This window comes from Rathayibacter sp. CAU 1779, assembly GCF_054551755.1.
In genome coordinates, this window is record NZ_JBTOLK010000001.1 from 341955 (window position 1) to 457297 (window position 115343).

Here is a 115343-nt window from a genome sequence, read left to right on the forward strand (position 1 = left end):
GAAAGACGAGGTCGGCGACCCGTACGACCTTCTGGTGTGGACGCGGCAGGACGGGTTGCGTCGCGATCGCTCGCACACCGCAGGCACGTTGATGGGGATCGAGCGGGTCATTTCGTGGTACTCCTCGTTCGCCGCGCTGCATCCCGGCGACATCATCCATTTCGGCACCATGGGCGTGGACGGGCTGCCCGTCGGGCCCGGAGCCGTTCGGCGGGGCGACTGCACGCTGGGGGCCGAGATCGAGCGGGTCGGCACGCTCGTCAACCCCGTCGAGCTCGCGGACCCGGATGCCGACGACGACCCGAGCGAGCATCCGTCGTTCGCCGTTCGGCAACTCGCGCGCGACGGGGGCGGTGCTCTCGTGGATCCCACCGCGTGGATGCCGAAGGATGCGCGGCATCTCTACACGGCCTTCGGCAACCATGCGACCACGGAGTTCCGTCCCATCGCCCAGCCGCGCTTCCTCAGCGCCCCGGCATCCGCGCTCTCGCGCAGCGGAGACGTGGTGGAACTGCCGTCGCGTGCCACGGAGCTCACCGCCGCCGTCGAGCTGTGCCTGGTCGTTGGCCGGCTGACACATCGGGTGTCGGTCGAAGACGCCTTCGACCACCTCCTCGGCCTGGCCCCGATGCTCTCACTCACCGACCGCTCCCTGGGAACGGGCATCGCCAAGGAGGGCAGGGCCGCCGAGCGCGCGATACCGGCGGTCTACGGCAGATGGGCTGACGGCTTCAACGTGGTCGGCCCGATCACGAGAGTCGCGGCCGACGACTGGAGCGACAGCACCATGACGGTGGATGCCGTCGGCGCGACGGGCTCGGCGACGACCGGTGGCTACGTGGCAAGCCCGTCAGAGCTGGTGAGCGCCATCTCGAGCATGATCACCCTGTTTCCCGGCGACGTCATCTCGCTCGGTTCGACGGCGGCGGTGGTGGAGCTGTCGGCGCTCGAGAACGATGGCGCTCGGATCGTCGCACACGTGGACGGCCTGGGATCCGTCGAGTGCTCGATCACACGGAGCATCCTGTCCCTTGAATGACTCGCTCGTGTACCACTGGAATTCGGATGCCGGTCAGCGGCATCCGAAGCTCGCACACCCGGATTGGCCCTTGACGGAGGTCCGGATCTGCGCCACAGTGTTACGCATAACCAGTGTTACGCATAACTAAGGATGATCGTGGGCAAAGAAGCACACACTGCCGTCTCACGGCGGCCCACTCAAGCCGACATAGCTCGCGCGGTGGGTGTTTCACAGGCGACGGTATCGCTCGTCCTGCAGGGCGCGCCCGTCGGGTCCCGCGTTCTCCCTGAGACACGCCAAAGGGTGCTCGAGGTCGCAGAAGAACTCGGGTACGTGCCCAACGTCGCCGCCAGAAGCCTCGTCGGCGGACGCAACTACCTGCTCGGCTTCCACACCTTCGAGCAGGTCTTCCCCTCCGACCAGCGCGACTTCTACTTTCCCTTCCTCCTGGGCGTCGAGCGGGCGGCGACCGCGAGGGGCTACGACCTCCTGCTCTTCAGCTCGCTGCCGGAGTCGGGCTCCGAGAGCACGGCGAAGACCAACCGGATCATGCTCTCCGACGGCTGCGTCCTTCTCGGTCGCCACCTGGATCGCGACGCCGTGAGCGAGCTCGTCCGCCGCGACTTCCCGGTCGTCTTCATCGGACGTCGCGAGGTCGAGGGTGCGGACCTCCCCTTCGTCTCCGTCGACTACGCGGAGGCGACGACACAGCTGGTCGGCCACCTCGCGGGACTCGGCCACACGCACATCGGCTACATCGGTGAGCCGGGCGGCGGCGAGCAGAGCGACGATCGCCTCCGCGGATGGGCTGACGGGCTGGCCGCCAACGGCCTCACGATTCCGCCGTGCAAGAAGCACAGCCGTCCGCTGACCGTCACGCAGCTGCGCACGTGGCTGGACGACGGGATCACCGCCGTGCTCGTGGAGCCCGGAGAAGACGACTCGAACGTGAAGACGCTCGAGGACCTCGCCGACGAGCTCGGCATCTCCATCCCCGGCGACCTCTCCGTGGCGGTCGTGGGAGATCCGGATTTCACGCTGTCCCGCCGCAACGACTGGACCCGCTTCCGCATGAATCGTCCGCTGATGGCCGAGCGTGCCGTGGAACTCCTCGTGGACATCCTGGACGGACAGGAGACGGATCGCCACGTGCTGCTCAGCGCCGATCTCGTCGTCGGCGGGACGTCCGCCGCGGTCGGTGTCGCACGATGAACACGCGACGGCACGCGTCGCGGATGCGGACCACCTCGTGACTGAACACGATCCCGCTCCTCATGGGTATCCCGATCCGCTCGGATGGAACACCTGGGATGTCGCCCGCCACAACGCGTGGCATCACCTTCCGGACGGCCCTCGGATCACGTTCGGGGTCGCCGTCGACGACCGTGTGGATCTCGCCGCGACCTGGCGGGACGAGACCACGTCACTGGGGCCGCACGCAGTCGACGGACGCTACGCAGCGACCTCCTGGAGCGTCGACGGTACCGAGGTGTCGCTCGAGGTGGCGACGACGACGGATGAGCTCACCGCCGTCGTCCGGCAGCGGACAGGACCAGACACTCGCGCGGTCGTCGTCGTCGTCGACGGAACGGTGACGGAGACACCGGACGGATGCTTCAGCGTCACTGCCGGCGTGACGCGGTGGACCTTCACGATCCACGGCGCGTTCGAACGCCATGGATCCGATGCGTTCGTCCTGCTCGACGCCGAGACGGTCGTCGAGTGCCGGCCCGAGGCCGCCACTGCCGCAGGAACCGCGGACTCGGCCGAATCCACGGTGGCACGCGTGGCCGCGGCCCGCACGCACGCGGAAACGCGCGAGGCCGCAACGGGCGGCTGGCTCGAGGATGCCGGCCAGGCCATGTCCCGCGCCGTGACCTGGAATGTCGTGTACGCGCCGGACCTCCGTCGCGTGCTCGTCCCGACCTCGCGCGACTTCGTCAGCGCGGAACGGCAAGGTTTCTACGGCACGTGGGCGATTCACGCCTGGGACTCGTTCTTCACGGCGCTGGCGGCATCCGCATTCGATCGACGGCTCGGGACGACCATCGTGCGCCAGGTGCTCGAGACGGCCGAGCCGAGCGGGATGATCCCGAACCGCGTGTCCGACGACAAGGGCGTCACGCGCGACCGCTCGCAGCCACCGGTTGGCGCGATCACCGTGCTCGAGCAGTATCACTGGAGCGCGTGGAATCCGACGCATCGTCCGTTGGATCCGCTGCGTGAGGCGTTCGACCCGCTGCTGAGGTGGCACCGCTGGTGGACCGCCAACCGGATCGGGCCGTTCGGAGTGCTGACCTGGGGATCCGATCGCATCGCGGACGATCCCGAGTCCGGCACGACGGATCGCGCCAAGCGCGAGTCGGGCCTCGACGACTCGCCCATGTACGACGAGGCCGTCATCAGCTCGCCTGCGAACACGCTCGACATCGCGGATGTCGGATTGAACGCCCTGCACATCGCCGATGCGCGCGCGCTGGCGGAGATGGCACGGCTGCTGGGACGAGACGGCGAGGCACGGGAGCTGGCAGCGGAGGCGGAACGGAACTCCGAACGATTCGAGAGCGTCTTCTGGAGCGAGACCGACGGGCTGTACCTCAATCGCCGGAGCGACGGAGAGTTCTCCCACAGCATCTCGCCGACGCACCTGTACCCGCTGCTGGCGGGCATCCCCGGCCGGGAGCGCGCACGCGCGATCGCCGAACGACTCCTCCAGCCGGGCATTCTCGGCGGGGAGCCACCGCTGCCCAGTGTGTCGCGCGACGACAGCGGATTCGACAGCACCTATTGGCGCGGCCGCATCTGGGCGCCGCTGGCGTATCTCGGCATCTCCGGACTGCGGAGGTACGGGCTCGACGACCTCGCATCCCCGATGGTGCGGTCCCTGACCCGTCTCTTCCTGCACGAATGGCACGAGCGGAGCAGCGTGCGGGAGAACTATCCAGCCCGGATCGGCGAAGACGTCACCGAGCTCTCGGCGCGATCCGACGCGCTCATGGCATGGGGCGGCCTGATCGCCCGACTGGGCATCAGCGAGGTGGTGCGGGCCGACACGCATGGCTGGTCGTTCCCGGATGCCGGGGCCCGGGCATCCGTCTCCGGCATCGATCTCGCTGACGGCGTCTTGACGGTGGACCGCACCGAGGCGACGACGGGCGGCGCGGACACGGTGCGCACGCGACTTCTGCCGCATCCGCTTCCCGGTTCCGGCGGCCCGAGCCCCGGAGCCGGGCATCGCCCGCTGGCGAACGAACGCAGTGCCGGAAGCGAGATCTTGGAGTCGATCGTTGAATAGTGTTCCTCGTCACCATCGGGCGGACGTCCTCGTCGTCGGGGGCGGGCTCGGCGGCGTTGCCGCCGCCTTGGCAGCGTTGCGCCGCGGCAGCACCGTGGTGCTCACGGAAGAGACGGACTGGCTCGGCGGCCAGCTGACCGCTCAGGCGACACCGCCCGACGAACATCCGTGGATCGAGCAGTTCGGCTGCACGCGCTCGTACCGGATGCTCCGCGAGGGCATTCGAGACCACTACCGCAGGTGGTACCCGCTGACGGCCGAGTCACGGAACGACCCGTACCTCAACCCTGGCCGCGGCCGGGTCAGCAAGCTCTGCCATGAGCCGCGGGTCGCGGAGCGCGTCATCGAGGACCTGCTCTCGCCGTACATCGCCTCCGGACGGCTCACCGTTCTGCTGCGCACGCACCCCATCGCCGCCGAGCACTCGGGCGGCACGGTGTCGACGGTGCATTTCCAGGACGACGAGGGCCGACAGGTCGCCGTCTCCGGCAGATACGTTCTCGATGCGAGCGAGTTGGGCGACCTGCTCCCCCTCGCCGATGTCGACTACGTCACGGGTTTCGAGTCGCGGAGCGAGACGGGCGAGCCGTCGGCACCGGCGACGGCCCAGCCCGCCAACATGCAGGCCTTCTCGTGGGTGTTCGCCATGTCGTACGACGGTGACGGCGACCACACGATCGAGCGTCCGCTGCACTACGACCACTGGCGCACGAAGACCACCGACTTCTGGCCGGGCCCGATGATCGGGCTGAACGCACCGGATCCGCGCACACTCCAGCCGATGCACCGCACGTTCACTCCTAACGTCGCCACAGAGAATCATTTTGCTGATCAGAGCAAGGATCCTGGCGACCGTGAGCTGTGGGAGTTCCGCCGCATCCTGAGTCGCGACGTGTTCGAACCGGGATTCCTCACCGCCGACGTGGTGCTCGCGAACTGGCCCATGATCGACTACATCGACGGCAACATCATCGACGTCTCGCCCGAAGAGAAGGCGCGGCACCTGGCGGCATCCCGCGAGATGTCTGCGTCGATGCTCTACTGGCTCCAGACCGAGGCGCCACGACCCGACGGCGGAGTCGGATGGCCCGGCCTGTACCCACGCGGCGATGTGCTCGGCACGAACGACGGATTCGCGAAGGCGCCGTACATCCGGGAGTCCCGCCGCATCCGTGGTCTCCGCACCGTGGTCGAGCAGGATATCTCGATGGAGCTCCGCGGCGATGCCGGGGCGGCCGAGTATCCGGACACCGTCGGCATCGGGATGTACCGCATCGACCTCCATCCGTCCTCCGGCGGCGACAACTACATCGACGTGGCGTCGTGCCCGTTCCAGATCCCGCTCGGAGCTCTCGTCCCCGCGAGCGGAGGCAACGTGCTCGCCGCGGGAAAGACGGCAGCCACCACGCACATCACGAACGGGAGCTTCCGGTTGCATCCCGTGGAGTGGAACATCGGGGAGGCTGCCGGGGCCCTCGCCGCGCACTGCGTCGCAGAGGGCATCGAGCCGGCAACGGTGTTCTGCGACGAACGCCGTCTCGCCGACTTCCAGCAGCAGCTGGTCGCTGACGGCTTCGAGCTCCAGTGGCCGCGAGTGGAGGGGTACTGATGACCGAGCACCTTCTGGACGGCGTGACAGTTCCGATCGTCACCGCCATGACCGCCCCCGGGGTTGCGGATGCCGCGGCAGCCGACGCCCACCTCGTCGAGCTCGCACGCGCGGGCGTCGACAACCTGATGGTCCTGGGCAGCAACGGTGAGGGCCCGTTGATCATGCCGGAAGCCGGAGCCGACTTCGTCGCGGGCGTCACGAGACGCTGGCACGAGTCGAGGCAGGGCGGCCGGGTGCTCGTGAACGTCTCGGCGCCCGGCACTGCCGAGGTCCGCCGACGCGCACGGATCGCCGCGGATGCCGGAGCCGACGTGCTGATCGTGTCGCCGCCCGGCTACTTCCGGCACCGCGACGACGAGATCGTCGCCCACATCCGGGCCGTCGAGGAGTTCGGTCTCCCCTACGCGATCTACAACATCCCGAAGTATTCCATCCCACTCACCGCCGGCGCATTCCGCACGCTGCTGGAGACCGCGGACGGGCTCGTCGGGCTCAAGGACAGCTCGGGATCCATGGAGACGCTGCGCGAGTTCCTCGAGCTCAGCGCATCCCGGCCGGACATCGCCCTGATCCAGGGGGATGAGGCTCGGCTGGTGGAGGGGCTTCTGGCGGGCGCCGGCGGAATCGTGCCCGGCATCGGCAACGTTGCTCCCGCTCTGTGCGTCGCCGTGCAGCGGGAGCGCTCGGAAGAGGCGCAGCGGATCATCGCGCAGCTCGTGGGCGTGCACGCGATCCGGCCAGGCGTCCCCACGATCAAGTGGATCCTGTCCGACCGCGGATGGATGCCGTCGGCCTGCGCCGAACCGCTCGCACCGATCTCCGCGGCCGAGGCTGCCGATCTCGCAGCGTTCCTCGAACCGTTCGAGGAGCACCTGATCCCGCGGCGTGCGGGATCGCCGGATCCGCTCTGAGGAAGGCGATCGCGACCATGCCGGTTCCCGGTCCGACAGATGTCGTGGACGGTGTGGCCGACCGTCGACGGGAGTTCCTTGCGTCGGCGCCGCACTTCGACAGCGACGACGACCTGCTGAACACCGTCTTTGCCAGACGCTGGGAGTCGTTCGCCGCCAACCTGGTGCGTACCGACCGCGGATGGCTCGTGACCGAATTCCACCAGCCGGGTCCGGGTCGAGCCCACGGCACCGTGAACGCAGCCGCCGGACACCACATCATGGAGGGTCGTTGGCTCGGGGATCCGCAGCTGATCGACGACTACGTGCGGTTCTGGTACACGGCGCCCGAGGCCGAGCCGCACCGCTACACGGAGTGGATCGCCTGGGCCGCCGTCGAGTCGGCCCGGCTTCAGGATCGCTGGGACGTCGTATCTCCTCTGCTGTCGGGAATGGCCCACAACTTCGAGGCCTGGCACGAGAACCTGCACCCGTCGGGCCTCTACTGGGCGCACGATCTGGCCGACGCCATGGAGTTCTCCATCAGCGGTGACGGACTACGTCCGACGATCAACGCGTACCTGTACGGGAATGCGGCGGCGATCTCCGAGCTCGCGACCCGCACGGGCGATGCCGCGCTGTCGCATCGGTTCTCCGAGATCAGCGACGGGCTCGCCCGCCGCATCGTCGACGACCTCTACGATCCGGAGCTCGGACTCTTCGTGACACTCCCGCTCGGGTCGCTCGACGACGACGCGTATCTCCGCGAAGCGAGCGCAGAGAGACGGATGCCGTCGGCGTTGTCCGCGGTCCGCCCGCCATCCGCAAGGCAGGTTGTTCCCGCACGACGCGTCAGGGAGCTGGCGGGATTCGTCCCGTGGTACTTCGGCATCACGGACGACCGGATCGACGCGGCGGGCGCCGTCCACCAGCTCGCGGATCCGGACGGCTTCTTCGGGTCGTACGGTCTGCGAACGGCGGAGGCCAGGCATCCGCGATACCGGTTCGCGGTGGCGTCCGACTTGCCGCGCTTCCTGTGCCGGTGGAACGGGCCGACGTGGCCGTTCGCCACCAGTCAGGTGCTCACCGCGCTCTCGGGCTTGGCCAGGCAGGGCCGACGGGACGAGCACGGCGAGCTCTTCGTGCGCCTGCTCCGCCAGTATGCGAGCTCGCACCTTGAGCGGGACGGCGAGTACCGGCTCGATGAAGACATCGACCCCGATCGCGGCGGCTGGCTGACTCGCGCGTATCGGCTCGAACACGAGCCGGAGCGTGCCGACATCGGGCGCGACTACCAGCATTCGACGTTCGCCGACCTTGTCCTGTCGGGGCTGATGGGCATCTCGCACAGGGACGGCGTGCTGCGTGTGGATCCGCTGCCGGCGATCCGAGCGCTCGGGCGCGTGCACGTCTCGAACCTCCGGATCGCTAGACACGACGTCGACGTGACCTGCGATCCGGCGACCGGGATGCGACTGACTGTTGACCGGATCGTGACGGCGCGCGCCGACATCGGAGCCCTCGAGGTGCTCGTGCGCGGTCAGGCGGCCGGCGGATGACAGGCTTCGAACGGCGACGGATCGTGGAGGTCCGTGAGGTCTCGCTGCGCTGCGAGATGCGGCGCTGGATCGGACGCAACGCGTTGCGCGGTCCGCACGGCGACGGGCATCCGCTTGCGGTGCTCGCGCTCGTCGCCGACGACGGAACGCTCGGATGGGGTCACGTCGGCCAGAAGCTCACCGAGCTTCCGGCGGATGCGGACTTCGGAAGCCTGATCGGCAGAAGGATCGTCGACCTGTTCGACCCCGAGCGCGGCGTGATCGATCCCGCCGCGGTCCCGGTCGAGATCCCGCTCTACGATCTGGTCGGCAATCTGCTGGGGATGCCGGTCTCCGCGCTGCTCGGTTCTCACGGGACCACCGCGGTGCGGTGTTACTCCGGCGGTGCGTACTTCGACGATCTGGACGCCCCTGGCGAGCATCCGCTCGACGCCGTTCGCCACGACCTCGAGCTGGACTCGGCCGACGGATGCCGCAGCTTCAAGCTCAAGGTCGGCAGGGGTCACACGTGGATGGGCGCGGCCGAGGGCCTCGCCCGCGACATCGATGTCACGCGCATGGCGCGACAGGCGTATCCGGACGCCGAGCTGATGGTGGACGCGAACGACGGCTACTCCGCATCGGACGCGACGCGATATCTGGAGGCCGTGTCGGACTGCGATCTGTACTGGGTCGAAGAGCTGATGCCGGAATCGATCGAGTCGTCACGCATGCTGCGAGCCGACCTCGACCGGCTGTCCCCGAACACGCTGCTCGCCGACGGCGAGTCCGCACCCGATGCGACGCTGCTGGGCGAGCTGTCACGATCCGGACTTCTGGACGTGGCCCTGATGGATGTCGTGCGGTTCGGCATCACCCGCTGGCGGGCCGTGATGTCGGAGCTCCGGCGGGCCGGCACGCTGGCCTCGCCGCACACCTGGGGTTCCCCGCTGAGCATGTACTACGCGTCACACCTGGCTGCCGGGCTGGGAAACATCCCGACGCTGGAATGGATGCCAGCGCTCGTCCCGGGCGTGGACACGTCGGCGTACGGGTGGGATGACGGGATGCTCACGGTGACGGATGCGCCGGGGTTCGGAGTGCGGCTCGTGCAGTGAGGGCGGCTGTGCGGCCCGCGACTGGCCTTGCCCGCCCGATTCCTCACGTAGCCTTGACCGTCGTGGCTGCACGGAACGAGGACACGGCGATCGGGCGGATCGTCCGATGAGCGACCTCGGATTCCGGGCCTACGGCACGCTCCTCTCCGTCCGCGCCCGCACCATGATGGTGCTCGCGGGCCTGCTGGCCCGCACGCCGATCGCGGTCCTCGGATTCGGCTTCCTCTACTTCGCACACGCCAGCACGGGCTCATACACGCTCGGCGGTCTCACCTCCGGTCTCGCCATCGCCTCGATGGGACTCGTCGGGCCCCTGGCCGGGCGCATCGCCGACCGCCGCGGACAACGCCAGCTCCTGCTGGCATCGGCGATCACGCATCCGCTCGCCATCGCGGGCGCGATCGCCTGCGGCTATCTGGGCTCGATGATCGGCCTGGTGATCGCCTCGGTGTTCTGCGGCGTCACCGTCGCACCCGTCGGAGCCTTCATGAGAGCACGTTGGTCGACCATCGTCGAGGACGGGTTCCTGCTGCGCACGGCCTTCGCGATCGAGGCGGTCGCCGATGAGATCGTCTGGGTGTTCGGTCCGGCTGTCGCCGCGTTCCTGGCCGCAGGCGTCATCCCGGCAGGCGGGTTGATCCTGTCCGGGATCATCGGGCCGCTCGGAGCGCTCTTCCTGCGGATGATGCCCGACGCGAAACCGGTTGCGGCGACCGGGCGTGCCCATCGTCCCGGTCGGCTGCTGCGCTCCGCGCCGTTCCTCATCCTGCTCGTCGCCAGCTTCGCCACGGGCATCGGATTCGGCATCAACGACCTGTCGATCGTGTCGCTCGCGACGTCGAACGGCGTTCCGGAGCTCGCGGGCACCGTGCTCACGGCGTATTCGATCGGAAGTGCGTCGGGCGGATTCGTCTTCGGCGCGCTCTCCACGCGGCTCCGCTCCAGGCAGATGCTCGTCGGCACTGCGCTCGCGCTGGCCGTCACGTGGGCGGCGCTCGCATTCGCGCCGGGGATCTGGTGGTTCTATCCGCTCGGCTTCTTCGCGGGTGCGACCATCGCCCCGCTGATGATCGCCGTGAACCACATCGCGCACGACATCGTGCCTCCGGCCATCATCACCGAGGCCCTTGCATGGCTTAACACCCTCGTCATCTGCGGCATGTCGCTCGGCTCGTTCGCAGGCGGGCTCATCAACGATGCGGCCGGTCCGCGCGCGGCGTTCGATGTCGTCGCCTGTACGGCGGTCGTGCCGATCGTGCTGGTGTTGCTGGGCTTCCGGGCGTTCGGAAGACTCGGGGCTTCTGTACCCGATGAAGCGGATCCGGCAGAGCACTCGGAGGTGCGGCCGGAGGCGGCTTGGACGGGGGCGGTACTGCCAGAGGCACCGCGTCAGACGGACAGCCCTGGCGTGCCGTAGCGGCTGCTCGACGCAGAGCCGGCCACTGACATCCGCTCCGAACTGCCGCACGTGGTCGTCGCGATCATCTCCCGAGCAGATCGGGATGCCCGGGCATACAGTTCGCGCCATTGTGCCAATGGCTGTTCGCCCGCTGAAGTGCGATCGGCGGCGCTCGTCGGGCCTCAGTCGGTCGTTCCGAAGAGCAGCTCGCCGTGCCTGTGCAGCGTGTCGTATGCATCGCCGAAGGTGGTGGGAGTGGGAGTTCCCGGCTCGTACTTGGCCAGTAGCAGGCCGAGCAGGCCCTTCGCGGGCGCGGTGAGCGGCCGCTCGCGGTCGCGGCCGGCGGGTTCGGCACGTCGGGCCTCCGGGTTGGCCGGGACATACGCGGCGTGCACGTCCGGCCAGAGCTGGGGCTGGCGAGGCACAGTTCGACGGATCGTGTCCTGCAACGATGGTGCATGCCGGTCGCGCTCGGTGAGCGGCTTCAGCCCGTGCTGCTGCGCGAGCGTGCGAGCCACCGACGCATGATGCGTCGGCTCGCTCTCGACCGTTCCCTCCTCGACATAGGCGGACACCAGGATCGTCGGCACGCGAAGCCCGAGCCGATCGAAGGTGAACCCCATCTCACCCGGCTCGTGACGTCCGCTGGGCGGGGTCGCCGACGGCGGTGGCACATGATCGAACAGGCCGCCGTGCTCGTCGAACGTGACGAGCAGCGCGGTGTTGATCGCGTTCGACCCCTTCGTCGAGCTGCTGTTCCTGATGGACGTGTAGACGTCGGCGAGGAGCGCCTCGGCGGCGCGCACGTCACTGAAGGCGGATTCGAATCCGCCTGTGCTGAACGTCGGGATGTTCTCCGGCGGATGCATGTCGTTGTGGTCGAACACCATGCGCGGCTCGATGAAGGAGTAGACGGGCAGGTCGCCGTTCGCGACATCATCGCGGAACTGATCCATACTCCGGAAGTTGGTCTTCCAGTAGCGCTCGATCGACGGCGCGTGCAGCAGCCCCGTCAATGACACCACCTGCTCGGCGTCGTAGTAGACGCGCCAGGAGAGTCCGGCATCCTCGAGCCTGTTGAAGATCGTCGGAACATCGGGTGCGTTCAGCCACTTGTCGGGGCCGCCGCCGATCGCGTTGGTGACGAATCCGTGCGAGGTGCTCGCGTTGAAGAACGAACGGTTGCAGAAGGTCTGCGACGGCACGGAGCAGTGCCAGTGGTCGAAGACCGCGAACGACCGTGCGAGTGTCGAGAACACCGGGAGCATCTCGGGCGTGAAGCCGCCCATGACCGGCGAATACTCCGCGAGAGACGGCTCGGAGCCGCGCTGGATCCGGTAGTTCGTCACGTAGTCGTGCACGAAGCCGTCCATGGTCGGCTTGCGGCCGGCAGCCGGCGCGTTCCATGGCTCGCGGATGCTCTCCTCCGCGCCCGGATCCGCATTGAAGGCCGGGTCCACGACACCGAAGAGCTGCGTGTTGACGTGCGGATACGTCTCGCCCGGATCCGGATTCGGCTGCGAGAAGAGCACGTCGGTCGGATCGTCGTACACGAACGACGTCACCACCGTGCCGTCGGGAGCGCGATTCGGATGCTGACCGTTGCGCACACCCTCGAAGGACTGCCCGCGCGGCGGATGCTGGCCGTCGTACAGCCTCCCGAGCACGTGATCGAAACTGCGATTCTCGAACATGAGCACGACGAGGTGGTCGAATCCCGGCTCCGGACGCGGCGGCAACGGGCTGAATCCGTACCGCTCGTCCTTGCCGTTCTCCGCACCGACGATCGCACCGCCGATCAGTCCGCCGCCGACGGCACCCGTCACCAACCCGGCCGCTCCCCAGCCGGACGCGCTCAGGAACCGGCGCCGGCTCGGGGGCTGTTCGTCATCGGCGCCGGCATCGGCAGCGGGCTGTTCTGGATTCTCCGGCGATTGGGGCATGTGTCGGTTATCCGCAGACGGCGCACGGCGCGGGGTCGGCTCGCTCGGCGAGCCGGTGCGGGGCGGAACCGTGGCATCCAGGAACATGACCCCGTCACAGTGCTCGCCCGCAACCTCTCACGGCAGTCAGTATGCGGCGTTCCACACCTGGCGGTAGTCCTCAACGAACCGACGGAACGTGGTCGCCGGCACTCCGGTCAGACGACGTACGGATTTGTTGGGCATCGCGGAGACGTTCATGCGCACAACTCGGTAGATCATCTTCTGCACGTCCACGTAGTCCGCCGGTGCGCCCTGCTCACGCAACCGCGCCAGGTATTCACGCTCGCTCGGCATGGTGTAAACGATCTCCCGGCCGAGCACCTCGCTCATGATCCGCGCGACCCGACGGTATCCGAGGGACTGCTCGCCGGAGAGCGTGTACGCCTTGCCGATGTGGCCCGGCTCGGTGAACACGGTGGCTGCGACACGTCCGATGTCCCGCGCGTCGATGAACGCGGTGAGCGCGCGCCCGGCCGGTACGACGATGCGACCGTGCTCACGGATCTCGTCCGCATAGGTCGTGGAGAGGTTCTGCATGACGAAATTGGGCCTGAGGAACGTGCTGGGGGCATCCACATGCCTCAGATACTGCTCGACCGCGTGGTGCGGGGTCGACCGATTCGCCTGCACACCCTGCAACGACAGGAACACGATGTGCCGGATGCCGCGCCGCCGGGCCGCATCGATCAGCGGGAACAGACGCGTGCGCACATCCGCGATCGCCGGAGGCCGCATGAGAAAGAGCCGATCCGCACCGTCGAGCACGGCATCCAGCGCGGCGGGATCGCTGCCGAAGTCGAACTGCCGTGGGTGGGTCGCAGCCAGCCCCTGCGGCACATCAGCTGGCGTCCGCACCGCGGCGATCACCGATTCGCCTCGTTCCAGCAGGTGCTCTACGACGGCGGAACCGACCGTTCCGGTCGCTCCCGTCACGACGACAGCGCTCATCGCTGTCCTCCTTCAGCGGTGCGCTCGGCTTCCGCCGCGCTGTCGCCTTGTTCGCGCTCGCCGCCGACCCGCTGGAGCAGGTCCGCCAGCGTCTCCAGCTCGCCATCGTCCAGCCAGGCGAAGCGCGGTGCCAAGCGCTCGATCATGGACGCCTCGAACGCGTCGATCTCGCGACGGGCGTGGTCGGTCAACCGCAGCATCCACGAGCGGGCGTCGTCCGGGCGACGCGTACGGGACACGAGGCCCTCGGCGAGCAGCTCCTCGACCAGTTGCGTCACCGCACCACGCGTGAGGCCGAGTCGGTCTGCCAACGATCCCGGAGTGCTCGGCTTCGCACCGTGAGCAATGAGGAAGAGCGCGTCGAGTTGTGACCTGGTCAGACGCGTGCCGGCGAACGGCGCCCGCCGAGTTCCACCCAGCAGATGGTTCCACGAGACGATCTCTTCCAACACCGTCCCGATCGACCTGGCACGCGTGTCCACAGCCACCATCAGTCGCTCACGAACGGGAGCCTGCCGACGAAGGTGCGGTCGTCGACCTGCGTGAGGATGAAGTCGGCCAGGTCGTCGCGACTGACCTGCGTGCTCGCGTTCACGCCTGCCCACCCCACCCGATACCGGCCCTTGCCCGGTCGCTCCGTCAGCCTCGGCCCACGCACCACCGTCCAGTCCAGGTCGGAATCCTGCAACACGGCAAGGTGGCCCTCCGCGTCCGCCAGCACAGCAGGCGACAACAGCATGAGCGCTCCCTTGATCATCCGGTCCGGCAGCTTCGGTCGATCCTCCGGCGCCGCAACGCCCCCGCCGGAAAGCGACACCACACGCGTGACACCCCGTTCGCGCATCGCCTCGGCGATCACCTTCGTGCCCTCCGTCTGCAGCGTGGCAGGAGAACCCTTCACGTGACCGAACACGCTCACCACGGCATCCGCTCCCTCCACCGTGCGACCGACGGCGACCGGATCGAGCACATCGCCCGCGATCACCGTGAGCCGATCGGATGTCGTCTTCAGTCGGTGCGGGTCACGCACCAACGCCCGCACGTCGTATCCCTGCGCGAGGGCTCTCGCCAGCACGCGCGACCCCGTCTTGCCGGTCGCACCGAACAGAGCTATCGTCGTCATGGTCGATTAGTTTAGCGGCTAAAGCACATCGGAGGCGGCCTGCGGAGTGGATGACGGTCATTCACGCCGGCTCAGGATCCCGTCATTCGCGCTCGGCGAATGGACCCGCCTCCGGTCACGGCAGGCACATACTCGCCCGGGCCGGCCTATGTTCCTCGAGCAGCTCGCGGTCGCCTCGTGCCCCGTTCCGGTAGGCGCTCGGCGACACGTTGCACGAACGCGTGAAGTGCGCGTAGAAGCTGCTCTGCGACCCGAATCCTGCCGCGTGGGCGACCTCGCTCGTGGTCATCGTCGTGGTGAGCAGCAGGCGCTGTGCCTCCGCCATCCGGCACCTGGTGAGGTATCCGCCGAGCGTTGTTCCGACCACTTCCCGGAACAAGGTCATGGCGTAGTTCGGATTCAGGTGCGTTGCCTGGGCGATGTCGGTCGGCGAGATGTCGGAACGGAAGTTCGCGACAGTGAACTGCGCCATCTCGATGATGTGCTGCATTCCGTCGTTGTGCGAGTGCGCCGACCGCGCCCGCGCATGCGCGTCGTCGCGCTGCTCCAGATGGCGGAACAGGAGACGTTGCACGAGCGCCTGAACTTCGAGCAGGGCACACTGTTCCATCGGCCCACCCGTCAAGTCGTCCAACCACGACTCGAACATCGACTCGACCTCCCGGCCGATCGCTTCGACGGGCAAGACGATGGCCTGGCTGGTGAGCAGCTGCCGGAGATGTTCGGCCGGCAGCGCCCAGCTGAACACCCTGGCCAGCGGGATGTGCACCCAGTAGTTGCTGCTGTCGACCGGATCCTCGTGTTCGATCAGTCGATGCGGCGTCGACGCCCAGAACATCGCGATGCTGCCGGATGGGACGAGCATCCGTTCGCCGCCGAACAGGTACTTCAGCCGCCCGTCGACGACGTAGTTCAGCTCGAGGTCATCGTGGCGGTGCGACCTCTCCATCTGGGGAGCCGGTCCGCGATGCGCCCAGATGGCAGGCTCCTCCACCACCACCTGAGCCGGGAGAAAGTCGGCTTCGAGCCTTCGTTGGCGCATGTTCTCACGATAGACACGACGACGTCTCCGACAGGCCGCACCTGAGATTCCTGGAATGGTTGCGTTGCGATCCGGAGGCCGCCCCGATCGGCTCGTTCGTAGCGTACCGATATGCCAGACAACGCAGCCGCACCCAAGATCACCATCATCGGAGCCGGTGGCTTCGTCTTCCCCTTCCGCCTCATCGGCGACCTGATGAGTTTTCCAGCCCTGCAATCCGGTCGGCTGTGCCTGATGGACATCAACCCGGATCGCCTCCGTCCTGTGGCCGACGCCGCCCGCGATCTCGCGGCCCACCACGAATTCCCGCTCCGGATCGAGGAGACGACCGACCGCAGAGAGGCTCTGCGCGATGCCGACGTGGTGATCATCACGTTCCAGGTGGGCGGCATCGACTCCTATCGACACGATGTCGAGATCCCCCGACGCTACGGGGTCGATCAGACAGTCGGCGACACCATCGGGCCCGGTGGAGTGTTCCGCTTCCTGCGTTCCGTCGGCGCCTATGAGGCGATCGCCGCTGACGCCCGCGAACTGTGCCCGAACGCACAGTTCATCAACTACGCCAATCCGATGGCGATGGCGACAGGCTTCCTCAACGCGAAGGGACTCAAGACGGTCGGCCTGTGCCACAGCGTGCAGGGCACGACACGGATGCTCGCCCGCACCCTCGACATCCCCTACGACGAGGTGAATTTCGTCTCGGCCGGCATCAACCACCAGGCCTGGATCCTCACGTTCGAGCACAACGGGGTCGACCTGTACCCGCGTCTGCACCAGACCATGCGGGAACGGCACCTGCGGGGGCGCGGTGCCGGCGACCTCCTCTCCGACAGCGGCGACCACAGCGAGGCGGCGGTCGAATCCAGCAATTACGAGGGCGGGAACGAGCAGGTCCGTACCGCGATCATGGAGACCTTCGGATACTTCCAGACCGAGTCGAGCCACCACGCATCCGAGTACCTGCCCTACTTCCGCAAGAACCCCGACCTCGTCACGGACTTCATCCCCGAGCGCTGGGACTACTTCGAGATCTGTTCATCGCACGACGAACAGGGCGACATCGACGCGCAGCTCGCCAAGCTCAAGGAGCACTTGGCCCCGTCCGTCGAGTACGGAGCCAGCATCGTGAACTCCCTGGTCACCGGGGTGCCGAGTGTCGTCTACGGCAACGTGCCCAACGACGGGTCGTTGATCGCGAACCTGCCGGCGGATGCCTGTGTCGAGATCCCGTGCGTCGTCGACAAGAACGGCGTGCAGCCCACCGCGATCGGTGATCTCCCGCCGCAACTCGCCGCACTGAACCGCACGAACATCGGCGTACAGAACCTCGCGGTGCGCGCAGCGCTCACCGGCGACCGCGAGAACGTGTACCACGCCGTTGCGCTGGATCCGCTCACGGCTGCGCTGCTCACGCTGGACGAGATCCGCGCCATGACCGACGAGCTGCTCGCAGCCCACGACGCCCTGTTGCCAGAGACGCTTCGCCTGTCAGCGGACGAGTCGCGCACCGTCGCTCAGCGGATCCCCGCTCGGGCGGCCTGAGGCGATCACGCCTCTTGGCGGTCGCCACCGACGGCGGCCGCCCGAGGTCGGAACGACCTCACCGGAAACGAACGAAGGAGTTTGTCATGCCATCACCGTTCTCTTCTTCAACCGACGGAATCGCGGAGTCCGGGCTGAAGTGAGTCGATCCGCTCACGCGACCGGGCCCGTCGACATCTACACGTGAGCACCGGCCCCGACTGTCGCAGGCACGTCCCCGTGGCCGAGCTCGCAGCAACCGATCTCCCGAGATCAGGAGTGCGCGTCCGCCGCGGGCAGGTGAGCGCTTGGCGCGCGTCGCTCAGATGCTCGGCGGCGAGATGACGTAGAGGATTCGAGCCTCAGCGTCCGTGGTGTTGCTCACGGAATGCGGCGACGACGAGAAGTACTCCATGCTGTCGCCGGCTTCGAGCCGATGGGCGTTGCCGTCGACAACGCACTCGACGCTGCCGGCGAGCACGAGCAGAAGTTCTTGCGACGATCCATGCACGTGGCTCTCGTCGCCGATCTTCGCGCCCGGCGCCATGACTGCTTCCATGACTTCGAGATGACGAAGCGGATGCAGCGTGTACAGGTATTTCGTGACGCCTTCGGAGACGAGTTCCGGCCGATCAGCGCTCCTCAGCGGCGTGTGCCCTGGCGGTGTGTCGTCGAAGAGGTCGGAAAGCCCCAGATTCAGGGCTGCCGCCACCCGTGTCAGCACATCGATGCTGCCGGTGGCGGTGCCGCGCTCGATCTGGGAGAGATAGCTCTCGGTGATGCCCGACGCCTCTGCCACCCGGCGCAATGAGAGTCTGCGCATCGTGCGGAACGCCCTCACCCGCGGTCCGAGGTCTGCCACCTTCGCACGGAGCTCGCCAAGGCGCCCCGAGGTATTCGATGCCGAGGACTCGTCCCCCACGACCGTCATGCATCGTTCCTTCCTGCTGCCGACAGCGCCGGCTCATCTACGCGCGCCCGAGGCGAGCCCAGTTTAGGTGTGCGGTCTCGAGCGAGGCGGTGTGTTCAGAACTACTGTACTAATACTTCAGTACTACTGTTGACACGGTTCAGTATGGGTTCTAGCGTGTGCTGTTGAACGCGCCGTGGCAGTCGCGTGCTGAAGGAGGCAATGGTGCATTTCCCGTCCGAGGAGTTGGTGCGCTTCGCGCGCATCCTCTATCCGCATCCCGGGTTGGCTGACGGACCGTACGAGCGTGCGGTGGCCGGCGTGATCGACGCGGCCACGGCCGATCCAGTCCTCGCGCAGATCCTGTGGGACGGCATCCGGGACGGCTTGCTGGACGCCATCCAGACGGGCGAGCCCGGAATGCGTGCGATCGAGGACACCACGTTCTTCCAGGAGCTGCGTGCCCGAACCGGCTGGTCCCTTTACGACGATCACGAGGTGTGGGACTTCATCGGCTATCCCGGTTCCTCGTTCGAACTCGGCGGGTACCTGCATCGCGGATTCGACGATCTGGACTGGCTCCCCGACGTCCGCATCACAGAGCCCGATGAGGAACCCGCTCAGCCTGGTTCTCGGGCGAGCACGGACGGGACCGTCGCACGATGAGCGCTCGGAAGCACTCCTTCGGACCGCAGTTCGATGACGACGACGAGGACGTCTTCGTCATCGTCGGCTCCGGTCCCGGCGGCGCGACATTGGGACTCGAACTCGTCCGTGCGGGGGTCAAGGTGGTCATCCTCGAAGCCGGCCCATGGATCGACCCGACCGACTTCGTGAACGACGAACGACGCGCCTTCGATCAAATGAGCTGGACCGACCCGCGCGTCGCGACCGGCGATTGGTCCCTGGCTCGGGACTTCCCTGGATCACCGGCATGGAACGGCAAGCTCGTCGGCGGAACAGCGAATCTCTGGACAGGAGTGGTGCCGAGGCTTCAGGAACACGAGTTCCGGGCCGCCTCGGCTTACGGCGCCGTGGCCGGCACCTCGCTCACCGACTGGCCACTGAAGCTGAGCGATCTCGAACAGGATTACGAGCGCGCCGAGATCGCGGTAGGGGCATCCCACCGTCACGGAAGGCCGCCGCTCCCGGCGAACAACAACTTCAAGGTCGTCGCCAATGGCGCGGATCGCATCGGCTACCGTCGCTACGCGACCGGCCCCTATGCGGTGAATGCCGAGCCGTACGACGACAGGCCCGCAACGGTCGAGGACGGCTTCGCCTCGCAAGGCGACAAGGGTCTATCGAAGTGGACGCCACTGGTCAGCGAGATCCCCAAGGCGCTGGAATCGGGCCGTCTCGAGCTTCGAACGGAGAGCACGGCGACCCAGATCCTTCTCGGCGCCGACGGCAAGGTCGCGGCAGTCCTCTATATCGATGCGGACGGCGTCGTGCGGCGGCAGTCGGCTCGAGCCGTCGCCGTGGCCGGCAACGCCATCGAGACGGCGCGGCTACTGCTGCTCTCCGCGACGCGAGGGCATGAGTCAGGGCTCGCCAACGGATCCGATCAAGTCGGCCGCAACTACATGCGACACACCACGGGCGTCACGTACGCCGAATTCGAGAAGCCGGTGCACATGTACCGCGGTGAGCCCATGGCCGGAATCATCGCCGACGAGGCGGGACACGATCCGTCGCGGGGTTTCGTCGGCGGTTACTACTTCGAAATGATCTCGCAGGGGCTGCCGTCGTTCTCACAGTTCAACCAGCCGGGCGGGTGGGGTCGCGCCTTCACGGAGCGCATGGAGGCATACACGCGCACGTCCGCATTGTGGACATGCGGAGAGGATGTGCCACAGCCAGGCAACAGGGTCGCGCTCAGCGAGACCGTCACCGACGACCACGGCCTTCCGGCACCCGTCGTGCACTACGACGATCATCCGAACGATGTCGCGATGCGTGAGCATTCCTATCGCCAGGCGCGCAAACTCTACGAGGCTGTCGGCGCGGTGAAGATCACCCACGCACCGCCGTTGCCCTCTGGCCACAACATGGGCACGGCCCGAATGTCCGGCGATCCGTCAGCCGGCGTCGTCGACTCACACGGGCGTTCGCATGAGGTGAGCAACCTTTACATCGCCGACGGGTCGGTATTCCCGACGAGCGCCGCCGCCAACCCCACCCTCACGATCATGGCGCTGGCCTATCGACAGGCCAGACACATCGTCCAGCGACTGAAGACACACGCTCTCTAGCCGCTGGCCCCGGGGCCGATCTCCTGGCCCTCCCCGAAACACATCACACAACGAGGTCTGATATGAAACCGAGTCCGAAGTACGCCACGTGCGCACTGCTCTATTACCTCGACGCGGACGGGATGTGGGAGTACGACATCTTCGCCTCCCTCGAGCGCTCCTACCCCTCCGGCCAGTTGACGTCGCTCCGTGAGGAACTGGTCGGGCTGTCCACGCTGGGCTGGCTGGACACCGTGGAGCAGAAGGAGTCGCGTGGCCGCATCCTGCGCCGCTACCGCCTGCACGCCAGCATCCGCCCGGTCATCGAGTACCAGTTGAAGCTCGAGAAGCTGAAGGATGTCGTTCGCGCCGCCGGCATCGAGCCGACCGTCCGAGAGGCGGTGGCGTCGTGAGTCTCAGCGAAACCGTCGTCGCAGAGCAGTCGCGGCTCGAAGAGAAGGCCCGCATCGCCGATGGCAAGAAGACCCGAATGGGCATGATCTACGCGATCCTCGCCGCGCCGGCACTCGGACTGGCCTTCGGCTTGCTGTCCGTCGTCGTCGGAAAGGCGCCCTTCACCGAACAAGCCCCTACCGGTGGATTCGCCATCGTCGCGCTTCTTCAGGTCCCGTTCGGTGTGGCGGCAATCCTTATCTTCAACATCATCAGCGGCACCTGGCGCGACCCTGTGCGTCTTCTCGGCCACCCGGTCAGCTGGTGGAGCTTATTCGTGGCGGTGGGCGGATTCGTCGGCGATCTCTCCTACGCCATCGCAGCAGGACTCATCGGCGGCGCCCTCGGCGGCGCGATCGGCGGACTGGCGGGTGTCGTCGGCGCCGTGATCTCAGGCATCCTCTACCGCGAGAAGATCCTGCGCTGGTCAACGCTGGTCGGCCTCGGCTGCCTGGCAATCGGTGTCTACCTGGCCGTCTCGGGAGGCAGCGTCAGCGCCCCAACCCACGGTATCTACCTTGCCGTCGGGCTCGGCGTCATGTGCATCGCTGTGCTCACCTGGGGATTCGAAACCTTCGCCATCTCCGCCGGCACGGACCTGCTCCCTGCAGAAGGGTTCCTGTGGTGGCGAGTGTTCCTCGAGCTGATCCTCGCGAACGCTCTCATGTTCGTGCTCTTCCCTCAGGCCCGTCACATGGCAGGCGAGGTCTGGACGGACCCCCGGCTGCTCGCGTTCGGCGCCGTCATCGGACTCGGCTGGGCCATCTGGATGATCATGGGCTACTACATCGGCGTCTCGTACGCCGGCGCCGTGCGCGGGGGTGTGCTCACCAACACTCTGGCCTTCTTCTTCATCGCCTTCTTCTCGCTCACCGTGTACGGCGAGAAATTCAGCCTCGTGGTGATCATCGGCACGGTCCTGACGGCGATCGGAGCGTTCTTCATCGTCTCCGAACCCATCAAATACATCGCGCGACGGCGCTCAAGGTAACGGGAGCATCGAACATGTCTGTACTCGAAGACCGCCCATCCGCCGAAAGCGAGGATGCGCTCATCGAGCGATACCTCGCAGCCTCCGCACGCTTCAAGCAGCGACGTCTTGCCGGCCTCATCGTTCTGGCACTCCTCCTGATCGGCACCTTGATCGGCATCTACGCAGCGGGCTGGTATCGCCTCACAGGGAGCGCCACGGCGGGCGCCGCCTGGATCGGAGTCGGCGTCGCGGTCGGCGCCGCCGCCATCGTCGCCGTGATCATCGACATCGTCTACCGAAGGGACTCCTGAGCATGTCGGAAAAACCGCAAGCGCCCGAAGCCGGGGCCACCGAGCACCCGATGCCACTCCTCTCCGCGAAATGGTGGTCGATCACCTTCCTCTGCTTCGGAGTGGCGCTGGCGATCGTCTTCTCGATCACCATGCCCGACTTCATCGCGAACGCACACTGAGCCCGCACCGAACCCAACCACCGCTCCGATCGCCGTTGGCGGCCGGACCGAGAAAGGCATCTCTTGAGTTCCACAACACAGGTCAAGCCGGGCCATCCGCACCTCGACGACGCGGCCGCGTACATCGACGGCACGTTCCGTGAGCTGTCCGACCGAATCGACGTGGTCGAGAAGGCGACAGGCGCACATCTCGGATCGGCAGGTCTCGGCGGCAGGGGCGATCTCGATGAGGCCATCGCTGCCGCCGTGCGGGCACAGGAAGAATGGTCACACCAGCCGTATGACGTCCGTGCCGCTTTGGTGCGATCCGTCGCGGCACGCCTGGAAGATCGCCTCGACCAGGTCACGGACCTCATTGTCCGCGAAACCGGCTCAATACCGGGAAAGGCGGAATACGAGGTCCACGGCGCGATCGACGAGCTTCACGTCGCGGCCGGTCTGGCTTCTCTCCCGCGGGGAGATCTGCTCGTGTCGCATGATCCCGGCCGGTTCGGGTTCTCCGAGCGGCTCCCCGTGGGCGTGGTCGCCGCGATCACCCCGTGGAACTTCCCGCTCATTCTCGCGATGCGCGTCATCGCACCGGCCATCGCACTCGGAAACGCTGTGGTGCTCAAACCCTCGCCCGAGACCCCGCTCAGCGGCGGCTTCGCCATCGCCGAGGCATTCGACGCCGCCGGGGCACCCGCAGGCTTGTTCCAGGTGATCTGCGGCGACACCGAATTCAGTGAAGCGCTTGTCGCTCACCCGGATGTCGACATGGTGCACTTCACGGGTTCCACGGCTGTCGGTTCGCGCATCGCGGCAACGGCCGGGGGCCTCCTGAAGCGAGTGTCTCTCGAACTCGGCGGCAACAACGCATTGCTCGTCCTGGACGATGCGGACCCGGACTACGCATCCATGCTCGGCGCCTGGTCAACGTTCCACTACCAGGGACAGACGTGCATCAGCGCCAGCCGTCACATAGTCGCCGAAGCCGTCGCCGAGGAATACATCCGTCACCTGGCTGACCGGGCCTCGGCGATCACTGTCGGCGACCCGTCGAAGGGTTCGGGGATCGGTCCCATGATCAACGAGCGTCAGGCGGCGCGGGCCGAAGGCATCCTTCGGAAATCGGTGGAGATGGGGGCTCGCATCGTCACTGGCGGGACGCGTGACGGACTCTTCTTCCGGCCAACAGTGGTCACCGACATCACCCCCGACATGCCGGTCTGGACCGAAGAAGTCTTCGCGCCGATCGCACCCGTCATGACCGTGACCGACGACGCTCAGGCGATCCGTGTCGCCAACGACACGCCGTACGGTCTCGTCGATGCCGTGGTCACGAGAGACGAAGGCCGTGGCCGCCGGGTTGCGCGCGAGCTGAAGGCCGGCATGGTGCACGTGAACGACGCCACCCCGGTCGACGAGGCGGTCGCGCCGTTCGGCGGCACCGGGGCGTCCGGCCTCGGCGGCCGGTCGGGAGGCCTGTCCAACATCGAAGAGTTCACCGGCATCAAGTGGACTGCTGTTCAGGAGAACACGCTCTCGTACCCGTACTGAACGAATGGAGGCGGCCGCATCACGATCACGACGGATGCGGGCCGCCTCCATACGGCTCCGACAAGCACGATGCAGCATGGCGATCCGGCGCTGGTCATGACACGCACCGCTACTCGACCCAGTCGAACGCGCGCGTGACGGCCTCGGCGGAAACGAACGTTTCAGGCGTCTCAGGGGTGCAAACGCACGCGACGCGCGGGAGGAATCCGCTCATGTCTACTCTGTGGGGTTGAGAGCGGCCGCCCTCGATCGAGCAGTTGTTGTGGCGCGTCGAGTGCGCTGTGTCTGTGCAAGCGATCGAGGGCGCTCGGGTGGGGAGCCTTGAAGATTTCCCGGTCTGCGAGGTCGCCGAAGCGCATGCGCTCATCCACACCAGTCACGGCCACATCACCCCTTCAGTCCGCCGGCGAATCCGCCGATGATGAATCGCTGAAGGAGGACGTAGATGACCATGATCGGGATGATGGAAATGATGACGCCCGCGAAGACGATTCCCCACTGGGAGACGAATTCGCCCTGGAACGCGTAAATCGCGACCGGAAGGGTCTGCTGTTGGGATCCGCCCACGTAGAGGAGGGGTGTCATGAAGTCCTTCCACACGTCGATCATGTCGAGCAGAACCACCGTGATGGTCACCGGTCGCACGAGCGGAAAGACCACGAGCCGGAATGTGCTCCACCAACCGGCGCCGTCCAGGAGTGCCGCCTCTTCGAAGTCGCGTGGCATGGCACGCAGGAACCCTGCGAAAAGGAAGACAGTAAAGGGAAGCTGCGTGCCGGCGTAGAAGAGGATGAGCGACGTGTAGGTGCCGAGCAGTCCTGCGTTGCTCATCATTCGGTAGAGCGGAACCATGCCCAACTGCAGCGGAATCATCAGCCCGAGAAGCACGACGAAGTAGAGCACGTTGCTCGTGCGACTGAGACGTCTGGCGAAAAAGAACGCCGTGGTGGAGCCGATGAGCACGAGGACCACGACACTCAGTCCGGCGACAACGGCGCTGTTCATGACCGCTGCTCCCAGGTCGCCCTGCGTCCAAGCTTGAGCGAAGTTCGCGAGGTCGATGCTCCTCGGGAACGAAAGCGGGTTGTGCAAAGCCTCCGACGAGGGCTTGAGGGAGACGTTGATGAGGATGATCAGCGGAAAGAGGAACAGCACGGCAGCAATGATCATGACTGCCTCGAGGATGAGGCTGCGGCGACTGCGTCCCCGAGTCACTGCGTCACCTCTTGGCGGCGGAGAACGCTGAACTGGGTCGCTGCCAGCACCAGAATGATCGCGGTCAGCACGAGGGCGATCGCCGTGCTGTATCCGTACTCCGACGACACGAACGCCGACTTGTACATGAGGAGCGAGATCGTCTGTGTGGCGTAGCCCGGCCCACCCCCGGTCATCGCGAAGACCTGGTCGAACACCTTCAGCCCGGAGATCAGCGTCAGCGAGACGACGATCGTGGTCGCCGGGGCCAGAAGCGGAAGCGTGACGCTCCAGAAGCGCCGAAACGCGGACGCTCCGTCGATGGCGGCTGCTTCGTTCAGTTCGTCGGGAACCCCTTGGAGACCCGCGAGGTAGATGACCATGGTGATCCCAACGTTCTGCCAGACCATCACCACGATGACGCTGCCGAGCGCTGTCGCAGAATCCGCCAGCCAATTGTGCGCGAGCCCTGGAAGGCCTACCGCCCTGAGCATCTGGTTGATCGGGCCGTCCGGAGTGAGCAGGAACTGCCACAAGAACGCGACGACGACGGGCGGGAGGAGCACCGGGAGGAAGAAGAGTCCGCGGATCAGCGCACCCGTCTTCATCGGCCGATTGAGGATCACCGCGAGCAGGAGCCCGATCACCGTCTGGGCGATCGTGACGGTGAAGGCGATGATCAGGGTATTCACCAAGGCCCCGGATGCCCCGGGCTCCTGAAAGAGTCGAACGAAGTTGTCGAGTCCGATGAATTCGGCCTTGCCGGACACTCCGGACCAGTTGGTGAACGCTGTGACAGCACCGGCGATGTCGGGGAAGATCACGATGACGCCATAGACGAAAAGCCCTGTGATCGCGAACCAGAACGGCACTCTGGTTCCAGCGCTCGCGCGGGGGTGGGCCACAAACGCCCGCCCCCGCGGAGTGATCAGCTCGTCGGCCACGACTACGGGGTCCCCTTCGCGAACTGCACGTCGAGTTGCTCGAGAAGCTCCTCGACAGAGATCTTGCCGGAGATCAGATCCTGGCCGGACTGCAGAAGCGTCTGCTGAGTGTCGCCGTTCGGCCACGTGTAGTTGGCGAACGGAGCGGTCTTGCCCTTCTGCAGGAAGGTCGCGACGCCCTCGAGCTGGCTTGGGATCGCCGCACCGACGGACAGCCCCGGCAGGGATGCAGCCGCCTTCGCGTATGCCTTGGCGTGTGCGGGCTCGGCGAGGAAGTCGAGCAAAGCCTTTGCGGCGACCTTGTTCTTCGCTTGTGCATTCACGGCGATGAAGTCGGGAGCCACAGGGAGCAGGGTCTGTGAGGCCTTGTCGGTGCCGGGAAGAGCGAACACTCCGATCTCGGATGAGGTTGCCGCACTCGCCAAGGACGCCAAGGAGGCTGAGACGATGCTGATCATGCCGGCTTTGCCCTCGGCCACAGCCTGAGTCGCCACGTCACCGGTGATCCCATTGGCACCGTCGGTGAAGTAGCCCTTCGTCTGCAGCGTCTGGAACTTCTCGAACACTGCCTTCCATGCGCTGGACGAGGAGAACGCCGTCGAACTGCCCTTCTGCTGCGCGTCGATGCCGGGATCGGCGGCATAGACATTACTGGCGGCCAGTTGGTAGACGAGGAACTGCAGGAAGACACCGCCCGAGAAGCCGGCGGAGATCGGGGTGATCCCGGCGTCTTTCAGCTTCTGGCACATATCCAGGAAATCGGACCACGTGGTCGGAGCGCTGAGCCCCAGCTTGTCGAAGACCGACTTGTTGTAGGCCATGACGATCTCGTTCTGGCTGAGGGGAAGGGCATAGACGTCCTTGCCCGACTGAGCGAGGCTCTTGGCCGAGCTGGGGATCTTGCCTGCCCATTCGGCATCGGTGAGCGGGGCGAGCTTTCCAGCCTTGCCAAGCAGGCTCGCTCCGATCGCACTGCTGGAACCGGGTGACACTCTGAAGATGTCGGGTGCGGTTCCTGAACCGAGCTGAACGCTCAGCTGCTGGTTCAGGTCTGCGGTCTGTGCTGAGGTGACCTTCACGGTGACGCCGGATTCCTTTTCGAATTCGGGTATCAGCGTCTTCATGGCCGCGGCCTCCTCTGTGGAGAGCGCCACGGTGACGGTCCCGGACGGCGTGCTGGTCGACCCGCCGGCGGCGGCGCCACCGTTGGAATTGACGAATCCGCATCCGGCGAGCGAACTGATGGTGATGAGGCTCGCTGCCACGGCCAGCGTCTTGCGAAGCAATCGATGGCGGGCGACGTCTTTGTCGGAGTGCATTGCTTACCTTTCTCTTTGTTCGAGCGTCCTGGGCGAACGCCGGATCTCGGGTGGGACGATCGCCCCGTTGTCGCGCAAGGTGGTTCGCAGACGCTCGAGGGGGACGTCTGCGATCGCACAACCGAGGTCGACAGAGAGAGCCGCTGCGGCCCCCGCAGCCTGTCCGGTTGCCATGCTGGATGCTTGGATCCGGTACGCCGAGTTGGCTTCTTGATCACCGGAGACGATCCGCCCAGCGACCACCATGTGGTCGGAATCGACCGGCAGCATCGCGCCCAGCGGGATGGTGGCGACAATGCCCTCGGGAAGCGGCCGGATGTCTATCCCATCGCCGTCGTGCTGATGCACGTCGACGGGATAGAAGCTGTAGGCGACCGCGTCGGCCCAGACACGGCCGGATACGTAGTCTTCAACGCGGATCGTCTCGCGCCCCACGATGGTGTAGCTCTCGCGCACGCCCACCTGCGTGGCGCAGTACTCGATCTCGATGGACTCCAGACCGGGCTGAGCGCGCAGGAAGCGATGGATGCGCATGAGCGTCCGCCGTGCGCGTATCTCCGCCGCCGTGCGCTCGACGCTTGTCGCCCCGCCGATGCCGACGACGTGCATGTTGTTCTGGCCGTGGGCTCGAAGGAACTTGCCGACCGGACGAGTTGCGGATCCGAAATCGCTGGGCTCGAGCACGCCGGACTCGATAGCGACCTCGAAGGCATCCTCGATCGCGTCGATGTCCAGACTCGAGTAGTCGTATCCGGAGAAGTACGACATGAGGGTGCCGGGCTGTGGGTACTTGCCGGCGACCCGAGCCAGCCCGGCCAGCGCCACGGCGTCTGCGTCTCCCGTACAGTCGATCACGCGCGCAGCTCGGACGCGTTGCACACCCTCTTTGCCGCAGACGCCGACAGACCAGCCGTTCTCGTCCGGAGAGAGCTCGGCAAGCATCGAGTGAAGCCGCAACTCGACGCCGGCGGCCTCAACGGCCGTATCCAAAACACTTGCATAGACCGTCGGATTGACCGGAATCTGGAGCTTGTAGTGGGGGCGCCGAAAGTCCTGGAAGTCGGGAAAAGTTCCGCCCGCCAGATGCACAGCCTCGCTGACGAGATCCCAGCCGATTCCCGCTATGACCTGCTGACCCCAGGCGTGAAAGAGTCCGGGCAGAGCGACTCCCGCCAACGTGGTCGTGCCTCCAAGGATGCCGCTCTTCTCGATCAGGAGTGTGCGAGCTCCGAGACGACCGGCCTGGATCGCCGCGATCGCGCCCGACGCACCGCCGCCGACCACGACGACGTCGTAGGTGTCATCCTCCATGAGCCGCTCGCTTCGGTGCTGCGCCGAGCGCTGCGGAGAGCTCCGTGGCGGCATCCACCACGAGACGCCGCAGAAGCTCGTCGTATTCGGCGGACTTCCGCACGGACGGATAACCGATGCACAGTGCGGCACGGATGACGCCCGCATTGTCGAGGATGGGCGCCGCAATTCCGCAGACACCCGGTTCTTCCTCTTCGTCGTTGCGGGCGAGCCCTGATGCCTCCACCTCGGCGAGCTCGGCGCGAACGTGTTCGAGCGAGGATGCTCCACGGGACGTCACGACCGCCCCGATCTGTTCCAGGTGGGCCATACGTTCCTCTGCCGAAAGCGTCAGCAGAAGGATCTTTCCTGCTGCCGTCGTGTAGAGCGAGTTCGCCGAAGCGCTCGACGTGACCTCGCTCGTGTCCGGCTGTGCGGCAAGGGTCGGATTGACGTTCAACAACTGGGGGCTCACCAGGACCGCGAGGTCCACCCTGCGGCCGCCCTGCAGAACGGCGAGATGAACGGTCTCACGGCTGTCCTCCCAGAGCTTGCGCATGACCGGCGCCGCGACCGTCGCAAGGTCGGACTGGGCGGAGTACTTTCGCTCGAGCTCGAACACGGCAGGGCCGATGCGGTATCGCCGCGACTGCTGGTCCTGATCGACGAATCCGTGGAACGCCAGGGAGGTCAACAAGGTACGCGCTGTGGATGCGTGTACACCGGTCGCCGACGCGATCGCGGTCAACACCTCACCGGCTGGCCCCGCGTCTGCGATCACGCCCAACATGGCGACGGCACGATCGATGGATTGGATCGGACTCTTGGTTCCCACGGCATCGGTGCCCTGGTCCGGCAATGGCTTGCTCATTTACCCGCTCACTATAATGTAGAACTGACTTCGACAATATAGATGACACGTTTCAACAAGCACAATACCCTTGCTTCTAAAGCCCGGTTTCCGGGCGACTCTGTCGAAAGGAACTCATGACCTGGCACGCCGGTTTCATCTCCCCCAGCGCCGATGTGCACAGCGCACCTCGGTTCAGGCGCGAGTTCGATCTCGAGGCCGGACACGGTGCCGTTCGCACAGCGGAGCTCGCCTTCACAGCTCTCGGGGTCGTGGAGGTCTACGTCAACGGGGCGCGGGCCAGTGAGGCGGTGCTTACTCCCGGCTGGAGCAGTTACGAATGGCGACTTCGGGTCGCGCGGGTGGACGTGACCGCTCTCCTGCGTCAGAGGAACGCGCTCGGCTTCGTCGTCGGAAACGGCTGGTACCGCGGTCGCCTCGGTTGGATCGGCGCCAGTCATCATTACGGCAACCGCTTGGCCGTGTTCGCCGAGCTGACGGTGACATACGAGGACGGCGCGACCCAACTGCTCCTGACCGACGACACCTGGACGGCCGGACCGAGCGATGTCCTCGCCGACGACCTGTACGACGGCGAGACGATCGACGCGCGTCGCCGAGGTTCCGCATGGGCGCTTCCCGGCTTCGACGGTGCTGAATGGACGACCGTCGACATCCTCGAGCAGGATCTCGGCGTGCTCGAGGACTACATCGGACCCCAGGTGTCCAGGCGCGAGGAGTTGCCGGCGGAGCGGATCTGGCAATCACCCAGCGGCAGCACGCTGGTGGACTTCGGTCAGAACCTGGTCGGATGGGTGCGGGTGCGGGTGCGCGGAGGGGCAGGAAGCGAGATTGTGCTCCGTCACGCCGAGGTCCTGGAGGGCGGTGAACTCGGAGTCCGGCCGTTGCGCTCGGCAAAGGCGACGGATCGGTACGTACTCAGTGGCGGCGACGATGTCTTCGAGCCCACCTTCACCCTCCATGGATTCAGATACGCGGAGGTTGTCGGCTGGCCTGGCGTGTTGGAACCAACAGACGTGACCGCCATCGTCGTCGGATCCGAACTTGATCGCATCGGCACGTTCGAGTGCTCCGATCCGCTCCTCAACCGGCTCCACGACAACGTGGTCTGGGGTATGAGAGGAAACTTCGTCGACCTGCCGACCGACTGCCCGCAGCGCGATGAGCGTCTCGGCTGGACGGGCGACATCGCGGCCTTCGCCCCCACGGCGACCTACCTTTTCGACGTCAACGGTTTTCTTCGGGACTGGCTGCGCGATCTCGCGCACGAGCAAGAGCACCACGGCGGGATGGTGCCCGTCGTGGTCCCGGACATCCTTCAGAAGTCGTCATCACGAGGCGGTACCCACCAACCTGTCGAGTCGACCGCGCTGTGGGCCGATGCTGCCGTGTGGGTGCCGTGGGCCTTGTGGCAGGCCTACGGCGATCGACGAGTCCTCGAGGATCAATTCGACTCGATGCTCGCGCACGTGCGACATGTCGAATCGTTGCTCTCCCCGAACGGACTGTGGGACACCGGATTCCAGTACGGCGACTGGCTCGATCCGACTGCTCCCCCGGACGATCCGGCCGCAGCGAAGGCCGACCCCGGCGTCGTCGCGACGGCATGCATCTTCCGGTCCGCGCGCATGACAGCCGAAGCTGCACGTTTGCTCGGCCGTCACGAGGCCGAGGAGCTCGAGGATCTCGCGGATCGGCTTCGTGCCGCGTTCAACGAGCACTACGTCTCAGGTGGAACCATCACGAGCGACGCGACCACCGTCTACTCGCTCGCGATCGTCTTCGGTCTGCTCAGCGAAGCCGATCGGGTCGTGGCGGGCGCCCGGTTGGCGCAACTGGTCACTCAGGCTGCCTACCGGATTTCGACCGGATTCGCCGGCACCCCGTTCATCACCGACGCGCTGACAATGACGGACCACACCGACACGGCCTACCGGCTGCTTCTGGAGAAGGAAAATCCGTCCTGGCTGTACCCCGTCACCATGGGCGCGACGACGGTCTGGGAGCGATGGGACTCCATGCTGCGCGACGGCAGGATCAATCCCGGAGAGATGACGAGCTTCAACCACTACGCACTCGGCGCAGTGGCCGATTGGATGCACCGCACGATCGGAGGGATCTCGCCGCTCGAGCCCGGGTACTCGCGAATCCTCCTGGCACCCATCCCCGGCGGTGGCCTCAGCTGGGCGAAGGCATCGCTCCGCACGCCGCACGGTCAGGTCTCGATCCACTGGTGGCTTGAGGCCGAGACGCTGCGCGCCGACGTCCGTGTGCCGGATGGGACGACGGCCGTGCTGAGGCTGCCCGGTGAGACTGACATCCAGCTCGGACCGGGGCTGCACCAGGCTTCGACACTCGTTCGCTGACGTCCGCCAGGCAAAGATCGCGCCACACGCGTCCATCGGCCCTCCCCTCGTCGCTGCGGAGCAGCTCGCCGTGAGGCCAAAATTCTCGGCCAAAGTCAACGTTGTTCTTCCCCGAGCCGCACCGCATAGTTGACGCCGGACGACGGAGAGGGACGCGTATGGATGTCGATGCAGGCAGGGCAACACAGGTCACAGAGGAACAGCACTCCCTTGACGCGATGCATGCGCGTCTTGACCGTGAGATGTGCGACGCACGTTCCGCGCATGCGCGAGCGATGGCGGCGCCCGTAGACGGGCCGGAAGACCTCTACGCGAGGGATCTCGAGGTCTCGCGTTTGAGCGAGAGAATGCGCTTGCTCCGTTCGGCGGAACGGTCCCTGTGTTTCGGACGCATCGACGGCGTGGGGCATGGCGAATCGTTCCATATCGGTCGGATCGGGTTGCGGACGGATGCCGGAGAGCCCTTGCTCGTGGACTGGCGGGCGGAGGCCGCCCGGCCGTTCTACTCGGCCACCATGGTTTCGCCGTTGGGGCTGCGCCGCCGTCGCCACCTGCGCGTGGACGATCGCACCGTCGTCGATGTGAGCGACGAGATCCTGGATGGAACCACAGCAACGGTCGAGGACGTCGTCGGTGACGGCCCTCTCGTCCTTGCGCTGAGTGAGGCCCGGACGGGACGGATGCGCGAGGCCGCCGCGACTCTGCAGCGGGAGCAGGACGACATAGTCAGGTCGCCGGATCGCGGAATCGTTGTGGTCGATGGCGGCCCGGGAACGGGCAAGACGATCGTTGCCCTGCATCGGGCGGCATATGTGCTGTACGCGTTCCGCTCGATCGCTGATCGCGGGGTCCTCGTATTCGGTCCGAACAGGAGGTTTCTCACCTACATCTCCGAGGTGTTGCCATCCCTCGGGGAGAACGACGTGGTGCTGGCGACGCTGCCCGACCTGGCCGGCGTGGAAGCGACGAAGGCTGAACCGGACCGGCTTGCGCGAATCAAGGGGCGTGCGGATGCCGCCGACGAGCTTGCCCGTTGGGTGCGGGCCCATGAACCCCACGGCGTGCCGCTCGAAGTGCAGACTGCGCAGGGAACCGTCATCCTCGATTCCGACATCATCGACGCGGCGCGACGGATTGCCCTGCAAGGAGGCATCGGACACAACCGCGCCCGGGAACTGTTCACCGAACACGTCGTCGCTGAGTTGGTGAACGAACTGGAGCAACAGACCGCCAAGGAACTCTCCGACTTCGAAGCCGAGATCAAGGAATCCCTGGGCATCGATCTCGATCGCATGTTCGCCGGAGATCACGGAGGTGCCGGCTCCGGTGAGATGGACGTGGCCGCCGACGGCCTCGAGATCGATTGGGACCGGATTCGAGAAGAGCTGCTCGGTGATCCCGGCATCGATCGGGCCATCTCACGAGTCTGGCCGAGGCTTCGAGCAGAGGATGCCGTCCGCGGGTTTCTTTCAGATCGGGCCGCGCTCACCCGCGCATTTCCCGGCGTCTCCGCGGCAGACATCGAGTCCATTGCCGGCCTCGACCAGACCGAATGGACCAGCTCCGATCTTGCTCTGCTGGATGAAGCGCGTGCTCTCCTGGACGGCCTCCCCGAGACGATCTACGGGCACATCGTCATCGACGAGGCGCAGCAGCTCTCCGAGATGCAATGGCGGATGATCATGCGCCGCTGCCCGCAGCGGTCGATGACCATCGTCGGGGACCTCGCCCAGGCTGGTCCGACCACCACCATCCGTACCTGGAATGATGCGCTGGAACCCTTCGTCGCCGAGCGGTTCGCTCATCACACGCTCACGGTCAATTACCGCAGCACCTCGGAGATCCTGCAGGCGACAGAGCCGCTGCTCGCCCGCATCGCCCCGCAACAGCGACTGTCGCACTCCATCCGACACGGCGAACAGCCGACCGTCATCGTGGTGACCGATGACGAGATCGCCTCCATGCTCGGCCAGCTGATCCCGACGGTCCAGGAGGCATACCCCGGAGAATTGATCGGCGTCGTCACCACCGCGCAACGCTCGGCCATGCTGCACGCCGAGATCGATGAGACCGACGCCGCGGTCATCGCCGCACCCGATGCGCGTGGACTGGAATTCGACACCGTGATCATCATCGATCCGAACGGCATCCACGCCGCGAATGATGCGGGTCTGCGCGACCTTTACGTCGCGCAGACCCGGGCAACCAAACGCCTCTTCACGCTCGAGGTCGCAACCGTCTAGGCAACGGGGAAGCGGGGGTCGCGCGCGTAGTCCTCGTGACGAAGGTCGAGCGCCGCCCGAACCTGCGCCGGGGCGTCGTCCCCGACGAGCACACGCAGGCGATGGTCATCCTTCGCGGCCACGCTCGCCAGAATCGCCGTTGCCGCGTCCTCCGGCGGTGTTCCGCCGGAGGATTCGCCCTGCGGCCACGGCACCACGGCGGTGCCGAACAGCTCGGTTCGCAGAGCGTCGTAGGCGTTCGCTGGTGAGCTGAATCGCATGCTCGCGCCCGCCCAGTCGGTGTCGAGCGCCCCGGGCTCGATGAGGGAGACGCGGATGCCGAACTGCCGCACCTCTGCCGCCATCGCCTCGCTGAACGCTTCCAGACCCCATTTCGTGGAGTTGTAGAGCCCGAGCATCGGCATGGTGCCGACGGCGCCCACGGTCGAGATCTGAACGATGTGCCCCGACCCCTGACCACGCATGATCGGGATGACGGCTTGGCTCAGCCACAGCGGGCCGAGCATGTTCGTGTCGACGATCGCGCGGGCATCCTCTTCGGACGCCTCCTCGACAGCACCGATCAGGCCGTAGCCGGCGTTGTTCACGAGGACGTCGATTCGACCAAGACGAGCGGCGGCCGACTCCACGGCATCGTGCCCAGCCCGGCGGTCGCGAACGTCGAGGGTCAGCACGGTCAGGCGTTCGTGCACGGGGAGGGAGTGCTCGCCCCTCACCGTTGCGACCACCGCATGCCCGGCGTCGAGAGCCCGCACGGTGAGTGCTCGGCCCATGCCTCGATTGGCTCCGGTGATCATCCATGTCTGAGGTGAAGTCATCCCGTCACTATAACGGAAACTGGACGCACCGTCTCGTTTGCTCGGTTAGTGTTCTTCCATGGCACGTCAACAGACCCGTTGGAAAGTGCACCAGGCGGTGCTCTCCCTCGCGCGTGAGACTCGGGTCGGATCGATCACGATGGAGGGGATAGCGGGACGTGCCGGCATCAGCAAACAGACTCTGTACCGAACGTGGCCATCGGCCGGGGCGGTCCTGTTCGACGCCCTTCTCGCTCGGAGTTCAGACGAGAACGATGCTGTCGTGGTGCCGGACTCCGGCGATCTCGCCACCGATCTGGAAGCGATGACGGTGGCAACCGTTGCCGAGCTCACCGATCCAACCCATGAGCCCCTGCTGCGAGCCGTCACAGCCGAGATGCAAGCAGACGAGGGACTCGCGACGCAGTTCCGCGAGCTGCTCCTCAGCCCTCAGCTCAGAGCCATCGCACACCGCTTTCGTCGGGAGAACGTGCCGGATCCGAACGGCGCCGCAGAGCTGCTCGTCGGCCCGATCTTTCACCGATGGCTGCTTCGCACCGGCCCGTTCACTTCGGAATGGATACGAGGGCACGTGGCCAGGACGGTGCGCGGGGCATCCTCGACATGACGCCGGCCGCTAGCGATGACAGTCTCGACCTTCGCTGCGCACGCTGACCCCTCAGCCACGGCGGTGCGTATGTGCAGACAGTCGCTTGGCCGGCGGTGTCAGCGCTCGCCGAGAAAGACCAGGCATTTCGTGGCGGAGGGCGTGGGATTCGAACCCACGAGACATTCCTGCCCACTGGTTTTCAAGACCAGCTCCATCGGCCGCTCGGACAGCCCTCCAGCCGACGAGTCTACCGGTCGCTGATTCACCCTCACGGACCCCGGAGCCGCCGCGTCGCCCCGCACCGCCGCTACCACCCTCGACGCTCCGGTCACCCCGATGTCCCGGCCGCCCCTTCGTCACCCAACCACCCCGTCGCCACCCAACCACCCGTCTGTCACCGAACCACCCCGTTGCTGACGCAAATTCGCTGCGGGCTCGACACGAAGGGGGTGGCTCGGCGGGGTGTGCGCGAAGTCGGCGGGGTGGAGGCAAAAGAGGGACGGGTGGGCAGTCCGACGGGCAAGCGAGTGGCTCGGCAGAGGGACGAAGCAGGCCGGCTCGCCGGCGGGCGGGCGGATGGCCGCCTACTCGAACGCGAGCCGCACCTTCAGCATCATCGCGAGGCTCTCGAGCTCCGCGCGTACGGCATCCGCGAGCTCCGGGGTGAACGGCTCGTCCTCGTGGACGCGGTGGATGCGCAGGACGGATGCCGCGTCATCCGTCGTCGCATCCACCTTGCCGACGAGCCGGTCGCCGTTCAGCACGGGAAGTGCGTAGAAGCCGAACCTGCGCTGCACGGCCGGCTTGTACATGCCGAGCTGGTAGTCGAACTCGAAGAGCTCGAGCATGCGTTTGCGGTCGAAGACCAGCCGGTCGAACGGGGACAGGATCGCCGTGCGCCCGACGAAGTCGCGGCCGAGCTGGGCGGGATCCACGCGCCACGTGCCGCGGATCCCCTCCACGACGGCGGCCTCGCCGACGTCGCCGACGTCCATCGGCTCGAACTGGGTCTGCGTGGTGCGCTGCCTGGCGATGCCGAGGGAACGGAGGCGGCGCATCCGGAGCTCGCGCTCGGCATCCGCTTCCGGTACGACGGGATCGTCCGGATAGATGCGCTCGGCGAGGTCCCAGCGGCGTTCGCGACCGGCCCGTTCCGCGACGGCCACCTCACCGCGCTGCTCGAGGAACTCGAGCATCATCGCGGAGTTGCGCCCCGTGTTCCATCCGCTCGACTGCCAGGGACGCACGCATGCGTCGTCGGGCAGCTCGCGCGAGGTCAACGGGCCGCTGCGTCTCAGCCTGTCGAGCACGTCGCGGCGGAACACCTCGTTGTCGGCGACCCACGCGCCCTGCGCGCGTTCCCAGCCGCCGGCATCCGATCCGGGCCATGCCGCCATCGCGGCACGGAACAGGGCGATGTCGTGCGCGGGCCGCATCATGCTGCGCAGCTCCACGATCACGTGGGATGCCAGTGCCCGCTGCAGATCCTCCGGCCGGTACAGGCGTCCGAGACGGCTCCACAGCACGAGGTCCGCGCTGGGCGCGACGGCGGCGGTCGGCTCGTACTGCACGATCGTGAGTCTGCGGATCGTGTCGAGCAGATCGACCGGACGGGCGGCATCCAGCAACTGGGCGCGCACGGCGATGCGTCGCGCCTCCTGTCTGCTGAGGTGATGCGGCTCTGTCATCGCCGTCATCGTATTCGCGCCCTCCGACAGGCGGCCTGACGCCTCTTCGACTCGCCCCTTGAACGCTGAGTCGCCCCTCTGCGGCACGGCCCACGAGGGCGAGTGAGCGGCAGTGGAGCGAGTCGACGAAGGCGCCATCGCGCAGTCAGTCCGAGTAGAAAGCGGTCGTCGTCACCGCGAGTCTGTCGCTCGAGCGCCGCTCAGCCTCGACCGGAGAAGTACTGCTGCAGAGCCGCGCCCATCCAGACGGCGATCTCGTCCGCCGGCGCGGAGGCGAGCGGCTCCAGACGCACGACGTAGCGCATGAGGGCGAGCCCGGTGAGCTGGGACGCGATGAGGTCTGCACGCAGCTCCGCGGCATCCCCCTGGAGCTGGTCGCGCAGTCGGGCGACGATCTCCCGCTCCATGAACTCGACGAACATCGAGGCCGAGGTCGAGTCGGTCGGCGCGGAGCGCATCAGCGCGAGCAGCGGGCCGACGCTGGCCTCCTGATCCCAGACCGTGAGGAACTGCCGCACGATCCGCTCGCCGAGTCCGTCCGTCCCGGTGTCGAGCTGCGCGGTGAGCCGCTCGGGCACGTTCGACGGCAGCTCCATCGCCACCGAGAACAGGCGCGCCTTCGTGTCGAAGAAGTAATAGACCATCGACGGGTCGACGCCGGCGGCCTCGGCGATCGCGCGCACGGTGGTGCGGTCGTAGCCGTGTTCGCCGAAGCACGTGCGCGCGGCATCCAGGATGCGGCGTCGGCTCTCGTCGCCGGTACGCCAGCGGCCCCGCCGGCCGCTCGTATTCGTCATGGGGGAAGAATACTTCATCGTCTGTTGAACAAATGCGGCACCGCCGATATCGTGAAACTTCAACGACTGGTGAAGATTGTCTCGATCGTCGACAGCAGGAGCCGAATCGGTGCCGACAGCGGCCGGATTCGGTGCCGATCGGATCGTCGAGACGCGGTGAGGAGCATCCGATGGCGGCATACACGACGTGGCTCGGCGAGGACTCCGGGGCGGCATCCGATCCCGCCATCGTCGGCGGCAAGGGCGCGAACCTGCACGCCCTGACGGCCGCAGACTTCCCGGTGCCGGATGGCTTCGTCATCACCACCGACGCCTACTGCGATGTCATCGAGTCAGCCGGACTGACGGATGCCGCTCCCGAGCGACTGCGTGCCGCGATCCCGGCCCTGCGCCTGCCGTCCGACCTCACGGAGCAGATCCTGGATGCGTACGCCCGGCTCGGATCCCCGGCGGTCGCGGTCCGCTCGTCCGGCACGGCCGAGGACCTCGACGATGTCTCGTTCGCCGGTCAGCACGACACGTACCTCGACGTCGAAGGATCCGACGCGGTGCTCCGGGCCGTGCTCGACTGCTGGGCATCGCTGTGGACGCCACGCGCCGTCGCGTACCGGCAGCGGATCGGATGGGACGAGTCGTCGCTCGCCCTCGCCGTCGTCGTGCAGCGGATGGTGCACGCGGAGTGGGCAGGCGTGCTGTTCACCGTCGATCCGATCAGCGGACGCCGCGACCGCATGATTCTCGAGGCCGTGGTGGGCGTCGGCGAGGCTCTGGTGTCCGGCGAGGTGACCGGGGAGCACGTCGAGGTGGACAAGGCGAGCGGACGAGCGGCGGGCGACGAGCGCCGCACGGCGGGCTCCTCCGACGGATCCCGGCTGCCGCGATCCGTGATCCGTGAGCTGGCCGCGCTCGGTCGCGAGGTGGAGCGCCGGTTCGGATCGCCGCAGGACATCGAGTGGACGTACGCCGACGGGCACTGCGCCCTGGTGCAGGCCCGCCCGTTGACGGCGCTGCCCGATGAGTCGGAGGAGGCACAGGCATCCGCTCGGCACGGTCGCGGTGCGGGTCGCCGCGGATCGGGGAGTGGCGGCCCGGGAGGCCGCACACCACGGCGTCGAGAGTCTCGCTCGACCCGCGAGTCCGCGGGCGGCACCAACCGACTCGGCATGTTCGCCGTCACGGCCGACCACATGCCGTACCCGCCGTTCCCGATGGACGTGTCGCTGATCTTCCGTCCGGTGTTCGGCGCGCTGCTGGGCGGCATCCGCTCGGCAGGCTTCTCCGCCCCGCCGGTCGCGGACGTGCTCGTCGAGATCGACGCGGGCGTGGTGCAGATCCGGCCGCCGCGCGTGCGCCCGACGTGGCGGGCCGTGTGGCGTGTGCCGGCAGTCACCCCGGCGCTCGTGCGCTTGATGCGCACCCGGACGCATGTCTGGCGCGCCCGGTCCGAAGACACCCTCCTCCCCCTTGCGCGGCTTCGCGACAGCCAGGACCTCTCCGCGCTGAACGAGGTCCAGCTGCTCGCAGCGGCACAGGAACTGATCCATGCTGTCGGCACGATCATGCCGTCCCGGTTCGGTGCGCTGACCGGGGGGATGGCTGCTGAAGGCATCCTGTCGCTTCTGGTCCGCGGCGCGGTGGGTGGCGACCGGGCGGGGTATCTGCATGCGGCGCTGATGTCCGAGGTGCCGTGCGTGCTGACCGACGAGAACGCGGACCTGGAGCGCATCGCCGCCCTTGTGCGCCGCTCCCCCGACGTGCGAGCGGTGTATCTCGACGTGGATCCGGAGCACGTCGCCGAGCGTCTCGGCGAGTCCGCGGCCGGCCGAACGATCCTCGCCGAGGTCGCGGCGCACCTGCAGACGTTCGGCTACCGCTCGCTGTCGATCTTCACCGTCGGGCTGCCTCCGCTCCGCGACATGCCCCAGGTCGTGCACGGTCTCATCGCCGGTCTCGTGCGTCGGGATGACGCACCGACGGCTGCACCCGGCAGCCGGTACGAACGGGCACGGTCCGAGCTCGAGTCACTCACCGGATTCCGCGCACGGATGCTCCGCCCCCTGATCACCCGCCGGCTCACCACCGCGCGCGCCGGCGCCGGCTTCCGCGACGACAGTCAGTACGTGCTGGAGATCAGCCTTGCGGTGACCAGGCGGATCCTGCTCGAGCTGGGGCACCGGCTCGTCGCCCGTGGGATCCTGTCCGACCCCGACGACATCGCCTACCTGGAGGCGGACGAGGTGGCGCTCGTCGTCTCAGAGCGCGCGGAACTCGCGGCTCGGGATCAGGACCCTCTTGCCGGCGGCGAGCAGACGGCGGCTGCGTCCGGGTCCGCCGCGTCGGTTCGGATGCTGTCCGAGCTGATCGCGCACCGCAAGACCGCGCGCGCTGCGGCCCTCGACCACTACACGGTGGTTCCCGCCGAACTGTTCGAATCCGGACGCAGCGACGGTCGCGTATCCGGGATGCCGGCCAGCCGCGGCCGCGTCGTGGGACGCGTGCGCGTGATCCACGACGAGTCGGAGTTCTCGAACCTGCAGGTCGGCGAGATCCTGGTGTGTCCGTTCACGAATCCGACCTGGACGCCGCTGTTCTCACTGGCAGCCGCCGTGGTTGTCGACTCGGGAGGTGCGGCGTCTCACGCTGCGATCGTGGCGCGGGAGGTCGGCATCCCAGCCGTCATGGGCACAGGCAACGGAACCCACGTGCTCACCGACGGACAGCGCGTGATCGTGGACGCCGACCGCGGCCTCGTCGTGCCCGTGGATGCGCCGACCCGGCACGCCTTCTCGCCCGCCGAAGGTGCGCGTCTTTCCTCCTGAAAGTGCGTCTTTCTCCTCCCGAAGGTGCGTGTTTCCCTTCCCGAAAGTGCGTGTTTCTCCTGCCGAAGGTGCGTCTTTCTCCTGCCGAAAGTGCGTGTCCCTCTTCTCGAAAGTGCGCGTTTCTCCCGCCGAGAGTGCGGGCGGAGAAACGGACACGCTCGGGCGGAGAAACAGGCACTATCGGGAAGAGAAACGGACACGCTCGGGCGGAGAAACAGGCACTATCGGGCGGAGAAACGGGCACTATCGGGAAGAGAAACAGGCACCCTCGGGGGCACGATGGCGATCAGCCGGCGAGTTCGTCGGCTGCGTCGGGATCCGCGTCGAGCGCGACGCTGAAGTTGTCCCGGAAGAGCGCGGTCGGGTCGACGCGACGCTTGATGTCGCGCAGCCGTGCGAGGGTCGCAGGCGGGAAGGCATCCGCGACGATCTCCGCACCCTCACGAGACTCGAAGCTGAGGTAGAGGCCGTCGAAGTGCTCGGCGAGCCGGTCCCATCCCTCGTCGAACCGGCTGCTGCGGCCGATCGCGGTGATCGAGAAGTTGGCCGACCTGTGGGCGTAGGCCGTGGCATCCGCGGGCACATCGGCGACGGCACCACCGACCGAACGGATCTGGAACCACGGCGACGACCCCGACTGCACCAAGGCCGCGCCGGCAGCTGCGACCTCGGCGTCGAGGTGCTCGACGAGCCCCGAGCGGAAGTGCGGCTCGCCCTGGCCATCGTGCGGGGCATCCGAGGCGTTGGCCACGACCGCCGCGTACGGCGCGAGCTGCACCTGCTGGCCGATCAGCGGGCCGATCGCGGCGAACGGCTGCAGCCGCTCGATGATCGTGTCCGGATCGCTCGAGTCCACCACGCCGTACAGCTGTCCGATCACGTCGCCGCCCTGTCGCGCGAGGATCAGGAACAGCGTCGTATCCGGCGGTGCCGCCTCCATCGCGTCACCGAACCGTTGAAGGAACGCGGCCGTGTCGGATGCGTCGAACGCGAGCTGCGCCCATCCCACGTCGCCCACCGCATCCGCCTCGAACTCGAACGACGTCACGATGCCGACGTTCGCCCCAGCGCCGCGCACGGCCCAGAACAGATCCGGATTCTCGGACGCGGATGCCCGCACCACCGATCCGTCCGCGAGCACCACCTCCGCTGCTACGACGTGGTCGATCGTGAGGCCGTGTTCGCGGGACAGGAATCCGATGCCGCCCGCCGTCGCGAGCCCGCCGACGCCGACGCCGCCGGCGTCGCCACTGGACAGCGCCCAGCCGTGAGGCTCCAGCGCCTGCGCGACCTCGGTCCAGCGAGCACCGGGTCCGATCCGCACGCGTCGGGTCGCCTCTTCGAGCACCTCGACCTCGTTCAACGCCTTCAGGTCGATGACGATGCCGCCGTCATTCGTGCTGCGGCCGCTCAGACCGTGGCCGCCGCTGCGGATGCCGAGCGGGAGATCGGGGTGACGGCGGGCGAAGCGCACGGCATCCGCGACCTCGTCGACCGTGCCGGGGCGAAGCACGAGCCCTGGCTTGCCGGCGCGGGCGTACGTCGACTTGACGCTTCCGTAGCCGAAGTCGCCGGGCTCGACGGCGGTCGCACGCAGCGACTCGGGGATCTCGTCGTACGCGATGCCCGCCCGTCGCGCCCTCAGCGACGCCGAACTGCGGCCCGTCCCGGTGGCCGTGCCGCGACGTGCACGCTCCGCCGCAACGGTCTCACGCACGGCAGGGATCACGTCCTCCGCGAAGTGCTGCATGCCCCTCGGATCGTCGCCGGCGAGGATGAACGTGCTCACGCCGTCCTCGAGTGCGAACCCGACGAGTTGCTCGACGGACACGTCGCCGCCGATGTTCAGCATGCGGCGCACCTCGTCCGGGTGGCGGCCGGCATCCGCCGCGGCGTCGTCGATCCGGGCGTTGCCCGCTTGGAGATCGCCTGGCCCCAGGTATCCCAACGACGGCAGCCAGCCGTCGGCCTTGCGCCCGGTGAGGCGAAGCATGCGCGGCTTGAGGGCGCCGATCCAGATCGGGATGTCGTGCGCCGGCACCGGCCCTCGCCGCGCGCCGTTCACGGGGTAGTACTCACCGCCGCGGAAGTACTCGCGGTTGCCGGCATCCCAGGTGCCGCGGATGACGTCGATCGCCTCGTCCAACTGGTCGACGGCCTGCCCTGGCGTGAGGCGCCGACCGCCCATCGCCGCGATCGGATCCCAGAATCCACCGGCGCCCAGCCCGAGGTCGAAGCGTCCGCCGGACAGCAGATCGAGGGATGCCGCGGCTCGCGCCAGCACCGGTGCCGGCCGCAACGGCAGGTTGAGCACATTCGGCGCGAGATGGATGCGTGTGGTCGCCGCGGCCACGTACGAGAGCAGCGTCCACGTGTCGAGGAACGCGGCCTGATACGGATGATCCTGGAACGTCACCAGGTCGAATCCCAGCTCTTCGCTCAGCTGCGCGAGCTTCACGGGCTGCTGCGGGCTGCCGTTGACGGGCGTGACGAACGTGCCGAACCGGATCGGATGGCCGTAATCCATGGTGCTCTCCCTCGGATGCGCTCTCGTCGCGACGGTGCGCTCTCGTCGCGACGGTGCGCCCTCGTCGCGCCGCACCTCGGCCGGTGCGGAGGTCGTATCCCCACTCCGGCACTAGCGGAAAACTAGCGCTTCTGGAATCCTAGCACTCGTTTTATACGAGCGCCCGAGCTAGAATCGTGGTCATGACCCCCACCGCAGAGCGCGCGCCCGAGCGGCCCACCACCGAGCAGCGCGCGCCCGAGCAGTTGCACTCGTCGTGCGACGAGGGAGTCGTCCGCGCTTTCGAGCTGCTCGGCAAGCGTTGGAACGGCGTGATCCTCAGGGTGCTCCGCGAGCGTCCGTTGAAGTTCTCCGAGCTGCGGCGCGCGGTGGGATCCATCACGGATTCGGTGCTCACGGATCGCCTGTCGGAGCTGGTCGAGCGCGGCGTCGTGGCACGCACGGAAACGGATGCCCGCCCGCCCCTCATCACCTACGAGCTGACGCCCAGTGGCATCCGCTTGCAGCCCATCATCGACGAGCTCGCGGAGTGGGCGCTGCAGAACGACGGCGATCGGCCCCGGGCCGTCGCGTAGCCCGCCCGTGCGCTGTACCGCCCTCTCCGCCGGGGGCGTGCGCGAGAACCGGAGGGATCGCGCTCTCGCGCCCGATACCGCAGGATTCCTCCGGTTTTTGGCGACATCTCCGGTTTTCGACACACCGTCTCGCGAGGCCGGACGGCTGCCGGACCAGTCGGCCCAACGTCGGATGCGACCTACCAGTCGGAGCTCGGAGCCGAAATGATCGGCACGTCCACCGAGTGCCAGATGGCGCCGTTGTTGTAGTGCCCGCCGGCCCACGGGGAGGCGATGATCGCCTGCACGCTCGTGGCGACGGGAGCGTTCGAGTCGAACGCCTGCGCGATGCCGGAGAAGATGTCCCTGCGCAGCTGCTGGGCGACGTAGCTGGCGGCGATCGTGAGGTTGTCGTAGCTGCCGAACCCGGCGCCGCCGCCCGACCCGAGACCGTTGTTCAGCGGGTTGTTGCGATTCCACCAGCTCTGCGGAGCGTTCTCCGAGTCCATCCACTGCAGCATGACGGTGAGGTTGTTCGGCGTGACGGGGAACTTGCCGTCCTGCAGCACGAGCGCCGCCCAGTCCACGTTCGTCGTTCCACCGACCGTGATCGCTGCCGATCCGTCAGGACGCGTGAATCCGGCGGAGTCGTACTTCGGCTGATCCACCGTCTGGGCGGAGACGGCGCCGGTGACGTGCAGCGACTGCGTGTTGCCCAGCAACTGGTCGGCGTAGAGGGTGCCGTTCGGGGTGGTCGCGGCATTCGCAGGAATCGCCACCATGGCGCTTCCGGCAAGGAACACGGCAGCAGCGGCAGCGGCCGTCACCCGCCCCGGCGAGCGCCACTTCTTCGGAGCAGCTCGATGCGATCCTCGTTCTCCCTGTTGCGTCGCGCGCCGGTCAGCCTGCGCGCTCTGCTGCGCAGCCCACGCCTCACGAGCGGCGCGTCGTGTCGGGTAAGAAGTCATTGTCTCCGGATGCCGCGGTGCATGTCGGGCATGCCATCGCGTTCGGTTCGGGCTGGAACGGCGCTGGAGAATCCAGGACGTTCAACGTTCGAGCGTAACAAACACCCCCGCACAGGGGCCAGGCCTCTCCCTGAGGGATCCCGCAGCACGCGCTGGTTCACCCCCGGCACGCGCGCTCACAGAGTTCACACCACGGGCGCGAGCGCCCCGAGCAGAACGTCCGCGAGGCCGTCCTCGTCGACGGATCCGGTCGTCTCGCCGGCCGCCGCCTTCACCTCGTCGGGAGCCTGCCCCATCGCGACGGCACGGCCGCCGACGGATCGCGCGTACTCGAACATCTCGATGTCGTTGCGGCCGTCGCCGACGACGAGCAGCGATTCCCCTGGGATTCCCAGCAGGTCGCGCACCCTGGCCACCGCACTGCCCTTGCTGACGCCGTCGGGCGCGATGTCGAGCCACGCCGCCCAGCCGACCGCGTACGTCACCTTGTGCAGTCCCATCTGCTCGACGATGCCGAGGAACTCCTCGGCGTCGTGCGACGGCGAGACCACCACGACACGACTGGCCGGCTCGACCGCCAGTTCCTCGAACGGCACGGGACCGGCCTCGCCGAGCTGCCATCCGGACGAGTCCATGCCCTCCGTGTGCACCCGCGTTCCGTCCGCCTTCTCGACCATGTACCCGCCCTCTGGCAGGAACGGGCGCACCAGCTCGAGCACGGGCCGGGCGTCGAACGTCTCGACATACGCGCGGCGGTAGCCGTCGCCGTCAGCGCTCTCGTCGCGCTGCATGATGACCGCGCCGTTGGAGCACACCACGTACTCCGGGCGGATGCCGAACAGCGGAAGCTGGTCGCGGGCCGTTCCCCAGCTGCGACCCGTCGCGAGCGTGACCTCGTGACCGGCGTCGGCGGCGCGGCCCACGGCATCCTTCACGGCGTCGGAGACGGAGCCGTCCTCGTGCAGCAGCGTGCCGTCGACGTCGAGGGCGATCAGCAGGCGACCGGATGCCGGCGCCTCGGTCGTGAGGTCACCCGATGCCGCGTCATCCGTCGCGTGGTCTCCCGTCGTCACGACGCCACCGGCGTCAGCACGTCAAGGCCGCCGAGGTAGGGCCGAAGCGGTTCGGGGACCACGACCGATCCGTCGGCACGCTGATGCGTCTCGAGCAGCGCGACGATCCAGCGGGTCGTGGCGAGCGTGCCGTTGAGCGTGGCAACCGGCGCCGTCTTGCCGCTGGAGGTGCGGTACCGGGTCTGCAGGCGGCGCGCCTGGAACGTCGTGCAGTTCGACGTCGACGTCAGCTCGCGGTAGCGGCCCTGCGTCGGCACCCAGGCCTCGACGTCGTACTTGCGGGCGGCGCTGGATCCGAGATCGCCCGCTGCCGTGTCGATCACTCGATATGCCAGGCCCAGCGACTGCAGGATCTCCTCCTGCCAGCCGAGCAGACGGGCGTGCTCGTTCTCGGCATCCTCCGGCACCGTGTAGACGAACATCTCGAGCTTGTTGAACTGGTGCACGCGGATGATGCCCCGCGTGTCCTTGCCGCCCGAGCCCGCCTCGCGCCGGTAGCACGTCGACCATCCGGCGTAGCGCAGCGGACCGTTCGCGAGGTCGAGGATCTCGTCGGAGTGGTATCCGGCGAGCGCGACCTCGCTGGTGCCCGTGAGGAAGAGGTCGTCGCTGCCCAGGTGGTACACCTCGTCGGCGTGGGAACCGAGGAATCCCGTGCCCTGCATGATCTCCGGCTTCACGAGCGTGGGCGTGATCATCGGCGTGAAGCCGTTCTGCAGCGCCCTGTCGAGCGCGTAGCTCATGAGCGCGATCTCGAGCCTGGCGCCGACGCCCTTCAGGAAGTAGAAGCGCGCGCCGCTCACCTTGGCGCCGCGGGCCATGTCGATGGCGTCGAGCTTCTCGCCGAGCTCGAGGTGGTCAAGCGGCTCGAAGTCGAACGCCGGGATGGTGCCGACCTCGCGCAGCGTGACGAAGTCATCCTCGCCGCCGGAGGGAACGCCGTCGATGATCACGTTGCCGATGCGACGAACGGCGGCGTCGAACCGCTCCTCGGCACCGGTCGCGGCGGCCTGCGCCTCCTTCACCTGGGCCGCGAGCTGCTGCGCCTGTGCGACGAGTTCCTTCTTCTCCTCCTTCGGAGCGGATGCCACCCGCTTGCCAAACGCATTCTGCTCGGCCCTCAGCGACTCGAAGTCCGTGATCGCCGCGCGACGCTCCGCGTCCGCGCTCAGTGCGGCATCCACCGTGTCGGGAGACTCGCCTCTCGCCTCTTGCGAACGCCTGATGAGGTCGGGGTTTTCGCGCAGGAGTACGGGATCGATCACCGTTCAAGTCTATTCAGGTCACCGAACGGGCCGATGCGCCCCGACCGTCCCACCAGCGGAGAGGTTCCGCTCCCCCGCCGCGCACGGCGTCACACCGCTTCGCGCTGCGCCGGAACCGGCCGACAGACTCCAAGCTCAACCAGCGGTAGGGCAACAACGGAACGGACGGTTCCTCACAGATCGACCCGCCATTCGACGCGCTCCTGATTACGGTGGGCGTGTGAGCGATTCCCTCGCATCCGCGGAGCCTGCCTCGTCCGGGCCGTCCGTTGCGTCCGGAGAGCGGGCCTCGGTCGAGGAGCGGGGGGCGGGGCCATCCGGGGATGGCCTCGTCATCGGACACGGCACCGGACCGCGCCGCCTCGCCGTCGTGTACAACCCGACGAAGGCCGACGGGCTCGTGCTGCGCTCCGCTGTGCAGGGGGCGCTGAAGCAGGCGCGGAAGGCGGCATCCGCTCCCACCGATCGCGGATGGGACGACCCGGTCTGGCTCGAGACGACGGTCGACGACGCGGGGCAGGGGCTGTCCCGTCGCGCGGTCGAGGAGGGTGCCGATCTCGTTCTCGCCGCCGGAGGCGACGGCACGGTACGGGCGGTGGCGGCCGGCCTTCGCCAGACCGGGGTGCCGCTCGGCATCGTCCCGCTCGGCACGGGCAATCTGCTCGCACGCAACCTGGCGATTCCGCTCGGCGACGTCAGGGCCGGCGTGCAGCTCGCGCTCGACGGCGCCGACAAGTCCATCGACGTCGGTGTGGCCGAGCTGACGCGGGAGGACGGCTCCTCCAGCGACCACGTCTTCCTCGTGATGGCCGGCATCGGCATCGACGCCGCGATGATCGAGAACACGAGCCCGCAGCTGAAGAAGAAGGTCGGATGGCTGGCCTACGTGGACGGCGGGCTGCGGTCGCTGAACTCCCGCAAGTTCGCCATCCACTACCAGTTGCAGGGGCACAGCCGACACGCGGCCCACGTGAACAGCATCCTGGCCGGCAACTGCGGGGTGCTGCCCGGCAACATCGAGCTCATGCCGGAGGCCGCCCTCGACGACGGCGAGCTCGACATCGCCCTGCTCCAGCCGCGCACCGTGTTCGGCTGGCTGCTCATCTGGCGCACCGTCACCTGGGAGAACCGAGTGCTGCGGCGCACGGCGCTCGGCCGCAAGATCATCCGCTTCACGACCTCGGACAGGAAGCGCACGGTGAGCTACCTGCGGGGTGGATCGCTGCACGTCGAGGTCGAGAATCCGGAACCCATCGAACTCGACGGCGACGGATTCGGCACCGTCACCGGCGCACACTTCTGGGCGGATGCCGGTGCCCTCGTCGTCCGCGTTCCGCGCGACGCGTAGGCCCGTACGGCACCACCCGCCCGCATCCCGTTGCCGACCGGTCGCGGCGCGCACCCGCTCCCCCGGCGAAACCGCACGATGCGCGGTTCGGGTGCAGGCTGCGTCGCAGGATTCGACGTCTCGGCGACGTCAGCGCACGGCCTCCGCATCCTCGTCGGCGGCAACACGCCGTTGAGCCGTGATCGCGAACAGGAAGAACGGTGCCACCGCGCACGCCAGTCCGACCATGAGGAACACGGCGGGAAGGCCCTGGATGGCCCAGGAGACCTGCACCCAGAACGAAGGACGCACACCGACCGCACCCTGGGCCGTCTGCGCCTGGTAGAAGTGCATCTGCTGCGAGGTCGTGAAAGCGATGACGGCTGCGGACAACGCCAACGCCACCGCGGCGACGGACCACAGAAGGATCGTGGCACGCCGCGACCGCGCCCTCAGCGTGCGCCGCAGCGAGCTCATCGCTCCTCCCGCAGCCCGGGAGCCAGCAGTTGCACGACCCCCGTCGCGACCAGGGTGATGAGACCGATCGTCATCGTCGGACCGTACGCGTTCCAGGCGATGGCGGAGTACACCGTGATCCAGAAGTCCTGGTACTGCTGGCCGGCGGTGTCGTTGTCCGCCCAGATGCCGTAGGCGAGGCAGGCGACGCCGAGCGCCAGCAGGACTGCGCCGATCCACCACAGAGTGTTCAGCCATCGTCGCGCGCTCACCGCCGGGCTGCGGATCCAGGCGCCCCACAGCTCGGCTACGTCGTCGGACTCGGACTCGGCTTCCGAAGGTACCGCCGCGACAGGGCGGACCTCCCGCCATCCCGGGGCCGCAACCTCTACCGCAGCCGGATGGTCTCCTGACTTCGCGGACGTGGAGGGCGACGCCGTGGAGTCTGCGGCGTAGCCTCGCTGGAAGACCGGATCGAAACGCGGATCGAAACGCGGTGCGTCGTTGTTGTCGTGCGGCATCCGTCCTCCTCGACGTGCCTCAAGGTTGGCAAACTGTCGGGGATCCGGGCAATCTGCGTCTGCACCGGGGCTCACCGGCCGGTGCGGCTCATCCACATCGACGGATCGGCGAGCGGCTCGAATCCGAACTTGGCATACAACCCGTGAGCATCGCCAGTGGCCAACGCGATGCGCTTGAGCTTCAGCGGTTCGAGGTCCGCGACGACACCCTGGATCAGGCCGACGCCGATGCCGTTGCCACGCACCGCCGGATCTACGAACACGTCGCACAGCCACGCGAACGTGACCCCGTCGGTCACGACCCTGGCGTACGCGACCTGATCTCCTGTCGCGTCGTCGAAGACTCCGTAGTTGCGCGACGCATCCATCGCGGCGTCCTGCGTGGAGCGGGCGCGACCCGCCGCCCAGTACGACTCCTCGCTCAGCCAGCGATGCACCCGGTCGCGATCGATGTCGTCGGTGCGAGACGAGAAGCGGTAGCGGGCATCCATCGCACCAGGGTAGGCGCCCTCAGCCCTGCGGCTCGCCGTCGATCAGGCCGCGCAGCCAGTCGCGCGCCTCGATGAACACGTCGTCGGCGTATCGGCGGTCATAGGCGACGGTCTGCCGATCGGCCCGCGGATACGATCCCAGGAAGATGATGTTGGGGCTGAAGCGGAAAAGGCCGAGGAGGGCGTCCGCGACGCGCTCGTCGGTGACATGCCCGTCGGCGTCGATGATGAATCGGTACCGCCCGAACTCGTCGCCGATCGGACGGGACTCGATCAGGCTGAGGTTCACGCCGCGCGTCGAGAACTGTTCGAGCATCTCGACCAGGGTTCCCGAGCGGTCGGACGGCAGCTCGACGATGAGGCTGGTCTTGTCGGCGCCCGTCGGATCCGGGATGCCCGTGGTGCGGCTCACGAGTGCGAACCGGGTGACCGCGTTCGGATTGTCGATGATGTCCTCTGCGAGCACGACGACGTCGTGATGGGCGACGATCGTTGGCGGGGCGATGGCGGCATCCGCGGGGCTGGTCGGCCGACCCGTGTCATCCGTCTCCAGCAGCGAGGTCGCCGCGGCGACGTTGCTCGACGCCGGAATGTAGTCGTGCGCCGGAAGGTGTTCGCCCAGCCACGCCTTGCATTGCGCGTACGCGACCGGATGCGCGGTGACGGTCTTCACCTCGGCGAGCGCGACGCCGGGGCGGGCGACGAGCACAAATCCTACGGGCACCAAGTACTCGCCGATGATCCGCAGGCCTGGGATGGTGGCCAACGCGTCCTGGGTGGCGGAGACGCCGCCCTCGATCGAGTTCTCGATCGCGATCATGGCGGCGACGCTACGCCCGGTGACGACGTCGTCGAGCGCCTCCCCCACGTTGTTCACCGCGCGCCACGTCTTGCCCTGCGCCTGCGGCACCTGAGCGAGTGCGGCCTCGGTGAACGTGCCCGCCGGCCCCAAGAAGCTATAGATTTCCGAGGTCTCGAGCGGCGCATCCGACATGCGACGAGCCTATCGACCCGCTCAGCGCGGCCCGTCCGCCCACGCACCCCCTACCCTGAACGCATGCAGCCCAGCGACGCTTCGAACACGAAGCGACCGTTTCCGGCCTGGATACAGCGCGCGGTCTGGGCGATCGTCGACCTGCTCACCGATGCCACTCGCATGTTCCGCGGCGGTGCATGAGACTTGACCCCATGGCCGAACGCGCGGGCACCCCAGCCACCGAAGCAGATCTGACCGACATCGAAGCCCTGGTGAGGGCGTACTACGACCTGCATCCGGATGTCTCGGTGCCGGCGCAGCGCGTCGTCTTCGGCACCTCCGGGCACCGCGGCAGCGCGTTCGACACGGCGTTCAACGACGACCACATCGCCGCTACGACGCAGGCCATCGTGGAGTACCGCCGCGGACAGGGGACGACCGGACCCCTGTTCATCGGCGCCGACACCCACGCCCTGAGCATGCCCGCTCAGACCACAGCCCTCGAGGTGCTGGTCGCGAACGGCGTCGACGTGCTGATGGACGAGTACGACGACTACACGCCGACCCCGGCGGTGAGCCACGCGATCATCAAATACAACAAGGAGCACGGCGCGGACGACGGGTCGGGCCACGGGCTGGCCGACGGCATCGTCGTGACTCCGAGCCACAACCCGCCCCGCGACGGCGGCTTCAAATACAACCCGCCGCACGGCGGCCCCGCTGATTCGGACGCCACGAGCTGGATCGCGAACCGAGCCAACGAGATCCTCGCCGACGGTCTGCGCGATGTGAACCGTGCGGAGCCGAGCGGCGTCGCCACGTACGACTTCCGCGCCAACTACGTGGACGATCTGCGCAACATCATCGACATCGAGGCCATCAAGCGCGCGGGGATCCGCATCGGAGCGGATCCGCTCGGCGGAGCGAGCGCGCACTACTGGGCGCTCATCGGCGAGACCTACGGTCTCGACCTCACGGTGGTGAACCCCGTCATCGATCCGCAGTGGGGCTTCATGACGCTGGACTGGGACGGCAAGATCCGCATGGATCCGTCGAGCCCGTCGGCCATGGCATCCGTGCTGAAGCACAAGGACGACTACGCCGTGCTCACCGGCAACGACGCGGACGCCGACCGCCACGGCATCGTCACGCCCGACGGCGGCCTGATGAACCCGAACCACTACCTGGCCGTCGCGATCGACTATCTGTATGCGCACCGTCCCGACTGGCGAGCGGATGCCGCCATCGGCAAGACCCTGGTGTCGTCGTCCGTGATCGACAGGGTCGCGCACTCCCTGGGCCGCCGTCTCTGGGAAGTGCCGGTCGGCTTCAAGTGGTTCGTGCCAGGACTCGTCGACGGATCCGTCGGCTTCGGCGGCGAGGAGAGCGCGGGCGCCTCGTTCCTGCGACTGGACGGCACGGCGTGGACGACCGACAAGGACGGCATCCTGCTCGCCCTGCTGGCCAGCGAGATCACGGCAGTCACCGGAAAGAGCCCGTCGCAGCTGTACCGCGGCCTGACCGAGCGCTTCGGCGACCCGGTGTATCAGCGTGTGGATGCCGCGGCCAGCAAGGAGCAGAAGGCCAAGCTGTCGAAGCTCGACGGCGACGCGATCACGGACGACGAGCTGGCCGGCGAGAAGATCACCGCCAAGCTGTCCAAGGCCCCCGGCAACGATGCGGCGATCGGCGGCGTCAAGGTCGTCACCGAGAACGCGTGGTTCGCGGCCCGTCCGAGCGGCACGGAAGACGTCTACAAGATCTACGCCGAGTCGTTCCTCGGCGAGGACCATCTGAAGCAGGTGCAGGCGGAGGCCAAGTCGATCGTCGACAAGGCCATCGCGTAGCACGCGTCCGCCAGCGGGTCGCCCCTGGTTGAGCATGTCGAAACCAGTCCGCACCCCACCGGTACTCGAGCTCGTCGATCCAGCGCGCCCCAACCCCTGGTCGGGTTCGTCGAAACCAGCCCGCCCCAGCACGGGTTTCGACAAGCTCAGCCCGCCGCAAGCGCAAGGTGTTCGAGCACGACCCGGCCGACGGCATCCGGATTCTCGTCCAGCACGAAGTGCCCACCACGGACCGTGCGCACGCTCAGCACGCCTTCCCGTGAGCGCGGCGGCTTCATCAGCCAGGCGGGGATGTACCGATCGTTGTCGGCGGCCACGAGCAGCGTCGGGGTGGCGAACGACCGCGATCGGTCTCTGCGCAGGATCAGCCGCGGGATGTCGTGCGCGATGAACGCCGCATGCATCTTCTGTCCGGCCACGGATGTCTCCGGCACGGCCGTCGCATCGGCATAAGCGTCGACGAGCTCATCCGACCACACGGACGGATCCCGCGCATCCCGCCGCAGGAACCACGCGATCGTGCGCCGCCGCTTCTGCACCGCCACGCCGATGCCCGGTGCCTCGAAGAGCGCCGTGACCCACATGCGCCACGTGCTGGGCACGAGCCTGCGCTGCAGCGGCCACGGGTGCAGCTCGCCGATCGAGACGAAGCGGCCGACGCGCTCCGGTGCGTCCATCGCCATCCGGAAGCCGAGCCACGCGCCCCAGTCGTGGCCGACGACGTCGACGGTGGCCAGCCCGAGTTCGTCAAGCAGCGCGACGAGCGCGCGAGTGCGGGCGTCGGTGGAGTAGCCGATGCGGGAGGGTTCGCTCCATCCGAAGCCCGGGAGGTCGATCGCGATCACTCGGCGTTCGGCCGCCAGAGCGGGAATGAGGTGCCGCCAGGCGTACCAGTGCTGCGGAAACCCGTGCAGCAGGATGACCGGAGGTGCGTCATCCGCTCCGGCTTCGGCGACGTGCACGGCCGCCCCGAGCACCTCGACCGTGCGATGCCGCACGCCCGCGACCTCCGGCATCGGTGGTCGGCCGACGGTGGTCTGGGGCGCGATGCCCGGACCGGACGCCGATGTCGACTGATCTCCCGGTACCGTCTCGCGCTGAAGTTGCGACCCTTGCTCGATATAGTCAGGCACATGACTACATTGCCCACGGCCGCCGAATCGGTCAAGGGCCTGACGAAATTCTCCTCTCGGCATAAACCGCTCGGAGATCTCATGCGCGAGGCGCAGCGCACCCTCGTGCTGCACCTGGAGCAGGCGCTCCGCGACAACGGGTACGACGACGTGGGCGTCCCGCACGTCTCGCTGCTGTCGCTGGTGGAACCGGATGGGTCGAGGCTCGCGGTCCTCACGCAGTGCGGCGGGCGAACGAAGCAGGCCTCGGCCGAGCTGGCGGCCCATCTCGTGAAGCGCGGCTACCTGAGCCTTGCGCCGGATCCGAGCGATGGACGCGCCAAGCTCTACCGGTTGACGCCGTCCGGCGAGCGCCTCCTGAACACCGGCGTGACCATCGTCAGCGACTACGAGCAGTGGCTGGACAGAGTCCTCGGCGCCGGCGGCGTCGACCACCTCCGCACCGCTCTCACCACGATCATCGCCCACCGCTGACTCCGATCATCGCCGCCCGCGGAACCCCCGGACGGCCACCAAGCCAATAGCCGCCCGTTCCCACAACAGGACATCCGCCCGAAAACGGGCCAATTCCTCCTGTTCCCAGCAAGACAGCGCGACCCGTCCTGTTTCACCCCCGCCCCGCCGCTGCAGTTTCGGCGGCAACCGCGCAAAGCACAGCCGGCGCAAGGCGCCGTCCGCTCCCCACCCACCATCTGGTTGTCGCGCACATACAGAGCGGGGTCGGGAAGATCCGGATTTCGATCGCTGGCACCGGGTCGGGCGGGAGCCGCGCGTCCAGCGCCGGCGGGGGAATGCGATCGGAATCCGGATCTTCCTGACCCCGCGACCCCCTTGAACGCCGAAGCGAGCCGAAGGCAACCCTTCGACTCGCTTCGCTCGCGGATGCAGCTCGTCAGAGCCCTGCGGACCTTCGGTTACGAGATCTTCTTCCGGTAGATCACCTGGGCGAAGACGTACGCGACGACCAGGATCCCCACCATCCACGCGAGTGCGATCCAGATGTCGCTGCCCACCGGTTGCTCGGCGAACAGGGCACGGATCGTGTTCACGATCGGCGTGACCGGCTGGTTCTCGGCGAACCAGCGCACCGGTCCAGGCATCGAATCGGTCGGCACGAACGCCGAGCTGATGAAGGGCAGGAAGATCAGCGGGTACGAGAACGCACTGGCGCCGTCCACCGTCTTCGCGGTGAGGCCAGGGATCACGGCCACCCAGGTGAGCGCGAGCGTGAACAGGATCAGGATGCCGGCCACCGCGAGCCACGCCCCCACGCTCGCGCCGGTGCGGAAGCCCATCAGGAAGGCGACTCCGAAGACGACCACGAGCGAGATCACGTTCGCGACCAGTGAGGTCAGCACGTGCGACCAGAGCACGGATGAGCGCGCGATCGGCATGGACTGGAACCGTTCGAAGATGCCGCCCTGCATGTCCTGGAACAGCCGGAAGGCGGTGTAGGCGATCCCGGAGGCCACGGTGATGAGCAGGATGCCGGGCAGCTGGTAGTTCACATAGTTGTCGGAGCCGGAGTTGATCGCCCCGCCCAGCACGTACACGAACAGCAACATCAGAGCGATCGGCGTGATCACCGTCGTGATGATGGTGTCGAGGCTTCGCGTGATGTGTTTGAGCGTGCGCCCGGTGAGCACGGCCGTGTCGCCGAAGAAGTTCGCCCCGCTCGACGTCCGCGGCCCCGCGGACAGGTGGGTCGTCGTTGTCGTGGTCATGATCGTCGCCTACTTCTCGTTCGCGCCGGCGGTCGCACCGGTCTTGGTGGAGTGATTGCTGGAGTCGTTGCCGGCGTCGGCACCCGCCGACTCGTCGCCCTTGTCGCCGACGATCGCGAAGAACACGTCCTCGAGGGTGGGCTGCTTCTCGACGTACTCGACCTTCGCCGGCGGGAGCAGCGCCTTGAGTTCCGTCAGGGTGCCGTTCACGATGATCCGGCCCTTGTGCAGGATGGCGATGCGATCGGCCAGCTGTTCTGCCTCGTCGAGGTACTGGGTGGTGAGCAGCACGGTGGTGCCGCCGTCTGCGAGCTCCTTGACGGCATCCCAGACCTCGATGCGCGCCTCGGGGTCGAGGCCGGTCGTGGGTTCGTCGAGGAAGATCACCGGCGGGTTGCCGATGAGGCTCATCGCGATGTCGAGCCGGCGGCGCATGCCTCCCGAGTAGGTGGACACCTTGCGTCCGCCCGCGTCGGTGAGCGAGAACCGCTCGAGCAGGCCGTCCGCGACGCCTCCAGGGTTCTTCACGTGACGCAGCTGCGCGATCAATACGAGGTTCTCGCGTCCGCTCAAGATGTCGTCCACGGCCGCGAACTGCCCCGTCAGGCTGATCGAACGCCGCACGTCCGCGCCCTGCTTGAAGACGTCGAACCCGTTGACGGTTGCCGTGCCGCCGTCGGCGTGCAGCAGCGAGGACAGGATGCGGATGGCCGTGGTCTTCCCCGCCCCGTTGGAGCCGAGCAGCGCGAAGATGCTGCCGCGGGTCACGTCGAGGTCGACGCCCTTGAGCACGTCCACTTTGCCGTAGGACTTCACCAGGCCCTGCACGTGGATCGCAGGACTCTGGACTGCGGTGGTTGTCATGGTGGTTTCCTTCTCGTTTCGGTCTTTCGTGGTTGTGGTGTTCGTGTTCCGGTCGCCCTTTCGGGCGCGACGAATACCGCCCGGGTGGGCGCTCTTTCGTGTGGATGCGGTTTGTACCGGTGCGGTCTGCGCCCGGTGGGGACGGGCGCAGAATCAGCTCAGCCGAGCGGTCGCCGGATGGTGATCGAGGAGTAGTCGGCGTGTGCGGTGACGGCGACCCTGCGGTCCGTATCGACCGGAGCGGATGCCGACTCCAGCTGATTGCGCACCTCGCCGTGCCGAGAGGCGATGTCGAGCCAGGCCGCCGTTCCTTCCGGGATGCCGACCTCGATGGATCCGTACCCGCCGTCGATCTTCACGTCGCCGGTGCCGACGCTGTCGATCCGCACTTCGCCGTGGGCGCACTTGATCTCGGCGGATCCGTTCAGCTGCTCGATGAGCACGTCACCGGTGACCGCCTTCACGGTGAGCGGTCCCTCGACCTCGCCGAACACCGTGTTGCCGGTGGTGTTCTTCACGTAGCCCTCGCCGCCGAGCGTGCCGACGCGGACGGATCCTGCGCCGTTCGTGACCCGCAGCGGCCCGGCGACACGTCCCGCCTGGATGGCCCCCGCACCGCTGTGCAGCGTGGTCTTGCGCGCCCGGTCGACGCGCAGCTCGCCGGCTCCGGTCCGCAACGAGCAGTCGCCGAGTTCGCCCTCGGTGCTGATGCTGCCCGCGCCCACCTTGCCATCGACGCTGGATCCCGTGGGCACGGTGATGTCGACGATGATCCGCGGGCTGCCGCTGAACCATGTGTAGTAGCGCAGCGTGCGAGCGATCCGCAGGCCGAGCACACCGTCGGCGTACTCGACGTTCACCTCGCCGAGGGCGCGCACGTCGTCCTTCTTCGTCGGATCCGCCGCCTTGATGGCGACCGTGGTCGTGGTGGTGTCGGCGGCCGTGATCCTCAGGGTGACCACGACGAGCAGGTCGAGTGCCACCTGAATCGGTTGCGGTGTGTCGTACTCGGTGTTCATGAAGTCTCTCCTCTGTGTCGTCGAGGTCTGTGTCTGGATGGAAGCCGTGGGGCCCGGGCTGTCCGATGCCGACCGCACGCCGCTCACCGCACCCATCCGGTGACGCGCTTGCCGTTCGTCTCGAATCCGGCGGTGCGACGCGTTCCTCCGTCGAGCGTGGCCGCGATGGCCCGCACCAGCCAGGTGTTCACGGAGACACCGGCGTGCGCCGCCGCCGCCTCGACCCGGGACTTGAGCTCGTCCGGCAGCCGCAGCGTGGTGCGGGTGGTGGCACCCTCCTCCACGTCGACGGCCGACGGCGAGACGGGAGCCGCGGATGCCGTTGGCTCGGCGGGCGCATCCCATTGCGGCGCCTGCGTGACGACGAACTCGGGTTCACGTCCGCGCAGCCGCACGTCGACGGATCCGGGCGTGAGCTCCGCCGTGATCTCGGCGGCAGCAGCGCCCAGCGCTTCGAGCAGCACGAGCCGCGCCGCGGCATCCAGCGCCGTGGTCAGGCGCCCTGCCGTCTCGCGGGTCTCGTCGGTTCCCGCCGCGGCCGCAGCCGCCAGCTGTCGCTGCAGTTCATCGACGTACGTTCCCAGTTCCATGACACCAATATGACACCACTATGGTGTCACGTCAAGAACATCGAGGAAATCGGATGACACCACGTGGTGTCACGCGACGTCAGACGCGCATCGCCGGCGCCCGCTGACCCGCTACTTCGTAGGCGTCGGGCTGGCCGTCGGCGGCAGGGCGACGTGCCAGAAGTGTCCGCTCGCCTGCTTGTACTCCTTGTCGAGCACGTAGTCCAGGTCGCGGTACTTGGTGTCCTTGTTGTGGCCGGCCATCTTGATCTCGACGTGCTTCTTGCCGTCGACGGTCGTGTCGATCACCTTGCTCACGATCTCCACGTGGTCGTACGAATCCGTGCCCTCCCACGAGAACACGACGATGTCGCCGACCGCGATCTTCGACCGCTTGTCCAGCGGATACTCCGTCAGCCCCAGCGTCTTCGCGTTCGCCGCGAAATAGTTGTCCATCGCGGGCACATAGCCCCAGGCCGGGCTCCAGTCCGCAGCGGCGTCGTGGTTGTACCACTGGTCGTTCATCTTCCAGCCCCGCGCGATCAGCGTCTGGCTCACGAAGTTCGCGCAGTCGCCGCCCACCGGGTTGAGATCGCCGTAGACCTTGGTGTTGTAGTCGTTCCAGTGCGCCATGGCGTAGTCGTACTGCTTCGCGATCGGCTCCGGCAGCGGGGCAGGGCCGGCCGAGCATCCGGCGAGCGCGAGCACCGCGATCACGGAAAGAGCGGATGCCGCACGCCACCGCCCGCGCTTCGTGAGTGTGTTCTGCGCCATGCTCTCGACGGTACAGAGGCCTCGCTGTGCATCCGCCCAGGCGTTCCGATCGCGCACGGATGCCCAGAGGATCTCAAGGATCGCCGAAGCCCCCGCGCGTGGCCGGAGCCGCCCGGATCGCGTCAGCCCGGATACGTCTCCCCGCCCGGCACGGCGAAGTACTCCTCGAGGGTGGTGACGCCGGTGTCGTGCAGCTGCGTCGCGAGTGGCACCCCGACGTATCGGAAGTGCCACGGCTCGTACGTGAACCCTGTCACCGGCACCTTGTCCGCCGGATACCGCAGCAGGAACCCGAAGCGCCACGCGTTCGCGGCCAGCCACGTGCCTTCCGGCAGGTCGCCGAAGCAGGCGTCGAGCGAGCACTGTCCGGATGCCGCGCTGATGTCCACGGCAAGCCCTGTCTGATGCTCGCTGTGGCCGGGGCGGGCGGTGTCGGTGTCCGCGTAGGCGACGCCGTTGGATGCGACGTCCTCGTTGTACACGGACACCTGCGTCGAGTACGAGCGGTATCCGCTCTGCAGCGTGAGCGAGAGTCCGGCCTCCGACTTCGCCGCGGCGAAGAGCGCGACGAGCGCATCGGACACCTCGTGTCGCACCGGCTGGCCGTTGATGTCGGGAACCGGTGGCTGCACCAGATCCGGCGGAACGTAGTCGACAGGGTCGAGCGCGCGCTGCTTGTTGACGACGACCCAGATGCTCGACGGGTCATCCTGCGACTGCGCAGCCTTGTCGAACGTCGGCGTCGGGGTTGGAGTCGCGGTCGGCGGATTCAGGGAGACCGCGACGGCGTCCGCGGTGTGCGAGGGTCTCGGGCGGGACGCGCGGCCCGCGTGCGCTGCGGCGTCCGCGGAGTCGTGGTGCAGGGCGGCACCCATTACCCACGCTCCAGCAGCGAGAGCGAGCACGGCGACCGCGAGGGCCGAGCTGATGACGCCGACCTTGGCGCGTCGTGATCCCACCCGACGAGCGTATGGGGGCCGTGGGAGTCAATCCGCGGGCTTTCAGCCCCCAGTGCGAGGGTCGTGCTGCCGCCAGGGCGAGTCGGATCCCCTCCGCCGCGGCGCTACCGCGTGAGGTGCCAGAAGTGGCCGGTCGAGCCGGGGTGCTGCGTCGTGATGGTGGTGTCGAGGTCCCGGTAGTCGTAGTCGTCGTTGTGGCTGGCCATGGAGATCTTGTACTGGCCGTCCACCACCTCGATCTTGTCGACGACCTGGGTGTGGTCGGGCGAGGTGTCGTCGCCCCAGAAGAAGATGGCCACGTCGCCGAGCGCCACCTTGGCGCGGTCGGCCTGGCTGGCGAAGTCCAGCTTCTCCAGGCCCAGGCTCGACGCGTTGTCGGAGAAGTACTGGTCCATCGCGGGCACGTATCCCCATGCCGGGCTCCATGACGACGCCGCGTCGTGGTTGTACCAGTCGTCGTTCATGGTCCAGCCGCGCGCGATCAGCGTCTGGCTCACGAAGTTGGCGCAGTCGCCGCCATCCGGGTTCAGGTCGCCGTACTCCGCGGTGTTGTACGAGTTCCAGTGCTGAAGGGCGTACTGCATCTGTGCCGCGACACCACCCGCCGAGGTGTACTGCAGCGCGTTCGGCTTGGTCGCCAGCACGGATCCGCCGCGACCGAGCAGGCTCACCGCCACCGATCCCGGCTGGTAGTTCGCCGCAGCCGGCGCTATGGCGACGACCTTGTCCGCGCTGGCGGAGCTGACCGCGACCGTCGTGTCGCCGAACGTGACCTGCTCCACGCCCTGGAGGCCGACACCGTGGATCGTCACCTGCTGGCCGAGCACCGACGTCTGCGCGGGAGCGATGGTCGAGACAGCGGGCTTCACCGTGGCGGATGCCTTGGGCACGGCGCTGCGCTGCGCTGCGCCGACGACGGTCGACGTGCATCCTGCGAGAAGCAGAGCGGATGCCGCGACGAACCCTCCGAGGACCGCCCTGCGGTTCACCTCGCCGCCGCGACCCAGGCGCGCCGCGCCCTGGCGCCTCTGCGGCGCGGGGGTTCCAGCGACGGCTCCGAGGGAGACGTCGAATTCGTCGGACGGATGGCTGAAGTCGTGGCGGGGCTCAGACATGACCTGCAAGACGGTACGCGCCTTGCCTAAGCCCCGCCTGGCAATCCGCGATGGATCGGTGCTGTAGATCGCGCGCGCGGGCGGCGCAACGGATCGACGCTGTCGGTCGCGCGTGGGTGATCAGACGAATGTGCGTGTGTGACGACGACCCGAACATCCGCGACGCTCAGACGAGCAGTGAGTTCGCCCCCGGCGAACGGCGCCGAACGGATGCCCGGGACGTTCGACGTACGCCGCACCCGGGCGTAACGTTGCAGTCACCGCAAAAATCTCAGCATCGAGCCAACGACGGCGGATACGGTCGTTCGGCTTGTCTTCGCTCTCGCACCCCTCCTCACATCGCAGAACGCTCGGCTCGTCGAGCAGAAGTCCGGGGACCATGTCAGAAGCCGCAACGCCCGCGTCGGAGCAGTCCGCATCCAGAGCCCCGATCATGTCGCACAGGCAGATCCTGTTCGTGATCTTCGGCCTGATGGCGGGCATGTTCCTCTCCGCACTCGATCAGACCGTCGTCGGAACGGCCATCCGCACGATCGGCGACGATCTGCACGGACTCAGCCAGCAGGCCTGGGTGACCACGGCCTACCTGATCGTGTCGACGATCGCGACGCCCATCTACGGCAAGCTCTCCGACATCTTCGGCAGACGACCGCTGTTCATCATCGCGATCGTCATCTTCGTGATCGGCTCGATCCTGTCGTCGTTCTCGACGTCGATGATCGAGCTGGCGGCGTTCCGCGCCATCCAGGGTCTCGGCGCCGGTGGTCTGATGTCGATGCCGCTGGCCATCATGGGCGACATCCTCGCCCCGCGCGAGAGAGCGAAATACCAGGGCTACTTCCTCGCCGTCTTCGGCATTTCGAGCGTCGCAGGCCCGCTGATCGGAGGGCTCTTCGCTGGCGCGAACCAGATCCTCTGGATCGCCGGATGGCGCTGGGTGTTCCTCATCAACGTGCCGATCGGCATCATCGCGCTGATCATCGTGATGGCGTTCCTGCACGTGCCGCATCATCCGCGCGACTCAGTGCGCATCGACTGGTGGGGTGCGACGGGCGTCATCGTCGCGCTGGTGCCGCTACTGCTCGTCGCGGAACAGGGTCGCGACTGGGGCTGGGCGAGCGCCGGTTCGATCGCCTGCTACGTGGTCGGCGCGATCGGCATCATCGGGTTCATCATCGTCGAGATGCTGATGAAGGATGACGCGCTCATCCCGCTGAAGCTCTTCCGGTCGTCCACGTTCTCGATGGCGACCATCATCGGCGTGCTCGTCGGATTCGGCATGTTCGGCGCCATGCTGACCCTGCCGTTGTACCTGCAGCTGGTGCTGGGGGCGTCGCCGACGGAGAGCGGCCTGCAGCTTCTGCCGATGATCCTCGGCCTGATGATCGCGTCGATCGCTTCCGGACAGATCATCGCCCGCACGGGCCGCTACCGGCAGTTCCCGATCATCGGAACGCTGCTCCTCTCCGGCGGATTCTTCTGGCTCACGTTCCTCACGTACGACAAGTCGTACTGGTTCATCGCGGGCGCCATGCTGCTCATCGGTCTCGGCCTCGGCCAGCTGATGCAGACACTGACGATCGCGAGCCAGAACTCGGTCGGGCTGAGGGACATGGGCGTCGCGACCAGCGCATCCACATTCTTCCGGCAGATCGGCGGAACCCTGGGCACCGCTGTGCTCATCTCCCTGCTGTTCACCGTGATGCCTGCCAACATCCAGAGCTCGTTGAGCGACAAGGCCACCCTGACGGCCGCGCTGGACGCCGCGTTCGACCCCGCGGTCGCCACTGCGCCCGAGAACAAGGGGATCATGAACACGATCTACACACCGATCGTGAAGAACGCGACCGCCGAGACCCAGAAGGGCCTCCAGACGAAGGTCGACCAGGCGAAGGCACAGGGCGCCGCGCAGGGCAAGGACGCGGCCGTCGCGCAGGTGCAGGCGAAGGTCGACGCCGGCCAGATCCCGCAGGACGAAGCGGCCGCCGCGGAGGCTGCCGCCGCGACGGCGGGTGCCGCGGCGGGCGAGAAGGCCGCCCTCGCACAGGTCACTCCGGCCATCCAGAAGGCGGTCCCCGTCGCGCGCGTGTCATCGGACGGCACTGTCACGCTCGACTTCTCGAACGCCAGCGAGCGCAACGAGTTCGTCGACACCCTGGTGCCGACCATTCAGAAGCAGCTGGAGAAATCCGGCGGCTCATCCAAGGTGAGCAGCAACGACATCAACGACACCTCGTTCCTGAAGAATGCGGACCCGCGGCTCGCCAAGCCGTTCCTCGTGGGCTTCAACGCGTCCGCCGTGACGGTCTACTGGGTCGCGATGTTCGTCGTGCTTCTCGCGTTCGTGCTCAGCCTCTTCTTCAAGACGCCGCCGCTGCGTGCGAAGTCCGCACTGCAGGAGGCTGCGGACGACGAGGCGATCAGGGCGGTCGAGGCCGCGGAGGAGACCGGATCCCTGACACTCCCGGATCTCGAGCCGGACGCCGACCTGATCCCGAACGGCACGGGCCTGCCGGCTGAGCACGGACGTCACGCCGTGGCATCCGCAGCACAGGATCCGACGACGGGGACGACCGCTCACGTCGACTCCACGACGTCTGCAGCCAAGGGCCACGGACGACACACGGCGCACCCCGGGGAGGTCGCAACGCCGTAGCCGCACCCCAACCCTGCGATCGACGGATGCCGCGAGCCTGCTTGGCCCGCGGCATCCGCGTCTCTCCCCGTTGCGCTCTTCGAGCGGTGTGTCACGTGGTTCCGCCGTTGCTCGCCGGGAAAGCGCGATCGGCGTCATCTCGGGGATGAGAGCGCGTTCACGATCTGCCGCTCCGAGTCGCCAGGAAGCCGGAATCGCGATAGGTTCGCAGGCGGGGAAAGGATGACATGAGCGTGAAAGCAGCGGCACAGGCGCCGACGCTGGAGATGGTGGCGGCACGAGCGGGCGTCTCTCGAGCGACGGTGTCGCGCGTCGTCAACGGATCCCCCAAGGTCAAACCGGAGCTCATCGACGCGGTCAACGTGGCCATCGCGGAGTTGAACTACGTGCCGAATCGCGCTGCGCGGTCGCTGGCCAGCCGCCGCACGGATTCGATCGCTCTCGTCATCCCCGAGTCGACGTCGCGCGTGTTCACCGATCCGTTCTTCGCAGCGATCATCCAGGGCGTCGCGATGCATCTGACCAACACGGATTACACGCTCGGCATCGTCGTGGCGTCGGAAGCGAATCCGGACAAGACCCGCCGCTACCTCACCGGCGGCAACGTCGACGGCGCGCTCGTGGTGTCGCACCACTCGGGTGACCACTCGTACGCGCGGCTCGGACGCACCGTGCCCGTGGTGTTCGGCGGACGTCCGCTGCACGACGACGACAACGACAGCTACTACGTCGACGTGGACAACATCGAGGGATCCCTGATCGCCACCCGCCACCTCATCGAACGCGGACGCCGGCACATCGCGACCATCGCCGGCCCCGCCGACATGCCCGCGGGATTCGACCGCGAGCTGGGCTGGCGTCGTGCGATGACAGAGGCCGGGCTCGACACCTCGCTCATCGAGTGGGGAGACTTCTCGCCGGCTTCCGGCGCGATGGCGATGCGGCGACTTCTTGCCCGGCGCACGCCGATCGACGCGGTGTTCGCGGCCAACGACCAGATGGCGCTCGGTGCGTACACCGCGATCGCGGAGTCCGGGCTGAGCATCCCCGATGACATCGCCGTCGTCGGATACGACGACGATGCGCTGGGCTCGGCGGCCTCCCCCGCGATCACGACGATGCACCAGTCGAGCAGCGAGCTCGGAGCGGCCATGGCCGACAAGCTCGTCGCCATGATCGAGGGCAAGCCCGTCGAGCACGCCACCATCCTCGAAACGCGCCTGATCGTCCGCGGCTCCAGCTGACCAGCGCCCCCGCCTCCTCCTCCCCGAGAGTGCCCGTTCCTCCCCCCGAGAGTGCCCGTTCCTCCCCCCGAGAGTGCCCCTTCCTCCCCCCGAGGGTGCCCGTTCCTCCCCGCGAGAGTGCCCGTCCCTCCCCCCCGAGAGTGCCCGTTCCTCCCCCCGAGAGTGCCCGTCCCTCACCCCGCGAGTGCCCGTTCCTCCCCCCGAGAGTGCCCGTCCCTCCCCGCGAGAGTGCCCGTCCCTCCCCGCGAGAGTGCCCGTTCCTCCTCTCGAAGGTGCTCGTCCCTTCTCTCGACAGGGCTGGTGCTTCCTGGGACCTGACGTCCACTCCGGCACCCGCACGGGAGCGACGCTGCTCCCGAGAGCTGCGGTGCGGAGGGACGAGCGATCGTGAACTTGGAAGGTGGCCGAAACTGATCCTGACGACCGTTCGCCTGGTCTGCGAGATCGCGGTCACGGCCGTCGGACGGCCGGCACCTGTCCGTGGCCGGTCGCAGCGTAGGCTGATCGCCGCGATGAGAAAGCCCGGCGAGCCTTCGACCGTCTCCCTGTTGCTGGCCGCGACGGGCAGGGCGTACTTCACGATCGCGTTCATCGCCCGATTCCCGTACGCGATGATCGTCGTCGGAGTCCTCACGTTGATCGTCACCGTGCGAGACTCACTTGCGCTCGGCGGGCTCGTGTCCGCGTGCGTCGGCCTCGGCACCGCGGCGGTCGGCCCGCTGATCGGAGCCGCCGCGGACCGCTTCGGCCAACGACGGGTCATGCTCGTCGCCGGGATCGCCAATGGCCTCACACTGCTGCTCATCACCTGGTGCGCATCCGTCTCGCCCGATCCGGTCGTCCTCCTGATCGCGGTCCTGGTCGGTGCCACCGCCCCGCAGGTCTCCCCTCTGTCGCGCAGTCGGCTCGTCGGCATCATCTCGACCCGGATGCCGTCGGCCCGCCGCGCGAGCATCCTCAACTCCGTCTTCTCGTATGAGTCGGCTGCCGATGAAGTGACGTTCGTCTTCGGGCCGGTGCTCGTCGGCGCCCTGGCGACGACGATCGGACCTCAATCCGCGGTGATCGGTGCAGCCCTGCTGGAGTTCGTGTTCGTGACGGCATTCGCGGTGCATCCGACGAGCAGGCTCGCCGCCCACGAGTCTGCGGTGCCGCACCGTGAGCCCGTGAGCACTCTGCTGCGTCCCCACCTGCTTGTGCTGGTCGTCGGTGCCACGGCCGTGGGGCTCTTCTTCGGGGCGATGTTGACGTCGCTCACCGCCGTCATGGGGGTGCTCGGCAGTGCCGACCAGTCGGGACTCGTGTACGGCGCCATGGGTGTGGGATCCGCCGCCTTCGCGCTCGGGGTGGCGCTGTTCCCCGCGAGGTTCACGCTTCGCGCGCGCTGGCTGACGTTCGCCATCGTCCTCGTCGTCGGCGCTGCGCTCTTCGCCGCGCTGAGCGCGACGCTCGGTACCGTCATCGCCGCACTCTTCGTTGCGGGGATCGGTGTCGGCCCGACGCTCGTCACGCTGTACAGCCTCGCGGCGTTGCGCAGCCCGGCCGGACGCTCCGCGACCGTCATGACCATGCTCGGATCAGGCATCGTGGTGGGGCAGGCCGCGGCGTCCGGGATCGTGGGGGCCGTGGCATCGGCCACTTCTGCCACGACGAGCGCATACGCGCCCGCGATCGCGGCACTCATCGTGCTCGCAGCGGCACTCCTGAACTGGCCGCTGAGTCGCGTTCGGATGGCGCGGGGCTGAGTCGCGTTCGGACGGCGCGAGGCAGAGTCGCGTTCGGATGGCGCGAGGCAGAGTCGCGTTCGGACGGCGCGAGGCAGAGTCGCGTTCGGACGGCGCGGGGCAGAGTCGCGTTCGGACGGCGCGAGGCAGAGCTGCGTTCGGTCGACGTAGGGCTGAGTCGCGTTCGGCCGGCACGAGGCAGATCTGCGTTCGGTCGGCGCGGAACCGGGTCGCGCGAGCCCTGCCACGCCCCCGGGGAAACCAAGCGCGAGAAGCTGCGCTCGGCAAGTACGCGGGTGCGGGCACCTCGCGACCACAGTCACGCGGAGGCGGAGTTGCACTTTCGCGGTCGAAGTCGTGCACCGTCACGGGCAAGGTCGTGCATCCTCGGGCGAAGTCGTGCCCCCTGGCGAGGAGATACGGGCACTCTCGCGAGGAGATACGGGCACTCTCGCGAGGAGATACGGGCACTCTCGCGAGGAGAATTGTGCACTCTCGAGAGGAGAATTGTGCACTCTCGAGAGGAGAATTGTGCACTCTCGAGAGGAAATGTGGGCACTCTCGGGGGCAGAGGAAGGTGCGCGGGCGATCGGTCAGCGGAAGGTGACGTCGGGGAGACGGGCGAAGCGCGTGCGCATCACGGCGATGGCGTCCGGGTTGCTGTCGACAAGGACGAAGCGGCGCTCGAGCGCCGCCGCCACGGCTCCCGTGGTGCCGCTGCCCGCGAAGAAGTCCAGCACCCAGTCACCGGGGCGCGAGGACGCCTGCACGATGCGTCGCACCACCCCTTCGGGCTTCTGGGTGGGGTATCCGGTCTTCTCGCGACCGGTGGTCGTGACGATGGTGTGCCACCACACATCCGTCGGGCGTTTCCCGCGGGATGCCTTCTCGGCCGTGACGAGACCGGGCGCCATATAGGGCTCGCGGTCGACGGCATCCGAGTCGAACACGTAGTTCTTCGGGTTCTTCACGTACACGAGGATCGTGTCGTGCTTCGCGGGCCACTTTCGACGTGATTTCGCGCCGTAGTCGTATGCCCAGATGATCTCGTTGAGGAACGACTCGCGACCGAACAACGCGTCCAGCAGCACCTTCGCGTAGTGCGCTTCCCGGTAGTCGAGGTGCAGATAGAGTGTGCCGTCGTCGGCGAGCAGGCGCCAGGCCTCGACGATCCGCGGTTCGAGGAACTCCCAGTAGTCGTCGAAACGGTCGTCGTAGCGCAACAGATCCCCGCGGATGCGTTGATACGAGCGCCCCTGGAACCCGGCCACGGATCCGGCAGCCTCGCTGCGCACCGCCGTCACCGTGCGACGCTCCTGGCGACGTCCGGTGTTGAACGGCGGATCCAGGTAGATGACTGTGAAGGCGGAATCCGGAAGCGACGGCAGCACCGTCATGTTGTCGGCCTCGAATACCGTGTCGGGCGACGCGGGCGTCCAAGGTTCGGGCATGCGTCAATTCTGCCGTCCCGCGGCATCCCTCGTTTGCAGCAGGTCGGTGCAAGAGTGAGTTCCCCGGCTGGCTGCTTCCGCCCGATGTGGGGTGGTGGCCCAGCGGTGGTGTCGGTCGGCCCCTACGTGAGCCTTCCTGCGGCGGACAAGGCGATAAGGACCAGCAGTTGCGGACCCCGCAGCGCGAACCGGCCGGAGCGCATGGATCACGAAGTCGTGACATCCGAAAGTCCCGTCAGCCGCTCCTGCGAGTTGGCCAGGTGCACCCGCATGGCGGCGCGGGCGTCGTCCGGGTTCCGCCTGGCGATGGCTCGGTAGATGTTCTCGTGCTCGACCGCAACCAGGTGGAGATGCCAGAGCGGCTCTGAATCCGTGGACATCGACAGACGTTCGCGCGGCGCCGCGATGGCAGCGCGACCGAGTGAATCGAGAAGCTGCACGAAGTATCGATTGTGCGACGCGAGCGCCACGCTGCGATGGAAGTCGAAGTCTGCCGCGACGGATGCCCCTGGCGAATCGACCTCGTCGGCGAACCTCGCGAACGCGTCTCTGACTCCCGCTGTTCTTCGGGCATCCGCTCGCCGCGCGGCGAGCGCGGCAGCCTCGGTCTCGAACCCGAGTCGGAAGTCGAGGAGTTCGAGGAAATCCTCGACGGTGCGCGCTCCGGACGCGTCGACCGCGAACGGCACTGCGCTCGGCACGGCGAGCACGAACGAACCGCGACCCTGTTGCGTCTCCACGAGACCCTGCGCGTTCAGCCGCGACATCGCCTCCCGAACAACCGTGCGGCTCACGGCATGGATGCGTACCAGCTCAGTCTCGGTCGGCAGCCGTTCTCCCGCGCGAAGCTCCCCAGAGCGGATGCTCTCGGTGAGACGGCGGACGAGTTGCTGCGCGAGTCCCTCGGGCGCGGAGCGATCGATGGGATCGACCATCGCGAAGTCGACGGGGCCGATGCCGGACCGCGACACGCCCGGTGCGTCCGCACCCGACTTCACACCGGCGCGCGACTTCGACGTCTCGGGCGTCTTCTGCGCTTTGCCTTCAGAACTCGACGCTTTCCCCGCAGGACCCGGGGTTTTGTCGTCCGGACCCGGGGTCTTGTCGTCCGAACCTGGGGTCTTGTTACCCGAACTCCGCGCCGTGCGCCTCGAGCGCGGATCCCCGCCACCCGAACCGGAAGAGGAGCCGGATCTCGGTGGCACACCGGATCCCGCTTCGGCCGCCCCACGCGGCGTCATGCGTCGCTCGCGTCGAGCTCGAATGTGCCGGTCGTCCAGCGTCTGGCCTGTTCGGAGAGCGTGATGCCGAGACCGGGACGAGCCGGGACGAGCATCCGCCCGTCACGGGTCTCGAGCCGTTCGTCGAACAGCGGATCGAGCCAGTCGAAGTGCTCGACCCAGGTCTCCGTCGGATACGCCGCCGCCAGATGCAGATGGATCTGCATCGCGAAGTGCGGCGCAAGTGCGATCTCGCGATGGTGTGCGAACGTCGCCAGGCGGAGGAAGGGCGTGATGCCTCCGATGCGCGGGGCGTCCGGTTGGAGGATGCTCACGGCATCCGCTTCGATGAACCGCTCGTGCTCGGCCACGCTCGCCAGCATCTCGCCGCTCGCGATGGGTGTGTCCAGGGATGCGGTGAGACGCGCGTGCCCTGCGATGTCGTAGGCGTCGAGCGGCTCTTCGATCCAGGTCAGGTCGAACTCGTCGAGCGCACGGCCCATGCGCAGTGCAGTGGTGCGGTCCCACTGCTGATTGGCGTCGACCATGAGCGGTACAGTGTCGCCGATGGAGCGTCGCACGGCCTCGACGCGGCGGAGATCCACCGCTGAGTCCGGATGCCCGACCTTGATCTTGATGCCGCCGATCCCGGCGGCGATCGACGCGGCCGCATTGTCGATGACCTCGTCGATCGAGGCGTGCAGGAATCCGCCCGACGTGTTGTATGCGCGCACGGAGTCGCGATACGAACCCAGCAGCTTGGCCAGGGGAAGACCAGCGCGCTTCGCCTTGAGGTCCCACAGCGCGATGTCCACGGCGGCGATGGCCTGCGTGGCCACGCCTGATCGCCCGACGGACGCCCCTGCCCAGAGCAGCTTGTCGTAGACGCGACCGATGTCGCTCGGATCCTCGCCGAGAAGCTCGTGGGCGATCTCGGTGAGATGGGCGTACTGAGCCGGGCCGCCGGCACGCTTCGAATAGCTGAAGCCGATGCCTTCGGCGCCGTCGCGCGTGCGGAGCTCGACGAACAGCATCGCGACCTCGGTCATCGGACGCTGCCGACCGGTGAGCACCTTCGCGTCGCTGATGGCCGTGGCCAACGGCAGTGTGATCGCGGAGACCCGGATCCGGGTCACGGCGTCACCGGTCGCCAGTGCGTTCACGCCCGATTGCCGGCCGGACTCGGTGTTCGGATGCTGCACGCCGCCGTTCACTGTCACGTCCTCGTCTCCACACCTGCTTGGCTGGTGTACAGTCATCCTATGCCTTCGCAGGTCATCATACAAATGACAGGAACGCGACCCCGGGTGTCACGCCAGGCGGTGCGACGCCGTGCACCTCCGCGACGATTTCGGCCCCGACCGGCGTAGACGACGGGGTGCCATCGACGCCCGTGCCTAAGGTGGCGCTATGAGCACACAGGTACGCGACGATCCGGATGCCAGCCGCTACGTGATCGAGACCGACGGCGCAATCGTCGGTGCCGCTTACTACAACCGGTTCGAGGACCACATCGTGTTCACCCACACCGAGGTCGACGAGGGCCACCAAGGTGAAGGACTCGCCTCGCAGCTCGTGCAGTCGGCGCTGGACGATGTGCGGGCCTCAGGGCTGCGCGTCGTTGTGCTGTGCCCTTACGTGAGGTCGTGGCTGCAGCGGCACCCCGAGTACCAGGACCTGCAGCGCTGATCGAGAATGTTCCAGCGACTCCGGAAGCCTCATCGCCGCGACGCGAGCCAGTCTCGCAGACGCGACTGCGGCCAGGTGGTGACGATCCGGTCGGCAGGCACGCCAGCGGCCTCCGCGCGCGCTACGCCGAGGGAGACGAAACCGAGATGCCCTGGGGCGTGAGCGTCGCTGTCAATGCTGAACAGGCATCCCGCGTCAAGGGCGATGGCGATGAGCTCGTCCGGCGGATCCTGACGCTCCGGCCTCGAGTTGATCTCGACGGCAACACCTTCGCGGGCGCACGCGGCGAAGACGCTGTCGGCGTCGAAGTCGGACGGCGGGCGCGTGCCGCGCGAGCCCTGCACCAGTTGGCCCGTGCAGTGTCCGAGCACGTTGGTCGCCGGGTCGGAGATTGCCGACAGCATCCGCTTCGTCATGGTCGCGGAGTCCGCGCGCAGCTTCGAGTGCACGCTCGCCACCACCACGTCGAGCCGGGTCAGCAGCTCGCGGGTCTGGTCCAGCGTGCCGTCCTCGAGGATGTCCACCTCGATGCCCGCCAGCAACGTGAGCTCGCCGGTCGCGGCATCGTTCCACTCCCTGATGCGCTCCAGCTGCTGCCCCAGCCGCTCGACGCTCAGTCCGTTCGCCACGGTGAGATGCGGCGAGTGGTCGGTGATGGCCTGGTACTCGTGGCCAAGTGATGCCGCGGCATCCGCCATCGCCTCGATCGTCACTGTGCCGTCGGACCACTCCGAATGCGCATGCAGGTCGCCACGCAGCAACGCCGCGAGCTTGGACTGCGGCGCGGCACCGCGGGACTCGCGCAGCCCGGTCAGGTACGTCGGGGTCTCCCCGGCGACAGCCTGGGTGATCACCTCGAGCATGCGATCGCCGATGCCTTTGGTGCGAGCCAGACGTCCGTCGGCGATCCGCTCGCGCAGCTCCTCGGTCGAGAGGCCGTCGAGGGCGGCGGCTGCGCGCCTGAACGCCTGCACCCTGAAGCGCGGCGCGAGGTCTTGCTCCAGTAGGAAGGCGATCTCGTCCAGCGCTTCGACGGCATCCATCCCGCCATCATCCCGCGAGCGCATGCCGCGCGACCATGCCTGTTCGGCTCGGCGTGCTCCTTGCGGATCGACTTCTACGGCAGCGGGCGCCCGTCGGCATCGAGGCGGATGCGCACGGGGCCGTCGCCGAAGATCCCCTTGTCGCCGTCGCCTGGAATGGGCGCCGGAATCGGCAGGCGAGCCTGCTTGTCGACCTCGAGCTGCGCCTCGTACTTCGCGGGAGCGAACACCTCGTCGCCGATCATCAGCATGCCGCTGCCGCGGGACGTGCCGTCCTTGGACGCCTTGCGGCTCTTGTCGCTCAGATCGATCCAGCCGAGGTGGTTCGCGACCCAGAGCACGATGCACACGACGACCACACCGACGAGAACCCACCAGCCCACGCGGGTATCCTACGGTACCCGATGTACCAGTCGGTCCACTCCCCGACCATGTGCCCATGACTCCGCGAGCCACCCCGTCCTTGCCGAGCCAGCATCGAATTCGCGTGAAAAACCGGGTCGCTCGACAACAACCGGGTCGCTCGACAACAACCGGGTGGCTCGACAACAGCCAGAGGCTCGCGGCGGCAGGAATCCGCGGCTCACGGCACCCGGTAGAGCCACTCGTCGGTCGCGAACTTCTCGGCGACGAGACGTTCCGCATCCGCGTATTCCGCGTCGCTGACGTCGCCGGGCTTCGCACCGTACAGCTCGGTGAAGGTCTGCTTCATGCGATCGATGATCTCGGCACGGCTGAGCCCGCTCTGCGCCTTCAGCGGGTCGACCCGTTTGGCGGCGGATGTGATGCCCTTGTCGCTGATCTTCTCGCGTCCGATCCGCAGCACCTCGGTCATCTTCTGGCCGTCCATGTCGTAGCTCATGGTCACGTGGTGCAGCACGGCGCCGTTCTTGAAGCGCTTCTGGGCGGCGCCGCCGATCTTCCCCTGCGGGCTGGCGATGTCGTTGAGCGGCTTGTACGTGGCGTCCACGCCGAGGGATCGCAGTGCCACGAGCGCCCAGTCGTCGAGGTAGGCATAGCTGTCGGCGAAGCTCATGCCGGAGACCAGATCGGCCGGCACGTACAACGAATACGTGACGACGTTGCCCTTTTCCATCATCATGGCGCCGCCGCCGGTGATACGGCGTACAACGTCGAATCCGTACCGCTCGGCGCCGACGGGGTCGACCTCGTTCTTGACGGACTGGAAGCTGCCGATGACGACGGCCGATTCATCCCACTCCCAGATGCGCAGCGTCGGACCACGGTGGCCCGCCGCCAGCGAGTTGCTGAGCGCCTCGTCGAGGGCGAGGTGCATCCGGGGCGGGACCGCCTTGGCGTGGATGATCGTCCAGTCGTAGTCGCGCCACGTTGTGGCATTCGAGAGGGAACGTCGAACGGCGACCGCGACCGCTTCCGGCGAGAATCCGAGGAGTGCGGCGTCCGACGGCAGAGTCCGGCGGATCACGTCGGCGATCGCCCCCGAGTCCGCCTCAGACGAGAGACCGGTCACCGCTGCATCGATCTCTTCGAGGGCGGAATCCGGCTCGAGGAAGAAGTCACCGGAAAGGTGGAAGTCGGCGATCGCACCGTCCACCACGTCGAAGTCGACCACCACGAGCTTGCCGCCGGGAACCTTGTACTCACCGTGCATGGCCCAAGCCTATTCAGGCGGTCGCGGCGCCGCGCCCGTGGGGCCGAACACCTCGGGGCGACGACCGGAGTCCAACCGGATGCCGATCTGCCGTCTCCATGACAGAAACGCTGCCCGCAGGGCGCGCCATCCGCCATTGCCGTCATCGGAACGAGATTCCGCACCGCACGGCGGCGGCCCGGACGTGGACCGGATGAGGTGCGGCCCGCGGGAACGAAAGAGGCGGATGCCGAGCCATGCCCTCGGCATCCGCCGTATCCGGATGGCTTCGCAGCCGATCGGAGTGGATGGCGTTCCCGAGATCGATGATCAAGAGAGCGCTCTCTGTAGTCTCGGCGGCGAACACGCGCGTGTCAAGACGGATGCTGGCCCTCGTTCGGGCGACAGCATCACACCAGCGCCGGGAACCTCGCGTCGAGCCAGCGCACGAGGTCGCGCATCACCTCGTCACGGTTGGTCTCGTTGAACACCTCGTGCCTGGCGCCCGGATAGATCTGCAGCGTGGTGTCGGTGAAGCCGGAGCGGCGCCGAAAGGCCCGAACGAGCATCCGCACGCTCTTCGGACCGCCCAGCGGATCCTCCTCGCCGATCATGACCAGCAGCGGCAGGTCGCGGATGCCCCGCGCCGGCCGGCCGTACAGCCGCAGCCCGTCGAGCACGCCGAAGAGCTTCAGCACCTTCGCGTCGAACGTCAGCGGATCCGCCGCGAAATCGGCCGCCACCCGCGGATCCCGGCTGAGCCACTCGTGACCCGTCGTGCCGAGATGCTTGTGGTGCTTGTTGAGGTCGCCCGCTTCCATCTGCAGCGGAGTGCGGTACGCGGTGCCGGTCAGCACGAGCGCGTCGAAGTCGTCGGCGTGATGATTCACGAGCATCTGCGCCGTGAGCGAGCCCATGCTGTGGCCGAGGAGCACGAGGGGCACGCCGGGGTTCTCGTCGCGGATCAGGCGACCCAGCACGCGGATGTCCTCGACCGCCGCGCGCAGTCCGCCCGGTCCCAGCCGTCCCAGCTTGGAGACGTCGCCGTTCCACTGGTCGAGACCGGTCTGGCCGTGGCCGCGCTGATCGGCGGCGTAGACGGAGTATCCGGATTCATTCAGCACACCGATCAGCAGCTCGTAGCGCCTGGCGTATTCGCCGATCCCGTGCACGAGCTCGATCACGGCACGCGGATGCTCCACCTTCCACACGTAGTAGGTGACGGTCACGCCCTGTTCGTCGTCGAAGCTCGGCACGAGCCGATTCTGTCATCAGTACGCCGACGCATCGTCATCCCGGATACTCACGGATGCTCCCGGATGCCGCCGAAGACCGATCTCTCCATGTCGCATCCGGATCCGGATCTCGGTCGACGTACTCGTGGATTACTTAGCAAGGCTAATTTGTTATGCTAAAGGTCATGGCATCCTCGACTCCCTCAGCAGCGACATCGGCACGTGCGGATGCCACGCAGTCGAAGGCGACGAGGAAGCCCGTCGTGTCCGGTGCCACCGTTCCGTCGAGACCCGCCACCGTCGCTGCCGACGGCAGGGCCGCGCACGGGCAGCCGAAGCGGGTGACGAACCACGAGCTCTCCACGAACCTGCGCATCGCCGTCGCACGACTGACCAAGCGCATCCGCACGGAGAAGAGGGGCGGTGACCTCAGCGACGGCCAGTACAGCGTGCTGGCGCTCGTGTACCGGGAAGGGCCGAAGACGCTGGGCGAGCTGAGCCGCTACGAGCGCGTGACGCCGCCGTCGATGAACCGCACGGTGAACCACCTCGAGGCCGCCGGATACGTGGTGCGACAGGCCGCAGAGGATGACAAGCGCAAGGTGCTGTTCGTGCCCACGGACGCCGGCCGCGACCTCGTGAACGAGACCCGCCGCCGCCGCGACGCCTGGCTCGACCGACGCCTGGCGAAGCTGCCGGCGGAGACCAGGGCCCTCCTGGTGGAGGCCGCAGACGTGATCCGAGAGCTGGCCGACTCGTGAGGGCGATGTTCCGATCGCTCTCGTCGCTGAACTACCGCATCTGGTTCGCGGGAGCGCTCGTCTCCAACGTTGGAACCTGGATGCAGCGCACCGCCCAGGACTGGATCGTGCTGACCCAGCTCACCCACAACGACGCGCTCGCGGTGGGTGTCGTGATGGCGCTGCAGTTCGGTCCGCAGCTGGTGCTGCTGCCCGTGACCGGATGGGTCGCTGACCGCTTCGACAGACGCAAGCTCATGATGGCCACGCAGGCTGCCATGGGGCTGCTGGGGCTCGGGCTCGGCATCCTCACGGTCACGGGGATCGTCACCCTCTGGGAGGTGTACCTCTTCGCGCTGCTGTTGGGCGTGGTCGCGGCCTTCGACTCCCCCGCCAGGCAGACGTTCGTCGGCGACCTCGTCGGCGGCAAGCTGCTCGGCAACGCGGTCGCGCTGAACTCGGCGTCTTTCAACGCGGCACGCCTCATCGGACCAGCAGTCGCCGGACTGCTCACGGCTGCCGTCGGAGCCGGATGGGTCTTCCTCATCAACGCGGCGAGCTTCGCCGCGGTCCTCGCTTCGCTGAACCTCATGCGTCGCGATCAGCTGCACGCGACGAAACGCGCCGGACGGGCGCGTGGCAACCTCATCGAGGGCTTCCGCTACGTGCGCGGGCGTCCGGATCTGCTGGCCATCTTCCTCATGGTGTTCCTCGTCGGCACGTTCGGGCTGAACTTCCCCATCTTCGTGGCGAGCATGGCGAGCACGGTCTTCCACAAGGGGGCAGGTGAGTACGGCATCCTGTCGTCGGTCATGGCCGTCGGCTCCGTGCTCGGCGCGCTGCTGGCGGCACGGCGTGAGAAGCCCCGCGGGTCGCTGCTCGCGGTGGCCGGGATCATCTTCGGAATCGGATGCCTCGCCGCAGCGGCAGCGCCCGGCTACTGGTTCTTCGGCGCGATGCTCGCGGTGGTCGGGGTCGCATCCCAGACGTTCAACACCACGGCCAACGGCGTCGTGCAGCTGTCTACGGATCCGGCAGTGCGCGGCCGCGTCATGGCCATCTACATGGCGATCTTCATGGGCGGCACACCGATCGGCGCCCCGATCGTCGGCTGGGTCGCCGACGCGTTCGGGCCGCGGTGGGCGCTCGTGGTGGGCGCGGCATCCGGGATCCTGGCCGCCGCCGTCGGCGTCTTCTACATGGTGAAGTACCGCGGGATGCGACTGGCCGTCAGCGAACGCCGGCTGCGGTTCACGTTCGCCACCCCCACGCGGCCGCTCGCCGTCCTGGAGATGCGGGGCGACGAGGCCACCGCCGACAAGGCCTCCGCGTAGCGCGTCGCCCCGGCGCCGGCAGGGGTGCAGCCTCCCTCCCGAGGGTGCGTGTTCCCCCTCCCGGGAGGAGGGACGCGCACTCTCGGCGAAGGGGTCAGGCGGCGTCGAGCGCGGGGGCACGGAACCGCGCCGGCCGCGGACGCCGTACCGCTCCGGCGAGCAGCACCGCGACGATGAGCAGCGCGATCGGCGCCAGCATGGCGAACGTCACAGAGGTCGCCTGCGCGAGAAGCCCGATCAGCGCCGGGCCGCCGAAGATGCCGACGTATCCGAGGGTGAGCACACGGGACAGCACGATCGCCGAATCCGGCTGGTTGCCTGCCGCCGTGAAGACCTGGGGAACGCCGCCGCACAGTCCAAGCCCGAGGGCGGCCCATCCGGCGAGCGTCAGCCAGATGGACGGCGAGATCACCACGACGACGAGACCGACCGCACCCAGCAGGGATCCGGCGCGCACCACGGCCACGGCGCCCACCACGGCCGCGACGCGGTCCACGAGGAGCCTGCCGACGGTCATCGAGACGGCGAAGGCGCCGTATCCGAACGCGGACACTCCCGCAGCCGCGTGAAACGCCTGTGTGAGCTGCAGCGCGCTCCAGTCGACGGCGACGCCCTCGGTGCACATGAGCAGCAGGGCCGTGATGCCGAGCAGCCAGGCGATCCGGGTCATGCGCACGCGCGAGCGACGTATCGGCGCCGGCGACTCGGGTTCCTCTCGGAGATCGGGCCATCCCGCGGGACCGACCGTCGTGCCGTCGTCCAGCAGTGCGTCAGAGGCCGAGCGGTGCACGGCGGGAGCCGACGCGGATGCCAGTGCCTGCGCATCCTGCGCCGCCGGCGGCTCCTCGGTCTTCCGCAGCAGCCACCCCGCCGACACACTCACCGCCACAACGGCGATGGCGGCCCCGAGGCCGAGCTGCGCGCGTCCGCTCCAACCTGCCCACGCCGTGGCGAGAATAGTCAACGCACCGACGGCACCGCCCAGCGAGAAGAACGCGTGGAAGGCTGCCATGATCGGCCGGCCGTACGCCCGCTCGACGTGCACCGCCTGCATGTTCATGCCGACGTCGTTGAGGCCCATGCCGAACGCGAAGATCGTGAAGGCGCAGCACAGCACGCCCGCGTCACCCGCGAACCCGACGGCAACGGCACCGAACGCCGCAAGGCCGAGGCCCCACAAACACAGCCCGATGCTGCCCGAGCGTTGCTGCACGCGTCCGCCCACCTGTGCGCCCGCGATGATGCCGACGGAGCTGATCACGATGATCAGCCCGAGCACGCCGGGCGTGATGCCGGTGTTGCGGGCGACGATCGGGATGATGCCCGACCACGTGCCAACCAGGAACCCGGCCGTGGCGTACAACGCGAACACGCTGATGCGCGCGGCGCGCAGTCTTCCGCCCGTGGCCGACGCCGCACGGTGCTGGGTGTCGTACATGGTGCCTCCTCGGCTTCTATCCGCTCCGCTGAAGGAACGGTGACGTGGTGACGTCGAATGCCCGCGGCCGGATTCGACATCAGGATCGGGAGCGCACCCTCGGGATAACGGGAAGCGCACCTTCGCACGGAGAACGGGCACCTTCAGGAGGAGAAACAGGCACCCTCGGAAGGAGAAACAGGCACCCTCGGGAGGAGAAACAGGCACCCTCGGGAGGAGAAACAGGCACCCTCGGGAGGAGAAACGGGCACTGTCGGGAGGAGAAACGGGCACTGTCGGGGAGCGAGGCAGGCGGTGACTCGAGCGCGGGAGTGGGCCTCACGCGAGTCCGACCTCGTTGCGCGCGTGGGCGCCGCTACACTCCGAAGCGCATGGCGCCTCGGCGCGCGGGACCCGCCACATCGGAAAGCGCTTTCTGGCATGATGGAGTGCGGTGCGCGGCACGTCTCGGGGCCGGCATCCGATCCCAGCGAGGTGATGGTCCATGGCCCTGTCCGATCCGATCCCCGACGTCGTCATCACAGGCGTCGGCGGCTTCGGCCGCGTGCACCTGGCGAACGCCAGGCGCCTGCACGAAGCGGGGCGACTGCGCATCGTCGCACTCGTCGATCCGGCCGTCGCGGCGCAGCGCGACCACGACGGCGACCTGCCGGTGTACGCGGATCTCGACACGGCGTTGTCCCGTCACAACGCCGACATCGTGGTCGTCGCGACCCCGCTCGACACGCACGCCGACCTCGCGGAGGCTGCGATGCGGGTCGGCGCGGACGTGCTGCTCGAAAAGCCGCCGGTTCCGACGCTCGCGGAGTTCGAACGCCTGATCGCAGTGACGCACGAGACCGGGCGTGCCGTGCAGATCGGATTCCAGAGTCTCGGCTCTGCAGGTGTCGCCGCCCTCGCGGATGACATGCTCGGGCTTGGACCCACCGCATCCGTCGGCGCTGCCGGGCTGTGGACCCGGCCGAAGGCCTACTGGGCACGTGCGCGTTGGGCCGGCCGCCGCACGCTCGACGGGCACTCGGTCGTCGACGGGGTGGCCACGAATCCGTTCGCGCACGCCGTCGCGACGGCACTGCGGATCGCCGGATACGACACGGCGGACTCCGTCGAGAAGGTCGAGACGGACCTCTACCGCGTGAACGACATCCAGGCCGACGACACCTCCGTCGTCAGGATCAGCGGCAAGAGTCGCCCGACCGTGACCTGTGCGCTGACGCTGTGCGCACCCACTCCGGTGGCGGAAGACCGCGGAGCGGTGGTGTCCGTGCACGGCGAGCGCGCATCCGCTGACTTCTCGTACACGACAGACGTGGTGACGATCGACGGATCCGACTCCCGTTTCGAGCGTGCAGACCTGCTGGAGAATCTCATCGACCACCGGGCGACCGGCGTTCCGCTCATCGTTCCACTCGAGTCGACCGGCGCGTTCATGCGGGTCGTCGAGGCGATCCGGCTCGCACCGGAGCCTGTCAAGATCGCGCCGGAGTATGTGTCCTGGCAGGGCGAGGGATCTGACACGTATCCCGTCATCGACGACATCGAGGCCATCGTGAAGAGGGCCTCGGCCCGCGGGTCAACGTTCGCCGAGCTCGGCGTTCCGTGGGCTGCCCCCGGACCGGACTCCGTCATCGCGACGGCGGTCGTGGACGGCGTCACGGTGGCCGAGGAGCTCGACGGCGCCGGCACTATTCCGTTCTCCAGCCCCCACCCCTACGCGCATCCGGTGCGCACGCTCGGCGGCGTGACGGTCACGGCGGCGCATCCCGCCGACCACGACTGGCACGTCGGCGTGTCCTTCTCGGTGCAGGATGCCGACGGCGTCAACTTCTGGGGCGGCCGCACGTACGTGCGCGACCGCGGTTACGAAGATCTCGACGACCGCGGCCGCATCGAGGTCGTCGGCACGACACCACTGCCGGACGGCGTGCGCCACGCGCTCGCCTGGCGAGGTCGGAACGGCGAAGTGCTCCTGCACGAGACGCGTGAGCTGCACTGGCATCCGCTCGCGTTCGGCGACCGCAGGGCCTGGGCGCTCACCGTCGACGTGACGCTGGTTCCGGCCGGCGGCGGCACCGTCGAGCTCGGCAGCCCTGGCAGCAAGGGCCGCGAGAACGCGGGCTACGGAGGCTTCTTCTGGCGGCTGCCCGACTGCTCAGATGTCAGCGTGTTCACCGCGGATGCCAGCGGCGAGGATGCCGTGAACGGCTCCGTCTCCCCATGGCTGGCCTGGTCCGCGCGCTTCGCGGCCGGTCCGGATCACAACGGGCCGGCATCGATCGTACTGGCAGGCGGTGACGAGACGACGGCCGCGGATCCGTGGTTCGTGCGGCTCGCCGACTACCCGGGCATCGGATCAGCCATCGCCTGGGATTCCAGCACGTCCGTGCCCGCCGAGGGGCTTCGTCGCAGCTATCGCGCCGCGATCGTCGACGGCCTGCTCACGCCGAGCGAGGCCGCAACCGTCGCCGACGGGCTGTCTCGCAGCGAGGAGCCGGCCCGATGAGCGACTCGTCCGCCGCGGCGCAGCGGGTCTCCGATCGGGCCGTCAAACGAGCCAGGGTGCTCGAGCTGCTCGACACGGCCGGGGCGAAGTCCGTGCTGCTGACGAGCGCCGCAGCCGTGTCCTGGTACCTGGACGGCGGTCGGTTCGGGGTCAGTGTTGCCGCGGATCCGATCGTCGGTGTTCGAGTCAGCCACGACTCCGACGAGGTCTTCGCGACCTCCAACGAGGTGGCGCGGCTGCTCGCCGAGGAGCTGCCGCCGGGCGTGATCGTGCGCGAGCGTCCGTGGTACGCGGGGCTCGAGGTCGGCGGCAAGCCGACCGCGTTGCGCGAGGCGCAGCTCGACGACGGTCTTCGCGCCGCCCGTGCGGTGCTTCTGCCCGGCGAGCGCGAGCGATTCCGTGCGGTGAGCGCGGATGCGGCACGAGTCGTCACGGACGTGCTGATGCTCGCGGAGCCGACGTGGTCCGAGCGCCGGGTGGCCTCCGAGCTGGCCGGACGTCTGGTCGCGGCGGGCGCGGATCCGCTCGTCCTCCTCGTCTCCGGCGAGGCACGGGCCTCCTTCCCGCACCCGCTGCCGACGGATGCCTCGCTCGGGCGCCGCGCGCTCGTCGTCGTCTGCGCGCGCCGAGACGGCCTCATCACGAACCTCAGCCGGTGGGTGTCGTTCGGACCGGAGACCACGGAGGAGAAGGATGCCGGGCTGCGCATCCTTCGGGTGGAGGCGGCGGCCTTCGACGCCACGCGTCCCGGCGCGACGCTCGATGGCGTGCTGTCGGCGATCGCCGATGCCTACCCCGCCAACGGATTCGCCGAGGATCAGTGGACGAGGCACCACCAGGGCGGCGCCGCCGGCTACAACGGTCGCGACCCGCGAGCCACCCCCGCTACGACGGATGCCGTGCGCTTCGGCCAGGCTTTCACCTGGAACCCGTGGGTGCCGGGCGCGAAGGTCGAGGACACGGTGCTCGTGGCCGGGACGGCCGACGCGACGGTGATCGAGCCGATCACCGTCGACGACCGGTGGCCGGTCGAGACGGTTGCCGGGCGCGCCTGGCCGGTGACGCTGGAGCGCTGAGCCGTGCGCTCCAGCGGCATTCCGTCGCGACACGCCGAGTCGTGCGTGTGACACGCCGGGCATCCCCGATGGTTGCCGCCTGAGCGCACACCCACGCTGGGCGCACACCCACGCTGGGCGCACACCCACGCTGGGAGGATCCCGCCGTCAGCTCAGGACGATGCCGAGCCCCGGACGTCCACTCGGTGTCGCGACGGTGCCGTCGACGACGATGGGACCGGGCTCGGCGAGCAGTCCCAGCCGCTCGAACGAGGCATCCTCGACGTCTTCGATCGGCGTCTCGGTCGCCAGCGTCAGCGACAACTGTCCCGAGAGGTCGGGCAGCAGGTGCGGATACACCGGGACACCGGCGGCTTCCGCCAGCTCGGCGATCGCCAGGAACGGCGTGATGCCGCCCACCCGGATCACGTTCGGCTGCACGATGTCCACCGCCCCGAGCTCGATCGCCTCGCGGAACCGGTACACGGTGTGCAGATTCTCGCCGAGCGCGACGGGCACATCGATGCGCGAACGCAGGGCAGCATGCCCGAGCAGGTCGTCGGCGCGCAGGGGCTCCTCGATCCAGCGCAGATCGAATCGGCCCAGCTCGCCGATCGCGCGTTCCGCCTCCTCGAGCGTCCACAGCTGGTTCGCGTCGATGGCGAGATCGACGTCGGGGCCGATGGTTTCGCGCACCGCCGCGACACGATCCACATCCTCAGCGAGTGGGTGCCCGCCGACCTTGAGCTTCACGAGCGAGTACCCGGCATCCGCCCAGCGCTGCGCCTGCGCGACGAGCTCGTCGAGCGGGTAGTGGCGGTTCACGCCGCTGCCGTACACGCCGACGGATGCGCGGCGCGCGCCGATCAGGTCGGCGACCGGCTTCTGCGCGGCCCGGCCAACGGCATCCCACAGCGCGAGGTCCAGCCCTGCCATGGCGATCGTCGTGACGCCGCCGGATCCAGCCTCGTGCAGGCGCTCCCAGAGCGGGGTCCAGAGCGCGACCGGGTCGGCATCCCGTCCGACGGCGAAGTCGCGGATGTCGTGGTCGAGCATGGCCCGAACCGAGTGCGCGCCGATGGTCGGCGTCCAGCTGAAGCCGTGGCCGGTGACGCCGGACTCCGCGTCGACGAGCACCTCGATCAGGTGATGCTCCGTGACGTCGGTGCCCCACGGCCGGATCAGCGGCACGTCGATCGCTCGGGTGCGCAGCGCGGTGATGGCTCCTAGCGCGCCGGCTTCCGCGCTCATACCGCGGTGCCCACCAGCTCCGCGCCCACGGCGAGGATGCGCTTCAGCTCGTCCACCTGACGCTCCGTCGGATCAACGAGCGGCGGCCGCACGCCACCGACAGCGAGCCCGTCCAGACGCACACCCGCCTTGACGAGGGAGACGGCGAAGCCTGGCGTCTGGTCGCGAAGGCGCACGAGCGGCAGATAGAACGCATCGAGGATCTCGATGCGCCGCGCGTCGTCGCCCGACACGTACGCCTCGTAGAACGCCTTCGCCACGCGCGGCGCCATGGCGAACGCGGCGGACGAGTACAGCGGAACCCCGATCGCCCGGTAGGCCTGCTGGGTGAGCTCGGCCGTGGGCAATCCGTTGAAGAACGCCATGTCATCGCGTCCGGTGGCGGCCACAGCACGTACGAGCTGCTGGGCGACGCCCAGGTCGCCGACGCCGTCCTTGAAGCCGATAACGCGCGGGTTCTGCGCGAGACGCGTGGCGGCATCTTCGTCGAGGTGCGCCGCTCCGCGGTGGTAGACGATGACGGGCAGATCGGATGCCGCCAGCAGCGCCTCGACATAGGCGACAGTCCCCGACATCGGGCCGGCGACGAGGTACGGAGGCAGGACGAGCAGGGCGTCTGCGCCGGCATCCGCAGCGCGTTTCGCACACTCGATCGCGTGCCCGAGCGGACCACCGGCGCCGGCGACGACCGGAACCGCGCCGTTCACCACGTCGACCGTGGCCTTCACGACCTCGCCCACCTCGGATGCGCTCAGCGCGTGGAACTCACCGGTGCCGCACGCCGGGAACACGCCGCCGGGCCCGTGCGGCAGACGGGATGCCACGTGCTCGGCCGTGAGCCCGGCATCCACCGAGCCGTCGGCCGCGTACGCGGTCACGGGAAAGAACAGAACTCCGTCGAACTTCATTTCACTCCTTAGTCGGATCCCCGCTGGTCAGTCGGATCCCGCTGGTTGAGCCTGTCGAAACCAACGTCACGACTGGTTTCGACGAGCTCAACCAGCGGCGCGGGATCGGCTTCCAGACGCTCAGCCGGCCGTATCCGCGACCTGCTGCCGCTCGAGCTCGCTGCGCCAGTCGTGCTGGGGCTCCCAGCCGAGCAGGCGACGGGCCTTGTCGATCGAGAACGCCGGGGTGGTGCCGGTGAGATCACGGGAGGCCTCGGCCGCCGCCGGCCAGTACCGCGGCATCAGTTCGGCGAGCGGACGGCGCGCGAGCGCGTCCGCGGCGCCGACGATGAACGTTTGCGCGTTCGGAACCTCGTCCAGGCCGCCGAGCAACGTGTCGAGGAAGTACCCGACATCGCGGGCGTCCACGTAATTGAACAGCGCAGGTGCCGACAGCGCCGGATCGTCCAGCCGCTCCTGCACCGTGTGCCCCTGCTGCGTCGGCGCGCCGAGCCATTCCTCCGGCGCGATCACGTAGCACGGACGGAACGCCGCGAGCCGCACATCGTCGCCCTTCTGCGCCGCGAACATCTGCATCGTCCGCTCGGCGACCAGCTTCGACAGCGCGTACGCGTTCCACGGACGCGGCTCGACGTCCTCGTCCAGGGGCAGTCGCTCAGGTGCCCAGCCGGCAGGCGATCCGTATCCGAAAACGGTCGGGCTGGATGCCGTCACGATCTTCCGCACACCGGCGTCGACCGCCGCCTGCATAACGTTGTACGCGAGCGCGGCGTTAGTGCGCAGGATGAGCTGCTCGGGCGCGCTGAACGGCACGGCGATCGCGGCGAGGTGGATCACGGCATCCGCTCGTGCGTTCCCGATCACGGCGGATGCCGCTGCCGGGTCGGTCAGATCGGCCGCGATCCGCTCTGCACCGTCTGCGCCGTGGGATGCCGGCACCGCGAGATCGACCTCGATGACCTCGTGGCCGAGCCCGCCGAGCACGTCGACCACGCTGCGGCCGAGGCGGCCCGAGCTGCCGGTGACGAGGATGCGGCTCATCGAACGGACTCCGATGCCCCGCCGACGCCGCCGGCGAGCTGCAGGCCGAGGTCGAGCTCGTCGACCTTCACCGGCAGGCCCGTCGCCAGCGACTTGTTGCCCGAAATGCCCACAGCGATGGCGCGGATGCCGTCCAGATAGTCCGCCGCGCGGCCCAGGTCGTCCTCACCACGGCCCACGAACACGTCGCGCAGCAGGATGGTGTCGCCACCGCCGTGTCCGCCTTCGCCCACCGGGATCTCGATCTCCCGCGGGGTCTCCCAGTGCCGCTGCAGCAGGATCCGCTCACTGCGCGGACGCAGCGTGTTCGCACGCGAGTCGTCGACCACGGCGGACGGATCCACGATGCGACCCTCCGCATCCAGGCTCACGTCGCCGCGTTCCACGACGTCGAGCTCGACGCGGCCCTCCGTGCCGTTGACCGCGATGCGGTACCCCTCCCACGGGCTGTGCGCGTTGAGGGAGTAGCTCATGCTGGCGCCGCCGGCGTAGTCGACGACGAGCGAGAGGTTGTCCTCGATGGTGATGCCCTGGTCGAAGACGTCCTGGTCGCGGCGATATCCGTCGTGACCCTCGTTGCTCAGGTACAGCTCGCGCAGGCGCTCGTCGCGACGCAGGTCGAGCGCGAACGGATCGTCGGCCGACGCACCCGTGCCGCGCTCGGGACGCGATCCGCCCCCGCGAGCCTCCCAGTTGTCGCGCCCATAGAAGCGCAGCCCGCCGGATGCGAAGACCCGCGACGGCACGTCGGAGATCCACCAGTTGACGAGGTCGAAGTGGTGCGAGGCCTTGTGGATGAGCAGCCCGCCGGAGTTGGTCTTCTGGCGGTGCCAGCGACGGAAGTAGTCGGCGCCGTGCGACGTGTCGAGCACCCACTCGAAGTGCACGGACAGCGGCTTGCCGATGGCACCGGATGCGATCACGCGCTTGAATTCCGTGTTGCGCGGCGCGTAGCGGTAGTTGAAGGTCATCACGACCTCGCCGCCGGTCTCCTCGACCGCCTCGACGATCTGCCCGCTGCCCTCTTCGTCGATGGTGAGCGGCTTCTCGACGACGACATTCGCACCGGCGCGCAGCGAGCGGGACACGTATCGGGCGTGCGTGAAGTCGGGCGACGTCACGATCACGCGATCGATGCGCTCGTCACGGATGACAGCCTCGAGGTCGTCGGGATGCCGTTGCACCGGAGCCCCGGCATCCGGAGCCCGCTCTGCGATACGCGCCGCGTAGTGCTCCATGCGGCCAGGGTTGAGGTCGAGGATCGCGACGAGCTCCGCGACATCCGCGTGAGCTCCCGTGATCGCGTCGATGTACATCTCAGCTCGCGAGCCGGTGCCCACGATGGCGTAACGCGTGCGTTGCGGCACGGTCATTCCTCTCTCTGTCCCCGCGTCGATGCGTGGGAGAAAACGGTCGTTCCAAGTGCGTGAGAAAACGCTTTCTGCTAGCGTACACGATAGTGTGATCCGCAGCGCCCGCCGCCTGCGCGCACCGTGACTGTGCACCGGAAGCCCGCGCACGAAAGGCAGGTACGCTCGCATGGCACGACGATCATCGTCAGCGTCCACGTCCCCGACGATCTCGGATGTCGCCGCTCGCGCCGGCGTCTCGCTCTCCACCGTCTCACGGGTGATGAACGGCAGCACGACCGTCGACGCCGGGCTCGCCGAACGTGTACGCGAAGCGGCGCTGGCACTCAACTACACGGCGAGCCCGCTGGCACGCAGCCTCGTGCTCGGCAAGACGCAGACCATCGCCGTCGTCGTCCCCGACCTGGCGAACCCGGTGTTCCAGGCAGCCCTCCGCGGACTCACCACCGCGGCCTCGCATCAGGGTTATCACGTGCTCGTCGCCGACTCCTTCGAGAACGTCGGTGAGGAGCGGGTGCTCGCCGTCGAGGCCAGAAGGCGCTGCGACGGCATCGTGCTCTGCGCACCTCGCATGCCCGCCGAGGCTCTGGATGAGCTGCTCCCGCACCTCGCGCCGGCCGTGCTGATCAATCGCAACTCATCCGATGCACTCGCACCCTCCGTCGTCGCCGACTACAAGTCGGGCATGCTGCAGCTGCTCTCCCACTTGTACGGATTCGGACACCGGCACTTCGCCTATGTCTCGGGTGTGTCCGCCGCCCAGTCGAACATCACCCGTCTCACCGCGATCCACGAGTTCGTGGCGGCGCATCCGGACTCGACCGTCGACGAGCTGCCGGGCGGCGTCGGATTCGACAGCGGATACGGCGCCGCCGACGCCGTTCTGGACTCCGGCGCGACCGCAGTCCTCGCCTTCAACGACCTCGTCGGCATGGGGCTCCTCGGCGCGCTGTCGGAACGCGGGGTGCGGGTTCCGGAGGACATCTCGGTGACCGGATTCGACGACATCCCCTTCGCCGCCTACACGACACCGCCGCTGACGACAGCCTCGGTGCCGATCGAAGAGCTCGGCGCACAGGCATGGGATCGCCTCTGGGCGCTGCTGGGCGGAAAGTCGCCGGCCGCCAACCTCACATTCGGACCCCTCGTCGTCGCCCGGCGCAGCACCGGCCCGGTGCCAGTCACGGTCTCCGAGGCGGGCTGAGGCGTCGCCGGCGGAACCCGGACGCGATGTGCGCCGCGGGTCTTGACACCGTGAGTGCAACGTTGGAACACTATGGCGAGGTCGATGGAAAGCGCTTTCTGCCATCGCCGATCCGCTCGGTAGCGTGGCCGGAGCGCGAGGGATCCCGTCCTCCGCGGCCCGGTCCGCGCCCGTAGACGAGGCGCCCTAGGCGCCTTTGATTGAAACGATTCACCATCGGCGTTGCTCCAGCCCCCTGGGCACACGCCTTCCATGCAGGAGAGGTATCAGAGTTGATAGAACCCCACGGAATCTCACGCAGGGCCGTGCTCTCGAGCGGAGCCGCCGCGGCAGCTGCCGGAATCACGCTCGCGACGGCAGCACCGGCTCACGCAACGGCCGCCGGATCGCACGGAGCATCGGGTGCACCGGTCGCCGTCACCGTCAACGGGCAGCCGGCTGCCGTCGGCGACTACGCGTTCCCGACACAGGTCGACACGCTCGTGTTCGACAACGGGCTCGCCCGGTTCACCTTCACCCGTAACGACGGTCTGACCGGCGATGCGCCCGCCAAGGCGGGCGCATCGCTCACGATCTCGTCCGTCGTGGTGGACGGCGTCGAGCTCGCGCACAACCTCACCGGGCAGTCGTACTATGTCGACTCCTCGGGCGGGAAGGCGGGGCTGGCGGCCACGCACATCCACGTCGCCCGGCTCAGCGCCGACCTGGTCGATGTCGCGATCATCGACGACGCGAGCGACCAGCTGCAGCACGAGCACCACGTGATCATGCGGCGCGGCAGGCGCGGGCTGTACGGATACGACATCCTCACCGCCGCGGTGGACACGCAGATCAACGAGGTGCGCCTGAACTCGCGCTGGGATCGGTCCATCTTCGACCACGCGTACAACTGGGAGCGCGGCAGCGGACAGCAGCCCACCTACGCGTACCTCGCGACGCAGGAGAAGGTTCAGGACGAGACCTGGCGCATCGACGGCGTCAACAATCCCGACCTGCCCGCGCCGGAAAGCAACTCGGGCAACCTGCCGGCTGGCACGGTCTACTCGAAGTACCAGTGGAGCCTCTACCACCACGAGAATCCGATGTTCGGACACTACGGACACGGCTTCGGCGTGTGGTTCACGCCGCTCGGCGGCGTGACGGAGGACACCCTCTGCGCGTTCTACGGTGTTGGGCCGCAGCATCAGGACCTCGCCATCCACCAGGACGCGATCATCCTGAACTACTTCGGCGCGAACCACTACGGCCTGCCTGCGTACGACCTGACCGCCGGCTACCGCCGCCTCTACGGCCCCTGGTACACGTTCATCAACACGGGCGACGCGTCGAACCCCGACGCCATCATCGCGGATGCCGCATCCACCGCACGCGCGGAGATCGCGGAGAACCGCACCGGTTCGTCCTGGGTGAAGGACGACCTCTACCCGCAGAGCCGCAGCACGGTGTCCGGGCGAGTGGTCATCGCGGACGGGCGACCGGCATCCGATCTCTGGGTGGTGCTCTCCACGCAGGACGTCGATGACGTGTACACGATCCACGAGCCGACGTATTTCGTGAAGACCGACGCGGACGGCCGGTTCAGCCTGCCGGGCATCCCGCCGGCGTGGAAGCCGGGGACGACGGATGCCGGAACGTACCAGCTCTACGTGTTCTCGGCCGGCGGACCCATCACGGACCAGCTGAAGCGCACAGGGATCACGGTGTCCGGTCCGCGAACCAACCTCGGAACGATCACGTGGTCGCCGACGCGCCGCAGCACGCACCTGTGGCAGATCGGCGCCGCCGACCGCACCGGTGGGGAATTCGCGCTGGCGACGGTTCCGTCGACGTGGGCGAATCCCCGCGACTACTCCAAGCCGTCGCAGATCCCCGCGGACCTCGACTTCACGATCGGCTCCAGCTGGGAGCCGGAGGACTGGTACTACGCGCAGACGAACGAGGGCGTCTGGACGGTGACGTTCACGCTCGATCGCGTGCCATCCGGCACGGCGTACCTCACGGTCGCCACCTCGATGCAGCAGTCCTCACCGCCCGTGATCGCCGTCAACGGTACGACCGACGGCATCGTCGGCACGCTGCCGGCGAACAACGACTCGACGATCGCGCGGCAGGCCGACCGGAGCGGATATCCACGCACGGCAGTGCTCTCCTTCCCGGCTTCGCTCCTGGTGAAGGGCACCAACACGGTGACCCTGACGAAGGGTGCAGGCACCGCGGCCGGCAACGGGCTCGGGTGGGACACCATCGTGTTGGAAGCGGATGAGGATCACCGCCCGGCCGCCGCTCGCCTCAAGGCGAAGGTGCTCGACGTGAGCGGTCCGGCATCCGCCAGGCGCTGGCGTTTCACGGTCGAGAACTTCGGTGACGGCGAGGCGAGGGACATCCGTCTCGACTCGTTCGCGGTCGACGGCAAGTCGACTGCCGTCATCGTGGGCCGCGACCCGGGCCGCTTCTCGGTCCCTGTCGCCGAGCGTCTCCGGGCGCACGACCACGTCGTGGTGGAGGTGGTGACGAACCAGACCGGCCGGCCGGCAGGCGCGCCGCACGACGCGCACGCCACGTTCAGCGCGGACGGCGGACGCACGCGAGCCGCGCTGTAACCGTCGACATCGGTGTCATCCCGGTGAGTGGAACGGGCCGGAGGATCAACAGCCGCCGGCCCGTTCCGCTGTCCGCAACTGTCGTCCGTGCACAAGCCATGCGGCACGAAGGGCCAGCGGAAGCGGGGTCACCGAAGGGATGCCGCGCTACTCGCGGGCCGCGTCCAGCATCCGTTTGGTCAGGACGGATGCCGTGGTCACCCCGACCGATTCGAGCACGTTCTGCCCGACATCCGATCGGTCGATCGCACAGACGACGGTGTGCACGTGAGCGCCGAGCTCGCGGAGGGCGAGCGCTGCGTTCCGCACGGCGCCGCCCGTGGTGATCACGTCTTCGATCAACGTGACGCGAACGCCCTCGACGTCGCCGCCCTCAGCGAGCTTTCGCGTGCCGTACGCCTTCGGCTCCTTGCGTACGAACAGGGCCGGCAGGCCGGTCAGGGAGCTGACCATCGTCGCAATGGGCACTCCGCCGAGTTCGAGTCCGCCGAGCGCCTCGGTATCCGGCGGCAGCAACGGAACCATCGCCTCGGCGACCCGGCGCAGCAACACGGGATCGGTCTCGAACCTGTATTTGTCGAAGTACTCGGTCGCGATCAATCCGCTTCTGAGGGTGAACTCGCCGGAAAGTCGGCACACCGCGTCGATGTCTCTGGCGAGGTCACTCATCTGCGCATTCACGCCTTGATCTTGGCATCCCGCGGGAAGAACTTTGTCAGCGCGAGCGGGACCACCCGCTCGCGCCGTCGAGAGCACGAGACAGTTCGCGGGAGTCGGCCGCTGATCACGGCGAGATGACCTGCAGTGATCGGCCCGCGGTCGAAGCGGACAGTATTGACCTGCGTTCGTATTGAATCGTGGCAAATGATTCCTTGACATCAATTGGCGCTGCTCTTAGCGTCAGGTAGAAGGCCCAATTGAACCGTTTCAAGGGAGAGCGAAAACACGATGACGTGGCTTGCGAAAATGATCGCCTCCGATTCCACATTCGACGGCGCACCATTGCTCCGGTCCGAATTCGATCTCGACGAAGGTCACGGGGAGATCTCCCGCGCGAATCTCCATCTCACGGCTCGAGGGCTGGTCGACGCCTGGATCAACGGGCATCCAGTGTCGCAGGACGTTCTAACACCCGGATGGAGCAGCTACGAATGGCGGCTGCGGTACGCGACGTATGATGTGACCCCCTTGCTCGAGGCCCGTACCACCCTTGGTCTCGCGCTTGGCAAGGGTTGGTTCGGCGGTCGCCTCGGATGGAGCGGGCGTGGCTGGTTCTACGGCTCGGAAGTCGCTGCCCTGGCGCAGCTCGAGATCGAGTTCTCCGACGGACACCGCCAGCTGGTGGTCACGGACGATCAGTGGACCAGCGGCCCCAGCGCCGTGCTCGCCAATGACCTGTACGACGGAGAGACAATCGATGCCCGTCGCGCACACGAAGACTGGCTGCAGTCGGGCTTCACGGGCGACGATTGGGTGGGGGTACACGCGGTGGACTTCGACACCGCGACGCTCGCGCCGTACATCGGACCGCACGTCACGCGCTGGAACGAGCTGCCGGTATCCGAGATCGTCACCACTCCGTCCGGCAAGACCGTTCTCGACTTCGGGCAGAACCTCGTGGGCTGGCTGCGGGTGCGCATCAAGGGGCCAGCGGGTACGGAGATCACAGTGCGGCACGCCGAGGTGCTCGAGCACGGTGAACTCGGCACCCGCCCCCTTCGCACCGCGCAGGCGACCGACAGGTTCATCCTGAGCGGCGGAGACGACGAGTTCGAGCCGACCTTCACCTTCCACGGCTTCCGATACGCCGAGATCACCGGATGGCCGGGAGAGTTCGACCCGTCCGACGTCACCGCGGTCGCGATCGGTTCGGCGCTGAAGCGCATCGGCACGATGACCACGTCGGATCCCTTGCTCGACAAGTTCCATGAGAACGTCGTCTGGGGCATGCGCGGCAACTTCGTCGACGTGCCCACCGACTGCCCCCAGCGGGACGAGCGACTCGGCTGGACCGGCGACATCGCGGCCTTTGCCCCGACGGCAGCGTTCCTCTTCGACGTCGACTCGTTCCTTTCGGACTGGCTCGTCGATCTGGACCTCGAGCAGAGCCACCACGACGGCATCGTCGGATTCGTGATCCCCGACATTCTGAAGTACACGGATCGCGAACGACCCACCGAATTCGGTCCGGTCAGCTCTACCGCCATCTGGAGCGACGCCGCGGTGTGGGTTCCATGGACGCTGTACCAGGCATACGGCGACACGGAGGCGCTAGAACGGCAGTTCAGCTCGATGGCGTCCCACGTGCGCCGCGTGAAATCCCTGCTTTCCGACGCCGGCGTGTGGGACGGCAACTTCCAGTTCGGTGACTGGCTCGACCCGGATGCTCCTCCGGAGGACCCGGCACACGCCAAAGCCGACAAGGGTGTCGTGGCCACGGCAGCCGCCTACCGGTCGGCTCGGATCGTCGGCGATGTCGCGGCCATCCTCGGACGCGAAGACGATCACGCCGAGTTCGACGCGATCGCGGCCGGGCTGCACCGGTCGTTCAACGACGAATACGTCAGCGCCGAAGGCATGGTGAAGAGCGATTGCACGACGGTGTACTCGTTGGCGATCGTGTTCGGACTTCTGGATGCGGCGCAAGAGGCGTTCGCAGGGCGGCGCCTCGCGGAGCTCGCCGAGCAGGCCGGCTATCGGATCTCGACCGGATTCGCCGGGACCCCGTTCATCACGGACGCCCTCACGAAGACCGGGCACGTCGACACCGCGTACCGGTTGCTGCTGGAGCGTGAATGCCCCTCGTGGTTGTACCCCGTGACGATGGGTGCCACGACCGTGTGGGAGCGATGGGATTCGATGCTCCCCGACGGCACCATCAATCCCGGGGAGATGACGAGCTTCAATCACTACGCGCTCGGCGCAGTCGCCGATTGGATGCATCGCGTCGTCGGCGGAATTGCACCTTTGACCCCTGGCTATGCCTCGGTACTCATCGCCCCACAGCCCGGTGGCGGGCTCACCGAAGCGAACACGGCGCTGGAGACTCCACGCGGTCGCGTGAGCGTGCACTGGAAGCTCGTCAACGGAGTGCTGACGGTGGAGGCCGAATTGCCGGACGGCGTGGACGGCGTTCTACGGCTGCCCGGAGCCGGCGACCGCCAGCTCTCGGCCGGCTCGGTCGTCGCCAGCGCCGAACTGCGGACGGCGTGACGCACCGGCGGCGGAATGAGACGCTGGCGACGAGCGGTATTGCGCTGCCGGCCGCCCCTGAGCCATCTCCGGTACGTGATGGCTCGCTCTCCGCGGCCATGCAGCTTCGTCCATGAGGCACGTGAGCGCACGACGACTTCGGTCGACGCATTGCCCTTGACCTGACCGCAAATGCACACAGTGAATCGATTCAGGGCGGAATCTCTCCGAGAAAGCGCTTACCAATTCCGGTTTATCCGGTTGTGACCGATTCCTGCCATAAATTCCTTGACCCTCCCTCTCCAGCGACGTATCGTTCGAGACATTGAATGGTTTCAATTGCCATTCGAGGAATTCCCGGTGGCGAGCGGAATGCACCACTCGCGATACAAGGAGGTAACCGGATGAAGTTCTCTCCCCTGCGGCGCGCTCTCGTCAGCACCGCGTCCGTCGCGGCCGTTGCGCTCGCACTGACCGGGTGCAGCGGATTCGGCAGCACCGGCTCGAACACGGGAAGCAAGGTGACCATCACCTTCCTCACGCAGAACGACGCCGCCGACACCGCACAAGCCAAGGCGCTGATCACGGGCTTCGAGAAGAAGTACCCGGAGGTCACAGTCAAGCTGAACACGCAGCCGGCCGGCACCCAGGGCGACAACCTGATGAAGACCAAGCTGTCGACCAAGACCATGAGCGACGTCTTCCACTACAACTCAGGCTCGCTGTTCCAAGCACTGAACCCGAAGACGACGATGACCGACCTGAGCGACCAGAGCTGGGTGAAGGACCTCGACAAGAACTTCAAAGAAGTCGTGACCGCCGGCGGAAAGGTGTACGGGGCCCCGCTCGGCACATCGTCGGCCGGTGGAATCCTCTACAACAAGAAGATCTATCAACAGCTCGGGCTCTCCGTTCCTACGACCTGGGACGAGTTCATCGCCAACAGCAAGAAGATCCAGTCGGCCGATCCGAGCGTGACCCCGGTCCTCCAGTCGTTCGGCGACACGTGGACGAGCCAGCTGCTCGTGCTCGGGGACTTCGCGAACATCAACAAGCAGGATCCGAACTGGGCCGACAACTACACGAACAACAAGGGCGATGCGAAGTACGTGAACGCACCCGCGTTCGAGGGTTTCCAGCACACCTCTGAGATCGTTGCGGACGGGCTCGTCAACAAGGACTACGCCTCGATGACGAACGCCCAAGCAATGGACGCCCTTGCCACGGGCAAGGCAGCGCAGTATCCGATGCTCACCAGCTCCATGGCGACCGTGCAGCAGAACGAGCCGAACAACATGAACGACGTCGGTGTTTTCGCCATCCCGTCGCCCGACGCGAAGTACACGTCGTTGACGCTGTGGGAGCCCAACGCGCTGTACATTCCCAGCACGACGACAGGGGACAAGCTGCAGGCCGCGAAGAACTTCGTCGCTTTCGCGAACTCCTCGGATGGCTGCACCATTCAGAACCAGACGGGAGCGGCGGCCGGGCCGTACGCCACCAGCGCCTGCAAGCTTCCGAGCGACGCTCCCGACTTCACCAAGGATGTGCAGAAGTACATCGACGATGACCAGGCAAGCCCCGCGCTCGAGTTCAAGTCGCCCATCAAGGGACCGAACCTCGAGACGATCCTCGTCGGTGTCGGCTCGGGTACCACGACGGCTCAGGTCGGTGCCCAGCAGTACGACCAGGACGTGAAGGCGCAGGCCCAGCAGCTGGGAATCAAGGGCTGGTGATACTGACCGACTCATGATCATCGAGTGGGAGTGGGAGGCCTTCGGCCCCCCACTCCCCATGAAGGAGTGTCAATGACGACGACCGCCGTGCGCATCGACCCCGCGAACCCCACGAAGACGCCGGGCAGATCGCGGGGAGACAAACACCGAGGCGTGCGCAGCCCCTACCCCTCCTGGTTCTACATCCCCGCCGGGGTGCTGTACCTCATCTTCTTCGCGCTCCCGACGTTCTCGTCGTTCTACTTCGCCCTGACGAGGTGGACCCTCTTCAGTCAGCAGTTCATCGGGCTGGGCAACTTCGTCCAGTTCTTCCAGACGCCGGCGCTGACGCAAGGCTTCATCAACACCCTCATCTACGGCTTCCTGACGTCGGCCGCGAAGGTCGTACTCGGCCTCGCGCTCGCGCTGCTTCTCACCAGTCCGATCTTCGGTCGCGGCTACCTGCGCGCTGTCGTCTTCTTCCCCGTGCTCGTCTCGACGGTCGGCGTCGGTCTTACGTTCAAGTCGCTGCTGGATCCGTTCCATGGCGTCGTCAACTCGGTGCTCGGCTTCTTCCACTTGCCGCAGCCCGGGTGGTACACGGATCCGCACCTCGCGCTGCTGACCGTGGCAGGTGTCGACATCTGGAAGGGCGTCGGCATCGCGACCCTCATCTTCATGGCGGGAATCGTGGCGATACCGTCCGAGTACTTCGAGGCGGCGCGCGTCGACGGAGCCGGATCCTGGAACGTGTTCCGCAACGTCACCCTGCCGCTCGTTCGGCCGGCGATGGCGACCGTCATCATCCTCTCGCTCATCGGCGGACTGCGGTCGTTCGACCTCATCTGGGCCATGACGAACGGCGGACCCGGATTCTCCAGCGACGTCATCGCGTCCGTCATCTACAAGCAGTACCAGGCGGGATTCTTCGGGCTCTCCACCGCAGGCAACGTCATTCTCTTCATCGTGGTGACGGCCATCATGGTGCCCGTCCAATGGTTGCTCAACCGAAGGGAGGCGGAGCTGTGACAGTCACCAAGGCAATCACCACGACGGACCCCAACGATCGCCGTCGCTACAAGCCCGCACGACGACCGATGACCTTCCGCCGCTTCGCCAGGAAGTATCTCGTCGGCATCATCGCGATCCTGGTGTCGTTCGTCGTCTTCCTCGTGCCGTTCATCTTCGTGGTGCTGCAGGCCGCGAAGGATCCGAAGGAAGCGGGGCTGATGGGCTTCACACTGCCAAGCACGTGGCAGGTCGGGCAGAACTTCTTCGAAGTGATCCAGACGAACAACTTTCAGTTGCTCGCCGCATTCATCAACAGCTTCATCCTGACCATCGTCAGCGTCGTCATCATGGTCGTGTTCTCGGCGATGGTCGGCTATCTGCTGCAGCGCAAGCGTTCGAAGCTGAATCACGTCGCGAACTTCTTCGTGCTCGCCGGACTGATCGTGCCTCCGGCCGTTGTCCCGACCATCTGGGTGCTTCAAGGCCTCGGAATATTCGACACGCTCCCCGGCATGATCCTCATCGAGGCCACCCTCGGGCTCTCGTTCGCGATCCTGCTGTTCCGGGCTTTCGTGGCCACCATCCCGCGTGAGCTGGACGAGGCCGCGATCATCGACGGCGCAGGGCCGATGCGACTCTTCTTCCGCGTCATCCTGCCGCTGCTGCGGCCTGTGGTGATCACGGTGGTCGTGGTGCAGGCGGTCGCGGTGTTCAACGACTTCACGGGACCGCTCTACTTCCTGCCGAGCAGTGACAATCCGACAGTTCAGCTGACGCTCTACAACTACCAGAGCCAGTCGGTGAGCCAGTACAACCTGCTGTTCATGAGCATCCTGCTCATCACGATTCCGCCGCTGATCATGTACATCTTCTTCAACAGGCAGATCGTGGCGGGCATGACGAGCGGCGCCGTCAAGGGCTGACAATCCGGCCGGCCCACAATCGGCGTTCACCCGCGCTGCCTCGCCACGCCGAGTGCCAGCGAGACGCACCGAACTCCGGTTCTCGGCGTCGAGCGAACAACATGAAGACGCGGATGCCGCGTCGCCAGGCGACCCGTCTAGAGGTATTCGGCGGGAACGCCCCCACGCAGCCAGGTGAGTTCATTGTCACGGATGAACGTGGACAGCGCTTCATCCGCCGTGACTCCTGCGCCGAGCCAATCCGTCAGCCTGGCCAGCAGGTCGGATCCAGTCTCGACGCCCGGCTCGTCCACGGCGCGTTGCCACGAGTCGACGAACCCTTCGGGTGAAGGAACGGATCGCACGAGGGAGGAAATGTACTTCGGTCCCGGCATGAGCACGTGCGCAGAGGCGAGCGCGGCACGTGCCGCCGCGAGGGTCAGATGCACGGCTGCGTGACGCACGAGGAACGCGTCTCCCCGGTCGTCGCCCTGCACGAGGAAGTACCCGCCATAGAGCAGCGCCTGCGCGACATGCGATCGGATGCGTTGGCTCCACGCGACCTCGGGAAGAGTGGAGATATCGGCGAGCACGGCATCCAGCGGCTCACCGCGTGAGAAGGCGATCCGAGCCCCAGCGAACGAGGCCCGGGTGGGGTCGTCTCCGCGCTCCGCGGCCGCCGCGAGATATCCGGGGCAAACCAGCTTCACGTCGATGTATGACCCGGGGTAATCCAGACCGTGACGGGCGGTCCAGGCGAAGTTGCCGGCATCCGTGCTCCGCTCGAATGCGGTGTCCGTCACGACGAGATAGACGTCGACGTCGGAACTCTCCCGTTCCGATCCCCTGGCCGGCGATCCGACCAGGATCACCCCGAGCACGTCAGGATCGCTTCGAACGTCGTCGATGTACGCGGCGAGAGCCAGCTCGTGGTGGTGCATTGCTCCTCCAGTGATCGTCGTCGACCCTCGGGACATGAGGAGTTCACGCGAACTCCGCGATGTTCTCTTTCGGATTCGAGCTACCTGCGCGTTCCCCAACCCGCCATGCGCTCCGGACGGTCAGTCCAGCATGGTCGACTGTCGCACCACGAGTTCCGGCTGGTACACCACCTGCTTCGGTTCGAAGCCTTCTCCCTGTTCCGCTTCCGCGAGGAGAAGATCGACAGCGGTGTGGCCGATCAAGGCGGCCGGCTGCCGCATCGACGTCAGTGGAACCGTGGCCGTGGCGGCGAAGTCGATGTCGTCGTAACCGACGATGGCGAGGTCGTGAGGCAGACGCACCCCGGCGAGCATGGCGGCCTGCAGCACGCCGATCGAAATGAGGTCGTTGGCAGCGAAAACGGCATCCGGCCGCTGCGATACATCCCGTGCAAGCAACGTCTTCGCGGCTTGCACGCCGGCTCGCACCGTGAGCGACGCGGTCGGGATGTACTCGAGTGCCACTCCTGCACGTTCGGATGCCGCGATCCGAGCCCCTGCCAGACGATCCGCCACCTGTCTGATCGAATCGGGGCCGCCAACGAAGGCGATGCGCTTACGCCCGATATCGATCAGGTGTTCCACGGCGGTCTTGCCTCCCGCGACGTCGTCGACGGCGACGGAGGAAAAGCTGTGGTCTGGCGCTTCACGGTCGACGAGAACGACGGGGATGCCGCGCTCCCGCGTCTTGCGCAAGCGCGGCAGGTCGTCGGCAACGGGACTGATCAGCACTCCATGCACGCGTTGCTCCTCGAAGAGATCGAGGTAGCCGCTCTCGCGCGGGGTCGACTCATCGCTGTTGCCGACCAGCACGGAGAAGCCGTCTTCCGCGGCCCGCCTCTCCGCGCCGCGCGCCACGTCAGTGAAGAAGGGGTTTCCGACGTCGAGCACGATCAGTCCGATGCTTCGGCTCCGCCCAGCGCGAAGCTGACGAGCGGCGTCGTTGCGGACGAAACCAAGCTCGGCGATCGCCGCGTTGACACGCTCGACGGTGGCTGCGGCGACTCGATCGGGCCGGTTCAGCACGTTCGAGACCGTTCCGACCGACACTCCTGCTGCGATTGCCACGTCGCGCACGCTGACCATGTGCACCTCCTGAACGCGTCCGCTGCGCTCCCGTCTCCAAAGGCGGATTGCGCCGGCGGTGTTCGAAACGCGTGAACCGAATCATCTCACGGCGCTCTCGCCGGCCGCGGACCATACGCGTGCGCTGACGGCTTCCGCATCGCTTCCGGGCTCTGTCCACCGACAACGGTCACGGTATCAACCGCTGAATCGATTCACAAGGACGCCTCGGGCCAGTATCGCTCAAGTGATCGTGCTTGCAGACGGCCGCGATCTATGAAACGATTCAATAGCGCCTGCCCAGTCGAGCGACTGACGCGCAGCGCGAAGGGAGAGGACGGCCGATGTCGTCACCGCAGCGTGTGTGCTTCCGACTCCGAGTGCGCCCGGAACTCCTCGACGAATACCGCCGTCGACACGCGGAAGTGTGGCCAGAGATGCTGCGCGAGATCGCGGCCTCCGGGCGGCGCAACTACTCCCTCTTCCTCGCCGACGACGGCGAGCTGATCGGGTATTTCGAGACGGATGACGCGGCCGCCAGCGACCGCTACCTCGCAGAATCCGAGGTGGCTGCGAGGTGGGAGGCCGACATGGGCCGCTTCTTCGTAGCGCTCGACGGGCGCGCGGACCAGGCATCCGAGCAGCTTCCCGAGGTGTTCAACCTCGCCGATCTCCTCGCGGCAGCGGATTCCGCAACCGAGAGCGCCCCGGACGCCGCCTCCTCGTCGGACGCGATCGACACCACAGACGCGTCCGCGTAGGCGCAGACTTCGACCACAGCAGTTCCCCGCGAGGATGCGGGGCCGGTAAGAAAGGCACCACCATGACCATCCCGTCCGCCACCCTCGACCTGCTCGCACAGCAGGCGATCGAGCTGCCGAGCTGGGCGTTCGGCAACTCGGGCACCCGCTTCAAGGTCTTCGGCTCGGCCGGCACTCCGCGCGACCCGTTCGAGAAGATCTCCGATGCCGCGCAGGTGCACAAGAACACCGGCCTCGCGCCGACCGTCGCTCTGCACATCCCGTGGGACAAGGTGCCGTCGTACTCCGAGCTGAAGAAGCACGCCGAGGACAACGGCGTCGAGCTGGGCACGATCAACTCGAACACGTTCCAGGACGACGACTACAAACTCGGCTCCGTCACACATTCGGACCCGGTGATCCGCCAGAAGGCGATCGATCACCACTTCGAGTGCATCGACATCATGAACGAGACCGGCAGCCGTGACCTCAAGATCTGGCTGGCCGACGGCACCAACTACCCCGGCCAGGACGACATGCGCGCCCGCCAGGACCGCCTGCACGACTCGCTGTCGAAGATCTACGAGCGGATCGGCGAAGGCCAGCGTCTTGTGCTCGAGTACAAGTTCTTCGAGCCCGCGTTCTACCACACCGACGTTCCGGACTGGGGCACCTCGTACGCGCAGACCGCCGCCCTCGGCGACCGCGCCGTGGTGTGCCTCGACACCGGCCACCACGCGCCAGGCACGAACATCGAGTTCATCGTGATGCAGCTGCTGCGCCTCGGAAAGCTCGGCTCGTTCGACTTCAACTCGCGCTTCTACGCCGACGACGACCTCATCGTGGGGGCCGCGGATCCGTTCCAGCTGTTCCGCATCATCCTCGAGGTGATCCGCGGCGGCGGATACGCCAACCCCGACGTCGCGTTCATGCTCGATCAGTGCCACAACATCGAGAAGAAGGTGCCGGGCCAGATCCGCTCCGTGCTCAACGTGCAGGAGATGACGGCCCGCGCGCTGCTCGTCGACCGCGACGCGCTGTCGGCAGCCCAGGCCGCAGGCGACGTGCTGGCCGCCAACGGCATCGTGATGGACGCCTTCTACACGGATGTCCGTTCCGACCTCGCCGACTGGCGTGAGTCCCGCGGTCTTCCGCGCGATCCGATGGCTGCGTATGCGGCATCCGGATACCAGGAGAAGATCGAAGCCGAGCGCGTCGGCGGCACCCAGGCAGGATGGGGCGCATGACGACCTCATCTCCCGCGACACAGCAGCCGACGGCAGCACCGGAATCGGCTGCACCGACCATCACCGCCGACCTGATCGCCGGCATCGCCACCGAGAACCGCACCATCGACGGTCCGCACGGCGCGGTCCCGGTGAGGATCTACCGTCCGAGCGGAGAAGCAAGCGGCCAAGGCCTCGTGTGGCTGCACGGCGGTGGATTCTGGGCCGGTGACCTCGACATGCCGGAGGGAGACTGGGTCGCACGGTCGTTCGCCGCGCGCGGCATCGTCGTCGTCTCGGTCGACTACCGCCTCGCACCGCAGGCCGCCGAGAACGGATCCGGACGCGACGGCGTGCACTATCCCGTCGCGTCCCAGGAGGTGGCGTTCGCGTTCGGATGGGCCGTGGCATCCGGTCTGGCGACGGGCGCGTGGGCGCTCGGCGGCGCGAGCGCGGGCGGCAACCTCGCCGCCGGTGCGACGCTGCGGCTCATGGCGGAAGGCGGACCCGTGCCGGCACTGGACGTGCTCGCGTATCCGACGCTGCTCGCCATCCAGCCGGCACCGGATGCTGCCTTGCGCTCGGCACTCGACGCCGACCCGGATGCCGACCGCTTCGGACCCGATCCCGTGCGCTCCATGTACGAGAACTACCTCGACGCGCCTGCCGAGAGCGCCGACATCATGGCCGCTCCAGGGCTCGCGACGACATCCGACCTGGCGGAGTTTCCGCCGACGATCATGATCAACGGCGAGGTCGACGAGCTGCGCGTCTCCGGCGAGGTGTTCGCGGCGACGTTGCGAGCCGCCGGGCGCGACATCCAGGTCCTCACCGAGCCCGGCACCGGACACGGGTACCTCAACCGGCCGGACGAGCCGGCCGCGACGGTCTCCATCGACCGGTACGCCGCGCGCATCCGCTCGCTCCCCGCATCCGCCTGAGCGCCCAGCACCCACCTGAGCCCGCATCCACCTAGAAGGAACCAGCCATGACCAACCAGACCGCGAGCGAGCTCATCGCGCGCAGCAATCGCCTGGGCTCCGATCCGCGCAACACGAACTACGCGGGCGGCAACACGTCCGCGAAGGGCACCGAGACCGATCCCGTCACGGGTGAAGATGTCGAGCTGCTGTGGGTGAAGGGATCCGGCGGAGACCTCGGCACGCTGACGGAGTCGGGTCTGGCCGTGCTGCGTCTGGACCGGCTGCGTTCCCTGGTGAACGTGTACCCGGGCGTCGAGCGCGAGGACGAGATGGTCGCCGCGTTCGACTACTGCCTGCACGGCAAGGGCGGCGCGGCACCGTCGATCGACACCGCCATGCACGGACTGGTGGATGCCGCGCACGTCGACCATCTGCACCCGGACTCCGGAATCGCGATCGCGACCGCCGCGGACGGCGAGGCCCTGACCGCCACGATCTTCGGCGGCAAGGTGGCGTGGGTTCCGTGGCGCCGTCCAGGCTTCCAGCTCGGCCTGGACCTCGCTGCCATCAAAGCCGCGAACCCCGAGGTCGTCGGTGCCGTGCTCGGTGGCCATGGCATCACCGCATGGGGCGACACCTCCGAGGAAGCCGAAGCGAACTCGCTGTGGATCATCGAGACCGCTGCGGACTACATCGCCGAGCACGGGCATCCCGAACCGTTCGGCGCTGTTCGGGCCGGATTCGAGGCCCTTGCGGATGCCGAGCGTGCGGCCCGTGCGGCGGCGCTCGCCCCCACGATCCGCGGCCTGGCATCCCACGACAAGCCCATGGTCGGGCACTACACCGACTCGGATGTCGTGCTCGACTTCCTGGCGTCGGAGAAGGCGCCTGCGCTGGCCGCGCTCGGCACCAGCTGCCCCGACCACTTCCTGCGCACCAAGGTGAAGCCGCTGCTGCTCGATCTGCCGGCCACGGCATCCGTCGAGGAGCAGATCGCCCGCCTGAAGGAGCTGCACGGTCAGTATCGCGCCGACTACCAGGCGTACTACGACGCGCACGCGACTGCCGACAGCCCTGCGATCCGCGGTGCTGATCCGCTCATCGTGCTCGTTCCCGGCGTCGGCATGTTCAGCTACGGCGCCAACAAGCAGACCGCACGCGTGGCCGGTGAGTTCTACGTCAACGCCATCAACGTGATGCGCGGCGCGGAGTCGCTCTCGACGTACTCCCCCATCTCGGATGCTGAGAAGTTCCGCATCGAGTACTGGGCGCTCGAGGAGGCCAAGCTGCAGCGCATGCCGAAGCCGAAGACCCACCAGGGACGCATCGCGTTCGTCACCGGCGCGGCATCCGGTATCGGAAAGGCCATCGCAACGCGCCTGGCGAAAGAAGGCGCCTGCGTCGTCGTGGCCGACCTCGACCTCCAGAAGGCGCAGGCCGTGGCGGCCGAGCTCGGCACCACGGATGTCGCGATCGGCGTCGCAGCGAACGTCGCGGACGCCGAGGGTGTGCAGGCCGCCATCGACGCGACGGTGCTCGCGTTCGGCGGCATCGACCTCGTGGTCAACAACGCCGGGCTCTCGCTTTCGAAGCCGCTGCTGGAGACCACCGAGAAGGACTGGGATCTGCAGCACGACGTGATGGCCAAGGGGTCGTTCCTCGTGTCGAAGGCCGCGGCATCCGCTCTCATCGCCCAGGGCATGGGTGGTGACATCGTCTACATCTCGTCGAAGAACAGCGTCTTCGCCGGCCCGAACAACATCGCCTATTCCGCGACGAAGGCCGACCAGGCGCACCAGGTGCGCCTGCTGGCGGTCGAGCTGGGCGAGCACGGTGTGCGGGTCAACGGCATCAACCCCGACGGCGTCGTGCGCGGCTCCGGCATCTTCGCCTCGGGATGGGGCGCCAACCGGGCAGCAACGTACGGCGTGAAGGAAGAGGACCTCGGCCAGTACTACGCGAACCGCACCATCCTCAAGCGCGAGGTCGTGCCCGAGAACGTCGCCGACGCCGTATACGTGCTCACGGGACCCGAGCTCAGTCGCACGACGGGACTCCACATCCCCGTCGACTCGGGCGTCGCGGCCGCGTTCCTGCGATGAGCGAGCAGCTCCCCGACGGAGACGCACCCCTGGTGGTCGCCGCCGTTGATCTCGGTGCGACCAGCGGACGGGTCATGCTCGCTCGTGTCCGCGCCGGCGGCGAGACCGACGGCGCCGCCGCCCGGATCCCCGGTTCGACGGCGGAAGCCACCGCCCCGCTGCTGGAGCTGGAGGAGGTGGCGCGCTTCCCGAACGAACCGGTGCAGCGCGCCGACGGCCTGCACTGGAACATCGCGGCCCTACGCGACGCTGTGCTCGACGGACTCGCGGATGCCGCGGCCTCCGCCGCCCGTCGCGGCGAGCGCATCGCATCGATCGGCATCGACTCCTGGGCGGTGGACTACGGCATTCTGCGCGGCAGCGAGCTCGTGGCGGAGCCGTTCCACTACCGGGACGCCCGCAACGACGCGGGAGTGGATGCCGTGCACCGGCTCGTCCCCTTCGACGAGCTCTACGAGCACAATGGGCTCCAGTTCCTGCCGTTCAACACGCTGTACCAGTTCGCGGCGGACAGCGCGCTGCACCCTGATGGCGTTCGCCACCGCAACCACGGTTCGAACGCCGACCGCGGAAGCTCGACCGGCGACAACGCCGGCTCAAGCGGCGATCGCGACGGCATCGCCTTGATCCCTGACCTCTTCGCCTACTGGCTCACAGGCGTCCGCGTCGCCGAGGAAACGAACGCCTCGACCACCGGTCTCGTGGCGGCGACGGATGCGGACCCGCACTGGGACACGGACCTCGCGGCGCGGGTCGGGCTGCCGACGGACATCCTGCCGCCCATCGTGCGTCCGGGAACGGTGATCGGCACGCTGACCGCGGAGATCACGGCGCGGACCGGGCTCGTGGATTCGACGCCGGTCGTCGCCGTCGGCTCGCACGACACGGCATCCGCGGTTGTCGCGACGCCGTTCGCGACCTCCGCCGGCGAGGGCTCCGCGTTCATCTCGTGCGGCACCTGGGGTCTCGTCGGCGCCGAGACCGCGACCCCGGTGCTCACGGCCGAGGCCCGCGACGCAGGCTTCACGAACGAACGCGGCGTCGACGCCACGACCAGGCTTCTGCACAACGTGATGGGTCTGTGGGTGCTGAACGAGTGCGTGCGTGCGTGGCGCGACACCGATTCGAGGCCCAACACCGATTCGAGGCAGCCCGACCCGGCACGACTGCTCTCCGAGCTCCTCGCCGAGGCGTCCGGGCCTGACGTGTCGTTCATACTCTTCGACATCGACGATCCGCGGCTGATGCCCCAGGGCGACATGCCTTCCAGGGTCGCCCAGCTCTGCGTCGAGGCCGCGGGTCGCGCCCCCGGCAGCCGGGCGGAATACGTGCGGAGCATCGTGGAGTCGCTCGCGGATGCGTTCGCGCGCGCCGCTGCACGGGCATCCGCTCTCGCAGGCACTCCGCTCTCTGCCATCAACATCGTCGGTGGCGGATCGCAGAACGTGCTGCTCTGCCAGGCGACGGCGGACCGCGCCGGAGTCCCGGTGATCGCGGGACCCGTCGAGGCGACGGCACTCGGAAACGTGCTCGTTCAGGCTCGCGCCGCGGGCGCGGTGTCCGGCGGACTCGACGTCCTGCGCCGCCTCGTCATCGCGACGCAGGAGACGACGAGGTACGAGCCGCGCTGACGCGCGCATCGCCATCGCCATCGCGACCGCCATCGCCATCGCCATCGCGACCGTTGGCCCTCAGAGAACGCGTTTGAAGGGCAGAAAATGCTGTTCGCGACGAAGCGAGGAGCATCTTCTGCCCTCTGAAGCGTTTCACGAATCCAGGGCGCTGAAGAGTTTCACGAAGGCGGAGCAGCCGCGAGACGTCAGGAAATGCGATGTCCGACCGGCCGAAACCGCCATCCAGCGGATGACATTTCCTGACGTCTCGACGAGTCAGTCGCGCGAACGCGACTCGTACGCTGCTGGCGCCCCCAGCACGGCGCGGATGCGCTCCAGGTCGAACTTGGGCCGCCGATGGAAGTCGTACAGGCCGTTCTGCTCCTGGAACGTGTCGGTGAGCTGCGTGTAGCAGTAGCCGAACATGCTCGGATCCTGGCGGAGCACGTCCACGAGACCGGCGAACCGCTCGTAGAACTCCTCGATGGTGCGTACGCGCTGTCCGTATCCCCATGAGTAGCGGCCGTCGTCTGCCCGGGCGATCTCCTCGTTCCACCAGATGCCGCCGAACTCGGAGACGAAGAACGGCTGGCCGTCGTACGGAACGGAGATGAGACGCCCGTCCTCCGTGTTGAAGTAGGGTTGCCCATCGGCGCATCCTGCCTGCTCGTGGGCGAACGCGACCGGATCCTGCTCGTACGAGTGGGCATCCCACACGTCGGCCTCGAGTACTCGATGCGAGTACCCCGACGCGTCGATCACCGGACGCGACGGATCGGCCAGCTTCGTCGCCAGGAACATGCCGCGCGTCACGTCGTCGAGCACGGTGATGCGATCGTGCAGCGTCTGATGCGTCTCGTTCAGCGGGCACCAGCCGATGATCGCCGGGTGGTTCACGTCGCGTTCGAGCGCCTCGAGCCACTGCGTGATGAAGGATGCGGTCGGCCCCTGATTGTGACCGATCGTTCCGGCTCCCGAGACGCCCCAGTCCCCGAACTCGCCCCACACCAGGTATCCCAGCCGGTCGGCGTGGTACAGATAGCGCTCCTCGAAGACCTTCTGGTGGAGCCGCGCGCCGTTGAAACCTGCCTCCATGCCTAGGCGGATGTCCCGCACGAGCGCGTCATCGCTGGGCGCGGTCATGAGGGACTCCGGCCAGTACCCCTGGTCCAATACCAGTCTCTGGAACACGTGCTCACCGTTGAGGAGCACCGCTGTTCCGTCGATCGCGACCGCGCGCAGCCCCGCATAGCTCGAGACGCGGTCGGTGACCGTACCCGAGGCGTCCGCCACGTCGATCTCGAGCGTGTAGAGGAAGGGGTCCGCCGGCGACCACGGGCGCACGTCGCCCTCGGCGACCTCGAGTCGAACCGTTCCCGACAGGCCCGTGCTCAGGCCGGCGACGGCGGTCGTGACGAGGGATCCGTTCGCGTACAGGCGCAGCGTGGCGGTCGCACCTGCGACATTGCGGCTGGGCACCAGCTCGCACTGGAACGAGCGCGAGTCGAGGTCCGGCGTGATCCGCACCCGACGCAGGTGCAGCGGGTCGACCGCCTCCACCCACACGGTCTGCCAGATGCCGGTGGTGCGCGTGTAGTAGCAGTCGGTGTTCTCGTACCAGGTGGCCTGCTTGCCACCCGCTTTCGGCTCGCGTCGCAGGTCGCGGGCACGCACGACCACCGTGATCTCGGCGCTCGGCGTCAGTTCACCCAGCTGCGCCCTGAACGGAGTGAATCCGCCGCGGTGGCGCACGGCTTCGACCCCGTCCACCCACACGGTCGTGTCGTGGTCGACGGCACCGAAGTGGAGGATGCCGTGCTTGCCGTCCCAGCCCTCAGGCACCGTGAACCGCGTGCGGTACCAGACGGCATCCATGAAGTCGGTGTTCTCGATTCCGGATGCCGCGGACTCCGGTGCGAACGGCACCGTGATCGTATCCACGAGTTTCCGCGCCAGAAGCCCGCGCTCCAGCCCACTGTCGCCGGCGTCGATCTCGAACTCCCACGTGCCGTTGAGGTTCAGCCAGCCGTCGCGCACCAACTGCGGACGCGGATACTCGGGCCTGGGCTGCTGATGGTCGTCGCCGCGTCCGTTCGGAAGCGCTGCCGGAAAGGAAAGGGGGTGTGTCATGATGTCTGGTTCCCAAGCGATGTGGTGCGCGGACCGTCTTCGAGGTCGGGCGCGTGGTCGAGACCGGCGCACGAGGCCGGGCCTTTGTGGAGGACGCGCAGTGGTGGGGCGCCTGGCACGACGCCCCACCACGCAGCTCTCGCCGTCAGCCCTTGGCTGCTGCGATGTCCTTCTTCAGTTCTGCGATGTACTGCTGTGCCGCCTGCTCCGGCGTCGCCTTGCCGAACTGCACGTTCTGCCAGTACTGGCTGAGCAGGCTGTCGGCGTCCTGGCCGCCCACCGGGGTGATCGGAGCTGGAGTTCCCGACTCTGCGGTGGCCTGCTTGATGTAGTTCATGACGATCTTGTCCGATCCAGCCAGATCGGGCGTGATCACCTTCTGGAACGAAGGGTTGGCGGGCGTTCCGCGCTCGGCGCCGAACAGCTTTCCGACCTTGGAGTTCGTGGTCAGGTAGTCGATCAGCTCGGCCGCCTCTGCCGGATGCTGCGACTTGCTCGAGAGCGTCCAGTACATCGACGACTTCAGGTACTGCCATCCCTTCTTCGCGTTCGAGTCTGCTGGGAAGGGCAGCATGTCGAGCTTCTCGTCCGGCGCTGCCACCTGGTACGCGGTGAGGTTCGACGGAACGAACGTCATCGCGACCTTGCCGGTGGCGAGATCGGTCTGGTCGATCGTCGCCCCCGAGCCCTCGGCGAGCTGGGATGCGCTGGGCGTGATGCCCTCCTTGATCTGGGCGAGCGAGTACTTCCAGTAGTCGGTGAGCACCGACGGCTTCAGCACCACATCACCCTTGTCGTTGAACAGCGCGTTCCCGTGCTGCCTCGCCCACAGCGTGAGAGAGACCGAGTCTCCGCCCAGCGGGTCGAGCCCGAGCACCTTTCCGTCGGACGCCTTGGTGATCTTCTTCGCCAGAGCGGTCAGGTCGTCCCACGTCCACGATGTCGTGTCCGGCATCTTCACGCCGTATTCGTCCAGCACGCTCTTGTTGATCGCGACACCGATCGAGTTCAGGCCGATCGGCACCGCGTAGAGCTTGCTGTCGTATTCACCGGTGTCTCGCACGTTCTTCGACAGGTAGGAGGTGTCGAGGTACTTGCTGTAGTCGCCGAGATCGGCGAGCGCGCCGCGCTGCGCATACGACGCGACGTAGACCTGGTCGAACTGCATGACGTCGGGCGCCTGGCCTCCGGCGACGCTCGTGGCGAGCTTGTCCCAGTAGCTGCCCCAGTCGGTCGACTGCATCTTCACGGTGATGTTGGGATGCGCCTTCTCGAACAGCTTCACCGCAGCCTCGGTCGAGGTGACGCGTGAGGCCGAACCCCACCAGTAGAGCGAGATGGTCACCGGCTTGTCACTGAGCTTGGCGCCTCCGTCGGTGCTGCCGGCGGCGGTTCCGCCGCCGCTGACGGCGCAGCCGCTGAGCAGGAGTGCGGAGATCGCGGCGACCGCAGCGATGGCGTGCCGGCGTATGCGGGTGGGACGTTTCATGATTCTCCTTCGAATGGATGACGTGACGTGGTGTTCAGAGGGGTCGATCGGGCGGGCTCTCCGGGGAACCCCAAGGGGTCTCGAGAACGCACTGGCGGGCATCCGCTCACTTGCCTCCGGTGGTCGCGATGCCCCGCAGCAGGAATCGCTGACCGAACAGGAATGCGAGGAAGACCGGAATGAGGGTGACCACGCTCATGGCGAAGAGCGCTCCGAAGTCGGACTGGGATGTCGGGTCGACGAACTGGCGCAGTGCGACGGATGCCGTGTACTTGTCAGGTGCCGTGACGAAGATCAGCTGCGAGAAGAAGTCGTTCCAGGTCCAGATGAACGTGAAGATGGCCGCAGTCGCGAGCGCCGGCTTCATCAGCGGGAGGATGATCTGCAGGAAGATGCGCGCATGGCCGGCGCCGTCGATCCGCGCCGCTTCGTCCAACTCCCTCGGAATGCCGCGGATGAACTGCACCATCAGGAAGATGAAGAACGCGTCGGTGGCGAGGAATTTCGGCAGGATCAGCGGAAGGAAGGTGTTGATCCAGCCGAGCTGCGCGTAGAGCACGTACTGCGGGATGATCAGCACTTGGATGGGCAGCATCATCGTGACGAGCATCGCCCCGAACGCCAGCCGCTTGAACCGGAACCGCAGTCGGGCGAACGCGTACGCGGCCAGCGAGCAGGTCAGCAGGTTGCCGATGATCGCGCCGATGACGATGATCGCCGAGTTCAGCAGGTAGGTGCTGAACGGTGCCTGCAGCGCGTCCCATCCGCGGGTGTAGTTCTGCACCTCGAACGTGTTGAGCACGAGGCTCGGGTTGTTGAAGATGTACCCGTTGGGTCGCAGCGAGCTCGCCACCATCCACAGCACCGGGTAGAGCATGACGACGCAGAGCACGATGAGAACCACGTGCCTGAGCACGCTCCACACGCGGCGGCGGCGAGCTGCGGCATCCCGAGGGGCACGTGCCGTGCGGATGCCTGCGGCCGGCATCGAGAGCGGAGAACGCTGGATGGTCTGCTGATCAGTCATCGTAGAAAACCCAATACTTGGAGGCCCAGAAGTTGACGGCTGTCGCGGCACCGACGATCACCAGCAGAAGCCACGCGATCGCGGAGGCGTATCCCATCTGCAGGCTGCCGAAGGCCTTCTGGTAGAGGTACAGAGTGATGAAGAGGGTCGAGTTCGTCGGCCCGCCCGAACCGTTCGAGATGACGTAGGCCTGTGTGAACGACTGGAACGCGCCGATGATGCCGAGCACGAGGTTGAAGAAGACGATCGGGCTCAGCATCGGCAGTGTGATCGAGCGGAACTGACGCCACTTGCCTGCACCGTCGGTGGATGCCGCCTCGTACAGTTCTCGAGGGATCTGCCTCAGGCCCGCGAGGAAGATCACCATCGGTGCACCGAACGTCCAGACATGCAGGATGATCAGCGTGCCGAGCGCCGTGTTCGGGGATGCGATCCACGACGGTCCGTGGATGCCGAACAGGGCGAGGAACGCGTTGACCAGCCCTTCGCCGCCGAACACGAGGCGCCACAGAACGGCGATGGCCACGCTGCCTCCCAGCAGGGACGGCAGATACAGCACCGATCGGTAGAACGCGAGACCGCGCATCCCTCGGTCCAGGAGCACGGCGATGGCGAGCGCGACAGCGAGCTGGAGCGGCACCGAGATCACCGTGTAGACGATGGTGACGATCAACGAGCTCCCGAGATCCGAGTCCTGGAGCATCCGCTCGATGTTCGTGAGGCCGGTGAAGTGCGGGTTCTGCAGCAGGTTGTAGTCGGTGAAGGACAGGTACAGCGAGGCGACCATGGGGCCGAGCGTGATGGCGAAGAATCCGATCAGCCACGGCAGCAAGAAGACCGCCGCCGCCTTGTTGTCCTTGGTCTCCGACTTGTCCTTGACGCGCTTCGTCCCCTTGGGAACCTTCAGCGCTCGCAGTTCGTTCAGGGCGCTCACGCGGCCTCCCGAACGATCAGGGTGGCGGTGGTGGGGGGCATGGTGCTCATCTCCTTCGACGGCAGTTCCGGGCGATCCGGTGGCGCCGGTGCCCGCTTGTGCTACGTAGAACGGATGCCACCGTAGTTCCGACGTGCTACGTAGCACAAGAATTTGGCAAACGTTTGCCACGATGCAGTCGGAACGGTGGCGGGCAGTACTCTGAGCGCATATCCGGATCCAGCAGCGCCGGTCGCTCGTGAGATGCAACAGGAGGTCTCCATGGCGGTGACGGCCCACGACGTGGCGAAGGTCGCCGGTGTGTCTCAGCGCACCGTCTCCAACGTCGTCAACATCCCCAGCCGTGTCGGTGCGGAGACCCGCAGACGTGTGCAAGCCGTGATCGACGAGCTGGGTTACCGCCCGAACCCGCACGCTCGAGGCCTTCGAACCAGTCGTACCGGAGTCATCGCATTCGTTGTGCCCGAGCTCGACATCCCCTACTTCTCCGACCTCGCACGGTCGTTGATCCCCGAGTTGGACCGAAGGTCGCTGACGCTCGTCATCGATCAGACCAACGGCGATCCGGAGCGTGAACGCGCCGTGCTGCAAGGCGGATCGGTCTCCGCCCCGTTCGATGGCGTGCTCCTGAATGCGCTCAACCTGACGGCGGCCGACATCGAGGCCGCCGCGGCGACGCAACCCATCGTGCTGCTCGGCGAGGAGGACTACGGTCCCGGCGTCGACCAGATCGCCGTGGACGGCGTCGAGGCTGCATACGTTGCGACGCGTCATCTCATCGAAACCGGCAGGACGCGCATCGCGGCGCTCGGTCGACAGAGTCGCGAAGCAGGCACGACAGCCCAGCGTGAGGCCGGTTTCGTCTCAGCAATGACGGAGGCCGGACTGGATCCGTTCCGCTATATGTCTCGGGTGGAATATACGCGGGAGAGTGGAGCCGTGGCGATGCGGGCGATGCTGGATCAGACCGATCCGCCGGACGGCGTGTTCTGCTTCAACGACCTGCTCGCTCTGGGCGCGATGCGCGCCGCGTGGGAACGAGGTCTGGAGATTCCACGACAGCTCGCTTTCGTCGGCTTCGACGACATCGAGGACGGCCGGTATTCGATGCCGTCACTGACCACGATCGCGCCCGACAAGGCGACCATCGCCCGACGTGCCGTTGAGATGCTCACGGAGCGCATCGCGGGCCACACCGCACCCGGCCGACGCGAACAGGCGGGCTTCGAGCTCATCGTGCGGGAGTCGTCGGGACGCCACCGCTCCCGCGCGATCTCGTCGGGGCGCGCGCGCCGACTCGCGCACCCCGACGAGAGCCTTTACGCCTTCGTGCGGACGGTTTCCGCGTCCACGTCCGGCTCCAGCGAACGCTCGGCGATCGCGTCGCCGACGAGCGCCAGGTTCTGGATGGCAGCGAGCCCGAACTGCGCCGACGCGTTCGTCGAGACGCGGTCGGCCTCCTGCACGGGAGCGAGCACCTCGGGCGGCAACACGGTGTGCACGTGGAATGCGGCATCCGCATCGTGGAAATCACCTCTGGCCAGGAATTCTCCTGATGCATCGAACGCACGCCAGACGCGCCGCGCCAGCTCCTCGTCGCCCATCGCGTTCGCGACGTAGGCCAGCAGCCGACTGTGCGCCTGCGTGAGGTTGGTGCCTTCGAGCACCTGGCCCACGGCGGCGAGCTGCTCCTCATCCGTCGCCAGGAACAGACGGCAGTACTGCAGCCAGGCATCACGGAATCCGGGGACGTCGACCAGTGCGATCAGTTCGCTGCACATCTCGACGAGGCCGAACACGGCGCTCAGGTGCGACACGGAGATGCGGTCGCGCGAGGTGTCGAAGCGTCCGGTGCTCAGGTCGTACAGGGCCTCGCCGGTGAGGAATCCCTGCGGGAGGGATCCGATGTCCTCCATGGTGCCGAGCAGCCGATCACGGGACCACTCGTCGCCGGAGCGCTCCCATTCCGTCAGCCACGTCGCGGCGAGTGCACCCCAGTCGGTGCCCAGCCCGATGGCCAGCGCGTGCTGGTCGGGGCGATAGGTGGCGGCATCCGGACGCACCTTGCGGGTCGGATCGAGGGCCAGGAAGGTGCGGTCGCTGTCGCGCAGCTCGTGCAGCAGATCGCCCGTGCGCTCGTCGGCCGTCAGGAAGTAGAAGAACCGCCGGTATGCGGGGCTGCTGATGCGCAGCTGCTTGGCGCTGCATCCCCAGTGCTGCACGTTGTGCCGCGATCCGAGGCCCGTGAAGCGGCCCGCGTGGTACGTGTCGACCTCGCCTGTGTGGCGCGTCATCGCCTCCGCCATGCGGAACACGTCCTTGCGACCGGTGCGCAGGAACGAGTACCAGAGCCACAGGTCGGGCGAGAGCTCAGAGTTGTCCCACGCGTACCCGCCGACGTCGTACCGCCACACGTGCCGGTCGCGGTCGTACGTGTGCATGATGTCGCCGTAGTTCCAGAACCCGTACCAGCGTCGCTGGTCGATCTGATCGCGGTAGAACGCGAAGAGCGCGTCGAGCTGGTCCTCCAGATGTGCCTTCTCCGGCACGCTCCGATCGGGCAACGCCCAGTCTCCGAACACTCCTGCGGCGCGGATGCTCTCGGGCGCGGCGGCGAGCTGCGCCGGGTCCGCCACGAGCCGGGCGTGCTCCGCGAACACCGTCGTCGCCGGTGTCGCCCCGTACGGGCGCAGCCACAGCTCGTGCGTGCGGGCGATGCCATGGGCGTCACCGAATCCGGGCTCGTAGTCCTCGTACGTGATCTCGAGGCCTTCGAGTTGCGTCTCGAAGTCGTCCTGCCCGAGGCCGTCGTGATAGAACCGCATGTCCATCGGCTCGGATTCCGGCGAGTACAGCCACGCGGTCAGCGATCCGGTGTCCGTCGTCGCGTTGCGCACATCGAGCTGCACCGGGTACGACTGCCAGAAGTCCCGCACACCCAGTCCGACTCCACCGGTGACGTCGCCGAGGTAGGCGTATCCCTCGGCGCGCGTGCCGGCGGCGATGCCGACCCACGCGTGGCCGGCAGCGGTGCGCTTGCGCAGGGTGAATCCGTCGGGGGTGGGCTGCGACAGCGTGACGTCGTTCCACGTGGGGATCAGCGCCAGCCGCTTGGACACGGTCGGCGCCCACTCCTCCAGCGGCGGGGTCGGGCGTCCGGCGATCTGAGCGGAGCGCACGGCGTCGCCAGGATCGCGGCGCAGCCCCGTGACGCCCCGAACGGCCTCCGCGAAGACGCCGCCCTCGGCGCCCGCGATGCGCACGTGCCGGTCGTGCAGCGCTTCTCGCAGCGGAACGCTCACGCGCAGGCCGAGTCCGGCGAGGAAGTCGCGATCGGCGTCGCCGTCCCACACGAAGGAGTGCAGCATCCGCACGCCCTCGCGTCCGGCAGTGAAGTAGAGACGGACGCTGAACGGCAGCCAGCTGCGGTCGCCGTCGAGTGCACGGTGAACGCCCTGCACACGCACCACGGCACGAACGGGACCGTCCTGCTCGACCTCCACCGAGGTGACGTCGCTCTCGAAGTCGGACCGTTCGCGCCGTTCCTCTTCTTCGGGCGCCGTGGTCTGCAGCACGCTGACGAGACGCGCGTCACGCGCGACCTCGCGACCGTCGATCCGCACGTCGCGCAGCAGCGCCGGTCCCGACGCCGGCACCAGGAGCGACACCGCTCCCGTGTCGACGCGCACGCCGTCGGCGTCGCGAGTCACGCGAACGGCCTGCGCTGTGGCATCCGTCGTGCCGAGGGCCGAGCCCGTTTCCGTACCCGGAGCGGATGCCGGCACCACCCGATACCCGTC

At 67.4% G+C, this 115343-nt stretch carries 93 protein-coding genes, 1 tRNA gene and 1 pseudogene (2 of these 95 cut by a window edge); 43 read left to right on the forward strand and 52 right to left on the reverse strand.

Translation table 11 applies throughout. From position 1 onward, the window contains the following. From ACX9R5_RS01490 to ACX9R5_RS01525, 8 genes are all read left to right on the forward strand, one after another. On the forward strand, positions 1 to 1039 hold the 3' portion of the coding sequence (locus tag ACX9R5_RS01490) for a fumarylacetoacetate hydrolase family protein (RefSeq protein ID WP_459407242.1). The gene continues 773 nt to the left of window position 1, outside the view; 1039 of the gene's 1812 nt are visible here — the last part of the coding sequence; the start codon falls outside the window, past its left edge; the stop codon is at positions 1037 to 1039. A gap of 132 nt (positions 1040 to 1171) precedes the next feature. Further along, entirely contained in the window at positions 1172 to 2233 is a 1062-nt protein-coding gene (locus ACX9R5_RS01495) for a LacI family DNA-binding transcriptional regulator (RefSeq protein WP_459407243.1), read from the forward strand. Between the two features lie 37 nt (positions 2234 to 2270). Continuing rightward, positions 2271 to 4316: an amylo-alpha-1,6-glucosidase gene (locus tag ACX9R5_RS01500; RefSeq protein ID WP_459407244.1), complete on the forward strand. Its 2046-nt coding sequence runs from the start codon at positions 2271 to 2273 to the stop codon at positions 4314 to 4316. After that, positions 4309 to 5925: an FAD-dependent oxidoreductase gene (locus ACX9R5_RS01505; RefSeq protein ID WP_459407245.1), complete on the forward strand. Its 1617-nt coding sequence runs from the start codon at positions 4309 to 4311 to the stop codon at positions 5923 to 5925. Before ACX9R5_RS01500 ends, ACX9R5_RS01505 begins: the two co-directional genes overlap by 8 nt. Next, positions 5925 to 6839, forward strand: a complete 915-nt coding sequence (locus ACX9R5_RS01510; RefSeq protein WP_459407246.1) for a dihydrodipicolinate synthase family protein — start codon at positions 5925 to 5927, stop codon at positions 6837 to 6839. Before ACX9R5_RS01505 ends, ACX9R5_RS01510 begins: the two co-directional genes overlap by 1 nt. Before the next feature lie 17 nt (positions 6840 to 6856). Further along, positions 6857 to 8377 carry an MGH1-like glycoside hydrolase domain-containing protein gene (locus tag ACX9R5_RS01515; RefSeq protein WP_459407247.1) on the forward strand — a complete coding sequence of 507 codons (1521 nt, stop codon included), beginning with the start codon at positions 6857 to 6859 and terminating at the stop codon, positions 8375 to 8377. Further along, the gene (locus ACX9R5_RS01520; RefSeq protein ID WP_459407248.1) at positions 8374 to 9474 is read left to right on the forward strand and encodes an enolase C-terminal domain-like protein; all 1101 of its coding nucleotides are present in this window, start codon (positions 8374 to 8376) and stop codon (positions 9472 to 9474) included. The genes ACX9R5_RS01515 and ACX9R5_RS01520 overlap by 4 nt, the downstream gene beginning before the upstream one ends. Before the next feature lie 106 nt (positions 9475 to 9580). Next, the gene (locus ACX9R5_RS01525) at positions 9581 to 10891 is read left to right on the forward strand and encodes an MFS transporter (protein ID WP_459407249.1); all 1311 of its coding nucleotides are present in this window, start codon (positions 9581 to 9583) and stop codon (positions 10889 to 10891) included. Positions 10892 to 11055: 164 nt separating this feature from the next. Here ACX9R5_RS01525 and ACX9R5_RS01530 read toward each other — a convergent pair whose 3' ends face one another. The 5 genes from ACX9R5_RS01530 to ACX9R5_RS01550 form a co-directional block, all read right to left on the reverse strand. Continuing rightward, entirely contained in the window at positions 11056 to 12816 is a 1761-nt protein-coding gene (locus ACX9R5_RS01530; protein ID WP_459407250.1) for an alkaline phosphatase family protein, read from the reverse strand. A gap of 126 nt (positions 12817 to 12942) precedes the next feature. Further along, positions 12943 to 13806: an SDR family oxidoreductase gene (locus tag ACX9R5_RS01535; protein ID WP_459407251.1), complete on the reverse strand. Its 864-nt coding sequence runs from the start codon at positions 13804 to 13806 to the stop codon at positions 12943 to 12945. Continuing rightward, entirely contained in the window at positions 13803 to 14297 is a 495-nt protein-coding gene (locus ACX9R5_RS01540) for a MarR family winged helix-turn-helix transcriptional regulator (protein ID WP_459407252.1), read from the reverse strand. The genes ACX9R5_RS01535 and ACX9R5_RS01540 overlap by 4 nt, the downstream gene beginning before the upstream one ends. Then, positions 14297 to 14929, reverse strand: a complete 633-nt coding sequence (locus tag ACX9R5_RS01545) for an NAD(P)-dependent oxidoreductase (protein ID WP_459407253.1) — start codon at positions 14927 to 14929, stop codon at positions 14297 to 14299. The genes ACX9R5_RS01540 and ACX9R5_RS01545 overlap by 1 nt, the downstream gene beginning before the upstream one ends. 115 nt (positions 14930 to 15044) lie before the next feature. Then, a complete protein-coding gene (locus ACX9R5_RS01550) occupies positions 15045 to 15971 on the reverse strand; it encodes a helix-turn-helix domain-containing protein (protein ID WP_459407254.1) in 927 nt (308 codons plus the stop codon). A gap of 111 nt (positions 15972 to 16082) precedes the next feature. On the opposite strand from ACX9R5_RS01550, the gene melA reads away from it, so the two are divergent. Next, positions 16083 to 17516: an alpha-galactosidase gene (melA, locus tag ACX9R5_RS01555; protein ID WP_459407255.1), complete on the forward strand. Its 1434-nt coding sequence runs from the start codon at positions 16083 to 16085 to the stop codon at positions 17514 to 17516. Between the two features lie 301 nt (positions 17517 to 17817). On the opposite strand, the gene ACX9R5_RS01560 is transcribed toward melA, so the two are convergent. Continuing rightward, positions 17818 to 18426: a cupin domain-containing protein gene (locus ACX9R5_RS01560; RefSeq protein WP_459407256.1), complete on the reverse strand. Its 609-nt coding sequence runs from the start codon at positions 18424 to 18426 to the stop codon at positions 17818 to 17820. A 201-nt stretch (positions 18427 to 18627) separates the two neighbouring features. Between ACX9R5_RS01560 and ACX9R5_RS01565 the strand changes: the two genes are divergently transcribed. The 6 genes from ACX9R5_RS01565 (at position 18628) to ACX9R5_RS01590 (ending at position 24076) form a co-directional block, all read left to right on the forward strand. After that, positions 18628 to 19071: a hypothetical protein gene (locus tag ACX9R5_RS01565; RefSeq protein WP_459407257.1), complete on the forward strand. Its 444-nt coding sequence runs from the start codon at positions 18628 to 18630 to the stop codon at positions 19069 to 19071. Next, entirely contained in the window at positions 19068 to 20660 is a 1593-nt protein-coding gene (locus tag ACX9R5_RS01570) for a GMC family oxidoreductase (RefSeq protein WP_459407258.1), read from the forward strand. Before ACX9R5_RS01565 ends, ACX9R5_RS01570 begins: the two co-directional genes overlap by 4 nt. 62 nt (positions 20661 to 20722) lie before the next feature. After that, entirely contained in the window at positions 20723 to 21052 is a 330-nt protein-coding gene (locus ACX9R5_RS01575; RefSeq protein ID WP_459407259.1) for a hypothetical protein, read from the forward strand. Continuing rightward, a complete protein-coding gene (locus tag ACX9R5_RS01580; protein ID WP_459407260.1) occupies positions 21049 to 22083 on the forward strand; it encodes an EamA family transporter in 1035 nt (344 codons plus the stop codon). The genes ACX9R5_RS01575 and ACX9R5_RS01580 overlap by 4 nt, the downstream gene beginning before the upstream one ends. Positions 22084 to 22097: 14 nt before the next feature. Next, complete coding sequence (locus ACX9R5_RS01585; RefSeq protein ID WP_459407261.1) at positions 22098 to 22376, forward strand: hypothetical protein; 279 nt, start codon at positions 22098 to 22100, stop codon at positions 22374 to 22376. A gap of 224 nt (positions 22377 to 22600) precedes the next feature. Continuing rightward, a complete protein-coding gene (locus ACX9R5_RS01590) occupies positions 22601 to 24076 on the forward strand; it encodes an aldehyde dehydrogenase family protein (protein ID WP_459407262.1) in 1476 nt (491 codons plus the stop codon). A gap of 387 nt (positions 24077 to 24463) precedes the next feature. Here the strand turns inward: ACX9R5_RS01590 and ACX9R5_RS01595 are convergent, their stop codons facing one another. Genes ACX9R5_RS01595 through ACX9R5_RS01615 form a run of 5 tightly spaced genes read right to left on the reverse strand, consistent with a single transcriptional unit; the run spans position 24464 to position 29694 of the window. Beyond that, on the reverse strand, positions 24464 to 25291 hold the full coding sequence (locus ACX9R5_RS01595) for a carbohydrate ABC transporter permease (RefSeq protein WP_459407263.1): 828 nt from the start codon (positions 25289 to 25291) through the stop codon (positions 24464 to 24466). Continuing rightward, positions 25288 to 26214 (reverse strand): carbohydrate ABC transporter permease, encoded by a 927-nt coding sequence (locus tag ACX9R5_RS01600; protein WP_459407264.1) that lies wholly within the window; start codon positions 26212 to 26214, stop codon positions 25288 to 25290. Before ACX9R5_RS01600 ends, ACX9R5_RS01595 begins: the two co-directional genes overlap by 4 nt. 2 nt (positions 26215 to 26216) lie before the next feature. After that, a complete protein-coding gene (locus ACX9R5_RS01605) occupies positions 26217 to 27533 on the reverse strand; it encodes an ABC transporter substrate-binding protein (RefSeq protein ID WP_459407265.1) in 1317 nt (438 codons plus the stop codon). A 3-nt stretch (positions 27534 to 27536) separates the two neighbouring features. Then, complete coding sequence (locus tag ACX9R5_RS01610) at positions 27537 to 28844, reverse strand: FAD-dependent oxidoreductase (protein ID WP_459407266.1); 1308 nt, start codon at positions 28842 to 28844, stop codon at positions 27537 to 27539. Continuing rightward, positions 28834 to 29694 carry an IclR family transcriptional regulator gene (locus tag ACX9R5_RS01615; RefSeq protein ID WP_459407267.1) on the reverse strand — a complete coding sequence of 287 codons (861 nt, stop codon included), beginning with the start codon at positions 29692 to 29694 and terminating at the stop codon, positions 28834 to 28836. The genes ACX9R5_RS01610 and ACX9R5_RS01615 overlap by 11 nt, the downstream gene beginning before the upstream one ends. Before the next feature lie 116 nt (positions 29695 to 29810). Between ACX9R5_RS01615 and ACX9R5_RS01620 the strand changes: the two genes are divergently transcribed. After that, positions 29811 to 32060 (forward strand): alpha-L-rhamnosidase, encoded by a 2250-nt coding sequence (locus ACX9R5_RS01620; protein ID WP_459407268.1) that lies wholly within the window; start codon positions 29811 to 29813, stop codon positions 32058 to 32060. Between the two features lie 95 nt (positions 32061 to 32155). On the opposite strand, the gene ACX9R5_RS01625 is transcribed toward ACX9R5_RS01620, so the two are convergent. Continuing rightward, positions 32156 to 32860 (reverse strand): hypothetical protein, encoded by a 705-nt coding sequence (locus ACX9R5_RS01625; RefSeq protein WP_459409081.1) that lies wholly within the window; start codon positions 32858 to 32860, stop codon positions 32156 to 32158. Between ACX9R5_RS01625 and ACX9R5_RS01630 the strand changes: the two genes are divergently transcribed. After that, complete coding sequence (locus ACX9R5_RS01630) at positions 32741 to 34303, forward strand: HelD family protein (RefSeq protein ID WP_459409007.1); 1563 nt, start codon at positions 32741 to 32743, stop codon at positions 34301 to 34303. The two genes, ACX9R5_RS01625 and ACX9R5_RS01630, sit on opposite strands and share 120 nt — an antisense overlap. Here ACX9R5_RS01630 and ACX9R5_RS01635 read toward each other — a convergent pair. Further along, positions 34300 to 35121, reverse strand: coding sequence for an SDR family NAD(P)-dependent oxidoreductase (locus tag ACX9R5_RS01635; RefSeq protein WP_459407269.1), 822 nt, complete (start codon positions 35119 to 35121; stop codon positions 34300 to 34302). The genes ACX9R5_RS01630 and ACX9R5_RS01635 overlap by 4 nt on opposite strands. Before the next feature lie 58 nt (positions 35122 to 35179). On the opposite strand from ACX9R5_RS01635, the gene ACX9R5_RS01640 reads away from it, so the two are divergent. Next, positions 35180 to 35728 carry a TetR-like C-terminal domain-containing protein gene (locus ACX9R5_RS01640; protein WP_459407270.1) on the forward strand — a complete coding sequence of 183 codons (549 nt, stop codon included), beginning with the start codon at positions 35180 to 35182 and terminating at the stop codon, positions 35726 to 35728. Between the two features lie 130 nt (positions 35729 to 35858). On the opposite strand, the gene ACX9R5_RS01645 is transcribed toward ACX9R5_RS01640, so the two are convergent. The 3 genes from ACX9R5_RS01645 to ACX9R5_RS01655 form a co-directional block, all read right to left on the reverse strand. Further along, positions 35859 to 35946, reverse strand: a tRNA-Ser gene (locus ACX9R5_RS01645). A 348-nt stretch (positions 35947 to 36294) separates the two neighbouring features. Then, a complete protein-coding gene (locus ACX9R5_RS01650) occupies positions 36295 to 37398 on the reverse strand; it encodes a DNA glycosylase AlkZ-like family protein (RefSeq protein WP_459407271.1) in 1104 nt (367 codons plus the stop codon). Positions 37399 to 37598: 200 nt separating this feature from the next. Then, a complete protein-coding gene (locus tag ACX9R5_RS01655) occupies positions 37599 to 38195 on the reverse strand; it encodes a TetR/AcrR family transcriptional regulator (RefSeq protein WP_459407272.1) in 597 nt (198 codons plus the stop codon). 170 nt (positions 38196 to 38365) lie between these two features. Between ACX9R5_RS01655 and ACX9R5_RS01660 the strand changes: the two genes are divergently transcribed. Then, positions 38366 to 41014 carry a PEP/pyruvate-binding domain-containing protein gene (locus tag ACX9R5_RS01660; protein ID WP_459407273.1) on the forward strand — a complete coding sequence of 883 codons (2649 nt, stop codon included), beginning with the start codon at positions 38366 to 38368 and terminating at the stop codon, positions 41012 to 41014. Positions 41015 to 41300: 286 nt separating this feature from the next. Here ACX9R5_RS01660 and ACX9R5_RS01665 read toward each other — a convergent pair whose 3' ends face one another. Further along, positions 41301 to 43541, reverse strand: coding sequence for an LLM class flavin-dependent oxidoreductase (locus ACX9R5_RS01665; protein ID WP_459407274.1), 2241 nt, complete (start codon positions 43539 to 43541; stop codon positions 41301 to 41303). 182 nt (positions 43542 to 43723) lie between these two features. Here ACX9R5_RS01665 and ACX9R5_RS01670 point away from each other — a divergent pair, with 182 nt between their 5' ends. Further along, positions 43724 to 44116, forward strand: coding sequence for a winged helix-turn-helix transcriptional regulator (locus ACX9R5_RS01670; protein WP_459407275.1), 393 nt, complete (start codon positions 43724 to 43726; stop codon positions 44114 to 44116). A 179-nt stretch (positions 44117 to 44295) separates the two neighbouring features. Here ACX9R5_RS01670 and ACX9R5_RS01675 read toward each other — a convergent pair whose 3' ends face one another. The 3 genes from ACX9R5_RS01675 to serS form a co-directional block, all read right to left on the reverse strand. After that, entirely contained in the window at positions 44296 to 44922 is a 627-nt protein-coding gene (locus tag ACX9R5_RS01675) for a hypothetical protein (RefSeq protein ID WP_459407276.1), read from the reverse strand. Positions 44923 to 45248: 326 nt separating this feature from the next. Next, positions 45249 to 46136, reverse strand: coding sequence for an HAD family hydrolase (locus ACX9R5_RS01680; RefSeq protein ID WP_459407277.1), 888 nt, complete (start codon positions 46134 to 46136; stop codon positions 45249 to 45251). Further along, a complete protein-coding gene (gene serS / locus ACX9R5_RS01685; RefSeq protein ID WP_459407278.1) occupies positions 46133 to 47401 on the reverse strand; it encodes a serine--tRNA ligase in 1269 nt (422 codons plus the stop codon). Before serS ends, ACX9R5_RS01680 begins: the two co-directional genes overlap by 4 nt. 220 nt (positions 47402 to 47621) lie before the next feature. On the opposite strand from serS, the gene ACX9R5_RS01690 reads away from it, so the two are divergent. After that, positions 47622 to 48749 (forward strand): diacylglycerol/lipid kinase family protein, encoded by a 1128-nt coding sequence (locus ACX9R5_RS01690; protein ID WP_459407279.1) that lies wholly within the window; start codon positions 47622 to 47624, stop codon positions 48747 to 48749. Positions 48750 to 48878: 129 nt separating this feature from the next. On the opposite strand, the gene ACX9R5_RS01695 is transcribed toward ACX9R5_RS01690, so the two are convergent. The 4 genes from ACX9R5_RS01695 to pheA all read right to left on the reverse strand — a co-directional run bounded on the left by ACX9R5_RS01695 (position 48879) and on the right by pheA (position 51190). Beyond that, positions 48879 to 49205, reverse strand: a complete 327-nt coding sequence (locus ACX9R5_RS01695) for a hypothetical protein (protein WP_459407280.1) — start codon at positions 49203 to 49205, stop codon at positions 48879 to 48881. Then, positions 49202 to 49705 carry a hypothetical protein gene (locus tag ACX9R5_RS01700; RefSeq protein WP_459407281.1) on the reverse strand — a complete coding sequence of 168 codons (504 nt, stop codon included), beginning with the start codon at positions 49703 to 49705 and terminating at the stop codon, positions 49202 to 49204. Before ACX9R5_RS01700 ends, ACX9R5_RS01695 begins: the two co-directional genes overlap by 4 nt. A gap of 71 nt (positions 49706 to 49776) precedes the next feature. Further along, a complete protein-coding gene (locus ACX9R5_RS01705; protein ID WP_459407282.1) occupies positions 49777 to 50196 on the reverse strand; it encodes a GNAT family N-acetyltransferase in 420 nt (139 codons plus the stop codon). A gap of 19 nt (positions 50197 to 50215) precedes the next feature. Then, the gene (pheA, locus tag ACX9R5_RS01710) at positions 50216 to 51190 is read right to left on the reverse strand and encodes a prephenate dehydratase (RefSeq protein ID WP_459407283.1); all 975 of its coding nucleotides are present in this window, start codon (positions 51188 to 51190) and stop codon (positions 50216 to 50218) included. A gap of 194 nt (positions 51191 to 51384) precedes the next feature. Between pheA and pgm the strand changes: the two genes are divergently transcribed. Next, a complete protein-coding gene (gene pgm, locus ACX9R5_RS01715) occupies positions 51385 to 53019 on the forward strand; it encodes a phosphoglucomutase (alpha-D-glucose-1,6-bisphosphate-dependent) (RefSeq protein ID WP_459407284.1) in 1635 nt (544 codons plus the stop codon). A 146-nt stretch (positions 53020 to 53165) separates the two neighbouring features. On the opposite strand, the gene ACX9R5_RS01720 is transcribed toward pgm, so the two are convergent. After that, positions 53166 to 54152, reverse strand: coding sequence for an alpha/beta fold hydrolase (locus ACX9R5_RS01720; protein ID WP_459407285.1), 987 nt, complete (start codon positions 54150 to 54152; stop codon positions 53166 to 53168). On the opposite strand from ACX9R5_RS01720, the gene ACX9R5_RS01725 reads away from it, so the two are divergent. Beyond that, complete coding sequence (locus ACX9R5_RS01725; RefSeq protein ID WP_459407286.1) at positions 54153 to 54626, forward strand: MarR family winged helix-turn-helix transcriptional regulator; 474 nt, start codon at positions 54153 to 54155, stop codon at positions 54624 to 54626. Between the two features lie 440 nt (positions 54627 to 55066). Here the strand turns inward: ACX9R5_RS01725 and ACX9R5_RS01730 are convergent, their stop codons facing one another. The 7 genes from ACX9R5_RS01730 to ACX9R5_RS01760 form a co-directional block, all read right to left on the reverse strand. Then, positions 55067 to 55876: an ABC transporter permease gene (locus ACX9R5_RS01730; protein WP_459407287.1), complete on the reverse strand. Its 810-nt coding sequence runs from the start codon at positions 55874 to 55876 to the stop codon at positions 55067 to 55069. A 9-nt stretch (positions 55877 to 55885) separates the two neighbouring features. Beyond that, positions 55886 to 56740 (reverse strand): ABC transporter ATP-binding protein, encoded by an 855-nt coding sequence (locus ACX9R5_RS01735; RefSeq protein ID WP_459407288.1) that lies wholly within the window; start codon positions 56738 to 56740, stop codon positions 55886 to 55888. Between the two features lie 158 nt (positions 56741 to 56898). Then, on the reverse strand, positions 56899 to 57759 hold the full coding sequence (locus tag ACX9R5_RS01740) for a DUF4097 family beta strand repeat-containing protein (RefSeq protein WP_459407289.1): 861 nt from the start codon (positions 57757 to 57759) through the stop codon (positions 56899 to 56901). An 83-nt stretch (positions 57760 to 57842) separates the two neighbouring features. Next, positions 57843 to 58349, reverse strand: a complete 507-nt coding sequence (locus ACX9R5_RS01745; protein WP_459407290.1) for a toxin-antitoxin system HicB family antitoxin — start codon at positions 58347 to 58349, stop codon at positions 57843 to 57845. A gap of 111 nt (positions 58350 to 58460) precedes the next feature. Beyond that, entirely contained in the window at positions 58461 to 59102 is a 642-nt protein-coding gene (locus ACX9R5_RS01750) for an amidase domain-containing protein (RefSeq protein WP_459407291.1), read from the reverse strand. A 122-nt stretch (positions 59103 to 59224) separates the two neighbouring features. Beyond that, the gene (locus tag ACX9R5_RS01755) at positions 59225 to 60061 is read right to left on the reverse strand and encodes a M15 family metallopeptidase (protein WP_459407292.1); all 837 of its coding nucleotides are present in this window, start codon (positions 60059 to 60061) and stop codon (positions 59225 to 59227) included. 104 nt (positions 60062 to 60165) lie between these two features. Next, positions 60166 to 61176, reverse strand: a complete 1011-nt coding sequence (locus ACX9R5_RS01760) for an amidase domain-containing protein (RefSeq protein ID WP_459407293.1) — start codon at positions 61174 to 61176, stop codon at positions 60166 to 60168. 379 nt (positions 61177 to 61555) lie between these two features. Between ACX9R5_RS01760 and ACX9R5_RS01765 the strand changes: the two genes are divergently transcribed. From ACX9R5_RS01765 to ACX9R5_RS01775, 3 genes are all read left to right on the forward strand, one after another. After that, a complete protein-coding gene (locus ACX9R5_RS01765) occupies positions 61556 to 63832 on the forward strand; it encodes an MDR family MFS transporter (protein ID WP_459407294.1) in 2277 nt (758 codons plus the stop codon). A 227-nt stretch (positions 63833 to 64059) separates the two neighbouring features. Further along, on the forward strand, positions 64060 to 65076 hold the full coding sequence (locus tag ACX9R5_RS01770; RefSeq protein ID WP_459407295.1) for a LacI family DNA-binding transcriptional regulator: 1017 nt from the start codon (positions 64060 to 64062) through the stop codon (positions 65074 to 65076). A 512-nt stretch (positions 65077 to 65588) separates the two neighbouring features. Then, positions 65589 to 66821: an MFS transporter gene (locus ACX9R5_RS01775; RefSeq protein WP_459407296.1), complete on the forward strand. Its 1233-nt coding sequence runs from the start codon at positions 65589 to 65591 to the stop codon at positions 66819 to 66821. A 572-nt stretch (positions 66822 to 67393) separates the two neighbouring features. Here the strand turns inward: ACX9R5_RS01775 and ACX9R5_RS01780 are convergent. From ACX9R5_RS01780 to ACX9R5_RS01790, 3 genes are all read right to left on the reverse strand, one after another. Then, complete coding sequence (locus ACX9R5_RS01780) at positions 67394 to 68251, reverse strand: DNA-methyltransferase (protein WP_459407297.1); 858 nt, start codon at positions 68249 to 68251, stop codon at positions 67394 to 67396. A gap of 206 nt (positions 68252 to 68457) precedes the next feature. Next, the gene (locus ACX9R5_RS01785) at positions 68458 to 69186 is read right to left on the reverse strand and encodes a FadR/GntR family transcriptional regulator (protein WP_459407298.1); all 729 of its coding nucleotides are present in this window, start codon (positions 69184 to 69186) and stop codon (positions 68458 to 68460) included. Between the two features lie 302 nt (positions 69187 to 69488). Then, complete coding sequence (locus tag ACX9R5_RS01790) at positions 69489 to 70625, reverse strand: L-talarate/galactarate dehydratase (protein WP_459409008.1); 1137 nt, start codon at positions 70623 to 70625, stop codon at positions 69489 to 69491. Positions 70626 to 70881: 256 nt separating this feature from the next. On the opposite strand from ACX9R5_RS01790, the gene ACX9R5_RS01795 reads away from it, so the two are divergent. Continuing rightward, positions 70882 to 71160 carry a GNAT family N-acetyltransferase gene (locus ACX9R5_RS01795; protein WP_459407299.1) on the forward strand — a complete coding sequence of 93 codons (279 nt, stop codon included), beginning with the start codon at positions 70882 to 70884 and terminating at the stop codon, positions 71158 to 71160. A gap of 29 nt (positions 71161 to 71189) precedes the next feature. On the opposite strand, the gene ACX9R5_RS01800 is transcribed toward ACX9R5_RS01795, so the two are convergent. The 4 genes from ACX9R5_RS01800 to ACX9R5_RS01815 form a co-directional block, all read right to left on the reverse strand. Further along, positions 71190 to 72203 (reverse strand): PHP domain-containing protein, encoded by a 1014-nt coding sequence (locus ACX9R5_RS01800; RefSeq protein ID WP_459407300.1) that lies wholly within the window; start codon positions 72201 to 72203, stop codon positions 71190 to 71192. 74 nt (positions 72204 to 72277) lie between these two features. Beyond that, the gene (locus tag ACX9R5_RS01805) at positions 72278 to 72586 is read right to left on the reverse strand and encodes a hypothetical protein (protein WP_459407301.1); all 309 of its coding nucleotides are present in this window, start codon (positions 72584 to 72586) and stop codon (positions 72278 to 72280) included. 200 nt (positions 72587 to 72786) lie between these two features. Next, positions 72787 to 73836 (reverse strand): lipoate--protein ligase family protein, encoded by a 1050-nt coding sequence (locus ACX9R5_RS01810; protein WP_459407302.1) that lies wholly within the window; start codon positions 73834 to 73836, stop codon positions 72787 to 72789. 389 nt (positions 73837 to 74225) lie between these two features. Beyond that, the gene (locus ACX9R5_RS01815; RefSeq protein WP_459407303.1) at positions 74226 to 75071 is read right to left on the reverse strand and encodes an alpha/beta fold hydrolase; all 846 of its coding nucleotides are present in this window, start codon (positions 75069 to 75071) and stop codon (positions 74226 to 74228) included. A gap of 164 nt (positions 75072 to 75235) precedes the next feature. Here ACX9R5_RS01815 and ACX9R5_RS01820 point away from each other — a divergent pair, with 164 nt between their 5' ends. Continuing rightward, positions 75236 to 75811, forward strand: coding sequence for a MarR family winged helix-turn-helix transcriptional regulator (locus ACX9R5_RS01820; protein WP_459407304.1), 576 nt, complete (start codon positions 75236 to 75238; stop codon positions 75809 to 75811). Between the two features lie 5 nt (positions 75812 to 75816). Further along, on the forward strand, positions 75817 to 77124 hold the full coding sequence (locus ACX9R5_RS01825; protein WP_459407305.1) for an MFS transporter: 1308 nt from the start codon (positions 75817 to 75819) through the stop codon (positions 77122 to 77124). Positions 77125 to 77218: 94 nt separating this feature from the next. Here ACX9R5_RS01825 and ACX9R5_RS01830 read toward each other — a convergent pair whose 3' ends face one another. Beyond that, positions 77219 to 78562 (reverse strand): MFS transporter, encoded by a 1344-nt coding sequence (locus tag ACX9R5_RS01830; RefSeq protein WP_459407306.1) that lies wholly within the window; start codon positions 78560 to 78562, stop codon positions 77219 to 77221. A 484-nt stretch (positions 78563 to 79046) separates the two neighbouring features. Between ACX9R5_RS01830 and ACX9R5_RS01835 the strand changes: the two genes are divergently transcribed. Together ACX9R5_RS01835 and ACX9R5_RS01840 are read left to right on the forward strand one after the other, a co-directional pair. Then, positions 79047 to 81065, forward strand: a complete 2019-nt coding sequence (locus tag ACX9R5_RS01835; protein WP_459407307.1) for a DUF6807 family protein — start codon at positions 79047 to 79049, stop codon at positions 81063 to 81065. Next, entirely contained in the window at positions 81062 to 82141 is a 1080-nt protein-coding gene (locus ACX9R5_RS01840) for a M24 family metallopeptidase (RefSeq protein WP_459407308.1), read from the forward strand. Before ACX9R5_RS01835 ends, ACX9R5_RS01840 begins: the two co-directional genes overlap by 4 nt. Before the next feature lie 147 nt (positions 82142 to 82288). On the opposite strand, the gene ACX9R5_RS01845 is transcribed toward ACX9R5_RS01840, so the two are convergent. The 4 genes from ACX9R5_RS01845 to ACX9R5_RS01860 form a co-directional block, all read right to left on the reverse strand. Next, positions 82289 to 83371, reverse strand: a complete 1083-nt coding sequence (locus ACX9R5_RS01845) for a mandelate racemase/muconate lactonizing enzyme family protein (RefSeq protein WP_459407309.1) — start codon at positions 83369 to 83371, stop codon at positions 82289 to 82291. Continuing rightward, a complete protein-coding gene (locus tag ACX9R5_RS01850; RefSeq protein ID WP_459407310.1) occupies positions 83368 to 84279 on the reverse strand; it encodes a 5-dehydro-4-deoxyglucarate dehydratase in 912 nt (303 codons plus the stop codon). Before ACX9R5_RS01850 ends, ACX9R5_RS01845 begins: the two co-directional genes overlap by 4 nt. Before the next feature lie 120 nt (positions 84280 to 84399). Then, entirely contained in the window at positions 84400 to 85320 is a 921-nt protein-coding gene (locus tag ACX9R5_RS01855; protein ID WP_459407311.1) for an NAD-dependent epimerase/dehydratase family protein, read from the reverse strand. Continuing rightward, the gene (locus ACX9R5_RS01860; RefSeq protein ID WP_459407312.1) at positions 85317 to 86693 is read right to left on the reverse strand and encodes a Gfo/Idh/MocA family oxidoreductase; all 1377 of its coding nucleotides are present in this window, start codon (positions 86691 to 86693) and stop codon (positions 85317 to 85319) included. Before ACX9R5_RS01860 ends, ACX9R5_RS01855 begins: the two co-directional genes overlap by 4 nt. 166 nt (positions 86694 to 86859) lie before the next feature. Here ACX9R5_RS01860 and ACX9R5_RS01865 point away from each other — a divergent pair, with 166 nt between their 5' ends. Together ACX9R5_RS01865 and ACX9R5_RS01870 are read left to right on the forward strand one after the other, a co-directional pair. Then, a complete protein-coding gene (locus ACX9R5_RS01865; protein ID WP_459407313.1) occupies positions 86860 to 87894 on the forward strand; it encodes a LacI family DNA-binding transcriptional regulator in 1035 nt (344 codons plus the stop codon). Between the two features lie 272 nt (positions 87895 to 88166). Then, positions 88167 to 90494 (forward strand): polysaccharide lyase family 4 protein, encoded by a 2328-nt coding sequence (locus ACX9R5_RS01870; RefSeq protein WP_459407314.1) that lies wholly within the window; start codon positions 88167 to 88169, stop codon positions 90492 to 90494. Between the two features lie 147 nt (positions 90495 to 90641). Here the strand turns inward: ACX9R5_RS01870 and pyrE are convergent, their stop codons facing one another. Beyond that, the gene (pyrE, locus tag ACX9R5_RS01875) at positions 90642 to 91163 is read right to left on the reverse strand and encodes an orotate phosphoribosyltransferase (RefSeq protein WP_459407315.1); all 522 of its coding nucleotides are present in this window, start codon (positions 91161 to 91163) and stop codon (positions 90642 to 90644) included. A 297-nt stretch (positions 91164 to 91460) separates the two neighbouring features. On the opposite strand from pyrE, the gene ACX9R5_RS01880 reads away from it, so the two are divergent. From ACX9R5_RS01880 to ACX9R5_RS01895, 4 genes are all read left to right on the forward strand, one after another. After that, complete coding sequence (locus tag ACX9R5_RS01880; protein WP_459407316.1) at positions 91461 to 93707, forward strand: alpha-L-rhamnosidase; 2247 nt, start codon at positions 91461 to 91463, stop codon at positions 93705 to 93707. Between the two features lie 383 nt (positions 93708 to 94090). Continuing rightward, positions 94091 to 95422, forward strand: coding sequence for an ABC transporter substrate-binding protein (locus ACX9R5_RS01885; RefSeq protein ID WP_459407317.1), 1332 nt, complete (start codon positions 94091 to 94093; stop codon positions 95420 to 95422). A 72-nt stretch (positions 95423 to 95494) separates the two neighbouring features. After that, positions 95495 to 96430 (forward strand): carbohydrate ABC transporter permease, encoded by a 936-nt coding sequence (locus tag ACX9R5_RS01890; protein ID WP_459407318.1) that lies wholly within the window; start codon positions 95495 to 95497, stop codon positions 96428 to 96430. Beyond that, a complete protein-coding gene (locus ACX9R5_RS01895; protein WP_459407319.1) occupies positions 96427 to 97335 on the forward strand; it encodes a carbohydrate ABC transporter permease in 909 nt (302 codons plus the stop codon). The genes ACX9R5_RS01890 and ACX9R5_RS01895 overlap by 4 nt, the downstream gene beginning before the upstream one ends. Before the next feature lie 137 nt (positions 97336 to 97472). Here ACX9R5_RS01895 and ACX9R5_RS01900 read toward each other — a convergent pair whose 3' ends face one another. Then, a complete protein-coding gene (locus ACX9R5_RS01900; RefSeq protein ID WP_459407320.1) occupies positions 97473 to 98255 on the reverse strand; it encodes a hypothetical protein in 783 nt (260 codons plus the stop codon). A 120-nt stretch (positions 98256 to 98375) separates the two neighbouring features. Then, positions 98376 to 99380: a LacI family DNA-binding transcriptional regulator gene (locus ACX9R5_RS01905; protein WP_459407321.1), complete on the reverse strand. Its 1005-nt coding sequence runs from the start codon at positions 99378 to 99380 to the stop codon at positions 98376 to 98378. A gap of 323 nt (positions 99381 to 99703) precedes the next feature. On the opposite strand from ACX9R5_RS01905, the gene ACX9R5_RS01910 reads away from it, so the two are divergent. The 5 genes from ACX9R5_RS01910 to ACX9R5_RS01930 all read left to right on the forward strand — a co-directional run bounded on the left by ACX9R5_RS01910 (position 99704) and on the right by ACX9R5_RS01930 (position 105981). Further along, positions 99704 to 100120 carry an L-rhamnose mutarotase gene (locus ACX9R5_RS01910; RefSeq protein WP_459407322.1) on the forward strand — a complete coding sequence of 139 codons (417 nt, stop codon included), beginning with the start codon at positions 99704 to 99706 and terminating at the stop codon, positions 100118 to 100120. Positions 100121 to 100182: 62 nt separating this feature from the next. Beyond that, positions 100183 to 101346, forward strand: coding sequence for an L-rhamnose isomerase (gene rhaI, locus ACX9R5_RS01915; protein ID WP_459407323.1), 1164 nt, complete (start codon positions 100183 to 100185; stop codon positions 101344 to 101346). Then, positions 101343 to 102266, forward strand: coding sequence for an alpha/beta hydrolase (locus tag ACX9R5_RS01920; protein ID WP_459407324.1), 924 nt, complete (start codon positions 101343 to 101345; stop codon positions 102264 to 102266). Before rhaI ends, ACX9R5_RS01920 begins: the two co-directional genes overlap by 4 nt. Positions 102267 to 102313: 47 nt before the next feature. Beyond that, entirely contained in the window at positions 102314 to 104350 is a 2037-nt protein-coding gene (locus ACX9R5_RS01925; protein WP_459407325.1) for a bifunctional aldolase/short-chain dehydrogenase, read from the forward strand. Continuing rightward, positions 104347 to 105981, forward strand: a complete 1635-nt coding sequence (locus tag ACX9R5_RS01930; protein WP_459407326.1) for a rhamnulokinase — start codon at positions 104347 to 104349, stop codon at positions 105979 to 105981. The genes ACX9R5_RS01925 and ACX9R5_RS01930 overlap by 4 nt, the downstream gene beginning before the upstream one ends. A gap of 258 nt (positions 105982 to 106239) precedes the next feature. Here ACX9R5_RS01930 and ACX9R5_RS01935 read toward each other — a convergent pair whose 3' ends face one another. From ACX9R5_RS01935 to ACX9R5_RS01950, 4 genes are all read right to left on the reverse strand, one after another. Continuing rightward, a complete protein-coding gene (locus ACX9R5_RS01935) occupies positions 106240 to 108093 on the reverse strand; it encodes a glycoside hydrolase family 2 protein (protein WP_459407327.1) in 1854 nt (617 codons plus the stop codon). A 145-nt stretch (positions 108094 to 108238) separates the two neighbouring features. After that, positions 108239 to 109582: an ABC transporter substrate-binding protein gene (locus tag ACX9R5_RS01940; protein ID WP_459407328.1), complete on the reverse strand. Its 1344-nt coding sequence runs from the start codon at positions 109580 to 109582 to the stop codon at positions 108239 to 108241. Between the two features lie 106 nt (positions 109583 to 109688). Beyond that, positions 109689 to 110609 carry a carbohydrate ABC transporter permease gene (locus tag ACX9R5_RS01945; RefSeq protein ID WP_459407329.1) on the reverse strand — a complete coding sequence of 307 codons (921 nt, stop codon included), beginning with the start codon at positions 110607 to 110609 and terminating at the stop codon, positions 109689 to 109691. Further along, positions 110602 to 111543, reverse strand: a complete 942-nt coding sequence (locus ACX9R5_RS01950) for a carbohydrate ABC transporter permease (RefSeq protein WP_459407330.1) — start codon at positions 111541 to 111543, stop codon at positions 110602 to 110604. Before ACX9R5_RS01950 ends, ACX9R5_RS01945 begins: the two co-directional genes overlap by 8 nt. A gap of 261 nt (positions 111544 to 111804) precedes the next feature. Here ACX9R5_RS01950 and ACX9R5_RS01955 point away from each other — a divergent pair. After that, a pseudogene (locus ACX9R5_RS01955) lies at positions 111805 to 112782 on the forward strand (LacI family DNA-binding transcriptional regulator); the annotation flags it as partial. Positions 112783 to 112862: 80 nt separating this feature from the next. On the opposite strand, the gene ACX9R5_RS01960 reads toward ACX9R5_RS01955, so the two are convergent. Then, positions 112863 to 115343: the 3' portion of an exo-rhamnogalacturonan lyase family protein gene (locus ACX9R5_RS01960; RefSeq protein WP_459409009.1), read on the reverse strand. Its footprint extends 213 nt past the window's final position; the window shows 2481 of its 2694 coding nt (coding positions 214-2694); its start codon lies beyond the right edge, outside the window; the stop codon is at positions 112863 to 112865.

Coding starts and splice junctions, on each gene's coding strand:
- ACX9R5_RS01495 (WP_459407243.1), top strand. CDS start 1,172: ATGATCGTGGGCAAAGAAGCACACACTGCCGTCTCACGGCGGCCCACT.
- ACX9R5_RS01510 (WP_459407246.1), top strand. CDS start 5,925: ATGACCGAGCACCTTCTGGACGGCGTGACAGTTCCGATCGTCACCGCC.
- ACX9R5_RS01515 (WP_459407247.1), top strand. CDS start 6,857: ATGCCGGTTCCCGGTCCGACAGATGTCGTGGACGGTGTGGCCGACCGT.
- ACX9R5_RS01520 (WP_459407248.1), top strand. CDS start 8,374: ATGACAGGCTTCGAACGGCGACGGATCGTGGAGGTCCGTGAGGTCTCG.
- ACX9R5_RS01525 (WP_459407249.1), top strand. CDS start 9,581: ATGAGCGACCTCGGATTCCGGGCCTACGGCACGCTCCTCTCCGTCCGC.
- ACX9R5_RS01530 (WP_459407250.1), bottom strand. CDS start 12,816: ATGCCCCAATCGCCGGAGAATCCAGAACAGCCCGCTGCCGATGCCGGC.
- ACX9R5_RS01535 (WP_459407251.1), bottom strand. CDS start 13,806: ATGAGCGCTGTCGTCGTGACGGGAGCGACCGGAACGGTCGGTTCCGCC.
- ACX9R5_RS01540 (WP_459407252.1), bottom strand. CDS start 14,297: ATGGTGGCTGTGGACACGCGTGCCAGGTCGATCGGGACGGTGTTGGAA.
- ACX9R5_RS01545 (WP_459407253.1), bottom strand. CDS start 14,929: ATGACGACGATAGCTCTGTTCGGTGCGACCGGCAAGACGGGGTCGCGC.
- ACX9R5_RS01550 (WP_459407254.1), bottom strand. CDS start 15,971: ATGCGCCAACGAAGGCTCGAAGCCGACTTTCTCCCGGCTCAGGTGGTG.
- melA (WP_459407255.1), top strand. CDS start 16,083: ATGCCAGACAACGCAGCCGCACCCAAGATCACCATCATCGGAGCCGGT.
- ACX9R5_RS01560 (WP_459407256.1), bottom strand. CDS start 18,426: ATGACGGTCGTGGGGGACGAGTCCTCGGCATCGAATACCTCGGGGCGC.
- ACX9R5_RS01565 (WP_459407257.1), top strand. CDS start 18,628: ATGGTGCATTTCCCGTCCGAGGAGTTGGTGCGCTTCGCGCGCATCCTC.
- ACX9R5_RS01570 (WP_459407258.1), top strand. CDS start 19,068: ATGAGCGCTCGGAAGCACTCCTTCGGACCGCAGTTCGATGACGACGAC.
- ACX9R5_RS01575 (WP_459407259.1), top strand. CDS start 20,723: ATGAAACCGAGTCCGAAGTACGCCACGTGCGCACTGCTCTATTACCTC.
- ACX9R5_RS01585 (WP_459407261.1), top strand. CDS start 22,098: ATGTCTGTACTCGAAGACCGCCCATCCGCCGAAAGCGAGGATGCGCTC.
- ACX9R5_RS01605 (WP_459407265.1), bottom strand. CDS start 27,533: ATGCACTCCGACAAAGACGTCGCCCGCCATCGATTGCTTCGCAAGACG.
- ACX9R5_RS01610 (WP_459407266.1), bottom strand. CDS start 28,844: ATGGAGGATGACACCTACGACGTCGTCGTGGTCGGCGGCGGTGCGTCG.
- ACX9R5_RS01615 (WP_459407267.1), bottom strand. CDS start 29,694: ATGAGCAAGCCATTGCCGGACCAGGGCACCGATGCCGTGGGAACCAAG.
- ACX9R5_RS01620 (WP_459407268.1), top strand. CDS start 29,811: ATGACCTGGCACGCCGGTTTCATCTCCCCCAGCGCCGATGTGCACAGC.
- ACX9R5_RS01630 (WP_459409007.1), top strand. CDS start 32,741: ATGCGCGAGGCCGCCGCGACTCTGCAGCGGGAGCAGGACGACATAGTC.
- ACX9R5_RS01625 (WP_459409081.1), bottom strand. CDS start 32,860: ATGCAGGGCAACGATCGTCTTGCCCGTTCCCGGGCCGCCATCGACCAC.
- ACX9R5_RS01635 (WP_459407269.1), bottom strand. CDS start 35,121: ATGACTTCACCTCAGACATGGATGATCACCGGAGCCAATCGAGGCATG.
- ACX9R5_RS01640 (WP_459407270.1), top strand. CDS start 35,180: ATGGCACGTCAACAGACCCGTTGGAAAGTGCACCAGGCGGTGCTCTCC.
- ACX9R5_RS01650 (WP_459407271.1), bottom strand. CDS start 37,398: ATGACAGAGCCGCATCACCTCAGCAGACAGGAGGCGCGACGCATCGCC.
- ACX9R5_RS01655 (WP_459407272.1), bottom strand. CDS start 38,195: ATGACGAATACGAGCGGCCGGCGGGGCCGCTGGCGTACCGGCGACGAG.
- ACX9R5_RS01660 (WP_459407273.1), top strand. CDS start 38,366: ATGGCGGCATACACGACGTGGCTCGGCGAGGACTCCGGGGCGGCATCC.
- ACX9R5_RS01665 (WP_459407274.1), bottom strand. CDS start 43,541: ATGGATTACGGCCATCCGATCCGGTTCGGCACGTTCGTCACGCCCGTC.
- ACX9R5_RS01670 (WP_459407275.1), top strand. CDS start 43,724: ATGACCCCCACCGCAGAGCGCGCGCCCGAGCGGCCCACCACCGAGCAG.
- ACX9R5_RS01695 (WP_459407280.1), bottom strand. CDS start 49,205: ATGAGCTCGCTGCGGCGCACGCTGAGGGCGCGGTCGCGGCGTGCCACG.
- ACX9R5_RS01700 (WP_459407281.1), bottom strand. CDS start 49,705: ATGCCGCACGACAACAACGACGCACCGCGTTTCGATCCGCGTTTCGAT.
- ACX9R5_RS01705 (WP_459407282.1), bottom strand. CDS start 50,196: ATGGATGCCCGCTACCGCTTCTCGTCTCGCACCGACGACATCGATCGC.
- pheA (WP_459407283.1), bottom strand. CDS start 51,190: ATGTCGGATGCGCCGCTCGAGACCTCGGAAATCTATAGCTTCTTGGGG.
- pgm (WP_459407284.1), top strand. CDS start 51,385: ATGGCCGAACGCGCGGGCACCCCAGCCACCGAAGCAGATCTGACCGAC.
- ACX9R5_RS01725 (WP_459407286.1), top strand. CDS start 54,153: ATGACTACATTGCCCACGGCCGCCGAATCGGTCAAGGGCCTGACGAAA.
- ACX9R5_RS01730 (WP_459407287.1), bottom strand. CDS start 55,876: ATGACCACGACAACGACGACCCACCTGTCCGCGGGGCCGCGGACGTCG.
- ACX9R5_RS01735 (WP_459407288.1), bottom strand. CDS start 56,740: ATGACAACCACCGCAGTCCAGAGTCCTGCGATCCACGTGCAGGGCCTG.
- ACX9R5_RS01740 (WP_459407289.1), bottom strand. CDS start 57,759: ATGAACACCGAGTACGACACACCGCAACCGATTCAGGTGGCACTCGAC.
- ACX9R5_RS01745 (WP_459407290.1), bottom strand. CDS start 58,349: ATGGAACTGGGAACGTACGTCGATGAACTGCAGCGACAGCTGGCGGCT.
- ACX9R5_RS01750 (WP_459407291.1), bottom strand. CDS start 59,102: ATGGCGCAGAACACACTCACGAAGCGCGGGCGGTGGCGTGCGGCATCC.
- ACX9R5_RS01760 (WP_459407293.1), bottom strand. CDS start 61,176: ATGTCTGAGCCCCGCCACGACTTCAGCCATCCGTCCGACGAATTCGAC.
- ACX9R5_RS01765 (WP_459407294.1), top strand. CDS start 61,556: ATGTCAGAAGCCGCAACGCCCGCGTCGGAGCAGTCCGCATCCAGAGCC.
- ACX9R5_RS01770 (WP_459407295.1), top strand. CDS start 64,060: ATGAGCGTGAAAGCAGCGGCACAGGCGCCGACGCTGGAGATGGTGGCG.
- ACX9R5_RS01775 (WP_459407296.1), top strand. CDS start 65,589: ATGAGAAAGCCCGGCGAGCCTTCGACCGTCTCCCTGTTGCTGGCCGCG.
- ACX9R5_RS01780 (WP_459407297.1), bottom strand. CDS start 68,251: ATGCCCGAACCTTGGACGCCCGCGTCGCCCGACACGGTATTCGAGGCC.
- ACX9R5_RS01785 (WP_459407298.1), bottom strand. CDS start 69,186: ATGGTCGATCCCATCGATCGCTCCGCGCCCGAGGGACTCGCGCAGCAA.
- ACX9R5_RS01795 (WP_459407299.1), top strand. CDS start 70,882: ATGAGCACACAGGTACGCGACGATCCGGATGCCAGCCGCTACGTGATC.
- ACX9R5_RS01800 (WP_459407300.1), bottom strand. CDS start 72,203: ATGGATGCCGTCGAAGCGCTGGACGAGATCGCCTTCCTACTGGAGCAA.
- ACX9R5_RS01810 (WP_459407302.1), bottom strand. CDS start 73,836: ATGCACGGTGAGTACAAGGTTCCCGGCGGCAAGCTCGTGGTGGTCGAC.
- ACX9R5_RS01820 (WP_459407304.1), top strand. CDS start 75,236: ATGGCATCCTCGACTCCCTCAGCAGCGACATCGGCACGTGCGGATGCC.
- ACX9R5_RS01825 (WP_459407305.1), top strand. CDS start 75,817: ATGTTCCGATCGCTCTCGTCGCTGAACTACCGCATCTGGTTCGCGGGA.
- ACX9R5_RS01830 (WP_459407306.1), bottom strand. CDS start 78,562: ATGTACGACACCCAGCACCGTGCGGCGTCGGCCACGGGCGGAAGACTG.
- ACX9R5_RS01835 (WP_459407307.1), top strand. CDS start 79,047: ATGGCCCTGTCCGATCCGATCCCCGACGTCGTCATCACAGGCGTCGGC.
- ACX9R5_RS01840 (WP_459407308.1), top strand. CDS start 81,062: ATGAGCGACTCGTCCGCCGCGGCGCAGCGGGTCTCCGATCGGGCCGTC.
- ACX9R5_RS01845 (WP_459407309.1), bottom strand. CDS start 83,371: ATGAGCGCGGAAGCCGGCGCGCTAGGAGCCATCACCGCGCTGCGCACC.
- ACX9R5_RS01850 (WP_459407310.1), bottom strand. CDS start 84,279: ATGAAGTTCGACGGAGTTCTGTTCTTTCCCGTGACCGCGTACGCGGCC.
- ACX9R5_RS01855 (WP_459407311.1), bottom strand. CDS start 85,320: ATGAGCCGCATCCTCGTCACCGGCAGCTCGGGCCGCCTCGGCCGCAGC.
- ACX9R5_RS01860 (WP_459407312.1), bottom strand. CDS start 86,693: ATGACCGTGCCGCAACGCACGCGTTACGCCATCGTGGGCACCGGCTCG.
- ACX9R5_RS01865 (WP_459407313.1), top strand. CDS start 86,860: ATGGCACGACGATCATCGTCAGCGTCCACGTCCCCGACGATCTCGGAT.
- pyrE (WP_459407315.1), bottom strand. CDS start 91,163: ATGAGTGACCTCGCCAGAGACATCGACGCGGTGTGCCGACTTTCCGGC.
- ACX9R5_RS01880 (WP_459407316.1), top strand. CDS start 91,461: ATGATCGCCTCCGATTCCACATTCGACGGCGCACCATTGCTCCGGTCC.
- ACX9R5_RS01885 (WP_459407317.1), top strand. CDS start 94,091: ATGAAGTTCTCTCCCCTGCGGCGCGCTCTCGTCAGCACCGCGTCCGTC.
- ACX9R5_RS01890 (WP_459407318.1), top strand. CDS start 95,495: ATGACGACGACCGCCGTGCGCATCGACCCCGCGAACCCCACGAAGACG.
- ACX9R5_RS01900 (WP_459407320.1), bottom strand. CDS start 98,255: ATGCACCACCACGAGCTGGCTCTCGCCGCGTACATCGACGACGTTCGA.
- ACX9R5_RS01905 (WP_459407321.1), bottom strand. CDS start 99,380: ATGGTCAGCGTGCGCGACGTGGCAATCGCAGCAGGAGTGTCGGTCGGA.
- ACX9R5_RS01910 (WP_459407322.1), top strand. CDS start 99,704: ATGTCGTCACCGCAGCGTGTGTGCTTCCGACTCCGAGTGCGCCCGGAA.
- rhaI (WP_459407323.1), top strand. CDS start 100,183: ATGACCATCCCGTCCGCCACCCTCGACCTGCTCGCACAGCAGGCGATC.
- ACX9R5_RS01920 (WP_459407324.1), top strand. CDS start 101,343: ATGACGACCTCATCTCCCGCGACACAGCAGCCGACGGCAGCACCGGAA.
- ACX9R5_RS01925 (WP_459407325.1), top strand. CDS start 102,314: ATGACCAACCAGACCGCGAGCGAGCTCATCGCGCGCAGCAATCGCCTG.
- ACX9R5_RS01930 (WP_459407326.1), top strand. CDS start 104,347: ATGAGCGAGCAGCTCCCCGACGGAGACGCACCCCTGGTGGTCGCCGCC.
- ACX9R5_RS01935 (WP_459407327.1), bottom strand. CDS start 108,093: ATGACACACCCCCTTTCCTTTCCGGCAGCGCTTCCGAACGGACGCGGC.
- ACX9R5_RS01940 (WP_459407328.1), bottom strand. CDS start 109,582: ATGAAACGTCCCACCCGCATACGCCGGCACGCCATCGCTGCGGTCGCC.
- ACX9R5_RS01945 (WP_459407329.1), bottom strand. CDS start 110,609: ATGACTGATCAGCAGACCATCCAGCGTTCTCCGCTCTCGATGCCGGCC.